Annotated in this window: 103 protein-coding genes and 3 tRNA genes (1 of these 106 running past the window's edge); 41 read left to right on the top strand and 65 right to left on the bottom strand. The window is 31.3% G+C overall.

Translation table 11 applies throughout. The features are described 5' to 3' along the window. Positions 1-3 precede the first annotated feature (3 nt). Together GFJ99_RS01805 and GFJ99_RS01800 are read right to left on the bottom strand one after the other, a co-directional pair. A complete protein-coding gene (locus tag GFJ99_RS01805) occupies positions 4-1,713 on the bottom strand; it encodes a DUF4270 domain-containing protein (RefSeq protein WP_153207286.1) in 1,710 nt (569 codons plus the stop codon). A gap of 15 nt (positions 1,714-1,728) precedes the next feature. Next, on the bottom strand, positions 1,729-2,535 hold the full coding sequence (locus tag GFJ99_RS01800) for a glycogen/starch synthase (RefSeq protein WP_008255782.1): 807 nt from the start codon (positions 2,533-2,535) through the stop codon (positions 1,729-1,731). Between the two features lie 107 nt (positions 2,536-2,642). Here GFJ99_RS01800 and panC point away from each other — a divergent pair, with 107 nt between their 5' ends. The 5 genes from panC to radA are packed head-to-tail and all read left to right on the top strand — an operon-like array spanning position 2,643 to position 7,430. After that, a complete protein-coding gene (gene panC / locus GFJ99_RS01795; RefSeq protein WP_153207285.1) occupies positions 2,643-3,491 on the top strand; it encodes a pantoate--beta-alanine ligase in 849 nt (282 codons plus the stop codon). Between the two features lie 13 nt (positions 3,492-3,504). Further along, a complete protein-coding gene (gene panD, locus GFJ99_RS01790; protein ID WP_008255780.1) occupies positions 3,505-3,855 on the top strand; it encodes an aspartate 1-decarboxylase in 351 nt (116 codons plus the stop codon). 1 nt (position 3,856) lies between these two features. Continuing rightward, positions 3,857-4,816, top strand: a complete 960-nt coding sequence (locus GFJ99_RS01785; protein ID WP_153207284.1) for a lysylphosphatidylglycerol synthase transmembrane domain-containing protein — start codon at positions 3,857-3,859, stop codon at positions 4,814-4,816. Between the two features lie 40 nt (positions 4,817-4,856). Continuing rightward, positions 4,857-6,062 (top strand): alpha/beta hydrolase, encoded by a 1,206-nt coding sequence (locus GFJ99_RS01780; protein WP_153207283.1) that lies wholly within the window; start codon positions 4,857-4,859, stop codon positions 6,060-6,062. A gap of 6 nt (positions 6,063-6,068) precedes the next feature. Continuing rightward, a complete protein-coding gene (radA, locus tag GFJ99_RS01775; RefSeq protein WP_153207282.1) occupies positions 6,069-7,430 on the top strand; it encodes a DNA repair protein RadA in 1,362 nt (453 codons plus the stop codon). 74 nt (positions 7,431-7,504) lie between these two features. Here radA and GFJ99_RS01770 read toward each other — a convergent pair whose 3' ends face one another. The 7 genes from GFJ99_RS01770 to GFJ99_RS01745 all read right to left on the bottom strand — a co-directional run bounded on the left by GFJ99_RS01770 (position 7,505) and on the right by GFJ99_RS01745 (position 16,997). Beyond that, positions 7,505-8,059: a transposase gene (locus GFJ99_RS01770; protein WP_153207281.1), complete on the bottom strand. Its 555-nt coding sequence runs from the start codon at positions 8,057-8,059 to the stop codon at positions 7,505-7,507. A 66-nt stretch (positions 8,060-8,125) separates the two neighbouring features. Further along, the gene (locus GFJ99_RS01765; protein WP_203228764.1) at positions 8,126-8,977 is read right to left on the bottom strand and encodes an IS3 family transposase; all 852 of its coding nucleotides are present in this window, start codon (positions 8,975-8,977) and stop codon (positions 8,126-8,128) included. Between the two features lie 14 nt (positions 8,978-8,991). Beyond that, positions 8,992-9,426 (bottom strand): helix-turn-helix domain-containing protein, encoded by a 435-nt coding sequence (locus GFJ99_RS13630; RefSeq protein WP_203228763.1) that lies wholly within the window; start codon positions 9,424-9,426, stop codon positions 8,992-8,994. A 321-nt stretch (positions 9,427-9,747) separates the two neighbouring features. Then, on the bottom strand, positions 9,748-10,551 hold the full coding sequence (locus tag GFJ99_RS01760) for a hypothetical protein (RefSeq protein WP_153207280.1): 804 nt from the start codon (positions 10,549-10,551) through the stop codon (positions 9,748-9,750). A gap of 56 nt (positions 10,552-10,607) precedes the next feature. Next, positions 10,608-13,871, bottom strand: coding sequence for a transcription-repair coupling factor (mfd, locus tag GFJ99_RS01755; protein ID WP_238990060.1), 3,264 nt, complete (start codon positions 13,869-13,871; stop codon positions 10,608-10,610). Positions 13,872-14,045: 174 nt separating this feature from the next. Next, a complete protein-coding gene (locus GFJ99_RS01750) occupies positions 14,046-16,358 on the bottom strand; it encodes a T9SS sorting signal type C domain-containing protein (RefSeq protein ID WP_153207278.1) in 2,313 nt (770 codons plus the stop codon). Positions 16,359-16,400: 42 nt separating this feature from the next. Then, the gene (locus tag GFJ99_RS01745; RefSeq protein WP_153207277.1) at positions 16,401-16,997 is read right to left on the bottom strand and encodes a hypothetical protein; all 597 of its coding nucleotides are present in this window, start codon (positions 16,995-16,997) and stop codon (positions 16,401-16,403) included. A 233-nt stretch (positions 16,998-17,230) separates the two neighbouring features. Here GFJ99_RS01745 and GFJ99_RS01740 point away from each other — a divergent pair, with 233 nt between their 5' ends. After that, positions 17,231-18,187, top strand: coding sequence for an NAD-dependent epimerase/dehydratase family protein (locus GFJ99_RS01740; RefSeq protein WP_153207276.1), 957 nt, complete (start codon positions 17,231-17,233; stop codon positions 18,185-18,187). A gap of 3 nt (positions 18,188-18,190) precedes the next feature. Here the strand turns inward: GFJ99_RS01740 and GFJ99_RS01735 are convergent, their stop codons facing one another. The 3 genes from GFJ99_RS01735 to GFJ99_RS01725 form a co-directional block, all read right to left on the bottom strand. Then, positions 18,191-18,685: a nuclear transport factor 2 family protein gene (locus GFJ99_RS01735; RefSeq protein ID WP_153207275.1), complete on the bottom strand. Its 495-nt coding sequence runs from the start codon at positions 18,683-18,685 to the stop codon at positions 18,191-18,193. A 47-nt stretch (positions 18,686-18,732) separates the two neighbouring features. Beyond that, complete coding sequence (locus GFJ99_RS01730) at positions 18,733-20,067, bottom strand: ammonium transporter (RefSeq protein ID WP_153207274.1); 1,335 nt, start codon at positions 20,065-20,067, stop codon at positions 18,733-18,735. Positions 20,068-20,249: 182 nt separating this feature from the next. Beyond that, positions 20,250-21,533, bottom strand: a complete 1,284-nt coding sequence (locus tag GFJ99_RS01725) for an NAD-dependent succinate-semialdehyde dehydrogenase (RefSeq protein ID WP_153207273.1) — start codon at positions 21,531-21,533, stop codon at positions 20,250-20,252. A 190-nt stretch (positions 21,534-21,723) separates the two neighbouring features. Here GFJ99_RS01725 and GFJ99_RS01720 point away from each other — a divergent pair, with 190 nt between their 5' ends. Then, the gene (locus GFJ99_RS01720; protein WP_153207272.1) at positions 21,724-22,317 is read left to right on the top strand and encodes a 2OG-Fe(II) oxygenase; all 594 of its coding nucleotides are present in this window, start codon (positions 21,724-21,726) and stop codon (positions 22,315-22,317) included. A gap of 13 nt (positions 22,318-22,330) precedes the next feature. Here the strand turns inward: GFJ99_RS01720 and GFJ99_RS01715 are convergent, their stop codons facing one another. After that, positions 22,331-22,576, bottom strand: coding sequence for a hypothetical protein (locus GFJ99_RS01715; protein ID WP_153207271.1), 246 nt, complete (start codon positions 22,574-22,576; stop codon positions 22,331-22,333). A 230-nt stretch (positions 22,577-22,806) separates the two neighbouring features. On the opposite strand from GFJ99_RS01715, the gene GFJ99_RS01710 reads away from it, so the two are divergent. Then, complete coding sequence (locus GFJ99_RS01710; protein ID WP_153207270.1) at positions 22,807-24,801, top strand: BspA family leucine-rich repeat surface protein; 1,995 nt, start codon at positions 22,807-22,809, stop codon at positions 24,799-24,801. Between the two features lie 58 nt (positions 24,802-24,859). On the opposite strand, the gene GFJ99_RS01705 is transcribed toward GFJ99_RS01710, so the two are convergent. From GFJ99_RS01705 to GFJ99_RS01685, 5 genes are all read right to left on the bottom strand, one after another. Continuing rightward, a tRNA-Asn gene (locus GFJ99_RS01705) sits at positions 24,860-24,933 on the bottom strand. Between the two features lie 37 nt (positions 24,934-24,970). Continuing rightward, positions 24,971-25,044, bottom strand: a tRNA-Asn gene (locus GFJ99_RS01700). Between the two features lie 37 nt (positions 25,045-25,081). Next, positions 25,082-25,155: transfer RNA gene (locus GFJ99_RS01695), tRNA-Asn, on the bottom strand. A 73-nt stretch (positions 25,156-25,228) separates the two neighbouring features. Further along, positions 25,229-26,812, bottom strand: coding sequence for a site-2 protease family protein (locus GFJ99_RS01690; protein WP_153207269.1), 1,584 nt, complete (start codon positions 26,810-26,812; stop codon positions 25,229-25,231). Between the two features lie 70 nt (positions 26,813-26,882). Continuing rightward, positions 26,883-28,811 (bottom strand): M1 family aminopeptidase, encoded by a 1,929-nt coding sequence (locus GFJ99_RS01685; RefSeq protein WP_153207268.1) that lies wholly within the window; start codon positions 28,809-28,811, stop codon positions 26,883-26,885. Between the two features lie 221 nt (positions 28,812-29,032). Between GFJ99_RS01685 and serS the strand changes: the two genes are divergently transcribed. The 5 genes from serS to mgtE all read left to right on the top strand — a co-directional run bounded on the left by serS (position 29,033) and on the right by mgtE (position 34,735). Beyond that, positions 29,033-30,304 carry a serine--tRNA ligase gene (serS, locus tag GFJ99_RS01680; protein ID WP_153207267.1) on the top strand — a complete coding sequence of 424 codons (1,272 nt, stop codon included), beginning with the start codon at positions 29,033-29,035 and terminating at the stop codon, positions 30,302-30,304. 74 nt (positions 30,305-30,378) lie between these two features. After that, positions 30,379-32,160 (top strand): tetratricopeptide repeat protein, encoded by a 1,782-nt coding sequence (locus GFJ99_RS01675; RefSeq protein WP_153207266.1) that lies wholly within the window; start codon positions 30,379-30,381, stop codon positions 32,158-32,160. A gap of 125 nt (positions 32,161-32,285) precedes the next feature. Further along, entirely contained in the window at positions 32,286-32,612 is a 327-nt protein-coding gene (locus GFJ99_RS01670; RefSeq protein WP_153207265.1) for a DUF4286 family protein, read from the top strand. A 1-nt stretch (position 32,613) separates the two neighbouring features. Next, positions 32,614-33,393 (top strand): 16S rRNA (adenine(1518)-N(6)/adenine(1519)-N(6))-dimethyltransferase RsmA, encoded by a 780-nt coding sequence (gene rsmA, locus GFJ99_RS01665; protein ID WP_153207264.1) that lies wholly within the window; start codon positions 32,614-32,616, stop codon positions 33,391-33,393. Beyond that, entirely contained in the window at positions 33,383-34,735 is a 1,353-nt protein-coding gene (mgtE, locus tag GFJ99_RS01660; RefSeq protein ID WP_153207263.1) for a magnesium transporter, read from the top strand. The genes rsmA and mgtE overlap by 11 nt, the downstream gene beginning before the upstream one ends. Here the strand turns inward: mgtE and GFJ99_RS01655 are convergent. After that, a complete protein-coding gene (locus tag GFJ99_RS01655) occupies positions 34,719-35,405 on the bottom strand; it encodes a hypothetical protein (protein WP_153207262.1) in 687 nt (228 codons plus the stop codon). The two genes, mgtE and GFJ99_RS01655, sit on opposite strands and share 17 nt — an antisense overlap. Positions 35,406-35,504: 99 nt before the next feature. On the opposite strand from GFJ99_RS01655, the gene GFJ99_RS01650 reads away from it, so the two are divergent. Next, positions 35,505-37,121 (top strand): DUF4139 domain-containing protein, encoded by a 1,617-nt coding sequence (locus GFJ99_RS01650; protein ID WP_153207261.1) that lies wholly within the window; start codon positions 35,505-35,507, stop codon positions 37,119-37,121. Positions 37,122-37,189: 68 nt separating this feature from the next. On the opposite strand, the gene GFJ99_RS01645 is transcribed toward GFJ99_RS01650, so the two are convergent. The 3 genes from GFJ99_RS01645 to GFJ99_RS01635 form a co-directional block, all read right to left on the bottom strand. Continuing rightward, positions 37,190-38,230, bottom strand: coding sequence for an aldo/keto reductase (locus tag GFJ99_RS01645; RefSeq protein ID WP_153207260.1), 1,041 nt, complete (start codon positions 38,228-38,230; stop codon positions 37,190-37,192). A gap of 140 nt (positions 38,231-38,370) precedes the next feature. Continuing rightward, positions 38,371-39,336: an OmpA family protein gene (locus GFJ99_RS01640; protein ID WP_153207259.1), complete on the bottom strand. Its 966-nt coding sequence runs from the start codon at positions 39,334-39,336 to the stop codon at positions 38,371-38,373. Between the two features lie 91 nt (positions 39,337-39,427). Continuing rightward, positions 39,428-40,189, bottom strand: coding sequence for an exodeoxyribonuclease III (locus GFJ99_RS01635; RefSeq protein WP_153207258.1), 762 nt, complete (start codon positions 40,187-40,189; stop codon positions 39,428-39,430). A gap of 194 nt (positions 40,190-40,383) precedes the next feature. Between GFJ99_RS01635 and GFJ99_RS01630 the strand changes: the two genes are divergently transcribed. Next, entirely contained in the window at positions 40,384-42,174 is a 1,791-nt protein-coding gene (locus GFJ99_RS01630; protein ID WP_153207257.1) for a lysophospholipid acyltransferase family protein, read from the top strand. 52 nt (positions 42,175-42,226) lie between these two features. On the opposite strand, the gene GFJ99_RS13460 is transcribed toward GFJ99_RS01630, so the two are convergent. The 14 genes from GFJ99_RS13460 to GFJ99_RS01565 form a co-directional block, all read right to left on the bottom strand. Further along, complete coding sequence (locus GFJ99_RS13460) at positions 42,227-42,442, bottom strand: hypothetical protein (RefSeq protein WP_153213610.1); 216 nt, start codon at positions 42,440-42,442, stop codon at positions 42,227-42,229. 53 nt (positions 42,443-42,495) lie between these two features. Further along, on the bottom strand, positions 42,496-42,930 hold the full coding sequence (locus GFJ99_RS01625) for an RDD family protein (RefSeq protein WP_153207256.1): 435 nt from the start codon (positions 42,928-42,930) through the stop codon (positions 42,496-42,498). A 10-nt stretch (positions 42,931-42,940) separates the two neighbouring features. Then, positions 42,941-43,735: a M48 family metallopeptidase gene (locus tag GFJ99_RS01620; protein ID WP_153207255.1), complete on the bottom strand. Its 795-nt coding sequence runs from the start codon at positions 43,733-43,735 to the stop codon at positions 42,941-42,943. Then, the gene (locus GFJ99_RS01615; RefSeq protein ID WP_153207254.1) at positions 43,719-44,165 is read right to left on the bottom strand and encodes a hypothetical protein; all 447 of its coding nucleotides are present in this window, start codon (positions 44,163-44,165) and stop codon (positions 43,719-43,721) included. The genes GFJ99_RS01620 and GFJ99_RS01615 overlap by 17 nt, the downstream gene beginning before the upstream one ends. Then, on the bottom strand, positions 44,162-44,575 hold the full coding sequence (locus tag GFJ99_RS01610; protein ID WP_153207253.1) for a DUF2752 domain-containing protein: 414 nt from the start codon (positions 44,573-44,575) through the stop codon (positions 44,162-44,164). Before GFJ99_RS01610 ends, GFJ99_RS01615 begins: the two co-directional genes overlap by 4 nt. A 93-nt stretch (positions 44,576-44,668) precedes the next feature. Continuing rightward, positions 44,669-45,010: a TM2 domain-containing protein gene (locus GFJ99_RS01605; protein ID WP_153207252.1), complete on the bottom strand. Its 342-nt coding sequence runs from the start codon at positions 45,008-45,010 to the stop codon at positions 44,669-44,671. A gap of 118 nt (positions 45,011-45,128) precedes the next feature. Continuing rightward, positions 45,129-46,076 carry a 2-hydroxyacid dehydrogenase gene (locus GFJ99_RS01600; RefSeq protein WP_153207251.1) on the bottom strand — a complete coding sequence of 316 codons (948 nt, stop codon included), beginning with the start codon at positions 46,074-46,076 and terminating at the stop codon, positions 45,129-45,131. 70 nt (positions 46,077-46,146) lie between these two features. Next, entirely contained in the window at positions 46,147-47,385 is a 1,239-nt protein-coding gene (locus tag GFJ99_RS01595; RefSeq protein ID WP_153207250.1) for a murein hydrolase activator EnvC, read from the bottom strand. A 45-nt stretch (positions 47,386-47,430) separates the two neighbouring features. Then, positions 47,431-48,195, bottom strand: coding sequence for a DUF4292 domain-containing protein (locus GFJ99_RS01590; protein ID WP_153207249.1), 765 nt, complete (start codon positions 48,193-48,195; stop codon positions 47,431-47,433). Continuing rightward, the gene (locus GFJ99_RS01585) at positions 48,195-49,532 is read right to left on the bottom strand and encodes a lipopolysaccharide assembly protein LapB (RefSeq protein ID WP_238990055.1); all 1,338 of its coding nucleotides are present in this window, start codon (positions 49,530-49,532) and stop codon (positions 48,195-48,197) included. Before GFJ99_RS01585 ends, GFJ99_RS01590 begins: the two co-directional genes overlap by 1 nt. 55 nt (positions 49,533-49,587) lie before the next feature. Continuing rightward, positions 49,588-50,040 carry a hypothetical protein gene (locus tag GFJ99_RS01580; protein WP_153207248.1) on the bottom strand — a complete coding sequence of 151 codons (453 nt, stop codon included), beginning with the start codon at positions 50,038-50,040 and terminating at the stop codon, positions 49,588-49,590. A 43-nt stretch (positions 50,041-50,083) separates the two neighbouring features. Next, complete coding sequence (locus GFJ99_RS01575) at positions 50,084-51,094, bottom strand: sugar phosphate nucleotidyltransferase (RefSeq protein ID WP_153207247.1); 1,011 nt, start codon at positions 51,092-51,094, stop codon at positions 50,084-50,086. Positions 51,095-51,221: 127 nt separating this feature from the next. After that, entirely contained in the window at positions 51,222-51,656 is a 435-nt protein-coding gene (gene dut / locus GFJ99_RS01570; RefSeq protein WP_153207246.1) for a dUTP diphosphatase, read from the bottom strand. Positions 51,657-51,791: 135 nt separating this feature from the next. After that, a complete protein-coding gene (locus GFJ99_RS01565) occupies positions 51,792-52,403 on the bottom strand; it encodes a helix-turn-helix domain-containing protein (RefSeq protein ID WP_153207245.1) in 612 nt (203 codons plus the stop codon). A 115-nt stretch (positions 52,404-52,518) separates the two neighbouring features. Here GFJ99_RS01565 and GFJ99_RS01560 point away from each other — a divergent pair, with 115 nt between their 5' ends. The 5 genes from GFJ99_RS01560 to GFJ99_RS01540 all read left to right on the top strand — a co-directional run bounded on the left by GFJ99_RS01560 (position 52,519) and on the right by GFJ99_RS01540 (position 61,406). Next, positions 52,519-52,917 carry a molecular chaperone Tir gene (locus GFJ99_RS01560; protein ID WP_153207244.1) on the top strand — a complete coding sequence of 133 codons (399 nt, stop codon included), beginning with the start codon at positions 52,519-52,521 and terminating at the stop codon, positions 52,915-52,917. 144 nt (positions 52,918-53,061) lie between these two features. Then, positions 53,062-53,763, top strand: a complete 702-nt coding sequence (locus GFJ99_RS01555; RefSeq protein WP_153207243.1) for a PspA/IM30 family protein — start codon at positions 53,062-53,064, stop codon at positions 53,761-53,763. Between the two features lie 2 nt (positions 53,764-53,765). Beyond that, the gene (locus GFJ99_RS01550; protein ID WP_153207242.1) at positions 53,766-54,416 is read left to right on the top strand and encodes a hypothetical protein; all 651 of its coding nucleotides are present in this window, start codon (positions 53,766-53,768) and stop codon (positions 54,414-54,416) included. Positions 54,417-54,448: 32 nt separating this feature from the next. Further along, entirely contained in the window at positions 54,449-56,461 is a 2,013-nt protein-coding gene (locus GFJ99_RS01545; protein ID WP_153207241.1) for an SPFH domain-containing protein, read from the top strand. A gap of 136 nt (positions 56,462-56,597) precedes the next feature. Then, on the top strand, positions 56,598-61,406 hold the full coding sequence (locus GFJ99_RS01540; protein WP_153207240.1) for a DNA repair ATPase: 4,809 nt from the start codon (positions 56,598-56,600) through the stop codon (positions 61,404-61,406). A gap of 61 nt (positions 61,407-61,467) precedes the next feature. Here the strand turns inward: GFJ99_RS01540 and GFJ99_RS01535 are convergent, their stop codons facing one another. Together GFJ99_RS01535 and GFJ99_RS01530 are read right to left on the bottom strand one after the other, a co-directional pair. Beyond that, on the bottom strand, positions 61,468-62,928 hold the full coding sequence (locus GFJ99_RS01535) for a lipopolysaccharide biosynthesis protein (protein WP_153207239.1): 1,461 nt from the start codon (positions 62,926-62,928) through the stop codon (positions 61,468-61,470). 30 nt (positions 62,929-62,958) lie between these two features. After that, the gene (locus tag GFJ99_RS01530; RefSeq protein WP_153207238.1) at positions 62,959-63,387 is read right to left on the bottom strand and encodes a hypothetical protein; all 429 of its coding nucleotides are present in this window, start codon (positions 63,385-63,387) and stop codon (positions 62,959-62,961) included. 134 nt (positions 63,388-63,521) lie between these two features. On the opposite strand from GFJ99_RS01530, the gene GFJ99_RS01525 reads away from it, so the two are divergent. Beyond that, positions 63,522-65,603, top strand: a complete 2,082-nt coding sequence (locus GFJ99_RS01525) for a prolyl oligopeptidase family serine peptidase (RefSeq protein ID WP_153207237.1) — start codon at positions 63,522-63,524, stop codon at positions 65,601-65,603. A gap of 208 nt (positions 65,604-65,811) precedes the next feature. On the opposite strand, the gene GFJ99_RS01520 is transcribed toward GFJ99_RS01525, so the two are convergent. From GFJ99_RS01520 to GFJ99_RS01445, 16 genes are all read right to left on the bottom strand, one after another. Then, on the bottom strand, positions 65,812-66,240 hold the full coding sequence (locus GFJ99_RS01520) for a GNAT family N-acetyltransferase (RefSeq protein WP_153207236.1): 429 nt from the start codon (positions 66,238-66,240) through the stop codon (positions 65,812-65,814). A 1-nt stretch (position 66,241) separates the two neighbouring features. Further along, a complete protein-coding gene (locus GFJ99_RS01515) occupies positions 66,242-68,584 on the bottom strand; it encodes a prolyl oligopeptidase family serine peptidase (RefSeq protein ID WP_153207235.1) in 2,343 nt (780 codons plus the stop codon). Positions 68,585-68,736: 152 nt separating this feature from the next. Then, positions 68,737-69,324 carry a hypothetical protein gene (locus tag GFJ99_RS01510; protein WP_153207234.1) on the bottom strand — a complete coding sequence of 196 codons (588 nt, stop codon included), beginning with the start codon at positions 69,322-69,324 and terminating at the stop codon, positions 68,737-68,739. 231 nt (positions 69,325-69,555) lie between these two features. After that, entirely contained in the window at positions 69,556-69,954 is a 399-nt protein-coding gene (locus GFJ99_RS01505; RefSeq protein ID WP_153207233.1) for a hypothetical protein, read from the bottom strand. A 185-nt stretch (positions 69,955-70,139) separates the two neighbouring features. Further along, positions 70,140-70,997, bottom strand: a complete 858-nt coding sequence (atpG, locus tag GFJ99_RS01500) for an ATP synthase F1 subunit gamma (protein WP_153207232.1) — start codon at positions 70,995-70,997, stop codon at positions 70,140-70,142. 76 nt (positions 70,998-71,073) lie between these two features. Continuing rightward, positions 71,074-72,651, bottom strand: a complete 1,578-nt coding sequence (atpA, locus tag GFJ99_RS01495; RefSeq protein WP_153207231.1) for a F0F1 ATP synthase subunit alpha — start codon at positions 72,649-72,651, stop codon at positions 71,074-71,076. A 23-nt stretch (positions 72,652-72,674) separates the two neighbouring features. After that, positions 72,675-73,208 (bottom strand): ATP synthase F1 subunit delta, encoded by a 534-nt coding sequence (atpH, locus tag GFJ99_RS01490; RefSeq protein ID WP_153201109.1) that lies wholly within the window; start codon positions 73,206-73,208, stop codon positions 72,675-72,677. 4 nt (positions 73,209-73,212) lie between these two features. Next, positions 73,213-73,704: a F0F1 ATP synthase subunit B gene (locus tag GFJ99_RS01485; protein ID WP_153207230.1), complete on the bottom strand. Its 492-nt coding sequence runs from the start codon at positions 73,702-73,704 to the stop codon at positions 73,213-73,215. 73 nt (positions 73,705-73,777) lie between these two features. Beyond that, on the bottom strand, positions 73,778-73,978 hold the full coding sequence (gene atpE / locus GFJ99_RS01480; RefSeq protein WP_026717725.1) for an ATP synthase F0 subunit C: 201 nt from the start codon (positions 73,976-73,978) through the stop codon (positions 73,778-73,780). 41 nt (positions 73,979-74,019) lie between these two features. Beyond that, positions 74,020-75,096: a F0F1 ATP synthase subunit A gene (gene atpB / locus GFJ99_RS01475; RefSeq protein ID WP_153207229.1), complete on the bottom strand. Its 1,077-nt coding sequence runs from the start codon at positions 75,094-75,096 to the stop codon at positions 74,020-74,022. 525 nt (positions 75,097-75,621) lie between these two features. Continuing rightward, entirely contained in the window at positions 75,622-75,843 is a 222-nt protein-coding gene (locus GFJ99_RS01470; protein ID WP_153207228.1) for an AtpZ/AtpI family protein, read from the bottom strand. Between the two features lie 57 nt (positions 75,844-75,900). Further along, positions 75,901-76,254: a polymer-forming cytoskeletal protein gene (locus tag GFJ99_RS01465; protein WP_153207227.1), complete on the bottom strand. Its 354-nt coding sequence runs from the start codon at positions 76,252-76,254 to the stop codon at positions 75,901-75,903. Positions 76,255-76,277: 23 nt separating this feature from the next. Further along, on the bottom strand, positions 76,278-78,905 hold the full coding sequence (locus GFJ99_RS01460) for a gliding motility protein (RefSeq protein ID WP_238990056.1): 2,628 nt from the start codon (positions 78,903-78,905) through the stop codon (positions 76,278-76,280). Positions 78,906-79,012: 107 nt separating this feature from the next. Then, the gene (locus tag GFJ99_RS01455; protein ID WP_008255634.1) at positions 79,013-79,678 is read right to left on the bottom strand and encodes a hypothetical protein; all 666 of its coding nucleotides are present in this window, start codon (positions 79,676-79,678) and stop codon (positions 79,013-79,015) included. Positions 79,679-79,746: 68 nt separating this feature from the next. Next, a complete protein-coding gene (locus tag GFJ99_RS01450) occupies positions 79,747-80,106 on the bottom strand; it encodes a YraN family protein (protein WP_008255633.1) in 360 nt (119 codons plus the stop codon). A gap of 41 nt (positions 80,107-80,147) precedes the next feature. Then, complete coding sequence (locus GFJ99_RS01445; RefSeq protein ID WP_153207226.1) at positions 80,148-81,104, bottom strand: LD-carboxypeptidase; 957 nt, start codon at positions 81,102-81,104, stop codon at positions 80,148-80,150. A gap of 196 nt (positions 81,105-81,300) precedes the next feature. Here GFJ99_RS01445 and GFJ99_RS01440 point away from each other — a divergent pair, with 196 nt between their 5' ends. From GFJ99_RS01440 to GFJ99_RS01425, 4 genes are all read left to right on the top strand, one after another. Then, positions 81,301-82,563: a hypothetical protein gene (locus GFJ99_RS01440; protein WP_153207225.1), complete on the top strand. Its 1,263-nt coding sequence runs from the start codon at positions 81,301-81,303 to the stop codon at positions 82,561-82,563. A gap of 49 nt (positions 82,564-82,612) precedes the next feature. Continuing rightward, on the top strand, positions 82,613-84,700 hold the full coding sequence (metG, locus tag GFJ99_RS01435) for a methionine--tRNA ligase (RefSeq protein WP_153207224.1): 2,088 nt from the start codon (positions 82,613-82,615) through the stop codon (positions 84,698-84,700). A 73-nt stretch (positions 84,701-84,773) separates the two neighbouring features. Then, on the top strand, positions 84,774-85,457 hold the full coding sequence (locus GFJ99_RS01430) for an HAD family hydrolase (RefSeq protein ID WP_153207223.1): 684 nt from the start codon (positions 84,774-84,776) through the stop codon (positions 85,455-85,457). Beyond that, positions 85,458-86,081, top strand: a complete 624-nt coding sequence (locus GFJ99_RS01425; RefSeq protein ID WP_162523895.1) for a chloramphenicol acetyltransferase — start codon at positions 85,458-85,460, stop codon at positions 86,079-86,081. It begins immediately after the preceding gene. Here GFJ99_RS01425 and GFJ99_RS01420 read toward each other — a convergent pair. From GFJ99_RS01420 to GFJ99_RS01410, 3 genes are all read right to left on the bottom strand, one after another. Further along, the gene (locus GFJ99_RS01420; protein WP_153207222.1) at positions 86,078-86,524 is read right to left on the bottom strand and encodes a hypothetical protein; all 447 of its coding nucleotides are present in this window, start codon (positions 86,522-86,524) and stop codon (positions 86,078-86,080) included. The genes GFJ99_RS01425 and GFJ99_RS01420 overlap by 4 nt on opposite strands. 137 nt (positions 86,525-86,661) lie before the next feature. Next, positions 86,662-86,985: a single-stranded DNA-binding protein gene (locus GFJ99_RS01415; RefSeq protein ID WP_153207221.1), complete on the bottom strand. Its 324-nt coding sequence runs from the start codon at positions 86,983-86,985 to the stop codon at positions 86,662-86,664. Positions 86,986-87,171: 186 nt separating this feature from the next. Next, entirely contained in the window at positions 87,172-87,492 is a 321-nt protein-coding gene (locus GFJ99_RS01410; protein WP_153207220.1) for a single-stranded DNA-binding protein, read from the bottom strand. Positions 87,493-87,777: 285 nt separating this feature from the next. Here GFJ99_RS01410 and GFJ99_RS01405 point away from each other — a divergent pair, with 285 nt between their 5' ends. Genes GFJ99_RS01405 through GFJ99_RS01380 form a run of 6 tightly spaced genes read left to right on the top strand, consistent with a single transcriptional unit; the run spans position 87,778 to position 92,319 of the window. Continuing rightward, positions 87,778-88,275 carry a DUF6265 family protein gene (locus tag GFJ99_RS01405; RefSeq protein WP_153207219.1) on the top strand — a complete coding sequence of 166 codons (498 nt, stop codon included), beginning with the start codon at positions 87,778-87,780 and terminating at the stop codon, positions 88,273-88,275. Positions 88,276-88,278: 3 nt separating this feature from the next. Beyond that, a complete protein-coding gene (locus GFJ99_RS01400) occupies positions 88,279-88,794 on the top strand; it encodes a hypothetical protein (RefSeq protein WP_153207218.1) in 516 nt (171 codons plus the stop codon). 4 nt (positions 88,795-88,798) lie between these two features. Further along, complete coding sequence (locus GFJ99_RS01395; protein WP_153207217.1) at positions 88,799-89,149, top strand: hypothetical protein; 351 nt, start codon at positions 88,799-88,801, stop codon at positions 89,147-89,149. An 8-nt stretch (positions 89,150-89,157) separates the two neighbouring features. After that, positions 89,158-90,558 (top strand): hypothetical protein, encoded by a 1,401-nt coding sequence (locus GFJ99_RS01390; protein WP_153207216.1) that lies wholly within the window; start codon positions 89,158-89,160, stop codon positions 90,556-90,558. After that, complete coding sequence (locus GFJ99_RS01385; protein ID WP_153207215.1) at positions 90,551-91,393, top strand: SDR family oxidoreductase; 843 nt, start codon at positions 90,551-90,553, stop codon at positions 91,391-91,393. The genes GFJ99_RS01390 and GFJ99_RS01385 overlap by 8 nt, the downstream gene beginning before the upstream one ends. A 2-nt stretch (positions 91,394-91,395) precedes the next feature. Beyond that, positions 91,396-92,319, top strand: a complete 924-nt coding sequence (locus tag GFJ99_RS01380) for a DMT family transporter (RefSeq protein ID WP_153207214.1) — start codon at positions 91,396-91,398, stop codon at positions 92,317-92,319. A 342-nt stretch (positions 92,320-92,661) separates the two neighbouring features. Here the strand turns inward: GFJ99_RS01380 and GFJ99_RS01375 are convergent, their stop codons facing one another. Both GFJ99_RS01375 and GFJ99_RS01370 read right to left on the bottom strand, forming a co-directional pair. Further along, positions 92,662-94,731 carry a M13 family metallopeptidase gene (locus tag GFJ99_RS01375; protein ID WP_153207213.1) on the bottom strand — a complete coding sequence of 690 codons (2,070 nt, stop codon included), beginning with the start codon at positions 94,729-94,731 and terminating at the stop codon, positions 92,662-92,664. Positions 94,732-94,733: 2 nt separating this feature from the next. Beyond that, the gene (locus GFJ99_RS01370; protein WP_153207212.1) at positions 94,734-98,138 is read right to left on the bottom strand and encodes a T9SS type A sorting domain-containing protein; all 3,405 of its coding nucleotides are present in this window, start codon (positions 98,136-98,138) and stop codon (positions 94,734-94,736) included. A gap of 131 nt (positions 98,139-98,269) precedes the next feature. On the opposite strand from GFJ99_RS01370, the gene GFJ99_RS01365 reads away from it, so the two are divergent. The 4 genes from GFJ99_RS01365 (at position 98,270) to GFJ99_RS01350 (ending at position 103,871) form a co-directional block, all read left to right on the top strand. Then, on the top strand, positions 98,270-98,968 hold the full coding sequence (locus GFJ99_RS01365; RefSeq protein WP_153207211.1) for an SCO family protein: 699 nt from the start codon (positions 98,270-98,272) through the stop codon (positions 98,966-98,968). Positions 98,969-99,064: 96 nt separating this feature from the next. Next, the gene (locus GFJ99_RS01360) at positions 99,065-99,295 is read left to right on the top strand and encodes a FeoA family protein (protein WP_153207210.1); all 231 of its coding nucleotides are present in this window, start codon (positions 99,065-99,067) and stop codon (positions 99,293-99,295) included. 2 nt (positions 99,296-99,297) lie between these two features. Next, positions 99,298-101,400: a ferrous iron transport protein B gene (gene feoB / locus GFJ99_RS01355; protein ID WP_153207209.1), complete on the top strand. Its 2,103-nt coding sequence runs from the start codon at positions 99,298-99,300 to the stop codon at positions 101,398-101,400. Between the two features lie 245 nt (positions 101,401-101,645). Continuing rightward, positions 101,646-103,871: a TonB-dependent receptor domain-containing protein gene (locus tag GFJ99_RS01350; protein ID WP_153207208.1), complete on the top strand. Its 2,226-nt coding sequence runs from the start codon at positions 101,646-101,648 to the stop codon at positions 103,869-103,871. 199 nt (positions 103,872-104,070) lie between these two features. Here GFJ99_RS01350 and GFJ99_RS01345 read toward each other — a convergent pair whose 3' ends face one another. Further along, positions 104,071-104,889 (bottom strand): ZIP family metal transporter, encoded by an 819-nt coding sequence (locus GFJ99_RS01345; protein WP_153207207.1) that lies wholly within the window; start codon positions 104,887-104,889, stop codon positions 104,071-104,073. A 2-nt stretch (positions 104,890-104,891) separates the two neighbouring features. Beyond that, on the bottom strand, positions 104,892-105,539 hold the full coding sequence (locus GFJ99_RS01340; protein ID WP_153207206.1) for a metal-dependent transcriptional regulator: 648 nt from the start codon (positions 105,537-105,539) through the stop codon (positions 104,892-104,894). A gap of 84 nt (positions 105,540-105,623) precedes the next feature. Here GFJ99_RS01340 and GFJ99_RS01335 point away from each other — a divergent pair, with 84 nt between their 5' ends. Then, positions 105,624-107,819, top strand: coding sequence for a TonB-dependent receptor (locus GFJ99_RS01335; RefSeq protein ID WP_153207205.1), 2,196 nt, complete (start codon positions 105,624-105,626; stop codon positions 107,817-107,819). Next, positions 107,819-108,997 carry a lycopene cyclase family protein gene (locus tag GFJ99_RS01330; protein ID WP_153207204.1) on the top strand — a complete coding sequence of 393 codons (1,179 nt, stop codon included), beginning with the start codon at positions 107,819-107,821 and terminating at the stop codon, positions 108,995-108,997. Before GFJ99_RS01335 ends, GFJ99_RS01330 begins: the two co-directional genes overlap by 1 nt. Here GFJ99_RS01330 and GFJ99_RS01325 read toward each other — a convergent pair. Then, positions 108,962-109,345 (bottom strand): hypothetical protein, encoded by a 384-nt coding sequence (locus GFJ99_RS01325; protein ID WP_153207203.1) that lies wholly within the window; start codon positions 109,343-109,345, stop codon positions 108,962-108,964. The two genes, GFJ99_RS01330 and GFJ99_RS01325, sit on opposite strands and share 36 nt — an antisense overlap. 109 nt (positions 109,346-109,454) lie before the next feature. Here GFJ99_RS01325 and GFJ99_RS01320 point away from each other — a divergent pair, with 109 nt between their 5' ends. From GFJ99_RS01320 to GFJ99_RS01305, 4 genes are all read left to right on the top strand, one after another. Further along, positions 109,455-109,865, top strand: a complete 411-nt coding sequence (locus GFJ99_RS01320; protein WP_153207202.1) for a BrxA/BrxB family bacilliredoxin — start codon at positions 109,455-109,457, stop codon at positions 109,863-109,865. An 86-nt stretch (positions 109,866-109,951) separates the two neighbouring features. Beyond that, the gene (locus GFJ99_RS01315; protein ID WP_040470504.1) at positions 109,952-110,686 is read left to right on the top strand and encodes a 1-acyl-sn-glycerol-3-phosphate acyltransferase; all 735 of its coding nucleotides are present in this window, start codon (positions 109,952-109,954) and stop codon (positions 110,684-110,686) included. Positions 110,687-110,690: 4 nt separating this feature from the next. Next, on the top strand, positions 110,691-111,689 hold the full coding sequence (locus tag GFJ99_RS01310) for an acyl-ACP desaturase (protein ID WP_153207201.1): 999 nt from the start codon (positions 110,691-110,693) through the stop codon (positions 111,687-111,689). Between the two features lie 11 nt (positions 111,690-111,700). Beyond that, positions 111,701-112,345, top strand: a complete 645-nt coding sequence (locus tag GFJ99_RS01305; protein WP_153207200.1) for an HD domain-containing protein — start codon at positions 111,701-111,703, stop codon at positions 112,343-112,345. Between the two features lie 49 nt (positions 112,346-112,394). Here the strand turns inward: GFJ99_RS01305 and gdhA are convergent, their stop codons facing one another. The 3 genes from gdhA to GFJ99_RS01290 form a co-directional block, all read right to left on the bottom strand. After that, positions 112,395-113,738: an NADP-specific glutamate dehydrogenase gene (gdhA, locus tag GFJ99_RS01300; RefSeq protein ID WP_008255576.1), complete on the bottom strand. Its 1,344-nt coding sequence runs from the start codon at positions 113,736-113,738 to the stop codon at positions 112,395-112,397. Between the two features lie 171 nt (positions 113,739-113,909). Next, positions 113,910-114,686 carry an enoyl-CoA hydratase/isomerase family protein gene (locus GFJ99_RS01295; protein WP_153207199.1) on the bottom strand — a complete coding sequence of 259 codons (777 nt, stop codon included), beginning with the start codon at positions 114,684-114,686 and terminating at the stop codon, positions 113,910-113,912. 7 nt (positions 114,687-114,693) lie between these two features. Further along, on the bottom strand, positions 114,694-115,343 hold the 3' end of the coding sequence (locus GFJ99_RS01290) for a PAS domain-containing sensor histidine kinase (protein WP_153207410.1). 769 nt of this gene lie beyond the right edge of the window; only the last 650 of its 1,419 coding nucleotides appear in the window; its start codon lies off the right edge, out of view; it ends in the stop codon at positions 114,694-114,696.

Raw genomic sequence — 115,343 nt, 5'->3', positions numbered from 1 at the left:
TTATTAATTAGGTTTAGTGAAATAAATATTTAACTTAAGTTTTTTGTCTGCATCATCAGGATTTGTGATTACATTTCCAAACAAAATGGTTCCTAATGGATTTAAAATTGACGCCAGTGGAATACTTTCAACTTCTACTCCATTAGCTAAAATTGGATTCTTAATAGTGGCTGTTGAAACAAGATTTATAGACTCTGTAACAGAGATTCCTATTTTAATATTATCTTGATAATCTCCATTGTCATCAGCTTTTAAAACACTCTTAATGTGTTCTGTTAACCTTACTGTATATTTAATCCCTTTTTTATCATCATCTGTTTCTCTTTGAATAATACCTCCAAAAACTACTTTATTATTTTTTGAATTAGAACTTGTTGAACTATCAAATGAATAATCTATAATAACTACATTGTTTGTTGCATCAAATATATAAATTCTTTCTGGCTCACTATCTTTATCAACACCAACCATTGAGGTTTTATCAATATAAAAAGTAAGTATAGCATCATTAACTAACCAATTCTGATTAGTTACATTATTTCTTAGAGTTTCTAGTTCGCCATTTCCAAAAAGATCAATAAAGGCAACTGAACCATTTCCTCCTTTAATAAATAATTTATTGCTACCCAAAATTTCATCCGAATCACCTAAACCCGCTTGATAATCAACAGAATTTGTATGTTCTAAAAAATTAATACTATTATTTCTTAATGTTGATGATGAATTATAACCCATTTTAAGCAAAAACTCTCTCCTAGTCCTAATTGGGTCTGGATTATCAACTGTTGGATCTGCAGACGCTTTATATAAAATTTTAAGTTCGGCTCTAGAAAAATCTAAAATTGCTAATGCTCCTTGACCTGCACTAATTTCTTCTACTTCAAATAAAAGACCTCTAAAATAATTTTTAAAAATGTTATTGTTAAACAGATTTCCTGATGCAGTTGCATCTAAAATTTTTTGTTGGAAATAACTGCTTTTTAAATCTAACCACATGCCTGGAGTTTTTCTTTCTTTTATAACTCTAAGAGTGGTGTCATTTTGATCAGACAATACATCTCCATTACTATCTACATATAAACCAGAACCATCAGTTTTATAAATATATAATTCTTTATTACTAAAATAAAACTCATTATTTTGCGCAATGGCTGCACTATTATTTAGTATTTCAGTTCCTTTAAATGGATCTATTAAAGCCTTATCGTCACTGTAATATTTTTGAGATGACTGTAAATTATCTGTTGGGTCATAGTCTCTTAAATAATAACCATTTTCAACTACCGATAACTTAAACTTGCCTGTATCTGTATTTCCGTAAATTGAATCTAATTCATAAATACGCTCTCCAGAAGTTTCTGTAGATTGAAGAGAACTAAAATAAGGAACATATAAATACACCGAATCAATTACAGGATCATATCCAAAAGAAGGGTTTTCGGTACCAAGTTCAACTTGCGTCACAAAATGAGCCTTAGTAAGACCAAACTTTGGATTATCATAAATACCTAAAGCATTTAATGGTAAATTATTAGCTTGTACAGGTCCTGTATCTTTAGTATATGCGATTAAATTTTCTACCTCATATTTTTCTAAATCAAAATGATTATCTCCAATTACATCTGAGTCTAAGGAATTAAAATCCTTATCACATGAAATTATAAGAACAAAAAGAAATAATAGTGATGATATTTTTAAAAAACTTTTTTTCATAATGGTAAAAACCTTTTATAGTAAGTGATTCTTGATAAATGAAGTATAAACTTCTTTAATAGTGTCTTTAGAGGCGAAAGGTAAAAAAGGTTTGTTTGAACTTTCTATAAATTTTGTTAAAGTTGGAGACAAGACCTCAGAACCAGCTACCACTGCATCTGAATGCATAATACAAACTTTCATTAAGTTTTCATAAGTAGGCGATGCTAAATCTAAAACCGAATCTTTATCAATATTATCAAATAAAACTTTATTGATGAATTCTTTATTTAATTCACCTTCAAAACCTTGTTCATAAACCGAAGAAATTATTTTTGTTTCAGCAAAAATTCCTTCATCTTTATAATAGTGTTTTAAGTAAACGGGCAACATGGCAGCCATCCATCCATGAACATGAATTACATCAGGAACCCAATTTAATTTTTTCACTGTTTCTACTACTCCTTTTGCGAAGAAAATAGCTCTTTCGTCATTATCTGGATATAAAACACCCTCTTCATCTGAAAAAGTAGCTTTTCTCTTGAAATATTCATCATTATCAATAAAATAAACTTGAATTCGCTCTTTAGGAATTGAAGCAACTTTAATAATTAGAGGCATATCCATATCATTTACCACCAAATTCATTCCTGATAAACGGATAACTTCATGCAATTGATGTCTTCTTTCATTGATATTACCATATCTAGGCATAAAAATTCGTATTTGTCCGCCTAAATCATTAATCATTTTTGGCATTTCATACGATTGTAACGACACTTCGTTTTCAGCTAAATAAGGCACCACTTCAGATGATACATACAATATCCTCTTGTCTTCCATAATGTATTCTAGTTAATTATTGTTTTAAAAAACCTTGCAAAATTACAAAATTTTATGGATTTATCCACTAAAATAGTAAGTTTGCACCTGAAATAACAAAGTAGAAAATGCTCATTTTTAATAAAAAGTCTGATTTAAGTGCTTTTTTAAGCCCATTAATTAAACAAAATAAATCCATTGGATTTGTTCCTACCATGGGAGCACTGCATCAAGGACACCTATCGTTGCTGAAAAAATCGCTTTCAGAAAACGATGTTACAGTGATGAGTATTTTTGTGAATCCCACTCAATTTAACAATGCTGAAGATTTAGATAAATATCCACGAACTCTAGAACGCGATGTGCAAATAATGCAAAATTTAAGCAATAACATCATCGTTTATGCTCCGGAAGTAGCCGATATTTATGAAGGTAATACCATTTCTGAAAGTTTTGATTACGATGGCTTAGAAAACCAAATGGAAGGCAAGCATCGTCCTGGCCATTTTGATGGTGTTGGTACAATTGTGAAACATTTATTTGAAATTATTTTACCAAACAAGGCTTATTTTGGCGAAAAAGATTTTCAACAACTTCAAATTGTGAGAAAACTAGTTTCAAAATATAACATTCCCGTTACTATTATAGGATGTCCAATTCATAGAGAAGATAGTGGATTAGCCATGAGTTCTCGAAATGAAAGACTTTCAAAAATTACTAGAGAAAATGCAGCAATAATTTTTCAAATACTAAAAGCTGCCAAAGATATATTTCAAACAAAATCATCACAGGAAACCATTTTATTTGTAGAAAACGAATTTAAAAAAATTCCAGAATTTCAATTAGAATATTTTGAAATTGCTGATGAAGAAACACTTTTACCAGTTTCTGAAAAAGAATCCAACAAAAAATATCGCGGATTTATCGCCATTTTCATTGAGAATATCAGATTAATTGATAATATTTCACTAAATTAATTACCTTTGCATCATGCAAATTCAAGTAGTAAAATCAAAAATTCATAGAGTAACCGTAACCGGTGCCGATTTGAATTATATAGGAAGTATCACCATAGACGAAGCACTTATGGAAGCTTCTAATATTATTGAGGGTGAAAAAGTACAAATCGTAAACATTAATAATGGAGAACGATTAGAAACTTATGCTATCAAAGGACCAAGAAATACAGGAGAAATAACCTTAAACGGACCTGCAGCTCGCAAAGTTCATAGAGGTGATATTGTTATTATTATTTCTTATGGAATTATGGATTTTGAAGAAGCAAAAAAATTCAAACCAACATTAGTTTTTCCAAACGAAAAAGATAACTCTTTAACTTAGTTTGAAAGTCAATATTAGAAAATTTTTAAGTCTTACTGTCCCGCTTTTTATCGGGCTAGGAATTATTTATTATCAATATACAACCCTTTCTTCTACAGAAATAGAAAAAATTAAAATTAGCTTTATTAAAGCCGATTATTTCTACATTTTCCTATCTCTTTTTATTGCGCTTTTTGGCTATTGGTCAAGAGCCTATAGATGGAAATTTTCGCTACAACATTTAGGATATAATACACAATTTCGCAATGACTTAATGACTGTTTGTGTATCGTATTTTATAAATTTAACCATCCCTCGTTCTGGAGAAATTTCAAGAGCCGCATTATTAAAAAAATACGAAAAAGTTCCTTTTGACAAAGGATTTGGCACTATAGTAGCCGAAAGAATTGTAGATTTAATAATTTTTCTATTATTCGTAATTATTGCTTTTGTTTTACAATTTGACAAGCTTTATAAATTTCTGATTGATAAACTTCCAATAGAAAAAATAATCTATTTATTAATTGGAGGATTTGTGGTTTTTGTCATTTTTATTTTCGTTTGGATTTATGCCGAATGGAAAATTATCAAAAAATTAAAACAAAAACTTTCAGGTTTAATTGAAGGAATGACGAGTATTTTAAAAATGAAAGACAAATGGAACTTCATCTTTCATTCCTTTTTTATATGGTTTACATATCTTTTAATGTTTTATGTAACTATTTTTGCTTTACCTGAAACATCTAATATTGGATTTGACGTTGTAATTATGGGCTTTATTTTTGGAAGTTTAGCCGTAGGGTTTACAAACGGAGGAATTGGAGCATATCCTTTAGCTATAGCCTTAATTTATTCGCTTTATGGAATTCCAAATGATGTAGGTGTTGCTTTTGGTTGGTTAGTTTGGACATCACAAACACTATTAACTATTTTCTTAGGTTTATTATCTTATTTGCTTTTACCTATTTTAAATAAAAAATAAATTAGTAAATTGCTAATCTATTTTAACCAAACTATTTAAAATGAAAATCCCTATTACATTTTTGACCGTACTTTTTAGTTTTTTCCTTTTTGCCCAAAAGACCACAGAAACTATAGAATCAAAAAAACTTGGCACAAGAACATTTACTGTCGTAACGCCTCCTTCTTATGAAACAAATCCCGAAAAGAGCTACCCAACATTATTAATTTTAGATGGTGAATATCTATTAGATCCATTTGAAGGAATCCTAAAATATGGAGCTTATTGGGATGATTTACCTGAAATTATTATTATTGCCGTGAATCAAAATTATGGTGAAACACGTTTTGCAGATAGCGAATTTGATGATGCTGGATTCCCATCAGGATCAGGAGCAAATTTCTTTGAATTCATTGGACAAGAATTATATCCTTATGTGGATAAAAAATACCGCACTATTGCCTTTCGAATGATTGCTGGTCATGATACAACAGCTGGTTTCTTGAACTTTTATCTTTACAAAGACAACCCAATTTTTAATGCTTACATTTCGTTAGCTCCAGAAATGGCTCCAGAAATGGAAAAAAGAGTTGCAGAAAGATTAACTAAAATTTCAAAACCACTTTTCTATTATCAAGGAACCGGAGAGGCTGATTTAAAAGAAATTAATGAAAAAGCTGCCGAATTAGATGCAAATATTAAAGCCATTCCAAATGCAACTTTTAAATATCAAAACGATGCTTTCAAAGGCGCTTCACATTATTCATTAGTCGCTAAAGCGATTCCGAATGCAATTTATTTTATATTTGATGGCTATCAACCCATTTCAATGGTGGAATTTCAGGATAAAATTTTAAAATTAGATGCAGGTTATACCGATTATTTAATTGCTAAATATGATGAATTAGAAAAAAGATTTGGTTTTAAAATGAAACCAAGGTTAAGCGACTTTAAAGCAATTGAAGCTGCTATTTTAAAAAATAAAGCATATAATGAGTTGCAACCTTTAGCTGATTTTGCCGACAAGCATTATCCTAAAACTATTTTAGGAACCTATCATCAAGCCTTGTATTTTGAAAAAACGGGTAACTATAAAAAAGCAGTAAAAACGTATCAAAGAGCCTTTACTTTAGAGCCAATTCGTGAATTAACAAAAGATTTTATGTTAAATAGAGCAGAAGCGTTAAAAGGTAAAGAAGACAAACCAACTGAAGAGCCTCCTGTTGAAGCTCCAGTTGAAGATACACCTGCTGAAAAAACTGAATAATACAAAATGAGTAAAGTAAAAACGGCTTTCTTTTGCCAAAACTGTGGTACACAATATTCAAAATGGCAAGGCCAATGTAACGCCTGCAAAGAATGGAATACTATTGTTGAAGAATTAGTTCAAAAAGAAGAAAAAGTAGCTTGGAAAACAACTACAGCAACTTCAAAAGCCGCCACCAAACCTTTACTTATTAAAGAAATTGATACCGCACAAGAAATCCGATTGAACACAACAGATAACGAGTTGAATCGGGTTTTAGGTGGTGGATTAGTTCCTGGATCTTTAACCTTATTAGGTGGCGAACCAGGCATTGGAAAAAGTACGTTGCTCTTGCAAATTGCTTTAAAATTACCTTATAAAACCCTTTATGTTTCGGGTGAAGAAAGCCAAAAACAGATTAAAATGCGTGCCGAACGTATTACTTCTAATGGCGATAATTGCTACATTTTAACCGAAACCAAAACCCAAAATATCTTCCGCCAAATTTTAGAAATTGAACCGGATATTGTCATTATCGATTCGATTCAAACGTTGCATACCGATTATATTGAATCGTCTGCGGGAAGTATTTCTCAAATTAGAGAATGTACCGCTGAGTTGATTAAATATGCGAAAGAATCCAATACACCGGTTTTGTTAATTGGGCACATTACCAAAGACGGCACCATTGCCGGACCAAAGATTTTGGAACACATGGTAGATACCGTTTTACAATTTGAAGGCGACAGAAATCACGTGTATAGAATTTTACGTTCGTTAAAAAACCGTTTTGGTTCTACTGCCGAATTAGGTATTTACGAAATGCAAGGTTCTGGCTTACGAGAAGTCGACAATCCATCTGAAATTTTGATTTCGCATAAAGACGAGCAACTTTCAGGAACAGCAATTGCTACTACCTTAGAAGGCATGCGTCCGTTGATGATTGAAATTCAAGCCTTAGTAAGTACTGCGGTTTATGGAACTCCGCAACGAAGCACCACAGGTTATAATGCCAAACGCTTAAACATGATTTTGGCTGTTTTAGAAAAACGTGCTGGATTTCGATTGGGAACAAAAGACGTTTTCCTTAATGTAACAGGCGGAATTTCTGTAGAAGATACAGCCATTGATTTAGCAGTTGTAGCTGCCATTTTATCTTCAAACGAAGACATTGCCATTGCAGAAGGTTTTTGTTTTGCAGGAGAAGTTGGACTTTCAGGAGAAATTAGACCCGTTAACCGCATTGAACAACGCATTCAAGAAGCCGAAAAATTAGGATTTACCACCATTTTTGTTTCCAAACACAATAAAATTTCGTTGAAAAATACGGGAATTAAAATTGTTTTAGTAGCGAAGATTGAAGATGTGGTGAGTGAGTTGTTTGGGTAGATATAATATTCAAAAGTTAAATTTACACACCATAGTCGATAGCGCGGAATTGCATTCCGTGCCCACAGTACACTTCAAAACAAATCTAACAAAACAATTTCCAATTCATTTTCTAAACCGGCATAATTTCTGGCTGAACTAAAATAATAATCTTCAGGTAGCGTAACTATTTTATCTTTTACAGGATTATTGTGAATATATTCTATCTTTTGTTTTATAAAAGAATTGCTATAAATATGTTCTGCATGATAACCATCTTGCCAAACTTTATATTGTTGTTCTCGTTTTAAATGTTCACAAGCTTTTTGAAAATAGGCTAACAACCATTCTCTTCGACTTTCTGGTTCATCGATTATGGTTTGGATGATTTTTTTGGAAGTAAATTTTTTGAAATCTCGTATCACATCTGATAAAATAAAACCATTAGTTGCTTTGCAAAATAAATGAACATGACTGCTCATGATGCAATACGCATAAATTTCTAATCCTTTATTTTGTTGACAATACTTTAAAGAATCAGTGATAATATATTTTTGATTTAATCGTGTAAAAACATCGACCCAACCTACAGTTGTTATGGTAATAAAGTAAGCATCTTCAGTTGTGGTAGCTTTATATTTTGTTGACATGGCGTGTAATTTATATTTGACTTGTCCTAAAAAATCGATACAGATTTATTAGACAAAAATAATTAATTAAACACTTGCAAGAACGTTCTTGCAAGTGTTTTTTGTTTTATAGGTTTTTATTTTCAATTTATTTTGTTGATGCATTTGATTTGGTGTAAGCATATGATTAGAATAATGAGGTCTTTTTCCATTATAAATATCAACAGTTTCTTTGATTATTTGTTTCATAATTGGTAAATCTTTATTGTATTTATCAATATTAAATTCTTGTTTTAAAATACCATTAATTCGTTCTGCCACAGCATTTTCATATGGATCAGAGTTTTGTGTCATACTGGGTTTTATCCTATTTTTACTTAATAGTTTCTGATATTCATTAGCACAATATTGTAACCCTCTATCTGAATGATGTATTAATACTAAATCTTTATTCATTCTTTGATTTATAGCCAATCTTAATGCTACTAAACTACTTTCAGTATTTAAATTATCCGACACATTATAACCAACAATCTTTTTAGAATACGCATCTGTTATTAAACTCAGATAACAAGGTTTTTCTCTTTTTCCTATATAAGTTATATCAGATACCCAGACTTGTTCTGGTCGATTTATTTCTAAATCAATTAGTTGATTATTGTATTTTCTAAAACGATGATGTGAGTTGGTTGTAATATGATAAGAACGTTTTGGAACAATTAGTAAATGATTGGCTCTTAGAATATCAATAAATTTATCTCTACCTATTTTTAAAGTTTTTAAATCATTACCTAATAAATAATAAAGCTTTCTAGCTCCAATTTTTGGCATTTGTTGTCTGATTTCTAAAACCATATCAACTACTAACCGAGCTTTATTTTGTTTGTTAAAACGCCGTTTGATTTTTCTATAATAAACCTGTCTATCTATCCCGAACAAAGTGCAGGCAAACGTTATTGTTTGTTGTTCTTGTTCTTTAAATTGGTCGATTGTTCGGGTGAAGAGTTTTTTCGGATATCAATTTTATACTCTTTCTCTGCTATATCAATCATCATATCAAAAATGATGGCTTTCTTGTCAGCAACAAAGGCTTGTTGCTCTAAAAAAGCTTTTTGCTTTTCTAATAATTTAACTTGTGCCTCAAGTTCCATTATTTTTTGTTCTGGAGATTTTCCCATATTCGATGGTGTTTGATTTTCCCAATCAAAGTTACCAAATTTTCGAAGCCATTGAACAATTGTCGAACGAGATTGTATGCCATATTTACGACATGCAGAGTGAGTTGATAACTCACCTCTTTCTATTTCTTGTACAACTTGTATTTTAAAAGACATTGTGTAGTCTTTCTGAGTGCGCTTTACATAGCGAATTTCTTGAAGGTTTTCCATAACGATGAAATTTGTGTATCGCTATTTCAGGACAAGACAATTCAAATATAAAAAAACTTTGTCAATTTTAATGTTGTGTTTTTTATTTACTTTGTGGGCACGGAATGCAATTCCGCGCTATCGTTACGTTGAGATATCCGAGCGGTCGGGATTAAAAAAATTAAAAATCCCTTTTCTCCTAAAAAACTTGATAAAAAAAATAATAATATTCCTGGAATAGAAATTATCAGTAAATAAAAAATAATTAACAAAAAGGAGTAAAAAACTTTTTTCATAAGGTTAATGCTAAAAAATCTCTATTAAGTTAAATTGAAGGAATTCTTATTCAATCACAATAGGAATATCAAAATAAACCTTTCTTTCTTGGAAAACAAAATCATCCTTAACTTCTTCAATAAAGCCAAACTCTCTAATATAACCTCTGATTTTTTTATTACCGCTTTTTGAAAAAATGAAATTAAACTTAAAAATATGCTCTTTTGATAAAATACTATCTAGTTTAACTTCTTTCATATTGCAAAAATTATCATTTATTTCAGTTCCAATAATTGCTGAAGATAAAGATTGTTTTTCCCAAATTGAATGATATTTAACATGATATACTATATTTTCATTTTTTTTGTATGATTTTTTCTTATCGATTATTTGAAAATAATTCGATCTGTCTCTTATAATTTTCGCTTGATTATCATAAAACCAACCCTGATTCAAATATTCTTTATTACATAAATTAAAATATTCTATTTCACTTGAAATTTTATTATTTGTATAAAATTTCCACTTTCCGACTTTAATTCTATTTAATTCTATTCCAGAAGAATGTAATTGTCCGTTTTCAAAATACTTCAAAAAAACTGAATCAGTATTACTTTTGTATTCAATACAAGAAATTTTATTTTTTTCAAAAAAAACTATTGAATCTACAAACCTATTGTTTTTTATATTTCCTTTTTTAAAGCAAGTCCCATCTTCATTAAATTGAATAAATTCGCCATCATATTCATTCTTTGAATTCACATAATATTTTCTATATACCTTACCATTTGGATAATATTCAATCTTTTGTTCAGTTTCATTTTGACAACCAAATAAAATTGTAAGAAGTAGAACGCCTATATATTTCATAAGTAATAACTAGTTAAAATTCATTTTTTAAAATTTCGAATTACATTCAAATCAATTTAAATCCCCTCCAACAACTCCAGCGCCTTGTTCACTGATTTCACATTATCAAAAGTCAGTAATAAACGTAAGCCGTTTTTGGTTTCTTTTTCTTTTATTTTACACACATTGCCGTTGCGTTGAGCAAATTGTAGCACTTTCATGAAACGGTTACTTTGGTAGAAATCACTTTGTTGGTCGCCAATAAAATAACCAATCATTTTACCTTGTTTCATCATTAAACGTTCAATTCCCATTGCGGTAGCTTTCCATTTAATGCGTACGCTGTTTAATAACGCAATAGCTTCTTTAGGCAACGAACCAAAACGGTCAATTAGTTTTTGTTCGTATTGTTGTAAGGTAGCTTCGTCTTTAATTTGGCTCAACTCATTGTATAAATTCAAACGTTCGGTAATGTTGTTGATGTATTCATCTGGGAACAGCAATTCGAAATCGGTATCAATTTGAATGTCTTTGACAAACTCTTTCGTTTCAATGTCGTTTTCTTCTTGGTACAAGTCTTTGAATTCGTTTTCTTTCAACTCGTCAATGGCTTCATTCATGATTTTTTGGTAGGTATCAAAACCAATTTCGTTGATAAAACCACTTTGTTCACCACCTAATAAATCACCCGCGCCACGAATTTCCAAATCCTTCATCGCAATGTTGAAACCGCTTCCTAATTCGCTAAATTGTTCCAAAGCCGTAATACGCTTTTGTGCTTCACCCGTCATCATCGAATAGGGTGGCGTAATGAAATAACAAAACGCTTTTTTATTACTTCTTCCCACACGACCACGCATTTGGTGCAAATCAGATAATCCGAAATTATTGGCGTTATTGATAAAAATCGTATTGGCATTCGGCACATCTAAACCACTTTCGATAATGGTAGTTGCGACCAAAACGTCAAATTCGCCTTCCATGAAAGCCAACATCAATTCTTCTAGTTTTTTTCCATCCATTTGACCGTGACCGATGCCTACTTTTGCTCCTGGCACCAATCGTTGAATCATTCCGGCTACTTCTTTGATGTTTTCAATTCGGTTATTGATGAAAAACACTTGACCACCACGCTGAATTTCATACGAAATGGCATCACGAATAGCTTCTTCGTTAAAACGAATTACATGTGTTTCAATTGGATAACGATTGGGCGGAGGTGTTGTAATTACCGATAAATCACGTGCTGCCATCAACGAAAACTGCAACGTTCTCGGAATCGGAGTTGCGGTTAAGGTCAACGTATCTACATTTGTAGCGATGGTTTTTAATTTATCTTTTACGTTTACTCCAAATTTTTGTTCTTCGTCGATAATCAACAAACCTAAATCTTTAAAAACGACATTTTTATTCACCAATTGATGTGTTCCAATCAAAATATCGACTTTTCCTTCTTGCAATTTTTGAAGCGTATCGGCTTTTTGTTTCGCCGTTCTAAATCGGTTCACATAACTTACGGTAACAGGCATATCTTTCAAACGTTCCGAAAACGTTCTAAAATGTTGATACGCTAAAATAGTTGTTGGCACTAAAACGGCAACTTGTTTTCCGTTATCCACCGCTTTAAAAGCCGCACGAATCGCAACTTCTGTTTTCCCAAAACCTACATCACCACACACTAATCGGTCCATCGGACGTTCATTTTCCATATCGGATTTTACATCAGCTGTAGCCGTAATTTGATCAGGCGTATCTTCGTAAATGAACGAACTTTCTAATTCTTTTTGCAAATAACTATCGGGTGCAAACTGAAAACCTTTGTCTAATCTTCGCTTTGCATACAACTGAATTAGGTTGAAAGCAATATGCTTTACGCGTGCTTTTGTTTTTTGTTTTAGGGTTTTCCAAGCGTTGCTTCCTAATTTATAAATCTTTGGTGGCGCGCCATCTTTCCCATTGTATTTTGAGATTTTGTGTAGCGAATGAATGCTCACATACACAATATCGTTATCGGCATAGACCAATTTTATAGCTTCTTGTGTTTTACCTTCGACCTGAATTTTTTGCAAGCCACCAAATTTTCCAATTCCGTGATCGATGTGCGTTACATAATCGCCAACCGACAACGAAGTCAGTTCTTTTAACGTAATAGTTTGCTTTTTAGAATAGCCGTTTTTAATGGAAAACTTATGGTAACGTTCAAAAATTTGATGATCGGTGTAACACGCCATTTGATTTTCTTCATCGATAAAACCTTCAAATAATGGCAACACCATGGTTTTGTATTGCTTGTGAATGCTTTCGGAATTGGCTTCGTCGATATCTTCAAAAATATCATGAAATCGAGTTGCCTGATTTTCATTGGAACAACACAAGTAATTTTTGAAACCATTAAAATGATTCTCGCTCAAGCTATTCAACAACAAATCAAATTGTTTGTTGAAAGAAGGTTGTGGCTGAATATGAAATTCGACTTTTTTATCGATTTTAAAAACAGCGTTGGCATGTAATTCAATTACTGAAAAATCGAGTGCACGTTTTAAAAATTGCTTTTGATTTAAAAATAATTCTTCTGGTGGCGCATGCTGAATATCCTTAGATAATTTCTCGAAAGCTTCATTGGCTTTGTCGAATAATTTATCCAATTGTTGTCCTAATAATTCGGTATTTTGAATAACTAAAACCGTTTTTTCGTTGATGTAATCAAGGAAACTTTCGCGATTTTCTTGTAGTAATTTATTTTCGACATTTGGTATAATCGATATCTTTTTTAGTTTTTCAATCGACAATTGTGTTTCAACATCAAAACTTCTTATACTATCGATTTCGTTTCCAAAAAATTCAATTCGGTACGGATTATCATTGGAAAATGAGAACACATCGATAATTCCACCACGAACGGAAAATTCACCTGGTTCGGTTACAAAATCTACTCGTTTGAAATTGTATTCAAATAAAGTTTCGTTTATAAAATCAATGGAAAGTTTGTCTTCCACCGATAATTTCAACGTATTTTTCTCTAGTTCTTTTCGGGTAACCACTTTCTCAAAAATAGCTTCGGCATACGAAATAATAATCGCAGGTTTTTTGCGCGAATTTATTCGGTTTAAAACCTCAGCACGTAAAAGAATATTGGCGTTATCGGTTTCTTCAATTTGGTATGGTCTTCGGTACGAACTTGGATAAAAAAGTACATCATCTGCGTTAAGCAATTGCTCCAAATCGTTTAAATTATACGCCGCTTCTTCTTTATTACTGAATAGAATCAGGAACGGAAGTTCCGATTTTTTAAACAGTGAATGTGCCACAAAAGACAACGAAGAGCCAACCAAACCAGTCATTTGAGACTTTTGGCGCGCTGCGAATGTACTTTCTAAAACGGCAATCTTTGATGACTTATCGTAAATAGATATAATGTCGGACTTGCTCAAAATGAATTTTTTAATTGACTACAAAAATAAAAAAACCACTACGTTTTCAATAGAAAAGTAGTGGTTATATTACCGAAACGATTGTTAAAAAATGAATTTCTTAGCAACTGTTACGTTATTCTCTAATGTTGTTTTAATAATTAGTGCTTGATTCGTTTGCATTAATTCAGTTAATAAAAATTCTTTTGAATTGATATTATCTTTTGAAAACAATTTTCTACCTAACATATCGTACACCTCTACACTTGTAATGTTTGATTTTGATGATACAATTTTTGGCTTATTATTGTTTTCGAAAACATATACTGAATTTTGATTTTCAAGGAAATCATTATTTGAAAGACTTACATCTTGATAGTGAAGCACAAAACGATCATCATAAACACCTGCAATACTTGAAAAAGTATAAGGAGCTACTTTTAAATTATGGAAAATATTCAATGTTTTATCTTCTAAAAACACCTCTTTATCTGAAAAATAAATACCTAATTCTGAAATATTTATATCAAAACTTGTATTTGCCGTTATTGTAGATTTAAATCCAAGTGGCACTTGATCTGTAACTACCCAAGGCATTGCTTTTACTTGAATGGCTAAATTATGATTTGGAATAATTGAGTAAAAACTAACAAATTGCCCGTCTAATTGATCTCCATCCATTCCAGAATCAAATCCATCTGTTGCACCTGTTACATATAAAATGACTTGTTGTTTAAATGCTCCTCCAGAATTTGATAAATCTAAACGAATTAAATTATCGTCTGCTTCTTCAAAAGTTTCATTTTGAGAACTTGTATTTCTATAAAAACTAGAATTTGTTCCGGCAACTCTCATGTCGTTAGTAAAAGTTACTGTGCCAGTTGCCGAACTAGAAGCAAAAAAACCTTGCCCAGCAGCCATAAATTTTGTTGGAACATCACCTCCAGAATTTGCAGCAGTTCCTGCAAGACTTGTTCTAACTGCATAATCATTTGATGAAAAAACATTAGCAGAAATAGCCGTATTATGAGTCCAATAATACAAAGTATTTAAAGTTGTATTTGCTATTAACGTTTGAACATTTATTGCTGATGGGTATGGATTTGCTAATAAATTGTAATTTAAAACTGTCTTTTCAAAAACGTTGAATGAATAATTACCGTTATTAGGAACGCCTATAAAAACTCCATTAAAAATTACAGGTGTTGAATTATAATTTTGTGGCGCCATAATTGCATAACCTTTAGCAGGAATCATGGAACTATTTGGATTTTCGGTAACCCAATTATTAACGGTAGGATTTGCATTAAAGGAATAAAATCGTGCAGTTGAAGTTAGTGGAGAAAATAAATTTAATTTTTGACCTAACACTGGTGATCCCCAATATGTGTATTGGTATTGAATCATAGGTGTTGCATTTCTTTTATATGTAATATTACCTAAATTGGTAGCTCCAGCATTGTTTTGAAGAAGAGAAGCATTGTTTTCAAAAACTAAATCTGAACCCGAACTAATTTCGATTTCATTTTCAACAGTTAAATTATGGTTGGAATTAATTACAACAATTGCATTATTAGCAACTTTTACAGAACACGCACTTATATTTGAAGTTGAACTGTAATTACCAGTAAAAACTACATTTTTATTAGCATTTGGTTCTCCTTTATCCCAAGTTGTTCCGTCCCAAGTTGTAGTCATAGCACATTTTTGAACAACTAAACTATTAAAATGCAAATTATTTAAATCGTTACCGGTATCTGTATTTCCAATAAATAATTTAAATCCGGAAAACTGACCTGTTCTTATTCCTGAAGAATAACTGTCAGAACCTCTTAAAATTACAACTTCATATGAATTTACATCGGTTTGATTTACCACTAATTGAAACACAGAAGCTTGATCATAAGTCCATCCAAAATTTGCATTAGTTGTAGTTGAATATACATCAGAAGCCACATTGAAAGTATATAATAAATTAAAATTTTGATCCATTAAATCAATCCCTTTATAACCATTTCTGTATGCTATTGCTAAATCAATTTTAAATGATTGCCCTGGTAATAAATACTGACGTCCACCAACGGCTGGAGAACCGGTACTCGATAAAAATCTTTGTGCATTTGCTTGAACAAAAGTTCCTCCAGGATTAGCATACATTGAAAATGAACTTCCTGAAGAATTAACATCTCCAAAGCCTTGACTTACTGAATTACCTAAAAAATGTCCTGCAAAATGAGTTCCATCTGTATTTTGTGTCCACAAATCCCAAGCAGAAAACCCAGTTCCTGAATTACTTCCATTAGTCCAAGAAACATAATTTGAAGCATTATCAGAAAACAACGTAGTTTGAGCAAAACCTAGTTGTAAAAACAACAATGTTATTGGTATTAAAATCTTTGAAATATAATTTTTGTTCATTCTTAACTAATTGGCTCTAAATATATTAAAAAAATGTTTTGATTAATCAGAAATCTCCATCTTCTCTCGCATTTTATCAGGATTAGCATTTCGAGCTGTGTCCAATGCCTGTAACATTAATTCTTCTCCTATTTCTTTTGGAATGGCCTTTTTTATGATGATTTCATCCCATTGTTTGTATAACCCTTTAATCTCTTCATTAATTTCAGGAATTAATTTCGCAATTTTTTGCTCAGGAATAATTCTTAAATTAAGGAATGTTTCTAACGACTTTAATTTTGTGTTTAATGTTGTTATTCTGCTTAAAATTTGTGGTTTATTATATTCAAAAGGAATGGTAATGGACAAAGTATCTGCTTTTGATGATAAATTTTTAGTTTTCATTTGAAAAGCAGATAAGGTAGATTTTGGTTTCTGAAGCATTTCAATTTCAAACTGTCTCCATTCGTTCCATCGATTTAAAGTGGTATTAACTTCTGGTCTTGGAGTTGGAAAATTAAATTGCCACATTTTGGAAATGTTTTTAAAAACGGCTTCATTTTTTTGTGCTACTTTTTGTGCTTCTAGTTGCTGGTTTTCATTTTTACATGAAAAAAGGGTTACAGCTAAAATCAAAAAACTATAAAGGAAAACTTTCATTTTATTGAATTAAAGAACAAATGTACAAATGTTTACATTACGTAGCTACATTTCTATCAATATCTTAACAGTTAGAGGTAAACGAAATTGATTAATTGATTGTAAAAAATCTGTTCAAGTATTTAAAATTATCAAATGTCTAAATTTAGCCTATGATTTATAAAAATATCTCAAAAAATCAACAAAAAAATTAGTACTAAATGTTATATTTGTTCCCTATTTTACACTAACAAATGGAAACAAAAATATTAATAATTGGTGCATGTGGACAAATTGGTACCGAACTTACAGCAAAGCTTAGAGCTACCTATGGTGTTGATAATGTAGTAGCTTCTGACATTAGAAAACTAAATAATGATGTTGTTAATAATGGAATTTTTGAAGTTATTAATGCTTTAGATTACAATCAAATTGAGCATTTAATTGAACAATATCATATAACCGATGTTTATTTAATGGCAGCTTTATTATCTGCTACAGCAGAAAAAAATCCAGCTTTTGCTTGGGATTTAAATATGAATTCGTTGTTTCATGTTTTAAATTTAGCTAAAGCAGGTAAAATAAAGAAAATATTTTGGCCTTCTAGTATTGCCGTTTTTGGACCCACAACTCCAAGGCACAACACTCCACAATATACCATTATGGAACCTTCAACCGTTTATGGGATTTCTAAACAAACAGGCGAAAGATGGTGTGAATATTATCACAATCAGTATGGTGTAGATGTAAGAAGTATACGTTATCCTGGTTTAATTAGTTGGAGTACCGAAGCAGGTGGAGGAACTACAGATTATGCTGTTGATATTTATCACAAAGCGATAACCGATGGTAAATTTACTAGTTTTTTATCCAAAGACACCGAATTACCTATGATGTACATGGATGACGCAATCAAAGCTACTATTGGCATTATGCAAGCGCCATCAGAACAAATTAAAATACGTTCTTCTTATAATTTGGCAGCGATGAGTTTTACGCCAAAACAAATAGGCGAAGAAATCAAAAAACACTATCCAAATTTTGAATTAAGTTACACCCCAGATTTCCGTCAGAAAATTGCTGATAGCTGGCCCGCTAGTATTGACGACACTTCAGCAAGAGAGGATTGGGGATGGAAAAATGATTTTACTATTGAAAATATGACTGTTGATATGTTTCAAAACCTAAACGATCACATTTATAAAATTTAGTTTTTATTTTTTTAAACTTTCCATTAAAGCGTCTTCAATAGGCGCTTTAATTTTTACCACTTCGTCAACATTATCATTTGGAACTGTCATAGAAAGCACGTAGTGTTTAATTTTCCATTGACCGTTTTCCAAAGCTAAAACTCCAGATCCTCTACAAATTTTCATTTGAGTATTTAGCAATTCATCGAACCATACCATTTTTCTGTCTTTACTAAAATAAATATTACGTTCGATTGCATTAAAGCTCCATGCTTTACCTTTATCAAAATAAGGTTTTGCAAATTTTTGAAATTGTAATTTATTCCAATTTTCAGTTGCATCTGTTCCAATAAAAATTGACTCTTCTGACAATAATCCAAAATAAGCATCATAGTTAGCAGTTGCAGCGGCTTTGTGCCAATTATCTAAAATAGTTGCTATTTCTGCTTTTTGATTTTCAATTTTTGGTTTTGGAGCACATCCAAAAGCTGCTAAAAAAAGAAGATAATATAATTTCATATTGCTTGTTTTTAAAATACTAAACTATCAAAAATACTATTTTATCTTCATAATTTTTCATTATGTTGCGTTAAATCTAATCCAACACGTTCTGAATTTTCGGAAACTCGTAAAGGAATAAACCAATTAGCTACTTTATACAACAAAATAGACCCAAAAAAAGTAAATAAGGCAACTAAAACTAACGCCATCATGTGATGCCCAAAAACCGACCAACCTCCATGAAGTAAGCTTGCATTTTCGCCTTCTGCAAAAATAGCGGTTAATATCATTCCCATTATACCGCCAACTCCATGGCAAGCAAACACATCTAAAGTATCATCTATAGATTTTAATTTATTCCAATATAACATTTTGTTAGAAACAATAGCTGCAATAAATCCGAAGAAAATACTTTTTGGAATTGATATAAACCCTGCAGCAGGTGTTATAGCAACCAAACCTACAACCGCTCCAATACAAGCTCCCAAAGCAGAGGCTTTTCTTCCGTTTATTCTATCGAAAAATATCCAGGTCATCATAGCAGATGCAGAAGCTATAGTAGTTGTAGCAAATGCCATTGCTGCTGTTCCATTAGCGGCTAAAGCAGAACCTGCATTAAATCCAAACCAACCAAACCAAAGCATTCCGGTTCCTAATAAGACAAAAGGAATATTGGTTGGAATATGTTCGCTATTTTTTCTTTTTCCTAAAACCAAAACACCAGCTAATGCAGCAAACCCTGCACTCATGTGTACAACAGTTCCTCCAGCAAAATCTTTAACTCCAAAATAACTTCCTAAAAGACCGTTTGGATGCCAAACCATATGACATAATGGAGTATAAATAAACAATGTGAATAAACAAATGAAAAATAAATAACCTATGAATCGAACACGTTCTGCAAAAGAACCTGTTATAATAGCAGGTGTTATTACAGCAAATTTCATTTGAAATAAAGCAAATAAGACAAAAGGAATTGTGCTAGCTAATTGTTTATGAGGAAGCGAACCCACATTATCAAAAAACATATAATCAAAAGGATTTCCAATGATTCCGTAGTGTTTTCCCGCTATTTCAAAACCTAAACTATCTCCAAAAGACAAACTAAAACCTACAACAACCCACAATAAACTTACTACTCCTAGCGAAATAAAACTTTGTAGCATTGTAGAAATCACATTCTTTTTTCCAACCATTCCTCCATAAAAAAAAGAAAGTCCGGGTGTCATTAATAACACAAAAGATGAAGATGTTAACAACCATGCCACATCGGCATAGTTTATATCTTTAGATGTTAAAAAATTATGCTTAAGATTATTACTATTTTCCCAAAACAAACTTGCAATTGCAACTACACAAATTATCACAAAAGAAACTATCCAGCGTTTTTTTATTTTCATACCCCTAAATTTTAAAGGGTAAATTTATAAAAATTACATTTATTATTGTTTTATATTTTAAAAACATAGGGGTTGTGTTTAAATTTTTATTAAAAATACATTTCAACCCCAGTTTATTTTAAATTTTATTTGTTTTATTCAACAAATTGAGATTGTTTCTGTAAATTTTAAAATAAATAAGCCTATTTAATAAATACCGTTTTTACATTTACAAATTCTTTAATCCCGTCTTCTGCTAATTCTCTTCCATATCCCGATTTTTTAATACCTCCAAAAGGCAATCTTGGGTCGGATTTTACCATTTCATTTATAAAAACAGCTCCTTCATTAAATGCTGAAATCTTAGTTTTAATACAATCCATATTTTGAGTAAAAACAGAAACACCTAAACCAAAATTTGACTTATTACTAAGTTCTATAGCGTCTTCAACAGTTTTAAAAGTTGTAATTGCAGCTACTGGACCAAAAGTTTCTTCCTTAAAAACAGGCATTTCGGAAGTAACATTAGTTAAAATTGTAGGCTCATAAAAAGCTTCTTTTCTATTTCCTCCACATATTAATGTAGCACCCATTTGAATTGATTTTAGTACTTGTAATTCTAATTCTTCTGCCAAATCAACTCGGGCTAACGAACCTATTTGCGTTTCTTTATCTAATGGATTTCCAGATTTTAAGTTTTCTATTGCGACTTTGAATTTTGATACAAACTCTTCTACAATATTTTCATGAACTAAAAATCGTTTGGCAGCAATACAACTTTGACCTGCATTTTGCATTCGTGCATTAACGGCCACTGAAACAGCTTTTTCTATATTGGCGTCTTCTAAAATGATGAAGGCGTTGCTTCCGCCTAATTCTAAAACGCACTTTTTTAAATGTTTTCCAGCTTCGGTGGCAACGGCTATTCCGGCTTGTTCGCTACCTGTTAGAGAAACGGCTTTAATGATTGGACTAGCAATAACACTTGCCACTTGGCTACTTAAAATTGATAAATTTTGATAGCAACCATTTGGAAAACCAACTTGTTCGAAAATTTTTTGAATTAATTCGGCCGATTTAGGCACATTACTCGCGTGTTTTACTACAACTGTATTTCCTGCACTAATTGATGGAATTGCAAAACGGAATACTTGCCAAAACGGAAAATTCCATGGCATAACACCTAAAATTACCCCTAAAGGCTCGAACGTAATGAAACTTTCTAACGCCTCTGTTTTTATAACTTTGGTAGACAAAAAATTTTCTGCATTTTCAAAATAGTAAGTACACAACAACGCACATTTTTCAACTTCAGCTATTGATTGAGCAATTGGTTTATGCATTTCATTTGTTATACATGTGGCATATTCTTGTTTGTTTTCTAAAAGCAACTTAGCCAATGCTGGTAAAAAAGAAATTCTATTTTGAATACTTAAATTACGCCATGAATGTTGGGTATTTTGTGAAACTTCTAAAAGATTTTGCATGCTAAAAGGTTTTTGTAAAAATACATTTTTTAATTGAAAACAAGGGCTGCGTTAGGGATAGAAGCGATATCCTTTTATGTAGCGAAGCGAAATAAAAGATTTAGCGAATAGCCCGAACTCGCTATAAGCGGAGTAACGCCCAAATTAAAAAAGGAAATGATATCTTTGCGCGTATTTACAATTAAAAAAAATGGAAGATTGTTTTGAAGCCTTAATTGAAAGTTATTTAGAAACTAAAGTAGGTGTGGTAGAACATTTTGTTTCGGAAGAATTAGCGCAGCATTTGACAAACAGATTGTTTGATTTGAAAGAACAAAATTTATTGAAAGCTGCCGGAATTGGAAATGCAGCAAAATTAACTCAAAATTCAGCCATAAGAAGTGATGCTATTTATTGGTTAGACAGAGCTAATAATAACGAATATGAAAATGCTTTTTTAGATCAAGTAGATGCTTTTATTGCCTATTTAAACCGAAGTTGTTATACCGGAATTACGGGTTGTGAATTTCATTTTGCGTTGTTTGATAAAGGTAGTTTTTATAGAAAACATTTGGATCAGTTTCAAGACAATTCGAGCAGACAGTTTTCAATGATTACCTATTTGAATGAAAATTGGCAACCTGAAGATTGTGGCGAATTGTGTATTTATGATGGTGACGCCACTCAAAAAATAGCTCCAACGAATAGAAAAACAGTTTTTTTTAAAAGCAACGAATTGGTTCATGAAGTTTTAGAAACTCATAAACCAAGGTTAAGTGTTACAGGATGGTTGAGAAGAGATTAAAAATCTCTATAAATTAAACCTTGTCGTTTAAACCTATTCCAAAACCAAACATAGCTGCTACAAAAGCAAGATGAACAAATAAAACCACTTTTTGCCAAGTAGGTCTTTCGTTCCATTTTTGTTCTTGGTTAAAAGGATCAAATGCTAATGCAATCCCTAGAGAAGCTGCTGCTTGCATATAATCTTTTGTAAAAAAAGCTTGAAAAATTCCTAACAATAAAAAACCTAAATAAAGAAATTTATTAAATTGAGTATTCATACTTTATAATTTTTTAAACAACTATTAGTTCTCTTTATTTAAAAATTGTTACAAAATAGAAATAAAAAAAAGCACTTACATAACGTAAGTGCTTTTTTGCTCCCCCTATTGGAGAAAGTTACAATTTTAACGCGATGATTGGTTACTCAATTATAAGAAAATCAAGGACATAGACAATTTTTATTTTATTTTTAATATATTTACAATTAAATAAATTAAACAAAATAATTATGAAAAAAATTACACTCCTAATTATTTCAGTATTTTTAGCCGTTCAAACAATCAAAGCACAAGTTGTATTAGATACTAACGGAATTACCGTAAAATGGACGGGCACAACAGTTCCGGCACCCTACTTTATTCAAGCAAACCCAAGAGGAACAGGAATGGAATGGTTTGCTATTGTAAATAATTCAACTACTAGTAATATTACTAATTATGCTAATAATATTCCTTCAGGCATAAGTTATTTTACACCTCCAGGCAGTACAACGCCAATTCCTTTTGATAATATTGTAACGACTCTTGTAACTAATACAACTAATTTATTTTATCAAGCAGTAACTTTCAACCAACCAATTGGGTCTTGGGACGTGAGTAATGTAACCGATATGAATTTTATGTTTTACACCGCTACTTCCTTTAACCAACCTATTAGTTCCTGGAATGTCAGCAATGTGACTATTATGGCTGGTATGTTTAGTCAAGCTACTTCCTTTAACCAAAATATTGGTTCTTGGAATGTTAGCAATGTGAACAGTATGAATGTTATGTTTTCAGGCGCTACTTCCTTTAACCAAAATATTGGTTCTTGGAATGTTAGCAATGTGAACAGTATGAATGGTATGTTTTCAGGCGCTACTTCCTATAACCAACCTATTGGGGCTTGGAATGTTAGCAATGTGCTTAATATGAGTGGTATGTTTAGTCAAGCTACTTCCTTTAACCAAAATATTGGGGCTTGGAATGTTAGCAATGTGTACAATATGAATGGTATGTTTTCGCAAGCTATTATCTTTAACCAAAATATTGGAGCTTGGAATGTTAGTAATGTAACTGATATGGGTAGTATGTTTAGTAACGCTCCCGCCTTTAACCAAAATATTGGTTCTTGGGATGTTAGCAATGTGACTGATATGAGTGGTATGTTTGCAGGCGCTATTTCCTTTAACCAAAATATTGGTTCTTGGAATGTTGGCAATGTAACTACTATGGCTGGTATGTTTTTTCAAGCTAATATCTTTAATCAAAATATTGGGGCTTGGAATGTTAGCAATGTGAATACTATGCTTTCTATGTTTGAAAACGCTACTACCTTTAACCAAAACATTGGGGCTTGGAATGTGAGCAGTGTGACTAATATGTCTTCTATGTTTTCACACGCTATTTCCTTTAACCAACCTATTGGGCCTTGGAATGTTAGCAATGTGACTAATATGGGCGGTATGTTTGATCAAGCTAATATCTTTAACCAACCTATTGGTTCTTGGAATGTTAGCAATGTGATTGCTATGGGTTATATGTTTAGGCAAGCTATTGTCTTTAACCAACCTATTGGTTCCTGGAATGTTGGTAATGTAACCAATATGTCTAATATGTTTAGTAACGCTTCCGCCTTTAACCAGCCTATTGACTCTTGGAATGTGAGTAGTGTTATCGATATGGATTCTATGTTTTTTAATGATCCTATGTTTTTTGGGCCTTCCTCATTTGACCAACCTATTGGATCATGGAATGTTGGTAATGTAACTAATATGTCATCTATGTTTGCAGGAGCACAACTTTCTATAAATAATTATGATGCGCTACTAATAGGTTGGGCAACAATAGCACCAAATGAGAATCCTTTAGAACCAAATGTTGTTTTTTCAGGAGGCAATTCTTATTATTGTAATGGCTATGCAGCAAGAACTTCTATACTTAATACTTACAATTGGACTATAACAGATTTAGGGCTAGCGGTTAACTGTAGTGATTTAGCCACGGAAGTCTTTGATAAAAGTAGTGTAAGCTTATATCCTAACCCTACTTCAAGTTTGTTAAATACAATGATTGAACCTAGTATCGTTAATCAACCTTATACAATAATTGATAATCTAGGAAGAGTTGTTTTAAATGGAAAACTAAATGAAATTGAAACAACCATAAATGTTGAACAATTATCGGAAGGTATTTATTATTTAAAAGTATCTGGTAAAAACGCTGCCAAGTTTATTAAAGAATAAATTTTGAAGTTATTTAAAACAACAAAGCCTGATACTTTCGTATCAGGCTTTTGTTTTGCTCCCCCTCTTGGGCTCGAACCAAGGACCCTCTGATTAACAGTCAGATGCTCTAACCAACTGAGCTAAGGAGGAATCACCTCAAAGGTTTATATTGTTGCTTAAAAGTTTGCTCCCCCTCTTGGGCTCGAACCAAGGACCCTCTGATTAACAGTCAGATGCTCTAACCAACTGAGCTAAGGAGGAATCACCTCAAAGGTTTATATTGTTGCTTAAAAGTTTGCTCCCCCTCTTGGGCTCGAACCAAGGACCCTCTGATTAACAGTCAGATGCTCTAACCAACTGAGCTAAGGAGGAAGTTGCTTTATCTTTTAAGCGAGTGCAAATATAAACTGATTTTTTATTAACGCAAATTATTTTATTGAAAAAATTATAAAAGTTTATCTACTACTATTTGATATATGTCTTTTCCGAAAGTTAAAGCCATTAATGTCAGTAAGATAATCATTCCAGCAGTCTGAACATGACCTGCAGCTTTATCAGATAATTTTTTTCCTGTTATCATTTCAACAATAATAAATAAAGAATGCCCACCATCTAATCCTGGTATTGGTAATAAGTTCATAAACGCTAATCCGATTGAGAATAAGGCGGTGAAATTCCAAATAAATTCCCAATTCCAAGTATCAGGTAAACGACGCGCAATTCCAATTGGACTTTGAACCTTAGTATACGCTTTTGTAGATGGTTTTAAGATTAATTTAAACTGTTTTACGTTATATACTAATAATGCCCAAGATTCTTTTACAGCAGCCGGTACTGCTTGACCAAATGTTAGGTGATTTGTTACTGTATATAATTTTTCATTTGATTTATCATCAAATCCAATTCCAATTTTACCAGCTTTAGGTATTTCTACTGAAATTTCTTTTTGTTCTCCGTTTCTTAGAAGAGAAACAATAATTTTATTCCCTTTATTTAAATCAATTAATTTTTTAAAATCTTTAATAGTTTTTGTTGGAATGTTATTTATTGATACCATTTCATCTTTAAACTCAATTCCTGCTTTTTCTGCAGCAGAATTTTTATCAAATTCAGAAACATAAGCATCTTGAAAACTATAATTAGAACTTACAAAAATATTATTGTTTAAACCTATTTTACCATTTGAATCAACTTTAACCGAAATTGAAATTGGATTGTTATCTCTAATTAGATCAAGTGTAACAGTTTGATTTTTATAATTTTTAAATTCGTCTGTAAATTCATCTAAATAAGTAAATTTCTTTCCGTTAATTCCAACAAATTCATCAAATCTTTTTATTTCAGATCCTTTTCCAACAGAATCTACAAAAACTTTATTGATTAAATTTCTTGCATAGAAAAATCCTTTACCTTCTTTACTGATGATTTCGCCTTTCATTTCATCAGTTAAAATAACATCAACTTTTGTTCCTTGACGTTCAACTTCAACATTATCTCCAAGTAAAACATCTAATGTCATACGATTAAAACTAGGTTGGAATTTTCCGTCAACTGAAATAATTTTATCACCATTTCTAAATCCAGCTTTCTGTCCTACTTCTCCAAATGCTAAACCATTTTCTTGAATTTTTTCTGTTGCAATGAATTTTTGACCAACAGTTGCATACATGATTGTAAAAATCAACCAAGCTAAAATTACATTTACAATAATTCCACCTAACATAATAATCAAACGTTGCCAAGCTGGTTTTGAACGAAATTCCCAAGGCTGAGCTTCTTCATTCATTTGCTCAGTATCCATACTTTCATCAATCATTCCCGAAAGTTTTACATAACCTCCTAATGGCAACCAACCAATTCCCCATTCTGTATCGCCAATTTTCTTTTTTACTAAAGAAAAACCAGCATCCATAAACAAGTAAAATTTCTCTACTCGAACCTTAAACATTTTGGCAGTAATGTAGTGACCAAATTCATGAAGAATAACTAAAACGGATAATATGAATAATATTTGTGCTACTTGAATCATTTTTATGCTTTTATTTAAACGACAAAAGTAAGGTTTTCACCTTACTTTTCATCATTATTTTATTTGTGAGCTATTTTTTTATAAAATTTTTATGAATTGTACCTTCTGAAGTAGTAATTTTCATCACATGCATTCCCGAACTTAAATTATCAATTCTAAAATCTACGGATTGATGAGTTGCTAATAATTGACCTAAAGTATTATAAATTTCTACTTTCTCTAGCTGAATTGTTGTTGGCATCATGATGTGTAACTCTTCATTTGCTGGGTTAGGATAAACCGAAATTGTTTGTTCTAATTCAAAAGATTCGTTACCTAAAGTAATCACATTATTTCTTGAAACAATATGTTTATTAGGATCAAATGTAACAGCATTTACCAAAAACGGAACCGCAACTATAAATTCTTGATTATTAAATGTATTATCTACAACAACATCATAATTTACTCCACCAGCACTTGTTAATCTAATTTCTAATGGCATTTCAAAATAAGAAACAGATGAGTGCGATTGTGTTTGGCTAACAGTAATTTTTACCTGGCCTGCACCCCAATTTTGAGCTGCCATAGTATAGGTTGGATAACCTTGCATGTACAACCAATCGTTAAAAAACTCTGAAAGACTGCTTCCGTGAACAGCTTCTAAATGACCTTTTAAATTATTAGTAACCGCATATCCATAAGCTAAATTAGTATCTGACAAATAATTACGTAAGGCCTGGAAAAAATTCGCATCGCCCATTACCCATCGTAACATATGCGTTACCATTGATCCTTTATCATATGAAAGTCTACTACTAAAAATTCTATTTACACTTAACGCTTCGGCATCTGTTAAATATACAGCTCCAGAAGTTTGAGAAGTAATGTTGTTTATTTTTCCGTTTTTCCATGTAACAAAACTTGAAGGACCATCTAATTCTTCAACCATAATTCCGGCGGTATATTCTGTTAATCCTTCATTTAACCAAATATCTTTCCATGTTCCACAAGTAACTTTATTTCCAAACCATTGGTGACCTAACTCATGGGCAATTAAACTTCTACCCCAACTTCCCATTGAAGACATTGTAGTATGTTCCATTCCGCCACCCCATCCAAATTGAACGTGACCATATTGCTCATTTCTGTAGGGATAAGGACCAAATTTCTCTTCAAAAACATTAATAATAGACGTTGTAACATCTATAGCATTTCTAACCGAAACAGTATTACTTTCAGGATATAAATAATTATTTACCGGAAAAAATGGACTATCGACTGTGCCTAACCCTGCCTGAATATTGTATGTAGCATAATTAGTTACATTTAAAGAAATTAAATAGGCTGGAATTGGATAATTGTGTTTAAAATGACGTGTTGTAATCCCACCTGATGTAACAGAACTTTGCAGTAATCCATTTGAAACGCCAATATAAGCATCTGGGCATGAAATATAGATATCAAAACTATCTATCTTATCATTTAAATCTTGTTTGCATGGCCACCAATCTCTTGCTCCAAAAGGCTCAGAAAGCGTAAAAATTACTGGTGTTCCACTATGCGTACTTCGTGTAAATCCTCCTTCAGCTTGAGGAGGCGAACCCGCATAGGTAATTTCAACTGTTGCACTATTTCCTGTAGAAAGCGTTGCTGGTAAATTAATATTTAATTCATAATTACTTTGGCTAAAAGTAAGACTTGTACTGTTCATTGTTACCGAACTAACTGCTAAAGCCGTTGCCATATCAAATGTAACAGCATTCATATCAGACAAAGCTATAAAAGTAGTTTTTACCACTCCATTAATATAGGGCGTAGTGTTATTCGGATCAACCGAAAATCGCAATTCATGATACGTTATATCATAATTTTGAGTATTCGGATTTACTCTAAGATTTTGCATTGAAGAAGCGGATTTCATCTCGGCTTCCACCATTCTTTCATACTCTGTATCATTGGTTTGGGCAAAACCAATAATTCCAGATAAAAGAAGTAGGTAATAAGTAATTTTTTTCATTTGTATGTAGGTTTAAAAAATTGGGGGCGTTGTTTTAGTTACTAAATCGTAACTTTATTTGCATTTAATTGCAAAATAAAAACGAATATACTAAAAATGTTTAATTTAAACCGATTTTAATACGAAATCCATAGTTATATATAAACTTTACAGCATTTTTGTTTTTTGTCGATTATCTAAATCCAATTTCATAAATTTGTGCTTTTAAAATCCAATATATTATGTTACAAATAGCGTACATTAGAGAAAACAAAGAAGAAGTAGTAAAAAAATTGGCTAAAAAAAACTTAGACGCCAAAGCTGCTATTGACGAAGTAATTGCTCTAGATGAAAAAAGAAGAGCTACACAAGCAGAATTAGACACTATTAAATCGGAATCTAATAAGCTATCCAAAGATATTGGTGATTTAATGAAAAGTGGTGAAAAAGCAAAAGCCGAAATTTTAAAAGAAAAATCGGTTCAACTTCGTGAAAAAGACAAAGAATTAACAGAAGTTTTAAACGCATTTGCTTCTAAATTACAAGAAGAGCTATACAAATTACCCAATTTACCAGCTGATATTGTTCCTGAAGGAAAAACGCCTGAAGAAAACTTAAATGTTTTTCAAGAAGGTGACATTCCTAAATTACACGAAGGCGCTTTGCCGCACTGGGAATTAGCAAAAAAATATGATTTAATCGATTTTGAATTAGGAGTTAAAATCACGGGAGCTGGTTTTCCAGTTTACAAAGGAAAATGTGCCAAATTACAACGTGCTTTAATCACTTATTTCTTAGACAAGAATACCGATGCAGGTTATTTAGAGTACCAAGTGCCACATATGGTAAACGAAGCTTCTGGTTTTGGAACGGGACAATTACCTGATAAAGAAGGTCAAATGTACCACGTAGGAGTTGATGATTTATACTTAATTCCAACAGCTGAAGTTCCGGTAACGAATATTTTTAGAGATGTTTTATTAAACGAAAATGATTTACCAGTTCTTTGCACAGGATATACACCATGTTTCCGTCGTGAAGCAGGTTCGTATGGCGCACACGTTCGTGGATTAAATCGTTTACACCAATTTGATAAAGTTGAAATCGTTCGCATTGAACATCCAGAAAATTCTTATAAAGCATTAGACGGAATGGTAGAACACGTAAAAGGAATTTTACAAGAATTAAAATTACCTTACCGTATTTTAAGATTATGTGGTGGCGATATGAGTTTTGCTTCAGCTTTAACGTATGATTTCGAAGTATATTCAACAGCGCAAGAGCGTTGGTTAGAAATTAGTTCGGTTTCTAATTTTGAAACATTCCAAGCGAATCGCTTAAAATTACGTTTCAAGGATAAAGAAGGTAAAAACCAATTAGCGCACACATTAAACGGAAGTTCATTAGCATTACCAAGAGTATTAGCCGGAATTTTAGAAAACTACCAAACTCCTGAAGGTATTGTAGTTCCTGAAGTTTTAAGAAAATATACTGGGTTTGATATTATTAACTAAACGTTAATCTTTATAAAATAATGTACTAATCTGACGCCAAAAAGTGTTACTTTAGTACATTATTTGTTTTATTTATGTTACAAAAAATTGCAATTTTCCTTTTCTTTCTATCGTCATTTTGGGTTTCTGCACAAAATGAGGAATTGGCTTTGCAATATTTTGATGAAGGTGAATTTGAAAAAGCATTAACTATTTTTGAAGAAAATGCGCAAAAACAACCTTCTAATTTTTTCTTTTTTCAGAAAATATTAGAATGTCGTCAGCAGCTGCAACAATACGATAAAGTTGAAGAAGCTATTTTAAAAAGAAAAGAAAAATACAACCAACCCATACTTTTAGTAGAACTTGGATATAATTATCAGCTTCAAAAAAAAGAAAACGAGGCTAAAAAACAATATAATTTAGCGCTTTTAGAAGTTGAAAAACAACCAAATCACGCCTATCAAGTAGCCAATTCTTTTGAAAAGAAAGTTCTTTTAGATTGGGCTATTAAAACCTATGAAATTGCTCAAAAAGTAAATCCAAATTTAAATTTCGATTATCAAACAGGCTTGTTACAGGGGCAATTAGGCAATTTAGATAGTATGCTGGAAAAATTACTTGATTACAGTTACAAGAATCAAGAAAACACAGCATTAGTACAAAATCAACTAAGTCGCTTTTTAATGGATGATACTGATGGTTCTTTTGCGGCTACTATTCGAAAAAACTTATTACTGAGAACGCAAAAATCGCAAGACGTCTATTGGAATCAGTCTTTAAGTTGGTTTTTTGTTCAACAAAAAGAATATGGTAAAGCTTTTATACAAGAAAAAGCAATTTATAAAAGAAATCCTGATAATTTTTACAACATTGTTACACTTGCTAAGTTGGCAATAGAAGAAAAACAAAATGATGATGCAATTACCATTTTAAATTTTGTTTTAGAAAACACTCAAGATGCAGATTTACAAATGCAAGCACATTATTTCTTACTATCAATGGAAATTGAATTGGCTTCAGAAAAAGAATATCCTACAATCGATTTAAAACTTCAAGAATTACTCAAAAAATATGGAATAAGTCCTTATTCATTAGAATTGCAGTTGCTAACAGCACATTTTGAGACTTTCTATTTAAACCAGTCCAAACAAGGAATTTCAATTTTACAAAATGCTTTAAAGTTGCCATTAAACAATAGAGACCAATCTAAAATTAAAATGGAATTGGCCGATATTATGGTGTATGATGAAAAATTCAACCAAGCCATTTTATATTATGCACAAGTAGAAGAAAATTTAAAAAATGATGTTTTAGCACACGAAGCTAGCCTTAAATTAGCCAAAGCCAATTTCTATAAAAAAGATTTCGATTGGACACTACAACAAGTAAAAATCTTAAAACAATCGCCAAGTTTATTAATTGCAAATGATGCGATAGAATTGTTTTTACTAATTCAGGATAATTCGGCCGAAGACAGTTTACGAGTGGCACTTCAAGCATATGCAAAAGCCGATTTACAATTATATCAAAAGAAAAATGAAGATGCGCTTCAATCTTTTTTAACTATTTTAGAAAAACATAAAGGTGAAAGTATTGAGGATGAAACCTTATTAAAAATAGCCGACATCTATTTCCGAAAAAAAGAATATCAAAAAGCACTGAATTACTATCAAAATATTTTAGACAATCACAAAGACGGAATTTACATAGACGAAGCCTTATTCTTTTCAGCAGAAATTTATCGCAAATATCTATTAGACAACGAAAAAGCAAAACCTTTGTATGAAAAAATGGTTTTAGAACATCCGGATAGTTTGTATTATACCGAAAGCAGAAAACAATACCGAACGTTGCGAGGTGATTCGACAATTTAGGATTTAACCAGAAAGCACAAAAAGAAAGCACAAGGCACAAAGATTTTTTTTAATTTTTAAAACTTATTAAATCTGTGCTCCAAATTGATTTTCGAAATTGTACTTAAATTTGAAATTTATTAAAAATGATTATATACAACGTAACAGTAAACGTAGACGAAAGCATTCATAACGACTGGTTAAATTGGATGCAAAACAAACACATTAACGATGTTTTAGCAACAGGTTTGTTTACCAATGCTAAAATGGTTAAAGTGGTTGTAGAAGAAGAAATGGGTGGCACAACTTATGCTGTACAATATTTTACAGATTCTAGAGCAAAATTAGAAGACTATTACCAAAACTATGCACCAAGATTACGCCAAGAAGGATTACAACTTTTTGCAGATAAAATGTTAGCATTTAGAACTGAACTTGAGGTAATAAGTGAATTCTACGGAAAAACAAATTAAAATGGAAAAAGTAACCGCAAAAAAACACTTAGGACAACATTTCCTAAAAGACGAAAGTATTGCAAAAGATATTGCCGATACACTTTCGTTAGAAGGCTATGATAAAATTTTGGAAATTGGTCCTGGAATGGGTGTTTTAACCAAATATTTATTAGACAAACCTACTGAAACCTTTGTAATTGAAATCGACAAAGAATCAGTTGAATATTTGGGTGTTCATTATCCAAAATTAGAAAATCATATTATTTCTAAAGATTTTTTAAAATACGATTTAAACGAAGTGTTTAACAAAGCACCATTTGCAATTATAGGAAATTTTCCGTACAATATTTCTACACAAATTGTTTTTAAAACATTAGAAATGCGCGACCAAATTCCTGAATTTGCTGGCATGTTTCAGAAAGAAGTTGCCCAACGCATTTGCGAAAAAAAAGGAAGTAAAGTTTACGGAATTTTATCGGTATTAACACAAGCTTTTTACGAAGCGGAATACTTATTTACCGTTCCACCTGAAGTTTTTAATCCGCCACCAAAAGTAGATTCAGGAGTGTTGCGTTTAAGAAGAAAAGAAAATTATTCGTTGCCATGCGATGAAAAAATGTTCTTTAGAGTGGTAAAAACTGCCTTTCAACAAAGAAGAAAAACATTACGAAATAGTTTAAAATCGTTCAATTTTTCTGATAATTTAAAATTAGACACTATCTTTGACCTTCGTCCGGAACAACTAACGGTGGAACAATTTATAGACATTACCCAAAAAATAACAGCCGATGGAGTTTAAAATCAGCAGAGAGTTTCTATCTGAAATAGAACAACTTATAAGTGAAAACAAATCTCAAGAATTACTTTTACTTCTTGAGGATATTCACTTTGCTGATATTGCCGAAATCATGGAAGAACTCGATGATTATGGCGCTGGTTATATTTTTAACACCTTAGATTCTGAAAAAACAGCGGAGATTCTGTTAGAATTAGACGAAGAAGTTCGTGAAAAAATCTTAAAAAACCTTTCTCCAAAAGAAATTGCAGAAGAGCTTGACGAATTAAGTACAGATGATGCTGCCGATATTATTGCCGAATTACCTCAGTACAAAAAAGAGCAAGTAATTTCGGAATTAGAAGATGTAGAACACGCGAAAGACATTGTAGATTTATTACGCTACGATGAAGATTCTGCTGGTGGTTTAATGGGAAAAGAGTTGGTGAAAGTAAACGAAAACTGGAATGTTTTAACTTGTGTAAAAGAGATGAGAGCACAAGCTGAAAATGTTTCTAAAGTACACTCTATATATGTAGTAGATGATGAAGACCGATTAAAAGGCCGTTTATCATTAAAAGATTTGCTAACTACCTCAACAAAAACACATATTAGCGAAGTTTATATCAAAAAAGTAGATTATGTAAAAGTAGATACGAAAGATGTAGAAGTAGCGCGAATTATGCAAAAATATGACTTGGAAGCCATTCCGGTTGTTGATGAGTTAGGCAGATTAGTAGGCCGCATTACCATTGATGATATTATTGATGTTATAAAAGAAGAAGCTGATAAGGATTACCAGTTAGCAGCGGGTATTTCACAAGACGTAGAAGCCGATGATAGCATTTTAGAACTAACAAAAGCACGTTTGCCTTGGTTGGTTTTAGCTTTATTTGGTGGCTTTATTTCGGTACACGTTTTAGGTGTTTTTGAACCCGTAATGAAATTACATCCTGAACTGTTTTTCTTTACCCCACTTATTGCGGCAATGGCAGGAAATGTTGGAGTACAATCTTCAGCTATTATTGTACAAGGTTTAGCAAACAATACGATTATTGGTCCTGTAGTTGAACGTTTATTAAAAGAACTTTCGTTGAGTTTACTAAACGGTGTTATTCTATCTGTAATATTATTAGCAGGAAGTTACTTTTTACTTGGATACGAAATTCATGTAGGTTATACCGTTTCAATAGCCTTACTCTCGGTAATTATTATGGCTTCGTTAATTGGAACATTTATTCCTATTATCTTAAATAAATACGGAGTTGACCCAGCATTAGCAACCGGTCCTTTTATAACTACAAGCAACGATATCTTAGGGATTTTGACCTATTTTACAATTGCTAAGATTATTTTGGGGATTTAGTATAATCACACTCATCTGGAATTGTGAAAAATTTATTTATTTGAATTACCTTAATTAATTCTTGTTTAAAAATTATTTTACCTTCAACACTAACATCGTACTTTATTTTAATAATTCCGTTTGGTAATTCTAAAGTCTCAATCCATTTATTGTATACCGTAGCATGATATAAAAAAGGCTTAAATTGCTCACTATTTTTATCAATAATATAATGTGAAGTTACAATTTTCTTTCTTTTCTGATAAGATAAACTTTTATTACACTTAATAGAATAATGATAATAAACGGTATCATTAATTGTTGTGTCTTGATGCTTTATAAAATTGTATTCTTTTATCTTATACTTATATTTATTTGAAAATCTATATACAGAATTACATACATTCGACAAGGTTTCAGCTTCATAAAATTTTTCCTTCTTTACATTCGAATTAACAAACAAACCATCGTAATCAATTAACCGTATGGATGCATTAATAGAATCCAAATCAAAAGAAACCAGTGTTCTAAAACTGTTGTCTTTTGAATTAATTAAATATAAATTCGATTTAGTTTCATTTTCCACAGAAATTGGATTGTCATAAATCAATGCATAATCGAAATGATATTGTTTTTGTGAAAAACCTAAACTCCAAACAAAACAAACAAACAATTGAAAAAAACACTTCATAAATCTATATTTTCTAACAATTTTACAAAATTTTCATAAAGCTTCCCAACCTTTTTACTTTTATTTCACTCTATATAAGAAACACTAAAGTTTATAGAGATGAAAAAAATACTTGTATTTACATTATGCTGTTTTTCAGCAATTACATTTGCTCAAAAACCCATTTTTACTTCCGCTAAAATTAAAAGCGCAACAATTTATAGTAATTCAGCTGAATTAAACCACACGGCTCCGGTTACACTTCCTACTGGTACAAGCGAAATTGTGATTAAAAACGTGGCCGATTACATCAACGAAAACACCATTCAAATTGGCGCTCCAGCTAATGTTACCGTTTTATCGGTTCAACTTGTTCGAGATTATAAAGAAAAATCAGAAACAACCGAACCCTTAAAACTAACCCCAATTCAACAAAAATTTTCAGACAGTATTAATTATTTTGAAAACGAAATTAATAAAATTACAATCGAAAAAAATGCTATTTCAAAAACAATTGAACTGCTCGATAAAAAAGAATTAGCTGGTACAACAAAACCCGAAATTACAATTAGTGAGTTTACAAAACTAATTGATTATTATAGAATTAAACGAAATGAGTTTGGACAATCTATTCATAAATTGAGTATTAAAGAAAAAAACTTTGAGAAAAAAATTCAGTTACTTCAAGAAAAATTAGCGTTAAAAAAAAATACACCTACTGCAAAACCAGAATATAATTTGATACTTCAGGTGATGAATACAGTTGCTGGAACTATGACTTTAGATATAAATTATCTAACTAATGGTGCATCATGGATTCCGTTTTATGACATGAGAGCCGACAATGTAAATGCACCAATCAATTTAATGTATAAAGCAAAAGTAACACAAAACACAGGAATCGATTGGAAAAAAGTCAAATTAACACTTTCTAGCGGTAATCCAAATCAAAACAACACAGCTCCTATTTTACAAGCTTGGTTTTTACGATATGGTTATCCAAGAGCATATGGTTATGATAATAGCAATGCAAAATTAAATACGGTTGTGGTGTCTGGTTATATGAAAAAAGATAAAGCAGAATTGGAGGAATCCTCTATTTCAAATTATACAACCATCAATGAAAACCAGTTAAATGTTTCTTTTGACATTGATATTCCGTATGACATTTTATCGAATGGAAAAGCACATAGTGTGGCTTTGAAAGATTTAAAATTACCTGCAACGTATAAATATTACGCTGTGCCGAAAGTGGAAAAAGAAGCTTTCTTATTAGCTGAAATTAGCGAATATTCAAAATTCAATTTGTTACCTGGAGAAGCGAATATTATCTTTGAAGGTATGTATGTAGGGAAAACCATGATTAACCCAAATCAAACTTCAGACACGTTGAATTTAAGTATGGGAAGAGATAAAAAAATTGCCATCAAACGTGAGAAAATCGCAGATCAATCGGGAACTAAATTCTTATCAGGTTATAAAGAGCAAACATTTACGTATGATATTACGGTAAAAAACAACAAAAAAGAAGCGATTGACTTATTGCTGAAAGATCAGTATCCTATTAGTACCGATAAAGAAATTACTATTGAATTATTAGAAAACGGAAAAGCAAAAGTAAACACAGAAACCGGAATTTTAACTTGGGATATTAAATTAGGAGCTGGAGAAACGAAGAAATATCGCATCAGTTATAAAATCAAATATCCGAAAGATAAGTATATAGATAATTTATAAAATAGTCGCAGTTGACGGTCTCAGTTTTCAGTGCTATACTGCTAACTGAGACTGAAAACTGTATACTATTAAGGCGCTGGATTCGGAATTAATTCCTGAATTTTCTCTATTTCGGCTATAATTTCATCTGACAAAACAATGTCAAAAGCCGCAATATTTTCCTGTAATTGTTCCATACTTGTAGCGCCAATAATCGTTGAAGTTACAAATTGTTGACGATGAACAAAAGCAATTGCCATTTGAGTTAACGTTAAACCATTGGCTTCAGCTAATTCTTTATATAATTGAGTGGCTTTAAAACAGTTTTCATTGGTATATCTAGTAAAATTTCGAAACAAATCTAATCTTGAATTTTTTTCGATGCCGTTCAAATGTTTTCCGGTTAAATAACCAAAACCTAATGGAGAATACGCTAATAAACCTACATTTTCACGCATTCCAATTTCTGACAATCCCACTTCATACAATCGGTTCAATAACGAAAACGGATTTTGAATGGTTACTATTCTAGGCAAACCGTGTTTTTCGCTTTCCATTAAAAAACGCATTACACCCCACGGATTTTCATTTGAAAGGCCAATATGTTTTATTTTACCTTCTTTAATTAAACCATCGTAAACCGTTAATACATCAAAAATATTGTCTTGCCATTTTGGATCTAACTCCTGAACTCCACGTTTTTGAAACATATTCATAACACGTTCTGGCCAGTGCATTTGATATAAGTCAATATAGTCTGTTTGAAGATTTTTTAAACTCAACTCCACCGCTTCATGAATACTTTTCTTAGAGAAATCTAAAGGTTGACGAATGTATTCCATTCCGCGATTTGGACCCGCAATTTTAGTAGCAATAACTAATTTTTCTCTTTCAGAAGCTCCAATTTTATTAATCCAAGTACCAATGTGGCGTTCAGTACTTCCAAAAATTTGTGCATTTCCACCAATGGGATACATTTCGGCAGTATCGATAAAATTAACACCTTTTTCTAGAGCAAAATCTAATTGACTGTGTGCTTCACTTTCGGTATTTTGATTCCCAAAAGTCATGGTTCCTAAACAGATTTTGCTGACTTTTAGTTCGGTATTTGGTAATGTTATGTAGTTCATATATTTAATATAAAGCGATTTATGACACAAAGTTGTTTTATGCTGAAGCACAAAGATACAAACAACCAAAGTTTTAAAAAAGTAAAAGGTTCAAAGTAAAACTCTGAACCTTTTAAAATGTAACGCATTGAAACTAATTTTTATAATTCATTCATTAGTTTTGAAATTTCATCTAACTTAGGTGTTAAGATAATTTCGATTCTTCTATTTTTTGCTTTTCCTTCAGCTGAATCATTTGTCATTAATGGAGCAAATTCTCCACGACCCGCTGCTGTTAAGTTTTTCTTGTCAATTGCTTTGTTTTCGCCAAGAATGTTAACGATAGCTGTTGCGCGTTTTGTTGATAAATCCCAGTTATTTTCTACTCCACCGCCAATTGTTCCTGTAATTTTATCATTATCAGTATGTCCTTCAATTAATACAGAAATTTCTGGGTTTTGACCTAATACTTCGCCTAGTGCTTTTACTGCTTTTTTTCCTTCAGCACCAACAGTCCAACTTCCCGATTCGAAAAGCAATTTGTTTTCCATAGAAACATATACTTTACCATTTCTTTGTTCCACCGTAAGTCCTTTTCCTTCAAATGCATTTAACGCTTTAGATAAAGTTTCTTTTAACTTTTTCATAGCGGCATCTTTATCAGACATCATTTTTTCTAATTCTGCTAAACGGGTTGACGAAGCTTCTAAATCTTTTTTCAGTTTATTTAATCGGTCTTGCTCTGCCGTTAATGCTTTTTGTTTGGCTTCTAACTCAGCCAATAATTGTCTGTTTTTATTAATATTTGCCTCTAAAGCATTATTACTATCTTTTTCAAGTGCCGCGTAAGACGCTTTTAAATTGTCAAGATTTTTCTTAGTTGCAGCGTAATCTGTCGCTAATTTATCGCGCTCTGCTTTCGTTTTATCTAATTCAGATTGTAATTTGTTTTTATCTAATTCTAACTGGTTTTTATCTGTTTGCAACACTCCATTTTCGTCAGAAAGTGCGTTGTTTTCTTTCTTTAAATCAGCATATTTGTTTTCTAAATCTTGATAGATTTTTTTAGAAACACATGAAGTAGTTAAACTTAAAACTACACAAGCAAGGGCAATTTTTCTTATCATTTTGTTTTTTGTTTTTATAATTGATTTTCAGGTTTCAAGTTTCAGGTTTTGACGTTGATTTTTGAATTTGAAATTGATATTGAACTTGTTTTTATTTTATTTCCACTAAAACCGGACAATGGTCTGAATGTTTGGCTTCGGGCAAAATTAAAGCTCTTTGAATTTTCTCTTTAAGAGATTCCGTTGCTAAGCAATAATCTATTCTCCAACCTTTGTTATTATTACGAGCATTGGCTCTATAACTCCACCAACTATAATTATTTGGCCCTTTATTTAAATGACGAAACGTATCTACAAATCCGTTTTTAAGAAAACCATCTAACCAAGCACGCTCTTCTGGTAAAAACCCAGAAACTTTTGCATTTCTAATTGGATCATGAATATCTATCGCTTCATGACAAATATTATAATCGCCACAAATAACTAAATTTGGGATTTCTTTTTTTAATTCATCAACATACAACTGAAATTCTGCCATATATTGAAATTTATAATCTAATCTATCAATATTCGTACCAGAAGGCAAATATAAACTCATTACCGAAAGTTTATCAAAATCGACACGTAAATTTCTTCCTTCAAAATCCATGTGTTTAATTCCGGTTCCAAATACAATGTTTTTAGGTTCAATTTTTGACAAAACGGCAACACCGCTATATCCTTTTTTTTCTGCTGAAAAGTAATATTGATAAGGATAACCCGCTGCTTCGATTTCTAATTTAGGTATTTGATCTTCGGTTGCTTTAATTTCTTGCAAGCAAATTACATCGGGATTGGCTTGTTGTAACCATTCTAAAAAACCTTTTGAAATAGCCGCACGAATTCCGTTAACGTTGTAAGATATGATTTTCATTTATAGTTTTAGCTTTTGACCAAATATAAGGAAAAGCTTTTTAATATTAAAGTTCAAAAACATCTCAATTTATAATTTATTAATTATCAGATTAATAAAAAAAATAACAAAATTGTATTTTTAATTATATTTTCTAATAGCAATCAATTCAACATAATTGTTATCTTTGTTTCTTGCTCAAAAACAAAAAATAAATGGGTTTAGTTACTGCTAAAGAAGTTGCAAAAGCGATTAACGTTGATAAATACGGAGTTTTCGGTACTTTTTCTGGCTGGCTATTAATGAAAGTGCTTAAAATTTCAGCATTAAACAAGCTTTATGACAGACATAAGCATTTAAATGATGTGGAATTTTTAAAAGCTATATTAGATGATCTGCAGATTAAGTTTGAAATTCCGGAAGAAGACTTAAAACGATTGCCAAAAGATGGCGCTTATATAACCATTTCAAATCATCCGCTTGGAGGAATTGATGGCATCTTATTATTGAAATTAATGCTTGAGAAAGAGCCAAATTTCAAAATTATTGCTAACTTTTTATTGCATCGTATAGCGCCTTTAAAGCCTTTTATTATGCCTGTTAATCCTTTTGAAAACCATAAAGACGTTAAGTCGAGTGTAATTGGGATTAAAGAAACTTTTCGTCATTTAAGTGATGGTAAACCACTTGGGATTTTTCCTGCAGGAGAAGTTTCAACTTATAAAGACGGAAAATTAGTTGTAGATAAACCATGGGAAGAAGGAGCTATTAAGGTAATTAGAAAAGCGCAAGTTCCTGTTGTTCCTATTTATTTTCATGCTAAAAACAGTAAATTGTTTTACTTTTTATCAAAAATAAACGACACATTAAGAACTGCTAAATTACCAAGTGAATTACACACTCAAAAAGATCGTGTAATTAAAGTACGTATTGGTAAGCCAATTTCTGTAGCAGAACAAAATGAATATCAAGACATTGAAGCCTATGGTGAGTTCTTAAGAAAGAAAACCTATATGCTTTCCAATGCTTTTGAGGACGAAAGTAAAATTAATTTACCCAAATTAAGTATTCCTAAACCTCCTAAACAAATTGCAAAACCTGCTAATCATGACCAAATTTTAGAAGAGATGGCTTTTCTAAAAAAAGGTGATTATCGTTTATTACAAAGTAAAAATTATGAAGTTTTCTTTGTAACGGCTGATAAAATTCCGAATATATTGCATGAAATTGGTCGTTTAAGAGAAATTACTTTTAGAGAAGTAGGAGAAGGAACAAATGAATCTTTAGATTTAGATTCTTATGACAAATATTATCATCATATGTTCTTGTGGGATGATAATGCTCAGTGTATTGCTGGAGCTTACCGAATGGGATTAGGTGCTCATATTTATCCAAAGCACGGAATTAACGGATTTTATTTACATGAATTATTCCGTTTTGAACCTGAATTGTATGATATGATGAGTAAATCTATCGAAATGGGTAGAGCATTTATCATTAAGGAATACCAAATGAAACCAATGCCATTATTCTTATTATGGAAAGGAATTGTTCATACAACTCTTCATTTTCCAGAGCATAAATATTTAATTGGTGGCGTAAGTATCAGTAATCAGTTTTCTGATTTTTCTAAATCGTTAATGATTGAATTTATGAAGTCGCATTATTATGACCCATATATTGCGCAATACGTTCATCCTAAAAAAGAATACAAAGTAAAACTAAAAGACGCAGATAAGGATTTTGTATTTAATGAAACAGAAGCCGATTTAAATAAGTTTGACAAAATAATTGATGAAGTAGAACCAGGAAATTTACGTTTGCCTGTTTTAATTAAAAAATACATCAAACAAAACGCAAGAGTGGTGGCATTTAATGTAGATCCATTATTTAACAACTCGGTAGATGGTTTAATGTACATTAAAATTGCCGACTTACCAGAAAGTACCGTTAAACCCGTTATGGAAGAATTTCAAGCGGAATTGGAAAGAAAAGAGAAAGGCTAATCAATTGATTAGCCTTTATTTTTTGATTAAAATATAAATAATTAAACCTGTTTTATCTGCTCAAACCTTGATTTAAAACAAACTCATTAAAATACTTTTGCTCTATCTTATCAGTATTACTTAATTCCTCAAATTGTAAATCGGATTGACCAATTGGAGAATGAAATTTCCATTTCCATATAGGACGATGCTTAATAAAAAAGTGGTTCTCTGCGAATTCATCATGATCATAAACACCACAAAAAAATCTAACTGAGATAAAAATCACTATTAAAATTAAAAACCGTTTCTTCACTATAAGAATATATTAATAATAAAAATTTATACTGCCTTTTTCACTTCAACAACAGTTGTATTTGCAATAATATCTCCCAATCGTTGATTTTTACTCGAATTTTTTATAGTCAAAATTCCAATGATTCCAAAAGGAAACATATCAATTGGGTCGAATAAATGTCTTGAAATAGATTGACCAAAAGTTAATTCACCATTATTTAATGTTAATGATTTAGGCTTCAAATTCATTATCGAATTTCCTAATGTAGCGCTAAAGAACACTTCTGTTAATACAATAATTGTAAACCACATAATAAATGGAACAATTGCTGCTATTCCAGTAACTGAGAAACCGCCTTTATTATTTTGTTCACCAAACGAATAAAGATAAGCAAAGATTAAAGTGTACAAAAGCACATAATCTATTAATCCTGCAACGAATCTTTTTCTGATATTCTTTTTATTTTCTGATTGATTCATAATCAAATAATTATTCAAAATCCTCAATACTATTCTTAAAATCTTCCCAAGCTTCCTTAGTTAAAATTGGTTTCGATTTTATTTTTTTAGTTTTTAAATAATTCAGAATGGTTTTGGCTCTCGCTTCAGATTCGGGATGAGTAGAAACCCAATACGTGTATTTATGCAATTCGTTATCTAAAGATAATTCATAAAGAAAATCAGCAAATGGTCTTGGATCAATATTAGCATTAAGCATGTATTTTACACTTTCCATATCTGCTTCGGTTTCTAAGCTTCTATCATACGCAGAAGATGAAAGCGTTTTTACAATTTGGCTAATTACAGTGCTATTAGCTCCTGTTGTAATAGATAATAAAACAGAAAGTCCAATTTCTTTAGACAATTTCTTCATCACATGATTGCCTTCAATATGGGCTATTTCGTGACCTAAAACTCCTAATAACGCTTGTTCGTTTTTACACGCTTTTATCAAACCGGTATACACTACCAAATGATTGTCGGGCATGGCAAAAGCATTTACCTCGTCTTTATCAATAATATGAACTTTTAAACTGTCTCTTACTATCTTGTTCTCTTTGCAAATTGGTAATAACAAGGAATCCAAAGTATTCACAATGGAATCATCAAAAATAACCGTTTCAGTCTCTTCGATTTCATTCCAAATAACTTCACCAAGTGTTTTTTCGGTTCCTGTTTTGGCTTCTTTTACTTTAAAATGTTTTACAAAATTTATTTGCGATAACAACATCCAAACACCAAAAAATAGTGCAATAACTACTAATCCTTTACTTATTGTCTTCATTTGTTTTGCAAATTAAATTAGTAATATCTCCAAAAAAGAAGAATTCTGTATGAAAGCCTTTTCTAACTTTAGTTGCTATAAATAAAGTGGAAAAAAATTCAATTAAATTAAAAAGTACTAGGGTAATAATGTAAGCAAAATAGTAATTTGTAGCCTCTCCATCATCAAATAAAATTCCCATAGTCCACCAAAAACCAGCACTATTAAAGAAAAACAAACCCAATTGAGAAACCAAAGCTTGCGTACAATGCCATTTTACAAATGAAGTGCTTTTTCGGTTTCCTAAATAAAATAAAATACTTGCCAATAAATTTAAAATAGGTAATGGCAAACCTCCAATAACTGCCACTAGCGACATCAAATAGCTATTTGATGCTCTTTCTAGCTCAGAATCATGAGGTTGATAATTAAATTTTGCTGTTGTAATCATAGATTTTTTTTAATGTTCCAAATCCAATTAGCAATTACTAAAACGATAAGTACAAATGCAACTTTTCGTTTTCTAAGTATGGATTCTGTTTTTAAATAAATGGTATAAAAAGTTTCTTTTTTTTGAACTAAATCGTAACTAATCCAAAACGGAGCAACTAACATAATTAGCGATACTAATATCCCAAAAGGATTTAGTAAAATTGCGGAAAGTAAATTTCCATGTGAAAGTTGTAAAACAGAACGTGTAGTTCCGCACGATGGGCAAGGAAAAGTGGTTACTTTTTTAAACAAACAAACAGTAAATTCTTGATTTTGAATTTGGTGTTCGTGTTGAAAAGAAAAAAGCAACCAACCATACCCTATAAAACAAGCGAATAATATAAACGAATATAGCTTGTTTTTATTCATATATGTAAAATTAGATTTATAGCGGACATATATGCAATCGCCCTTTTTTTATTGGTTTTTGCAAACGCAAAGTTTTTATTGGCGATTCATTTTTTAGAACATAAATGCTCTATTAAACATTTCCATGTTTTTCTCTTTTGTTGCCCCTTGAATTAAGAACCAATCTACAATTGTCCACACGTAAATACCTCCACATGTTAACAATTTACCAACTCCCATTCCAGTATCACCAATATAAAAACGATCTACCCCTAAGTTTCCTGCAAAAATAGACAAAATTAATGCTGTAGTTGGATCTTTAAATTGAACTGTTTGTAACATAGGCCATTTGTCATCATCCATTTGAACTAAACGTTCTCTAATTGCATTTAACTGGTGACCTTCGAAAAATTTGGCGTTCGCCATCATGAACATGTCTACTTTTTGTGATTCCATTGTAAAATTATTGTTTTAGTTGTCTCCTACTCGTAAGGCTTTTCGGATGCGCCGTAAAATGCTAATATAAAAATATTTTCTGTATTAGTCGAATACTTGTTAAAAAGTTACAAATTTGTTAAAATAATCTTTTGATTTTATCCACTATAGTTTGTGCTAGCTTTTGGTGACTTTCAAAAGTCCAACCTGCAATGTGTGGCGTTAACAATACGTTTTCAGCTTGTAAAAGATATTCAAAAGCGGCAGGCTTTTCACCTTCAAATAAGGTTTCAAAAGATAATTTTTCGTATTCTAAAACATCTAATCCAGCGCCTAAAATTTTACCTGATTTTAAGGCTTCAACCAAATCGTCTGTTACAACTGAGTTGCCTCTGGCTGTATTAATTAACCAAAATGTTTTTTGAAATGAATGGATAAAATCAGTATTAATCATTTTATCGGTTTCGGGTGTCCAAGGCGTATGCAAACTTAAAACATCAGCTCTTTCTTGAAGTTCAGCTAATGAAACTTGAGTTGCATTGGCATCTCCTATATTTGGTAAAATATCATGACACAAAACGGTTACATCAAATCCACGCAATTTTTTCGCGAATGATTTTCCCATGTTGCCATAGCCAATAATTCCGACTGTTTTTCCTTCTAATTCATGTCCACGATTCGCTTCGCGTTTCCAATGCCCAGATTTTACTTCGTTATTGGCTTTGTTCAAGTTGTTAAAAAGCGAAAGCAACATGCCTAATGCCTGTTCCCCAACCGCATTGGCGTTTCCTTCTGGAGCAGCAATTAAATGAATTCCTTTCGCAGTAGCGTAATCACAATCGATACTTTCTAAACCAGCACCAACTCGGGCAATGAATTGCAAATTTGTGGCTTTATCTAAAAAGGTTTTATTTATTTTAAAACGACTTCTAATTACAATTCCGTGGTAATTTTCAATTTTAGCTTCTATTTCTTGTTTGGAAGACGTAAAATCAGCTTCGTTATAAAAACCAGCTTGTTCTAATTGTTCCCAAAGCAAAGGATGATTACTATCGATATGAAGAATTTTGATGTCTGATAAATTCATTTTATAAAATTAAAATATAATAGTACATGAAACTATAATTCAAAAAAATGAGGTCAAATGACCTCATCTATTAATTTAACCAAAGTTCTGGATTTAAATACGTCGTATTTTGTAAAACTGCAAATTTCATGGTTGTACTTCCAGAAGTATCGGTGTGAATAGTTCCTAACTTTTGCTTAATACTTACTTTTTGTCCTTTTACCACATTTACAGAAGATAAATTCATATAAATAGTAATAAAATCTCCATGTCTCACATAAACAGCTTTCCAATTTCGGTTATTTTCATTTACCTGAATTTGGAAAACTTCACCTGCAAACACGGCTCTTGCAGACGAGCCCTTCTCTGTTGAAATCTCAATACTACTATTGTGAACCGTTAGATTTTTATAAATTGGGTGAGGTTGATCGCCATATTTTTGAAAAATATTTCCTTTTTCTACTGGCCAAGGTAATTTTCCTTTATTTGCTTTAAAGTTATTTGATTCTATTTTACCTTCAGGTGTTAAATTAAATTTTGCATCGCTTGCTGTTCCTCCTTTAGGTGCAGTTTTACCAGATTTTGCAGCATTTCGTTTATTTGCAGCAGCAATTTCAGCGGCAATAATTTTCTTAATTTTTGCATCAATTGCTTTAGATTCTTTTTGCTGTTTTTTGATTTCGGCAGCAATTAATTTTTTATCTTTTTGTATTGATTTAACTAAACGTTCTTGCTCTTGCTTTTCTTTTTCAAGTCCTTGTTTTTCTTTTTCGGTTTGAGCTAAAACAATTTCTTTTTCCTTTTTACTTTCAGACAGTCGCATTTCGGCAACAATTAACTTTTCTTGCTTATCTTTTATTTCTTCTCCTTGCATTTTTCTAAATCCAGCGTATTGTTTCATGTACTGAATTCTTTTATAGGCTTGAAGAAAGTTTTGAGAAGAAAGCACAAACATAATTCTGCTTTGTTCATTTCGGCTTTTGTATGATTTTATAATCATTTTTTCATAGTCTTCCTTCAATACTTTTAGCTCTCTATTTAACTTATTCATTTCTAACTGAGTTAAATAAATTTCATCACTAAGTAATCGGGTTTGTTTTGCCGTAGTATTTAATAATTTTATTCTTAATTGAATTAATTCTTTTTGCTGATCAATTTGTTTTAAAACCGATTTTTCTTTCTTTTTTTCTGTCTCTAATTTGTTTTTATTTTCTGAAATTTCTTTTAGAATTTGTGCTTTACGTGCTTCTAACTTTTGCTGTTCAGACGGCTGTGCAAAACACAATGTTGTGATGAAAAAGAAAAACAGGATTTTAATGAATTGATTCATGCAATACGGATTTTTACAAAGGTAGTTTTTTTCTTAAATAAAAAATTAATTGATTTCAATAGCAGTATAACCACTTGGTATAGAAAAAGGATAACTCAGTTTTTCATTAAACGTTGTGTTTTTATACTCAATATCTATTGTTACTTTGTCTTTTTGTTCTGCTTTTATATTAATTTCATTTGGTAAATACATTTTGGTTTCTTCTTTATAAGAAGGATAAATAATTTCGAGATTTCGAGATTTACTTTCTTGAATAATTGTTTCTTTTTTTAATAAATAATTTGCTCCTTCAAAATAAAACTCCTTTTTTACGTCTGATTTAGATGGTAAAGACAATTTAAACATTTTATCAACAACTTCAGAAATCCATTGGTCTTTTGTTAAATCATCAATCGTTTTTCCAAGAAATAAATTCTGAACTTTTTGAAAATCTAAATCAGTTCCTAACCAATTACTTAACAAACTAAAATCACCTTCAAAAAATGTATTATTTATTTTTTCGTAATAACTTACTTTTGTTGGCGTAATCATAGCTTTAGCCATTGGAATTCCAAAAAACTTAATATTAATCCAAATAATTTCATCTTTTTTAATACGAATATCTGCATTCATAGAATGCGATTGTTTTTCATCTTGGTATTTAGCGTTTGCTCTGATATTTAAAGTTGAAAAATCGTGTTTGTTTTGATAATGGCCGCTTATAATTTTTTTAACCGCTGTATTTTCATTAGCAGCAGCAATTGCAACCGTTTGCTTAGATTTACATCCTATCAAAAAGAACAATATAAAAGCCGATACAATTTGTTTCATTATTTGGTTTGATTTAATTTATTTGAATACAATTGCATTTTATCTTTGTCATTCAAATTTTCGCAGCTAATAATTAATTCTTTATAAAAAATAGCTTCTAATGCCTTATTTTCTATTACAAAATCTAAGCCATTCTCTAATATATTTTTAGCCTTTTTAAATTCTTTTATTTGGTTATATCCTAAACCTGCATAAAAATAAAATCCGGCTTGAGTAGGAAACACTTCTAAATAATCTTCTGCTTTTTTAGTAACTAATTGAAAATCTTTTTTTTGAACTAATACCTCTAAATACAATTCCATAGCATCTACATCTTCCGTATCTTTTTTAATTGCTTTGTCAAAATATTTAGCTGCATTTTCTAGATCATTTTTTTTCCAGAAGAATTTAGCCACTTCTTTACTTACATTAATTTCTCTATCGATATCAAAATACGGAATTGCATTATCGATATCTTTTAAATAAGTTGGATTTTTAACCGCAAAAATTAAAAATTCATTAAAAACCCGATGTTTAATCTTTAGATCCATATTATTGGTTTCTAAAATTTTAAACATCGATTTTGAAGCATTAGTGCCATCATTATTATTTAAATGAAATTTAACTAAACTTACATGTGCCCAATCTGAATTTGGAATCTCAATTTCCAATCTTTTTGCCACTTCAAATGCTTTATCTTCCTGATTAAAACTTGTGTACAAAACAATTAAATCGATGTAATTTTGTTCTGCTTTTGGGTTTTTTCGAATAGCTTCTTCTAACTGTTCTTTTTGCGGTTTAGCATATGTATTAGACTGTTGAAGTTTCAATTTATAAAATTCCATTGTTCTGGTAAGCTTCGATGTTGTTTCCATTTCTTTTAACAACTCCAATGCTTTTCCGTGCTGGTTTGTATTCATGTAAAGTGAAACCAAATCTTCTTTCATATTTGAGTCGAACTCCATTAGTTTTTCAACAATTGGAATCGATTTTTGATAATCTTTAGTTTGATAATACACATCGTACAATCCGTTCCAATACCAACGTTCTTTATTGTCTAACTCGACTGCTTTTTTGAAAGCACTTTCAGCATCAACATAATTTCTGAGACTTAAGTAATTCTTACCCAATTCATATTGAAAAGCCGCATTTTTGGGTTCTTTTTCAATACATTTTTGAATCGACAAAATAGCTTTATCGTAATTTTCGATGCCGCGTTGTTTTACAGCTTCGTAAAAATTATTTTCCAATTGGTCGTCCACTAAAGCAATCGCATCGGGATTTTCTTGTGCCAACAAGTGATTCCCAAAACTGAAAAGCAGGAACGTAAACAAAACTATGATTTGAATTTTATTCATTAGGATATTTTAGCATTATTTTCTCAAATAATTTACAATATATAAATACAATACTTTAATTAATTATTATGTTCACTTCGTTTACAATATCTGCTTTATTTATTATTAAATTATTATAGCAAACCTTAATTTTAGTTTTTTTCCAAAAAGGGTAAAATAAAAAACCTGTCTCACCAATATTTTCAAGCTTTGAATCTGGAAATTCTATTTCTGTTATTTCTTTGTATACAGTATTCCCTTTAATGAATTTTGTTGTTTTAACTTTATTTGTTAATAAATTAAACGCTTGAATTATTCCTTTATATAAATTTTCATAATCTTCACTAAAATGTGAATGATTTATGCCAAATCCAACAATAAACTCTTTTTCATCAACAGACAACCAAAACTCTGTATTTCTGATTCTTAAAAATTCTGTACCAAATTCCTCCTCAACAATAACATTATCCCCAAGTTTATCTGTAAGTAAATTTTTAATTTCTTCAAATTTTTGTCTATTTAATTTCATCCTAAAATCAAGTTTTCTGTAAACTTTAATAAAACCAAAAAGTCTATTCTAAAACCGAATAATCACCAATACTAATGCTTGTAAAATTACCATCAAAAGAAGCATGATTTCCTATCATAGCATTATCTAAATTAGCATTTTTGATATGCGAATGCGTTTGAATTAAACTATTTTTTATGATAGAATCAATCACGTGACATCCTTTTCCTAATGAAACATTTGGTCCCACAGTTGCATTTATTAAAATAACGTCTTCATCTATAAAACATGGAGGAATAATAGTAGCATTTTCTAATTTAACATTCTTAGCAACTAAATTTTCTCCATCGTTATGTAAAAACCCTAACATTCTTGTGTTCGTTTCAATAGTAACGTCTTTGTTTCCACAATCCATCCATTCATCTACTTTTCCAGGTACAAATTTCATGCCTTTTGCCATCATTTGTTTAATACCATCGTTAATTTGGTATTCGCCACCATGAATAATGTTGTTGTCTAAAACCGATTGTAGTTCATTTTTAAGAACGGCAACATCTTTAAAAAAGTATATACCAATAACCGCTAAATCCGAAACGAATTCTTTTGGTTTCTCCACTAATTCGATGATTTCTCCATTCGCATTTAAGTTTACCACACCAAAAGCTTCTGGCTGGTCGACTTGTTTTACCCAAATAACACTATCAGCTGAAGTATCCAAATCAAAATCCGCACGAATTAACGTATCCGCATACGCAATAACCGCGGGGCCAGATAAAGAATCTTTGGCGCACATAATGGCATGACCTGTTCCTAAAGCCTCGTTTTGATAATAAATGGTTCCTTTTGCACCTAACTTTTGAGCAATGGCAATTAAATCATCTTCTACTTTTTTTCCAAAACTTTCATGAATAATAAAAGCCACTTCATCTATTGGCTGATTTAAAACGCCTGCAATATCTTCCACTAATCGGTGAACGATTGGTTTTCCAGCAACTGGAATTAATGGTTTTGGAATGGTTAAGGTATGTGGGCGAAGGCGTGAACCACGACCTGCCATAGGTACAATTATTTTCATGTTAGCCCCCTAATCCGCCACGGCGGGAAATTCCTATTAGGGGTCAATAGGATTTTATTAATTAATTCAATTTATATTTAACTATTTACACAATTTTGTCAATTCCCCCTTTGGGGGTTAGGGGGCTTTACTTCACTCCTGTACTTCCAAAACCGCCTTCTCCTCTTGAGGTTTCTGATAATTCGGTTACTTCAAGCCATTCTGCGCGTTCGTGTTTAGCAATGATTAATTGGGCAATACGTTCTCCATTTTCTATAATGAAGGGTTCATTGGATAAATTTACTAAAATCACGCCGATTTCTCCACGATAATCCGCATCTACTGTTCCTGGTGAATTTAAAACGGTGATTCCTTTTTTGGCTGCTAAACCGCTTCTTGGTCTAACTTGCGCTTCATAACCAATTGGTAATTCAATAAAAAGTCCCGTTTTTACGATGGTTCTTTCTAATGATTTTAATGTAATTGATTCCGTTAAATTAGCTCGTAAATCCATTCCAGCCGAAGCAATAGTTTCGTAATTGGGTAATGAATGTTGGGATTTGTTTATTATTTTAATGTTCATTTTTTATTTATTATTGAAAATAAATTATTTTCAAATCGTTTAATAATCAAAAATTAAGCATCAAAGTTAAAAAAAATAAAGATAAATAAACTGTTTTAAAGGTTTGTTTGTGTCAATAAAAAACAGCGGAATAAATTACTTTCCAAAAACCTCTTTTTCAAGTAAATTTAATCGTTTTAAAATGGCATTTTGTTCTACATAAAAGTCACTTCCTAAAACACCTACAACGGCATAATTTTTAGCAGTAGGAACAATAGCATTAGAAATTGAAGCTTTACCATTTTCTAGGAATAAATAATTATTTGCCGATTGATCTTCCTGTTGAATTTCTTTTAAAAACAAAACAGCATCTTTTTCATAACTAGTTGTTTTAGCTATGTTTTCATCAACAAAGTAGACAAAATCAAAATGTGCAAATATTTTTTGCATTTCAACACTTTTCTGTTCTCCATTGCTAGTAAGTTCTTGAAAAGTAGGGCTAATTTCATTAGTTAAAGCAGAAATACTATCTTCTATTAAGGTAAAATTTGCTAATTGATTAACCGTAAGTGGTTTTGAAATGATATCATCTGTAGGAATGCCAAAATAAGTAGCAATTCGAAGTAGGGTTTCTATTTTAGGTTCAGCACGTCCTTCTTCATAGGAGCTTATCACACCTCTATTCAAATCAATAAGCTCAGCAAAGGCTTGTTGACTTAGTCCTTTAATCTGTCTTATTTTTTTTAAATTAGTTCCAAAATACGTCATTTCGCTATTGTTTGTTGCAAATATACAAACTAAAGTTTATTTTTTTGCTAAAAATATTTGCAATATTAAAATTTTTATTTATTTTTGTTAAATAAACTAGCTAATCTATCAATTTATGGAACATTTAAAATTGTTTTCTAACGTTAAAAATTGGTTACTCGATTTAGAGTACAATATTCAACTTGAAAATGAAGAGCATCAATCGTTTATCATAGAAAAAGAAAGTGAAGGAATCAAAAACATGATGATTGTTATTGCGCCACAAATTTTAATCATTGAACAATTCTTGTTTCGCTGCAAAAACAATCAGCAAGACGTTCACAAACAATTATTGATTAAAAACCGAGATATTGTTCATGGCGCTTTTGTTTTAGATGAATCTGGAGAAAAAGTAATCTTTAGAGACACCTTACAAACAGAAAACTTAGATCGAAATGAATTAATTGCAACCTTAAATTCTTTGAGTTTATTGATAAGTGAATATTCAACTGAAATGATCTCCTTTAGTAAATAAATAATTTATTAGAAATAAAAAACTGATTTACAAGATGGTATATCTAATTTTAAATGTAGTGTGTTTTTTAACCAAAATATTACTTCTAATATTAAAATAATTCGAAAAAAAACGTAGTATTAACATTATAATTCTTTATGTATTATGAACATTATTAAAAGACTATTTAGAATTGGAAAAGCAGAGGCACATTCAGCAATTGACAGCCTTGAAAATCCAATAAAAATGACGGAACAAGGAATACGAGAAATGAAAGAGCAACTTGATAAAAGTATTCATGCATTGGCACAAGTGAAAGCTTTGTCTATTAGAAGAAAAAACGAACAAGAAACATTGATTAATCAATCTGAAGATTATCAAACAAAAGCTATGCTTTTAGTTCAAAAAGGAATTAAAGAAGAAATGCCTTTGGATGAAGCAGACAGACTTGCTAAAGAAGCTTTAAAAAAGAAAGAACAATCTTTATTAGACGCGCAAATTGCAGATAGCGAGCATAAAAAACTTGAGAGTGATGTTGAAAAAATGCAAACCAACATCAATACCTTAAAATCGAGCATTTCAAAATGGGAGGGTGAATTAAAAACACTTAGAGCTCGTGTTCAGGTTAGTCAAGCGACACAAGATATTAATAAAAAAATGACGCAAATAGATTCTGATAGCACTATTTCTATGTTAGAAAAAATGAAAGACAAAGTATTACAACAAGAAGCTTTAGCAGATGCTTATGGTCATATTGCAGATGCTTCAAAAAGTATCGATCAAGAAATTAACGCTGCAGTAGACACATCAGATGCACATGCAGAAAACGAATTAAAAAAATTAAAAGAACAATTCAACGCTAACTAAGAATGAATTTAGACGAGTTAATAGATGTTTCCTTTAATCCAGCCAACACCATACTTTCAATTTTATTAATTTTAAGTGTAGTGTATTGGATTTTAACAATGGTAACAGGTGTAGGTGATTATGATATCGATTTTGACACGGATATTGATGCTGATTTTGATGCACCAGACGGAATGGTTGAAGTACCTCAAGACCCTTCATCGTTTATTCAGTTTCTAAAGTTTTTAAACTTAGACATCATCCCTATAACATTTTTTTTAACTCTAGTATTGTTATTCACCTGGCTAATAAACGTAAATATTAGTTATTATATTCCTCTGCCTTATTGGATGTATTTTATTACAATTGTTCCGGCATTTACAGTGAGTCTATTTTTTACAAAATACATTAGCATGCCTTTAAAGCCTATTTTTAAGGAAATTAATCATAAAGGTGAAATTGCTTATGATTATTTAGGAAGAGTTGGAATACTCAAATCAAGCATTGAAAATGACAAATTAGGAATGCTAGAAATAATAATTAATAAAGATCCCATAAAGCTTTTAGTCAAAAGCAAAGATGGATCGCTTTTAAAAGAAGGAGAAAAAGTTCAAATAGTGAATGAAAATCCAGATAAAAAATTTTACTTTGTAGAAAAATCATACGAAATTTAATAACCCATAATAAACTATTTTAAAACAACTTTATGACTACATTTTACATCACAATTGCTGTTATTTTAATTGCATTTTTAGGCTTAATTTTTTGGATTTTATCCATGTACAAAAAAACCGTACAAGGAATAGTTCTTTTAAGAACTGGTTATGGCGGAGTAAAAGTCTTTTTTAATGCTGGAATAGTTATACCTGTTATCCATAGATTAGAACACATGGATATTTCTGTAAAAAAACTAGAAATTTCTAGAGAAGGAAAAGACGGATTAATTTGTAAAGACAATATGCGTGCCGATATCCAGGTTGCGTTTTTCGTACGTGTAAATAAATCGGTTGATGATATTGTTAATGTAGGACAAACTATTGGTTGCCAAAGAGCATCTGATATTGCTACGTTAAGAGAATTATTTGAAGCTAAGTTTTCTGAAGCTTTAAAAACAGTTGGTAAAAAATTTGATTTTATTGAATTGTACGAAGCAAGAAGCGAATTCCGTCAAGAAATTCTAAACATTATTGGAACAGATTTAAATGGTTATGTTTTAGATGACTGTGCTATTGATTATTTAGAACAAACTTCTTTATCTCATTTGAATAAAGATAATATTTTAGATTCTGAAGGTATCAAGAAAATTACTGAACTAACAGCTACACAAAATATTAAAGCGAATTTAGTTCGTAGAGATGAAGAAAAAACAATCAAAAAGCAAGATGTTGAAGCTAGAGAAACTATTCTTGAATTAGAAAAACAATTAGCTGAAAAAGAAGAGCAACAACGTAGAGAAATCTCAAATATTCAAGCAAGAGAAAATGCCGAAATTTTAAAAGTTGCTGAAGAGGAACGATTAAAATCAGAAACGGTTCGAATTGCTACAGAAGAAACACTTCAAATAGCTGAGGAGAACAAACAAAGACAAGTAGTTATTGCTGCAAAAAATAAAGAAAGAGCAGAATTAGTTGAAACAGAAAGAGTTCAAAAAGATCGTTTATTAGAAGCTACAGAAAGAGAAAGAGTGGTTGCATTAGCAGACATTGAAAAAGATAAAGCAGTCGAAGTAGAAAAGAAAAACATTCAAGATGTTATTCGTGAGCGTTTAGTAAAAGAGAAAACAGTTGTAGAAGAACAACAAAATATTTACGATGTAGAAGCATTAAAAGGAGCAGAAAGAGAGAAACAAGTACAATTAATTGTTGCATCTCGTGAAGCAGAAGAAAACTTAATTGCATTAACTCGTGCAGCAGAAGCTCGTAAATTATCAGCTGAAAAAGATGCTCAAAAATATGTTATTGAAGCACAAGCAAAACGTGATGCTGCTGAAAAAGAAGCTGATGCTCGTAAAATAATTGCAGATGCACAAGCAAAAGAAGAAGCAACAGTTGGTTTATCTGAAGCACAAGTAATGCATGCAAAAGCAGAAGCTATGGAGAAACAAGGATATGTTGAAGCTAATATTATTGAGAAAAAAGCAGCTGCAAATAAACAAGAAGGTTTAGCACAAGCAGAAGTAATCAAAGAAAAAGCATTTGCAGAAGCTGCCGGAATTACAGAAAAAGCAGAAGCAATGAAAAAACTAAACGATGCCGGTAAAGAGCACGAAGAGTTTAGATTAACATTGGCGAAAGAAAAAGAAGTAGAATTAGCGCAAATCGCTATCCAAAAAGATATTGCACAAGCACAAGCTAGTGTATTAGCAGAAGCATTTAAAACTGCCAATATTGATATCGTAGGTGGCGATAATTCATTCTTTGATAATGTGGTTAGACAAGTTTCAGCTGGTAAAGGAATTGACAAATTCATTCAACATAGTGAAAATGCTCAAATAGTTAAAGAAGCTTTGTTAAGCAATGATGGTGATGAAAACCTAATTGGGAAAATCATGAATATGGTAGAAAAATATAAAATTTCATCAGAAGATATTAAAAACTTAAGTGTTGCTTCATTAATTTTCCAGTTAAAAGGTGTGGCAAACGATAAAGAACAAGGTATTTTATCTAGAGCTATGGATATGGCTAAACATTTAGGCATTGACAATAAACCATTAAAATAATTTTAATAAACATTATTGAAAACTAAAAATAATTCTCTGCTATCGGCAGGGAATTGTTTTGGTTTATATGCTATTTTCTCTCTCTCTCTCTTTTAAGCAAATTAAAAAAATTGCGTTAAAACTTTTACCAAAATTAATGAGCAACGAAAAATTAAATACGGGTACATACGAAATCATTCAAAACCGACTGAATGAACAAAAAGAGGATTTAATTCAACGCATACAATCTTTAAACGAAGATCGAAAAAAGGTTTTTGGCGGTGTAGATTTTTCGCTAATCGCCAATGAACGTATTTCTACAGATCAAAATTGCAATATAAAAGATATTTTTTCTTTAGGAAGACTTTGCTTAGTAGGCTACAACACGCATTTAGGATTACGAACCGAAATCAATTTAAACGATGTTTTTTCTGCTTATTTGTTAAAAGAAAATCGTTTTGAACCACAACCTATTCAATTTATTGAGGATGAAACTTTTATAGAAGAATTCAAAAATCTTTATAAATATTACAGAAATACCATTTTTGTTCGCTTTCACATTACACAAAATTATTTGTATTTTGTGTTTCAATTATCTAATAGTCCTTCTGATATTAAAGCCTTTAAATGGCTAATTAAAGATGATACATTAACTTTTGTTGATGCAAGAAGTGCTGCGGAAGTAAAATATCCAAACCAACAAGAATTCACTTGGACAAAAGTTACACGCGACATGCAACGTAAAGGAAGTCATCCGCACGTTTCATTAGCCGATAAAGTTTTTGTAGAAGCTATTGGTGGCGATATTACCATTAAAATTGAAGACAATACAAGCACCGGAAAAGGTATTTATAGTGAAGATGTAATTCACAAAGATCAAACGTTAGATGATGCCGAAATTCATTATTTTGACTACAATAATTTAGTCATTTTTAAAATTAAGCCTTATCAAGAAAGCGAACGATTTTTTATTTACAATCACAAAGAAAAGAAAGTAGCCCGTGTTGATTCTTTGCAATATTCAATTATTCTTTTACCTGAAAACCAAGGAGTTATTTATCCAAATGGATATGCCTTGCAAACGGGTGAAATAAAAGTAATTGCTACAGAAGATAAACCGGTTTATTTCAATCGAAGAATTTTAGGAATTAATGGCGAAAATTATATGTTTGTTTTCTATGACGAACAATCGCACGATTATTTACTAATTCCGTACAACATCATTAAACAAACAATAGAAACGCCTATTAATTGTAATGGTTTTACGTTGTTTGATAATGGAAAGTTAGCTTATTTCAAGTCGAATGAAGAAACGAAACATCATTTGGTTCAAATTTGGCAAACTCCTTTTACTAAAGAAGTTACCATTGATGATGCTTTAAAAACAAATTTATTATACAAAATTGGAAATAAAGATTTAGTTCGTGTAATGGCAGAATGCCAAGAACTGAATATTTTGTTATCTAAAAAGGATTCGTATTCTGGTTTGTATAACGATATTGTTAAGCAAGCCACTATAATATTAGACAGTTATTATTTCTTAGGCGAAAAGGAAATTCATCTACTTAACGAACCTTTACTCGAAATTAGAAAAATTGCACATGCTGCTATAAATGAATTTGAGAAAGCGCAAGAAATTAAAAATAAAACCGGACAAACAATAGCTGATTTAGAAGAAAAATGCGAAAAACTTTTATCGGACACCAGTATTATTTCGTATCAATCTTTAGATCAATTTATTGCTGTTTTAGCACAAATTCGTGCTTTACGTGGCGAATTAATTAGTGCCAAAGAATTAAAATATGCAGACATTGCCCTAATAGAATCGTTAGAAGCCCAACTACAAGAAAGAGCTAACGAACTTTCTAACGCTTGCGTTTCGTTTCTTTTACAAGATAATGCATTGGTTCCTTATCAAGAAAAAGTTGCATTAATTAACCAACAAATAGCAGATCTTAAAAAAACTATTGATGCTAAAACGCTCGAAAAAGATATAGATGAATTAGCATTACAATTAGAATTATTAGTAGATATTGTTAATAATTTAAAAATTGAAGACGCTTCACATTCGACTCAAATTATTGAAAATATTTCCTTGATTTTTGCGCAAATCAATCAACAACGAATTGAGCTAAACAACAAGAAAAGACAAATTTCAGGAAAAGAACTTTCTGCCGATTTTAAAGCCCAAATTACCCTTTTCGACCAAGCAGTTATCAATTTTTTAGAACTAGCGAATACATCTGAAAAATGTGATGACTATCTAAATAAATTATCCATTCAACTGGAAGAAATGGAGGCTAAATTTGTTGATTTTGATGAGTTCATTCAGCAAATAAGTGAAAAACGAGAAGAAGTTTACGGACACTTTCAAACCAAAAGTGTGCAATTAACCGAAGCTAAAAACAAGCGAACAACCATGTTGTTTCAATCGGCAGAACGTATTTTAAAAGGAGTAAAAAACAAAGCAGCTTCATTTGCAACAGAAACCGAAATCAATGGTTACTTTGCTTCTGATCTAATGATTGAAAAAGTTCGTGAAATAGCCAATCAATTAAAAGATTTAAACGACAGCAATAAGGCCGAGGAAGTAAATACGCTACTAAAAACTGCCCAACAAGAATCGGTTAGAAAACTAAAAGATAAAAACGAAATTTATGAAGATGGTGATGCTGTAATTGCTTTTGGCGATTATAAATTTGCGGTAAACAAACAAAAATTAGATTTAACGCTGGTTTTAAAAGACCAACAATATTTCTATCATTTAACAGGAACTAATTTTTATCAACCTGTTGAATTTGAGGAAATTGAACAATATAAAGAAGTTTGGAATCAGGAATATATTTCTGAAAATCAAAAGGTAAAGCGTTTTGAATACATGGCTTGGGAAATTTTCTTACAGCAAGAAAACATTGTTCCTGAATCGGTTAATGTACAACGCGTGCAAGAATTCATGGCAACACATTTTGGTGAAGGCTTAGTAAAAGGTGTTCACGATGTCGATGCGTTGTTAATTTTGCAAAACTTACAACAAATAAATAACGAATTAGGCGTTTTAAAATACACCCCTTCAGAAAGAGCTTTAGCCCAATTGTTTTGGTTTTTCCTAAATGAAGAAGACAAAGAGTTTTACGAAAAGCAATTTAGCGCTGTTAGCTTACTGAAAGAAACGTTTGCTAATTCGGAGCAATTCAAATATCTAAACAAAAGACTATCGCAAAAAATTGAAGAATTCAATATAACTTTTGATGGTTTTGATTATGTTTCGGCTTACCGAGCTGCGGTTTATTTGAAAAAAGAAAACCGCAAAGCATTCTCTATTTCAAAAATGGCAGCCGATGCTTACGAACGCTTTTTCAAAAGCTTAAAAGGAAAAGGAAAAGATGTTGTTTTCGTTAATCAAGTAAAAGATTTATACAATTATCCTTCCGCTTGTTATGACATCGTTGAAAACGCTTTAAAAACATTTTTTATTGAAGAAAACGTAACAATTTCTCAAGGTTTTATCGAAGAAATCGCTGCTTTTGTATTAACGCAAAACTACCATAAAAACCAAGTGGTAAACGTTACTTCTACCGTAGAAATTTCAGGATTAAAATCCATAGAAAGTAACATTACCTATACATTAGATTATTACGAATTTTCTTCGCGATTGGATTATTTCCATTCAAAAATAAAACCGTCTTTCTTAGCTTTACAACAACTTAAAAAACATTGGGTTGAACAAAAAAAGAAAGAAGTAAAATTACACACATTTACCAGTCAAGTGTTAACTTCATTTGTGCGAAATAAATTAATTAACGATGTGTATTTTCCGTTAATAGGAGCCAATTTAGCCAAACAGTTAGGAGCAATTGGCGATAATAAGCGAACTGATAGAATGGGAATGCTTTTATTGGTTTCGCCTCCTGGTTACGGAAAAACTACGTTAATGGAATACTTAGCGGATAGAATGGGATTGGTTTTTATGAAAATTAACGGACCTTCTATTGGTCATGAAATTACGTCAACTGATCCAAGTGAAGCTAAAAATGCCGGTGCAAGACAAGAATTGGAAAAACTAAATCTTGCTTTTGAAATGGGCGATAATGTAATGTTGTATTTAGATGATATTCAGCATTGTAATCCTGAGTTTTTACAGAAATTTATTTCGTTAGCAGACGGACAACGAAAAATAGAAGGAATTTATAACGGAGAAGCAAAAACCTACGATTTACGTTCGAAACGTTTTTGTTTGGTTATGGCTGGCAATCCGTACACAGAAAGTGGTGATAAATTCCAAATTCCGGATATGTTAGCCAATAGAGCTGACACCTACAATTTAGGAGATATTTCCGGTTCTAGAGGTGATTTATTTGACCTAAGTTTAATTGAAAATGCGTTAATGTCGAATGAATATATGGTTCGTTTAACACAACCATCGTATCAAAATTTGTATAAATTGTATGATGCTATTCAGCAAAATGATAGCAATTTTGATTTGGAAGGCAATTTCTCATCACAAGAAATCGAAGATTTTAAACAAGTATTATTAAAGATTATACAAGTGAGAGATACGGTTTTACAAGCCAATGCACTTTATATAAAATCAGCAGCTATGTCAGATGATTATCGAAATGAACCTAACTTTAAATTACAAGGTTCGTATCGTGATATGAATAAGTTAGTAGCAAAAATACAACCTATTTTAACAGAAAAAGAAGTAGAAGCTATTGTGTTGAATCATTATCAAAACGAATCGCAAACCTTAACAACTGGTGCCGAATCTAATTTGTTAAAATTAAAAGAATTGATGAAAATTCAAACCGAAGACGAACAAAAACGTTGGGAAGAAATCAAAACTACTTTTATGAAAAATAAATTATTAAAAGGAGTTGGTGGCGATGATAGAATGGCACAGGTTATTGCTTTACTTTCTGAATTTTCAGACGGACTAATTGGCATAAAAGATGTCTTGAAAAAGTAAAAACAAAAAAACTATTAAACCTTGTTTGTATACTTTGCAAAAATGTACAAATGAGGTTTTTTTATTTTCTTTTCATAAGGGTTAAAATAGTTTCTTTTTCGTTTCGGTATACAAAGTAAGCAAAAAACAAGATAGAAGCAATTCCGAATATATAGGTTTCTCTAAATATTTCAATATAAAAAGACAATCCTGACAACACGATTGCCAACCCTAAATACGTGAAAATGGATTTCTTATCATACGGAATTGGATATTTTTTTTGTCCCATATAATACGAAATAAACATCATGGTTCCATAAGCAAAAATAGTAGCTATTGCCGAACCCAAATAACTTAAAATCGGAATTAGAAGTAAATTCAAAACTAAAGTTACTATTGCTCCTACTATTGAAATATAAGCACCAATTTTTGTTTTATCTATAAGTTTATACCAAACCGATAAATTAGTATAAATACCTAAAAAGAAATTAGCCAAAACAATTAAAGGCACTACATCCATTGCATCCCAATAAATTTCTCTTGGAACCAAAATTAATTTTAAAATATCGGCAAAAACGATAACGCCTAAGCAAATAAACGAACCAAAAATGACGAAGTATTTTGTGATTGTTGCATAGGTTTGTGGAGCATTTTCATTTTTAGCATGACTAAAGAAAAAAGGTTCTATTCCGAGCGTGTAAGCTGTTCTGTATAAAACCATAAACATTCCTATTTTGTAACAAGCCGAATAGGCTCCAATGTCTGCCATATCCACATGCATCCAATCTAATAAGATTTTATCAAAATGTTCGTTGATGGCAAAGGCAATTCCGGCTACTAAAATAGGCAAACCATAATGCATCATTTTTTTCCATAACTCTGCATCAAATTGCCATTTAATTTTAAAATAATCGGGTAAAACAAATAACAACGTAAACAAACTTGCAATTAAATTGGCAACAAAAATATATCCAATTTGAAAGTCATTATGATAAATGGTTTGTATCAATGGATTGGAAGATTCATTTGCTATATCTGGCAAAAGAATTAAAAAGAAAACATTTAATAATAAGTAAATTAAAACATTTGAAATTTTAATTACGGCATATTTTATAGGTCGGTTTTCAGCTCTTATTTTTGAAAAAGGAATAATTGCTAACGCATCAAAAGTTAATATCCAAATGGTAAAAACAACATACTCAACATTAATATTTGACCAATCAGCTAAATTTTTCCTGAATAGCAGAAATAAAACTAAAAAACAAATGGTAGACCAAAACAAAGAAATAGTAGCTGTTGAAATAACTTTTCCTTTGTTCTCTTCCGAATTATAAAATCGAAAAAAAGAAGTCTCCATTCCGTAAGACAAAATAACGTTGAAGAAAACCAAATAAGAAAAAATAACAGAAACCTCTCCCATTTTTGTTTTATCGGTAAGATAATAGACAAATATTGGGTTAAGTATAAAACTAATAATTCTTGGCAAAACTGTTGCTAAGCCATAAATTGCAGTTTGTTTAAAAAGACTTTTGTATAAACTCAACTCCTATCGTTTTTAGAATAACAAATGTAATTAAAACTTTGGTCTTGCCGAAGGATATTCTAATCCTGGTTTTTCTTTTACATTAGAAATTTTTTGTTGGTATTCTTTTCCGTTTTTTAAGAAAACTAAAACCGCTTCATCTTCAGCCAATGTTAAGGCATTTTTGGGACTAGTAATTATTTGGGAATCATCACCTTCAAATTTTTGTTGATTGCCAGACGTTTTAATCATTGCCTGAAAATGCAAATTATCATGTTTTTCAAAAGGCACTTCGTATCCTCTAAAAATTACTTTTTTCAATTCAACGTTTGATGGTAATTCTGATTTTAATTCAAGGTAAAAATTAATTCCACTTCCTCCACCTCTCACTCCAGCAACCCAAGTTTCATATGAAGCGGATTGGATGTTGTCTTGTGCAATTATTTCTGTTGAATGGCAAGAAATTAGTGTTACGCTCATAAATAATAATAAAACATACTGAACCATGATGATTTTCGTTTTGATAAAGTTACTGAAATTATTATTGCAAAAAACACTCCAAAGCTATTGTTTAGCATAATATTTTAATACTTTCGCATCACTATTTTTTGATTATGAAACGAATTTTAATTATTTTACTTTTTATTGGTAATACTATTTTATCTCAAGAAAAAATTGAGACAAAAAAAATTCCAACAACGATTTCAAAACACGACATAACACTACATGATAATTATCTATGGTTAGAAAACACTTCTGATGAAGCAGTGATTAATTGGGTCGAATTACAAAATAGTGTGAGTGAACAAAAACTCAATGAACTTGTAAAAAATTATAATTTTTCATTCAAAATAAAAGATTACGATTATTTATCTACATATGGTCTACCAAGTAAAAAAGGAAAATATTTTTATAACACCTATAGGCTTGACAAGAATAAACCAGGCGTTTTATACTACAGAGAAAGTTTAAATGATATAGGAAAGCCATTAGTTGATCCGTTTGATGTTTATAAAGATGCAAATGTGGTTTTATCGGGTTATTATCCTTCAAAAAATGCTAAATATTTGGCTTTTAAAATTAGTCCGAATGGAAGTGATAGACAAGAAATTAAATTTAAAGATTTTGCTAATAAAAAATATCTTGACGATGTTTTAACTGATATTAAATTCTCTAATGTTTCTTGGAACTCAGATAAAGGAATTTTCTACAAGAAAAACTCAAACAAAGAATTCTTTGAAAAAGATTCTACCTATCAATTGTACTATCATAAAATTGGAGATATTCAAAGTAAAGACCAATTGGTTTTTGATACTTCAAATACGAAATCGAATTTTAGTTTTTTTACCAAACAAAACAAACTATTTGTTGTTGAAACAAGCGAAGATGAAACTACTAAAAACTATTATTACACCACCATTGAAAACGAACAATTTCAATTTAAAAATTTTATAAAAGACGACAAAACGAATCTTGAACTTTTAAATATCATTAACGATAAATTCTACTTTTCAGATGAAAAATTTCCGTGGGGGAATGTTAGTTATTTTGACATAAATAGTCGTACAGAAAATACCGTTTTAATTCCTCAAGTATATTCTCACTTACTAATTGGTGCCACGTTTTTAGAGAATTATATCATCTGTAAGTATAGTAATATGGGCAAATATTATATGTCTATTTACGATTATACCGGAAAATTTATTCGGAAATTTGAAGCACCACACAATATGGATTTTCAAATTAGATTTTATGACGAAAAAACAAATGATCTTTTTGTTACTTTTTATTCTTATACTATTTCTTCGTTAAATTATAAATTAAACATTACCACTGGTGCTAATGATATTTATTTTAATGACTTTATTCAACCAAAACCTACCTTATTCCCTTTTAATTATTTTGAAACCAAAACAATCACTTATAAAAGTAGAGACAATAAGGATATTCCAATCGTTATTATTCATAAAAAAGGAATAGAACTTAATGGAAATAATCCTACTTTATTAAGAGCTTATGGCGGTTTTGGAAGTGTTAGCAGTCCAAATTATGACACTGGATTACTGCATTTTATGGAAAAAGGCGGTGTTTATGCCTTTGCACAAGTTAGAGGTGGTGGCGAAAAAGGAAAAAACTGGCACAAAGAAGGAAAAGGATTGAAAAAAATCAATTCGATTAATGATTTTGTGGATGCTGCTGAGTTTTTAATTCGAGAAAAATATACAAATCCAAACAAATTAGCCATTAATGGTGGTTCGCATGGCGGATTAGTTGTAGGTGCTGCAATGACACAACGTCCTGATTTATTCAAAGTCGTTATTTCTGAAATGGGAAGATTAGATATGGCTACTCTTGATAAATACACTTCTGGAATACATCATTTTGATGAATATGGAAATCCAAATAATAAAGAAGAGTTTCAATCTTTGATTTCTTATTCGCCTTATCACACGATTAAAGAAGATGTAAATTACCCAACTTGTTTAATTATTACTTCTGAAAATGATGATAGAGTACCACCTTTTCAATCGTATAAATTTGTTGCGAAATTGCAAAACAGATTAGCACAAAAAAATCCTATCTTTTTAAAAGTAAATAAAACGGCTGGTCACTCTGGAAATGTTTCTAGCTACGAGAAAAGAGTAAAACAACAAAGCGAATTTTATAGTTTTATTTGGGAACACTTGAATAATTAGGGTCAGCTGAAAAAAGTTTGCAAGCAAACAACAATATTTTTTTTTAAAAAGCCACGGATTACACAAATTTCCACGGATTTTTCTATCATAATCGAATAAATCTGTGAAAATCCATTAATCCGTGGCAAAATTAAATTTTGTTTGAGCAAAAAATCAAACTTTCTAACGATTTCATCAAAAAACCTTGCACTAGCTTATTTGTAATAAATTAATCCTTCAAATATTTCACAAAATGAAATCCTTTGGGCACAAAACCGTGATTCATGTAGAATTTTTGGGCGCCAAAATTGGTGGTATACGCATCTAAAGCAATCATATTACAATCTTCATCGATGGCTTTTTGATTGAGATATTCAGTCATAATACTTCCAATTCCTTTGGAACGAAAATCTTCGTGCACCACCACATTATCTAATTCTAGATATTTGCCAGACCACAACTTAGTTCCAATCCAAAAACCTGCCAAACCCACGGTGATTCCGTTTTCCACCACAATTAGCTGCTTGTAATTGTGCGGAATCATTTTGTCTAACAAATTACCATAAATTTCAAGTGTATAATCGGGATATAATTGTTGGATGATGGATAATTGTTCCAACATTTCGGCTTTTGTTCCTAATTCGAGTAACTGTGGCATTTTATTTTTGTAATAGATTTTCGTTGAATAAGTCTAAAATTCTTCGGTATTCGTCAACCCAAGAATACGTTCTTTTAAATCCATGCGCTTCCACTGGAAATACAGCTAAATCCCAGTCTTTTTTACCTAATTCGATAAATCGTTGCGTTAATCGAACAATGTCTTGGAATTGAACGTTGTCGTCTACCATTCCGTGTAACATTAACAATTTGTCTTGCAAATTATTCGCAAAATAAATCGGAGAACTTTTCTTGTACGCTTCTGGATCGGTTTCTGGAAAATTCAAAATGTTTGACGTGTATCCGTGATTATAATGCGCCCAATCGGTTACCGAACGTAAAGCGGCTCCTGCTTTGAATTCGCCTGGTTCTGTTAACAAAGCCATCAATGTAATGAATCCGCCATACGAACCACCGTAAATTCCAACACGATTCGCGTCAATTCCTGCTTTTTCTACTAAATATTTTTTTCCATCCAATTGATCTGATAAATCTTTTCCACCCATGTGACGGTAAATTCCCGTTCTAAAATCACGTCCATAACCATCACTCGCTCTGTAATCGATGTCTAAAACGGTATAGCCTAAATCGGTAAGTAAATTGTGAAACATGAATTCTCTGTGATACGTGCTCCAATAATTATGTGCGTTTTGCAAATAACCGGCACCGTGTACAAAAATGACTGCGGCTTTGTTCTTGTTCTCCACTTTTGGTTGGTACAAACGTGCGTAGACTGTCGTTCCGTCTTCCGCTTTAAAGGTGATAACTTCTGGTGTTTTCCAATTGTATTTTTTGAATTCTGGCGTAGTTGAAAAGGTAATTTGTTTCAAATCTGCATTCGGTTTGTTAGCACCAACGTACAATTCCCAAGGTTTGTTTTTATACGAATAACGCACCAAAAGTGTTTGCTCGTCTGGAGATAATTCTACTTCGTAGTTGCCATCATTCGTTAAAATTCCGGTCATTTTTTTAGAAGCGATGTCTAATTTATAAAAACTTCTGTTGCCTGGATGTGTTGTGGTGGTTGTGATGTAAAACGATTTGGTATCATTCGATAATTGAACATTTCGAACTTCCCAATTTCCTTTTGTTAATGCTTCTTTTTTCTTGGTTTTCAGATTGAACGTGTACAAATGTGAAAAACCAGTAACTTCCGATTGAAAATAAATGGTTGAATTGTCAATAAAATCAAGTGTTCCACTACTGAAACTATAGCCTGGAATTCCCGGTCCGCCAATCCATGCTTCGTCGTGTTGGTGATCTAATTCGGTGATTTTTCCTGAAACTAAATCCAATTGCACCATCCAACGGTGTTTGTTGTCTTGACTTCTGATTTCTAAAACCGCATTTTTTCCGTCTTTGCTATACACTGGACTTTGCATTACTATTGCCGTTTCGTAATCCGATTTATCTTTTAGATTTTCGTAGTCTTGGTAGTATTTTGGCGCTTCTTTGATGCCCGATAAATTAGAAAATGAAACGTAATACGTAGTATCTTTTTCTACATTGAAAATTCCGAATTTATGCTTACTGAAACCCTCTACCGAAACTTTTGCGCGTGCTTTTTTACTTTGAGTAAACCCATCATCGGTGATGAAATGCTCTACATTGGTTGAAGTTTGCGTTGGATAATCTGAAGTTCGAAACGTCACAAATTTTCCATCAGGCGATGCTTTTATTTGTTCTAACGATGATTTATCATAGAAAATTTCTTTTGGAAACTTCTCTTTGTTGGTTTTAGATTGCGCTTCATACCATTCGTCTGCTTTTGCTTCATCGCGAACAAATTGAAACAATGCTGTTTGTTGATCTTTTAGAAATGAATCTTCCTCTTTTGACCCTTTATTTTCCTTTCCCGATTTAAAATTAGTTAATTGAACAATCGAAAAATCTTTGGTATTGAATTGATACACATTGCGATTTTGCTGAAAAAAGATGATATTAGGTTCACTACTTCTTTGAACAGAAGCAATTCGGTCTGCTAATTGAATGACTTTTTTAGTCTTTTTAGTGGATTTGGTATACGCATATAAAACGCCTTGATTGGTATAATACACAACATCATAATCTTTCTGTGTTGCCATAAAATCCAAATCATACATAGGATTTGAAGTCGTTACTTTTTGAGGCGACTTGCTCGATTTGTTCCAAAAATAGGTGCTATTATCTACTTCATTATTCGGATTGCAATCAAATAAAACGGTTTGCCCATCAATTGACCAACGGTGATTATCAGGTTGGTGCCCGATGAATTCATTTCCTTTCATGATGTCTTCTAAACGAAGATTTTGAGCATTACCAAAAAAGGTGAAAAGTAGTAAGAAGAAACAGCAATATTTTTTCATTGGAAAATAGTTTGTTACTTACAAATATACCAATAAAAGTAAATGAGGGAAAAAAGGTTTTGTTAAATGAATTATTGCAATGAAAATAGCTTTTTGTTGTGGGCAGCTTAGTAAATCCATATAATCTGGAAATTATATAAATTCTAATTCACTTAATTTAAACAGTTAGGATAATATGATTCTTCATAAAAAGGCTTATCTAATGCTCTTAATCTATTTTCCTCCACACCTAAAAAAATTAAATCATACGCAAAATAATTATCATAATTATTCTTACAAAAAACAAATTTAATAAAATCAGGTCGCATTAAGGTATTTCTATTATCCTTTGTTATGTAACCTTTACGCAGCAATTCTTGAGCTTTAGAATTTAATTTAATATCTTCTATTCGTACTGTATCATTATGATCTTTGAATAGAATATCTATACCCTGAATATTTTCAATCCAATATTTTTTATCAACTTTTAATGCAGGAAACTGTTTGGATTTAGCTTGTAAAAGTACAAATGATAATAATTCATGTTTTTCTGTCGAAGATATATAACAACAAATGAATTTCACTTCTAAACTATCTCTAAATTTAATCAAAGAATCATTAATAGCTTTAGTTTGACTTATTAATGAAACAGCCGCTTTAAAACGATCATAATTTTCTTTTTCACGATTACATGAAATAGTACTAAATGATAGAATTATAGTAAAAATTATAATTCCAAATATATAAACGTTTTTAACCATTTTAAATCATTGATATTATAGGGCTTACTTAATTTTCTTTTTAAACTAAATAACTATTAAAGAACGAATCGTCTCAAATAGTTCAAATTTTATAAAATTATCATTCACACAAAGATAAAACAAAAAAGTCTCGAATAAATCGTGAAATATTTCTTCGTGGACACGGAATGCAATTACGCGCTATCGGGAAAAATTTTCTGTGAATAGAAGTATAATTGTATTTTATTGAGATTAATAAACTTTAAGTGTAAACACAACTTTTTGTATATCGAATAAATAAACACTTGAAATAATTTTCTCTATATAATTCACTAATTCTATTTCATCTGTTATTTTTAATCCATAAAAATATGTTTCTTGCTTATAAAAATTAACATGTACAAAATCTTCGAATATCAAGGAATTTTTAAACTTTAAAAGATTTAATTTATTGTTTTCTTTACCACCATTAAATAGTAACTGAAAAACAGTTTGATCGTTGTCAATACTATTAGGCTTATCTCTCCAATTAACTACATCATAACCTTTAAATATTTGCAGTATAATTTGATTATTATGATAAAAATCAAACTGAATATTTTTTGCTGTACTCTTTATAAATATTTTTGATAATTGATAAATATCTTTCATAAAAAAATAAAGATTTTTCTGTTAAATAAGAGCAAAAATATCAAAACTAATAGAGTTTTTATAAATACTTAATTATGTATTTTCGCTTTCAAATATAAAAAGTCCCGAATAAATCGGGACTTTTAATAAATATGTGTATTAAAACTAGCTTTTCAAAGCTTCGCTTTTTGAAAATTTGACTTCGTCTAATTGTTCAAAGCTTCTGCTCCACCAACAATTTCTAAGATTTCGTTTGTAATAGCCGCTTGACGCGCTTTGTTGTAGGTTAATTTTAATTGGTCTCTTAATTCTGTAGCGTTATCGGTTGCTTTATGCATTGCTGTCATACGCGCTCCGTGTTCTGCTGCAAATGAATCTCTAATCGATTTGTATAATTGTGTTTTTAATGATTTTGGAATCAAAGTCAATACAATTTCTTCTTTAGAAGGTTCAAAAATATAATCAGAAGCTACTACTTCGCCACCAACAATTGGAGCCAATGGTAAAAACTGTTGTGTTCTTACAATTTGAGTTGCAGCATTTTTAAATTCGTTGTAAACAATTTCGATTTTATCATAATCACCTGCAACAAATTTATCCATTAACAATTGAGCAATGTCAGAAACATTTTCAAAAGTTAATTTATCAAAAATAACATTGTTAACTTCGATTACGTTATTTGTTTTACGCAAAACATCGTTTCCTTTTTTACCAATAGCAAAAATATCTACTTGTTTTCCTGCATACGTATCAGCAACTGCTTTTGCTTGTTTAATTACATTCGTATTAAACGCACCACACAAACCTCTATTTGAAGTAATTGCAACAATAAGTACTTTATTTACTTCTCTTTGAGCTGTAAAAGTACCTCCAACTTCTCCTTCAAGAGTTGCACTTAAGTTTTGTAATAGCTCAGTAAGTTTTTCTGCATACGGACGCATTGCTGTAATAGCATCTTGCGCTTTTTTTAATTTTGCAGCAGAAACCATTTTCATCGCCGATGTAATTTGCATCGTAGATGAAACAGAAGTAATCCTATTACGTATTTCCTTTAAGTTTGCCATTTTGTTAATTTGTCAATGTGCCAATTTATCAATGTGCCAATTAATTGTCTAATTGACACATTGTCTAATTGACTAATTAATTATATTTTGCTGAAATTTCTTTCGCTACTTTTTCTAAAACGTCAGTGATAGCGTCATCAAACTTACCTGCTTTAAGTGCGTCTAATGTATCTCTATGTTTAGCATTTAAGTATTCTAAGAAATCTTTTTCAAATTCTTTTACTTTTACAACTGGTACATTTCTTAACAAGTTTTTAGAACCTGCATAAATGATAGCCACCTGATCTTCTACTGTAAAAGGAGAGTTTAAACCTTGTTTTAAGATTTCAACGTTTCTTTTTCCTTTTTCAATAACGTTTAAAGTAACCGCATCTAAGTCAGAACCAAATTTCGCGAAAGCTTCTAATTCACGGAATTGTGCTTGGTCTAATTTTAAAGTACCTGATACTTTTTTCATTGATTTAATTTGTGCATTACCTCCAACACGAGATACCGAAATACCTACGTTAATTGCAGGACGAACTCCAGAGTTGAATAAATCACCATCTAAGAAAATCTGTCCGTCTGTAATCGAAATTACGTTTGTTGGGATATAAGCAGAAACGTCACCCGCTTGTGTTTCAATAATTGGTAAAGCCGTTAACGAACCACCACCTTTAACGATTCCTTTAATAGAATCTGGTAGGTCATTCATGTTTTTAGCGATTTCGTCGTTGTTAATTACTTTACAAGCTCTTTCTAATAAACGAGAGTGTAAGTAGAAAACGTCTCCAGGGTAAGCCTCACGTCCTGGTGGTCTTCTTAATAATAAAGATACCTCACGGTAAGCAACAGCTTGTTTAGATAAATCATCATAAACAATTAAAGCTGGACGACCAGAATCTCTGAAATACTCACCAATTGCAGCACCTGCCATAGGAGCATATACTTGCATTGGAGCTGGATCAGAAGCATTTGCAGCAACAATAACGGTATAAGCCATTGCACCTTTTTCTTCTAACATTTTTGCGATTCCTGCTACAGTTGAAGCTTTTTGCCCAATTGCAACATATATACAGAATACAGGTTTTCCTGCATCGTAAAATTCTTTTTGATTTAAGATGGTATCAATACAAACTGTTGATTTACCAGTTTGACGGTCACCAATAACCAACTCACGTTGACCTCTACCAACTGGAATCATCGCATCAACTGCTTTTACTCCTGTTTGTAATGGTTCAGTTACGGGTTGACGGAAGATAACTCCAGGAGCTTTTCTTTCTAATGGCATCTCATATAAAGTTCCACCAATTGGACCTTTACCATCAATTGGGTTACCTAAAGTATCCACAACACGACCTACCATTTCTTCTCCTACTTTAAGAGAAGCAATACGTTGTGTTCTTTTTACTGTAGAACCTTCTTTGATTCCTGTTGATGGTCCTAAAAGTACCACACCCACATTGTCTTCTTCTAAGTTCAGAACGATAGCTTCTAATCCGTTATCGAATTGTACTAACTCACCATATTGAGCGTTTGATAATCCGTAAACACGAGCGATACCGTCTCCTACTTGAAGTACTGTTCCAACTTCTTCTAACGATGCACCAGATTCAAAACCTGATAATTGTTGTTTTAATATTGCTGAAATTTCAGCAGGTTTAATTTCCGCCATTTTGATATATCTTTAATGGTATATTAATTACTAAACTCTCTTTTTAAATTTTGCAATCTGCTTGACACAGATGCATTGTATTGTTTGTCGCCCATTCTTAAAATAAATCCACCAATGATAGCTGGATCTACAATATTTTGAATGGTAATATTTTTATTTGAAAACGATGCAATTTTTGCCAATACTTTAGCTTCTAACTCAGGAGTAATTGGGAAAGCGGTAGTTACCTTTGCAATCTCAATTCCGTTAAGTTCATCGTATAAAGCATTGAACTGTAAAGCAACATCATTTAATAATTCAAATCTTTTGTTTACTAAAAGCAATTGAAATAATCCTTTTGTCTCTTTTTGAGCAGAGGCAAAAATTTCGTTTAAAGAAGAAAATTTAATTTCACCTTTAACAATTGGACTTTGCAAGAAATCTTTTAACTCAGCGCTGTCTTTAATTGCGTTAACAATTGAAGTCATATCAGAATTTACAGCTTGTGTGCTGTTGTTCACTTGGGCAATGTCCAAAATGGCTTTAGCGTATCGAATTGCTGCTCTAGTTCCTGCCATGATATTAGTTTAATTTAGCGTCACCTAACATTTTCTCAACCAATTTAGTTTGAGCCTCTTTGTTAGATAATTCTCCTTTTAATAATGTCTCAGCAATTTCTAATGACAAAGAAGAAACTTGATTTTTCAATTCTGCCATAGCTGCATTTTTCTCACTTTCGATTGAAGCTTTTGCCGATTCAATCATTTTTTCGCCTTGAGCTTGCGCTTCAGATTTAGCATCAGCAATCATTTTTTCTTTGATTTCTCTTGCTTCTTTCATCATCAAGTCTCTTTCAGCTCTTGCTTCAGCTAATAATTTTTCATTATCAGACTTCAAGTTTAACATATCTTTTTTAGCGTTTTCAGCTGCTAATAAAGCGTTGTTAATAGAGTCTTCTCTTCCTTTAACTGCTCCTAAAATAGGTTTCCAAGCAAATTTTCTCATTAAAAGAAAAAATACAACGAAAATTAAGGTTGTCCAAAATACTAAGCTTTCTGGTGAAGTAAAGTTCATATATCTATATTGTTAATTTAGTTTCTTAATAAAAACTTCTTACAGCCAACCGCTGTAAGAAGTTTATCTTTAATTACTTTGCAATTAATGCAACTACAACAGCGAATAAAGCAACACCCTCGATAAGAGCAGCAGCAATAATCATTGCAGTTTGAATTTTACCAGCAACTTCTGGTTGTCTTGCCATAGCGTCCATAGCAGATCCACCAATTTTTCCAATACCGATTCCAGCTCCAATAACAGCTAATCCAGCACCGATTCCAGCTAATACCATAATAAAATATTTATATAGTTAATAATTAATAAAACTCAATTCTAGTGATGGTCGTGCTCTTCAACAGCCTGACCAATAAATAATGCTGATAACAAAGTAAATACATATGCTTGTAAAGCAGCAACTAACATTTCTAAAACACTCATGAACAATACGAAAGCACCTGAAACTGGAGCAATTGCAACTGTTTTGAATATATATATCAATGAAATTAAACTCAAAATAATAATGTGACCTGCAGTAATGTTAGCGAATAAACGAATCATTAATGCGAATGGTTTTGTAAACATACCAATAATTTCAACTGGCCACATAATTGGATATAATGCTTTTGGCACTGGTGGTGCAAAAATGTGTCCCCAATATGCTTTGTTTGCACTTAAAGTTGTAATCAAAAATGTAATAAATGCCATTACAAAAGTAAAGTAAATATTTCCAGTTAAGTTAGAACTAAATGGGAAGAAAGGAATTAAACCAATTAAGTTATTAATCCAAATGAAGAAAAAGATAGTTAATAAATACGGCATGTATTTTCCATATTTCTTTTCTCCAATATTAGGAATTGCAATATCATCTCTAACAAAAATTACTAATGGTTCTAAGAAACCAGCTAATCCTTTTGGAGCCATGCTGTTCTTTTTATAAGAACGCGCAACTGTTATAAATAAAATCAAAAGAATGATAACAGACATTAACATTGAAAAAACATTCTTCGTGATTGAAAAATCTAAAGGACGTGCCCCAAAATTAAAAGCACTTTTATCTTCTTCTTTTAATGTTTCAAATTTGTCAGCATAAAAAATTACTTCATTATATCTTACAAATTTTTCTTTAGCTACATGATGACCTGTGTTATCATGATGAAATTCTGAAGCAGAAAAAATCTCTAATCCATTATCTGTCCATAAAATAATAGGTAATGGCAACGAAATTGCGTGACCATTCCAATCAGCTATGTGAAACTCGTGAGCGTCTCCGATGTGCGAATTAATAAGCTCTGTAGCGCTAAACTCTTTATCAGCTGATTCTGAATGTCCTCCGCTTGCAGAAGCCATTAATGGTAAAATCAAAAATGATAATGAAAACAAAAATTGAATTGTGCGATTTGCTATTCTCATATACTTATACTAATAATAGTAAAATTTATTTCCTCTAAATTTTGTGCAAAGGTACATTATTAATTAAAAAATGAAAACATATTATTATAATTTTTAAAAAAAAGTAATCAAATAATATAGTTTACTGATTATCATTCAAATTTGAACTATTAAGTAATGTAACTGAAAAAATTGTTTCTAAAAACAGATAAATAAAAAAAGGTATAAAAAACGATAAAACATCTGGTACCTTATCTGCTAAATTCGACTGTATAACTGGCATAAGAAAATAAACCGAAAGTCCCATTTTAATAATACCAAATGCCAAAAAAGCATATCCTGTTTGAGGAAAAAAATATTTATTTACAATAACTAATAGAACATACGAAACTATAACCGTAAAAAAATGAAAAAAATAAATAGAAATTGTTGTTAATTTAAACTCCAAATGATTGAAAAAATTACTTAAAATAAATTCCTGACAAAAGTATAAAACAAAGGTCAAAGGAAGTAAAACCATCAAAAGTTTTGAGATTTTTTTTATCATTATTTATCTTTATTCAATTTATTAACTTGCTGAATTACATTATATAATGCTAAAAAAACAGCCAACAATGAAACTATTATCGTTAATGTAGAACCTTCAATTTTATATTTTTCATCTAACCATTGTCCCAACATAACTCCAAAAAAAATAATCAATCCCATTTGAAATGGGATATTGATTAGTGCCAACCACTTATTGGATTGTTTGTTATTAGAATTCATTATTTAGTTTGAGTCCTCATTTAACTCATTTTTTTATTTGATTCTTTGAATTCGAAATTAGGAATTTCTCATCTCGCAACTTGCTTCAAATTTTGCGCCTGGTTCTACGGCTAATTTTCCAACAATTACCTCACCTGTTATATGCGCTTTTGATTTTATATTTAGCATGCCTTCTGTAAGTAATTTTCCTGAAAATTTACCTTCAACATCAATACTCTTACACACAATATCTCCAACTACTTCGCCTGAAGGACCAATTACAATTTTTCCTTCCGATGAGAAATTTCCGGTTAGTTTTCCATCTAATCTAAAATCGGCTAAAGTTGTAATATTTCCTATAATGGAAGTTCCTTCTACAATTCTATTAGTTTTTCCTAATAAATGATCTTGGTTTTTCACTTTGTCAAACATATTAATAGGCTTTTTTGGGGTTTTTATTTATTTAACAAAATCCATTGTTCCAACTTTTTCTTCATCTGCACAATCTTATAATCTTCTGTTGAAATAATATAAACTTTATCTGTTATTTTATAATTTTTATGCAATTGCAAAACAGACAAAACGGATATTGCAGCATCTTTATCATCAAAACCATGAATTACAATAAAATTATTAGTTAAATCGTAAATATCTTCAGACGATTTTAAGGCAACTGCATTAGTATCTTTAATATATTTTGCTATTTTTTCTGTTACATTTTTTACTTCTTTTTCGTATGGATATTTTTTAGGAAAAATGATTTTATAGCCTGTAGTTGTTTCTAGCCCAAAATCTAAAGCTTCAATTAATGGAACTTCCATTTGAACCATTTTTTCAGCTTGTTTTCCTTCGTCTACATTTGGATATGTTAATGCAACAAAATTTAAAGCCTTTTTGTATTCTTCAACTCCTTTTAAACGAGCCACTATTTTTGCTTTTAACATTTCAAATTTTGGAAGTGATTCTTCTCCGGCAAATTTAAAAATTGCTTCATCAACTTCTACTAAAACCTCTCTGACTTGATTGCTTTCAAATTTTTTATACAAGGCGTTAAACACCAATTCCGGATTTTCATTATCGGTTATTTCAACTTCTGGATTATTTAAAATTTGAGCATAACGGCTATTTGGATATTGTGCCAAAATTCTTTGTTTCATTTCTTCAGCTTTTGAAGCCGAAATTTGCTGATAAATTTTATACAAATTATACATCGCTGGAAGCACTAAACGCTCTTCTGGATTGTTCTTTAAAAGTTGCTCTAAACGAGAAGCTGCCAATGAATATTCCTTAAATTTTTCCTTATAAATTAATCCTAATTGGTAGTAAGCAAAATTTCTGTCTTTAGCCAAACTATCTAAAAGTTTTTGGTCTGTTGGGATTTGAGATAAGTAAAATTCAGTATTGTATTTTGGATTCAGTTCATTTTTAATTTCCTCCTCTTTCTGATCTGAACCAATACTATCATTTTTTATGTTATTAGAATCGATTGTAACAACCGATGACATTCTCCAATTGTCTTTTAAAGCTCGTTTTCCCCATCTCGATTGAAATTCTTTTCTTCCAAATTCTACCGCAACTGGGTTGTAAAAGTAAAAATTACTTGAACCATTGTCTATACCCATTCCCGGAGGCAACATTGAAGCTCCACCCATATCAATAGCTTGCCCATCTTTTTTACCTGCCGGATTTAATTTTCCTGATGGACTATTATTCGAAACACTTGCCTGAATATTTGCTTCTTTTTTAGCCTTTTCTTCAGCTAATTTGGCTTTTTTCTCATCTTCAATCTTTAATTTAGAAATATAATTTTCATAATAGGTTACTCTTTCTAAATCATTCATAGCAACAACATTTAGAATACTATCATTTTGTTGTGCTATAGCTTCATATTTAATAACATCTTCTAGATTATCTCTTTTCTTTTTTATTTTTCGGTATTCTCTAGTTCTATCATCTAATTGCACCAAAGTACTATCGTAATATTGTCCTGCAGTTTTATAATCTGCTTCTTTAAAAAAGATTTCTCCTAAATTTCTATAATTTGAAGAAACCAAATATTTATCTCTAGAAAGTGCTTTAATCGATTTGTTATAATAGGTTTTTGCTTTGGTATTTAGATCTTGTTTATCATAAAAAATTCCCATTTGATGATTTAAAATATCTAAAAACGGTCGGTTTTCTCTGTCTTCTAAAAGTTTATTAAATTTTTCAACAAATACTAAAGTATCTCCATTTTTGTAATCAAATTGAAGCGCTTGTTTGGCATGAGATTGAATAACATATCTTCGAGGAGATTTTCTATTCATATCGATTACTTCTTCAAAAGCCGAATAGGCACTATCATTGTATTGAAGGGTTTCATACAATTGTCCTAAGATAAAAGTGTAACGTGCTTTTTCTTCGTTGTTATTAGTGGCTTCTTTTGCAACTTTTAGCGCTGCAATTGCAGTATCTTTAACCTGAATATTCATGTAAGCCTGAGCCAACATAGCATTTGCATCAGCTAAATCTTGTCCTTTTATTTTTTGGTCTTTAAGAAGTCTCTTTAGATTTTTAATAGCTACATCTTCATTATCAAGACGAATATTTACTTTTTCTCGCCATACTTTAGCATGATAAATTCGATCACTAAGTGGATATTTATAAAGAATGTAATTTAGAGCTTCAAGAGCAGGAATAAAACGATTTTCATAGTATCTCGCTTTTGCTAATAACAAATAAGCCTCGTCCATTTGAGGATTTTTTTCTGTTCCAGCGATATTCATTGAATGCTTTTGAATCGCTTTTACCGCTTTTTCTTCGGCACGTTCAAAATTTTGGTTTTTTGTTTGCCCAGGCAAAATGGCTTCCTCTTTATCAGAAGTTCTTTCAATAGGTAAAACTTCCCAAAAATTATCTTGATAAGTAATTTTTAAATCTTCTAAACCTTTGTCTAGTGCTAAATTACCATTATATAAAACATTATATTCTGTAGTAACTGCATGAAAATTACGGTTAATGAATTTATCTTTTTTGACAGAACATGCTATCAAAAAAAAGATAAAACCAATCGCAAAAGAGTATTTTATTATAGTGCTTTTCAATGTAAAAACGTATTTGTACTTAAACTACTAAAAACAATTTTTAGTATGTATAGAGTGGTAAAAATACGTTTCTTTTTTTGATGTGAAAAAAAATAGTTGCTTTTTTGTTAATCAAATACATTTTTTAGGTCTTTTATAACCTTAAATGCCACATCTATTTGATCATCACTTACTATAATTGTAAACTCATTTGTGGTTGAAATTACTTCATGAATAATAATTCCTTCCCAAGCTAACCTTTGAAAAATATAATAATAAACACCAGGAGTAGAAATATTTTCTTGTGGTAATTTTACAGTAATAGAAGAAAGATTTTCTATTTTATGCGTTAGTTTTTCGTTTTTAAAAACTGTTTCAATTAATTGCTCTACAGAAGCACTTATTACAATATTAGTTTCATTAACACCTCTTGAAGAAGTATAAAAAATATCTTGTTGTTTGTTAATTTCAGAAATTAATTTAGCCTGATTATCTAAAAGTGTATCAGAAATTATGTAAGTAAAATCGGTAAGTGAAGATCGAACTGTTATTTCTCCAATATTTTTTAAAACCTTTGAAATTTTATAATTGATTTTGAAGTCTAATTCTTCAGAAAGTCTTTTTAAAGACATCACTACAGCTCCTTGTTTCACATCTTTCCCTAAATGTGATTCTAATTCGGGCATCATTATTCTTGCTAAAGAAGTTAAATTGATAATACCTTGCGAAAGGGAACTTAATAAAAAAGGCTTAGATTTAATGTATTGTTCTACTACTGAAGAAATAGTTTTCATTTTTAATAGTTGTTTGTGTTGTTGTTGCAAAGGTAAAAAACAAAAAACAATTTGTTACAAATTTAATATTAAAAATAATAAAATGCTTCTTCAATATGTTCTATAACAAAATTTGAATTTTCTTTGTGAATGGCTACAATATCAAATCGAACTTCCAAGTCCAAATCATTTTGATTAACATATTCATTTATAGCTTTTACCAATAGTTGTATTTTTTTTGGCTTCACGAATTCCTGAGGCAAACCAAAATCTAAGCTTGAACGTGTTTTGACTTCTACTACAGCTAAAATAGTTTCTTTTTTGGCAATAATATCAATTTCTGCTTTGTCATAAGTCCAGTTGGTGTCTAAAATTTCGTAGCCGTTTTTTTCTAAGAAATCAACTGCTAATTCTTCTCCTAGTTTTCCTAAATCGTTGTGTTCAGCCATTTGCTCAATGTGTCAATTTTCAATGTGTCGATGTGCTAATTTTAATGGAATTGAAGTTTTACTTCTGTATCATTCACTTCAAAATCTACTTGTTTTCCTAGAATTAATGTTCGGTTGTCTTTTTGATGTCCCGCTGGGAATTCGAAAGCAATTGGAATGTTGTATTCTTTAGCGATTGCTGTAATTATTTGCACTTCATTTTGTCCGAACGGAATTTCGTTATCGTGCATATCGGCCATGCTCCCTACAATAATTCCTTTTACATTTTCAAAATATCCGTTGCGTTTTAAATTGTACATCATTCTGTCGATATGATACAAATATTCGTCCAAATCTTCAATAAACAGAATCTTTCCTTTCGTATCAATGGATGATTTTGAACCTAATAAACTATATAAAATCGAAATATTTCCACCTACTATTTCGCCCGAAGCTTTTCCTTTTACATCATACGATTTTGATGGAATGATATACGAAATTGCTTCTCCAAAAAGTGCTTTTCGCAATGTTTCTTTCACTTCTTCAGGTGCTTTTGGAACTGTAAATGGCATAATGGAATGCAATGTTGCCACACGTTCTACATTTAGTTGACTGTGTAAAACCGTAACATCAGAAAAACCCATAATCCATTTGGGATGCTTTTTGAATTTGGTAAAATCTAAAGCATCTATAATTCGAACTGTTCCATATCCGCCACGCGCGCACCAAATGGCTTTGACATTGTCGTCATCCATCATTTCTTGAAAATCGGCAATTCGTTCAGCATCAGTTCCTCCTAATTGGCAACTGTCTAAACCTATAGTTCGGCCTAATTTAGTTTTTAAACCCCAAGATTCTAGTAATTCAATAGCTGGTTTTGCATCTTCTGGAAAAAATTTACGAGCCGTACAAACAATAGCAACTGTGTCGCCTTTTTTAAGATAAGGTGGAATTTTCATTTTCTTTTGCGAATGAGAAATGTTTGAAATTAAAATAAGTACTAAAATAAATCTATACATAGTCAGATTTTATTAACTCAAAAGTAAACAAAATCCAATTAAAATTAGGGAATCAATATTGAAATGAATTATTTTTGTTTAAAATCCTATCAAATAAAAATATAAAAATATTTTGTTTTCTTAAGCACTTAACTCTATCACTACATTAGTAAGGAGTCTATTATAAAAATAGAAATATATAAAATTTCAACTATAAATGATTTTTTTTAAAACCAATTGGCTGTGTTTTTTTTCAACGATTATTTTATTTTGCTTTTTTAAAAGTAATGTAAAAGATGGAATTCCTTACGACTATGTTTCTGAATCTCTTATAGTTGGTAGATTAATGGAAAGTGAAAGGTCTGGCATATTATCTTATTCTGGATTGTCTGGATTGCTTAAATCTAGCTCAACTGATGAGGAATTTAAACAAAATTCAATAAATCAATTTAAGTTATTGAAAAACAAATCTGACAGAGATAACTACAAAGCATTTTACGCTTATAATTCACAAACTGGCGGTCAGGGAATGCTCTATTCTGTCTTTAACAAAATTTCACCTTTTGATTTAGTTACCAATATTGAAATTCTTAAAAATTTTACTTTATTGCTAAATGCTTTCATTTTTAGCATCTTTATAGGTTGGTGTAAAAGAAATTTTGGTTTTATTCCTGCATTAGTTGTACTTTTTTTTATTGCGTTTTCCAGCTGGATTTGGCTTTTTTCTTCCAGTTTATATTGGTGTCTTTGGGCTTTCTACATCCCTTTTTTAACTATATTGTTAGGGTTAGAGTTTTTAAAATCAAATCCAAATAAAATATTGGCATTAACATTTATAAGTGTTTTTTTAAAATGTTTTTTTAACGGATTTGAATATATCACAACAACCTTAATTGCTGTATATGTACCTGTTATTTACTACTACATAAAAGACAATAAAAAAATAAAAGATTTTATCATTTTTAGCTTTAAAATTGGAATTGTCGTTGTAATGGGAATACTCGTTAAAGTTTTTATTCTATTATGGCAATTAAAACAATTAAAAGGAAGCTTTTCAGAAGGGATTAATCATATCATATATTCTTATAACTTAAGAACTTCAAGTGTGATAATTGAAGGAAAAACGGCCGAAATTTCAAATAACATGTATGTTCAAATCTTGATTAAATACCTATCAGGAGATATTTTTTCATGGATAAAACCAAACGTTCCTTTTGTACTTCTTTTAATTTTAATTTTTTGTTCTTGTTTACTTTTATTAAAAATAGATTTTAAAAAATATAAAGCCATTGTTTTTTCAACTTGGTTTTCTATAATTGCTCCTATATCTTGGTTCATATTGTTTATTCAACACTCAAGCATCCACTATCATCTTAATTTTATTGTTTGGTATATACCATTTCTTCCTCTAGGTGTTTTATGTTTGGGTATTTTGGCAAACATTTTTATCGAAAGATTTACTAAAAGTATTCGCATTTAAGAATTAAGATAAAATTGTTCACTATTTTTGCATCAAATTTTATGATGATATGTTAGAAAATCCAACTCGAGGCAATGCCGAACTGAGCGAAGCTAAAAGATATACGATTACAGCGGCTTTACCTTATACAAATGGACCTATTCACATTGGGCATTTAGCAGGTGTTTATGTTCCTTCAGATATTTATGCGAGATATTTGCGTTTGCAAGGAAAAGATGTAGCATTTGTTTGTGGAAGTGATGAACATGGTGTTGCCATTTCAATGAAAGCAAAAAAAGAAGGCATCACACCGCAAGAAGTAATTGATAAATATGATGGAATTATCCGTCAATCGTTTTTAGATTTCGGAATTTCTTTTGATAACTATTCCAGAACTTCCTCGGAAATTCATCATAAAACAGCTTCGGAATTTTTCAAAAAACTATACGATAACGGTGATTTCATTGAAGAAACTACCGAACAATTATACGATGCAAAAGCGGATCAATTTTTAGCAGACCGTTTCGTAACAGGAACTTGTCCAAAGTGTGACAATCCTGAAGCATACGGCGATCAATGTGAAAAATGTGGTTCGACTTTAAATGCAACTGATTTAATTAATCCGAAATCAACCATTACTGGTGAAACTCCGATTCTAAAATCAACAAAACACTGGTTTTTACCTTTAAATCGTTACGAATCGTTCTTAAGGGAATGGATTTTAGAAGGTCATAAAAACGACTGGAAACCTAATGTTTACGGACAAGTAAAATCATGGGTAGATGGCGGTTTAGAGCCAAGAGCAGTAACACGTGATTTGGATTGGGGAATAGATGTTCCTGTGGAAGGTGCTGAAGGAAAAAAATTATACGTTTGGTTTGATGCGCCAATTGGCTACATTTCATCAACAAAAGAATGGGCAGCTCGCGAAGGAAAAGATTGGGAACCGTATTGGAAAGATGCCGACACAAAATTAGTTCACTTCATTGGGAAAGATAATATTGTTTTCCATTGCATCATTTTCCCAGCGATGCTAAAAGCAGAAGGAAGTTACATTTTACCTGATAATGTTCCAGCCAATGAATTCTTAAATTTAGAAGGAAACAAATTATCGACTTCTAAAAACTGGGCCGTTTGGTTGCATGAATATTTATTAGATTTTCCAGAAAAACAAGATTCGTTGCGTTATGCGTTAACGGCAAATGCTCCAGAAACTAAAGATAACGACTTTACTTGGAAAGATTTTCAAGCAAGAAATAATAATGAATTAGCGGCAATTTTTGGAAATTTCATCAATCGTGTCGTGGTGTTGACTAATAAATATTATAACGGAATTGTTCCTGCTCCAAACGAATTTTCTGAAGTTGACGAACAAACTTTAGCCGAATTAAAAGCATATCCAGCCGTAATTTCAAGTTCAATTGAACGTTACAGATTTAGAGAAGCGTTAGGTGAATTAATGAACGTGGCACGTTTAGGAAACAAATATTTAGCGGATGAAGAACCATGGAAAATGGTAAAAGAAAATCCGGCAAGAGTACAAACGCAAATGTATGTGGCATTGCAAATTGCTTCAGCATTAGCAGTTTTATCGGAGCCATTTTTACCGTTTACAGCTAAAAAATTATCGAATATTTTAAAAATCGATGCTTTAGGTTGGAACGATGTAACGACTAAAACTGATTTGTTAACAGCTGGACATCAAATTGGTCAAGCCGAAATCTTGTTTGCCCAAATTGAAGATGCCGAAATTCAAAAACAAATAGACAAATTGGAAGCAACTAAAACTGCTAATAAAGCTGAAAACGCAAAAGCTGAACCGCAAAAAGAAACGGCTTCGTTTGAAGATTTTGCCAAAATAGATTTACGAATTGGAACCATCATGGAAGCAGAAAAAATGCCAAAAGCCAACAAACTTTTAGTTTTAAAAGTGGACACCGGAATTGACGTGAGAACGATCGTTTCTGGAATTGCAGAGCATTTTACACCTGAAGAAGTTATTGGAAAACGCGTTACCGTTTTAGTAAATTTGGCTCCAAGAGCATTACGTGGAGTAGAAAGTGAAGGCATGTTATTATTAACCAACAACGCTGAAGGAAAATTGGTTTTTGTAAACCCAGATGCGGAAGGTGTGATTAATGGTGCGATGATATCGTAATAAAATAACCACAGATTCGCAGATTAAAAAAATTTGAAAAAATCTGTGAATCTGTGGTAAAAAAACAACAACTATGACCCCAAAAACAATTGCTTTCGACGCAGACGACACACTTTGGCACAACGAACCTTATTTTGATGAAGCACAAGAGCGTTTTTGTGCCTTGTTTCAAGATTATGCTTCGAGTCAGGAAATTTTGGGTTTAATATTAAATCATCAGGTTAAAAATTTGCCATTGTATGGTTTCGGAATAAAAGCCTTTACGTTGTCGATGATTGAAACTGCTTTGCAATTAACAAACCATACGATTTCTGGTAAAGGAATTGAACAAATTATTTCTATTGGGAAAGATTTACTTCAAAAACCTGTTGAGTTATTACCAAATGTTGAGGAGGTTTTAAAAGCACTTCAAGGAAAATATAAATTGGTTGTTGCTACAAAAGGTGATTTAAAAGACCAACATCGTAAATTACACGATTCAGGAATTGGTCATTATTTTCATCACATAGAAGTATTAAGCGACAAAACCGAATTGGATTACACCAAAATGTTAAGTCGATTAGAAATAAAAGCAGCCGATTTTTTAATGATTGGAAATTCATTAAAATCAGATGTTTTACCAATATTAAACATTGGTGGTTATGGCATACATGTTCCGTATCATACCACTTGGGAATATGAAAAAATAGATTTTGAAATTGAGCATAAAAATTTCTTAGCTCTTACAGATATTAAGGAAGTTTTAAACGTTTTATAAGTGAAGCAACAAATTGATATATTAAACTGGAATCGTAAAGAACACTTTGAATTTTTCTCAAATTTCGAAGAACCATTTTTTGGGATTACCACACCAATCGATATGACTATTGCTTATGAAAAGGCAAAAGCAATGCAAATTCCGTTTTTTGTTTACTATTTACACAAAACGATTGCTGCCGTAAATCAAGTGGAAAATTTCAGGTATCGAATTGAAGGAAATGATGTGATGCTTTATGACGAAATTGACGCTTCATCTACCATTATGAGAGAAGATAAAACATTTGGTTTTTCGTTTATGAAATTTCATTCCGATATTCACGAATTTGCTAAAATTGTGCAAACGGAAATCGAAAGAATTCAAATTACACCTGGACTATTTACAAGAGAATTTCCTGAAAATATTATTCATTTTTCTGCTATTCCTTGGGTTAATTTTACAGGTTTAACCCATTCAAGAAGTTATACTTTACCCGATAGTTGCCCAAAAATTTCGTTTGGAAAATTAATTACAGAAAACGGAAAAAAATCAATTTCTTTAGCTGTTTTGGCACATCATGGTTTGGTTGATGGGTATCATATGGGATTGTTTGTAGAAACGTTACAAAATTTAATGAATTCCTAATTCATATAGGTCCAGTTTACCCCATCACTAATTACTATAACTGTTCTTAAATTTCCTTCATACATATACAAATTTGAGCTTCCAACTGTAGAATTTTTTGGAAACAACAAACCTATAGGAGTTGTCAACTGTGCAGTAACCGAATTTTGGATGTTTCTAATGATATAAACTCTTCCAGGAAATAAAGTTGGGTTTGGTAATTGAAATTTGTCATCTGTGGCCAAAGGTCTAACAGATATATAAACGCCATCATCTATTAGTACTGCAGATCCGCCTCCGCCTGTGTTTGTGCCATCAAGAGTAACTGTTTTTACTGATAAATTTCCATTAATATCTAAAGTACTTAGTGGAGCTGTTGTATTAATTCCAACTTGAGCATTTACTATAGTAGATTGAATTATAAATATGAAAAAAATAATAATTTGATAATTTTTTATTCCCATGATTATTAATTTAATAATTTAAAATTAATTCATTATCAATAAATTAAAAAATACACTTTGTTACGAAAACGTTTTAGTGTTGATAAAAAACAAAAAAAGTGGCCATTTGACCACTTTTAATACTTTTGAATAGAATTTTATTTACCTAAAAGCAAAACTTCGTTTGCAATTACTTCCGTAACATAGCGCTTGTTTCCATCTTTGTCGTCGTAACTTCTGTGTGTTAATTTGCCTTCGATAGCAATTTCTTTGCCTTTGGTTACAAAACGCTCGATAATATCAGCCGTTTTGCCCCAAGCGGTTACTCGGTGCCATTGCGTTTGTTCTACTTTGTCACCGTTATCTCTGTAATACACTTCGTTTGTAGCGATGCTGATGTTTGCTAATTTTTTTCCTCCTTCAAGATTTTTGATTTCTGGTTCTTGACCAACGTGTCCGATTAATTGTACTGAATTTTTCATAAGGCTTATATATTTGTTTTTAACTGTTTTATGTAATTCGCATTTCTCTAAGTTTTAGCCTAAGGAAAATGCTCATTTCATGGCGTGTAAAAATTTAATGTTTGTGTTAATTGTAATGTCTCGCAAAGTCGCAGAGACGCAAAATTTGAAATTGACTTTTGAAATTGTAATTGAGTTTGAAATTGATTACTTGTTTAATAAAACCAATTCATTGGCAACTACTTCTGTGATGTAAAGTTTATTTCCGTCTTTGTCGTCGTAGCTTCTGTGGGTTAGTTTTCCTTCTATGGCAACATGACTTCCTTTGGTTAACAATTTTTCGATAATGTCTACTGTTTTTCCCCAAGCGGAAACTCTATGCCATTCGGTTTGTTCTACTTTTTCACCTTTGGCGTTTGTGTAATTTTCATTTGTAGCGATGGTAAAGTTTGCTACTCTTCCAGATTCTAAGTTTTTGATTTCTGGTTCTTGACCTACATGTCCGATTAATTGTACTCTGTTTTTCATGGCGTGTAAAATTTAAATGTTTATAATTATTAAATATTGATTCTTTTTGGAACACAGATTTAAGAAATTGAATTAATTAAAAAAATCTAATGTTTAAAAATTTGAAAATTGAACTTGCTCTTGTTTTTGAACTTGAACTCATTCATTCATTTCGACACTGCAAAGATGTGGCGAGAAAAAAACGTTATTCGGTATTTAGCTATTTAATATCGGTTGTAAATATTTGTAAGCGTTTGTAAATGGAAATTATTTTTGTATATTCGCTTTAACTATAAGACTTTACAGATGAAAAAATCAATCTTCCAAAAAAGTATTTATTTTTTACTTTTTATTTGTTCGTTTAGCGCATTTGCACAAAACACCATGAATTATAACGATGAAAAAGGTTCTCCAAAAGCTAATTTGCAAGATGTAAAATGGATTGTTGGGAATTGGACAGGCGAAGCTTTAGGTGGCATTTGTCAAGAAACTTGGAGTGAACCGATTGGAAATTCGATGATGTTTAGTTTTAAATTAGTTTTAGACGGAAAAGTCGCTTTTTATGAATTGGGACACATTATTGAAAAAGACAAAACTCTTTTATTACAACTCAAACACTTTGATGGCGAATTAAAAGGCTGGGAAAAAGCCGAAGTAAGCGAAAATTTTAGATTGGTAAAAGTCACCCCAACACATGTGTATTTTGACAAATTTACGTTTGAGAAAATTTCGGATAATGAAATTAATCTTTACGTTGTTTTTGAAGATAGCGGTAAAGAAATGAAGTTTAATTTTAAGAAGTAAACCATGAAAAAAGTCATCACAATAATAATTTTAATCCATTCAATATTTTCATATTGTCAAAACATTGTATCAAAAGATTCTATTTCAGAAAAATCACCTAAAATTAAAATTTTGGTACTTCAATGTTCAAATGGTTATGGATTGAATGATTTCAGAAATATAATTGAGAAAGAAATAGGTGAAAATAATCAATTTGAAATTATTCCATTTCCAAACAAAAACCTTTTGGGAATAACCTTTCAAGGTGTTTACGATAAAAAATATTGTAAACCAATAAGTGAAAAAATTGATGTAGATTATATTATCATGACCAGATATCTAGGAAATATTATTCAAGGAATTGAATTGACAGATGAAAAAACTACAATTTGGGGTTATGAAATAAAAATTTTAAACACTAAAAGTTGGAATCAAAAAGTATCAATTCGGAAAGATGATTTGAAAAAATATGAAGACATCTTGGTTCATATCGAACAAAATTCAGATGAATTAATAAATGATATTAAAGAATTAAAATAAAATCATGAGTAAAACCTGTTTAGAATGTGGCGATAAAATCATCGGTCGCGAAGACAAAAAGTTTTGTTCGGATGGCTGCCGCAATGCATACAACAACAAAATGAACAAAGATCAGAACAATCTGATGCGCAACATTAACAATAAATTGCGTAAAAATTACCGCATTTTATGTGAACTCAACCCAGAAGACAAAAGAAAAACTACAAAAACCAAATTATTAAGCAAAGATTTCGATTTTGAGTTTTTTACAAGCATGTTACAAACCAAAACCGGCAACACCTATTTCTTTTTGTATGACCAAGGCTATCGCGCTTTGGAAGACGATTTTTATATGTTGGTGAAGAAAGATAGTTAAGAGAATAGATGAAAGAAGAAAGAAAAAAGATTTCATTTAGAGAAGAAATAATTATTTCTAAATTTAGGTTTTGGGGTGGATTTATAGTAAGCATTTTACTTAGTTTCTCTTTGTACCAATTTTTTATCATTGGTAGAGATTTTCTTAGACTCTTGACTTTTAGTGATAATTTTAATTATTTAGATTTTTCTGAAAAAGAACTGTTTTTTTACAATATGTTCTTTGCTTTTTTAAGTTTAATTATTGGACAAAGTTACTTTTTAAAAATAATAATAGATACCAATAAAAAGTTTAGAGAAAAAAAGATTCAATTTAAGCGAAAAAAAATAACACATAACCAAAATATTTGGAGTTGGTTTTTTTTATCATGGTTTTTGAGATTCGCAACAATGTATGGTTTTTTAAACATGGTTGGTTTTGGACAAAAATTAAATTATGCTCCTGCCTTCTATGAAAATATTAATTTTTATGAAGAATATCCATATTTGTTTATATTGATTATTCTTGTTTTATTTCTTCAGTCATGGCAAATATTAAGTTTAACCATTCGCAATTATTTCAAATACTTAATAAGCTCATTTATATTAATTTCGGTTTTATCATTTGGTTTTACCAAAATCAAATTAATAGATTTTGAACGTTATTTTAATAAGCAAAATGCCGAAAATCCATATTTTAAAGAAAATATTGAGTTACCAAAAATTCATTTTACTGAAACACTTTCTTTTAGAAATAAAGAATTAGAAATTTTTGTTTCCAAAAAAGGGGAAATTTATTTTTCTGGAGAAAAAAGAAATTTAAGTGAAATTAAAAAAATATTGATTGAGGTTAATAGCGATGCTTATTATTATCATAATTTTAATTCATTTGTACAGCTAAATATTGATGAAAAAACTCCATTAAAACATATATATAAATTAAAAGAAATTATTACTAATTATACTGATTTTAAAATTGCATACTCTGCATATCCAGAAAATTTAATTCTTTCAAAAACTCGCTACCAAGATAAATCTGAAGGTATTTTTGAAGGTCGCAAAGTCGGATTATTTGAAAATGAAATTATTTTAGAACTAACGAATGAAAATGAATTGTTGGTAAACAATAGAGTTTATAATTGTCAAGAAATTGCTTCTACAATTAGCTTCCTTATTTTAAAAAACAAAAAATATAGGATTACTATTAAACTCAAAAAAAATGCATTGTTTTCAGACTATCTAAAATTACTTTCTTATGCAAGAGAAGGATATTTTAAATCTGTTACTTTATTAGCTAAAGAACAAGATATTGATCCTTATTTTATTTATTATGAATCTGAAAATATTTTAAATTTTAATACTGTAGATATAGACGATGCTGAAATTATAGATAAATTAAAAATCCAACTTTTAAATTTAGAAGATGAATAAAATCTCCATACTCGGCTGCGGTTGGCTCGGTTTACCTTTAGCCAAATCATTGCTTTCAAAAGGTTACGAAGTAAAAGGTTCTACGACTTCGGAAAGTAAATTAGACGTGTTGAAAAATGCTGGAATTTCGCCTTTTCAAATTCAATTGGAAGAACATCAAATCATTGGAAATATAGAAGAATTTCTGAAGGAAACGCATGTTTTAGTGATTGATATTCCACCTGGATTAAGAAGAGAAACTTCTACATCTAACGAAATGACATTCGTAAATAAAGTAAAAACGTTGATTCCGATTATTGAAAAATCAGGTGTTCAGAAAGTTGTTTTTGTGAGTTCGACTTCTGTTTATGGTGATTCAAAAAACTTCTCGACTGCGCTCGAAGTGACAGAGGAAACTACACCAAATCCAGATACCGAAAGTGGGAAACAATTAGTTATTTCCGAAACTCTTTTGCAATCAAACGCACATTTTAAAACTACTGTAATTCGTTTTGGTGGTTTGCTTGGTGATGATCGTCATCCTGTAAAATTTTTAGCAGGAAGAACCAATATAGAAAATCCAGAGGCGCCAGTGAATATGATTCAGAGAGAAGATTGTATTGGGATTATAGAAAAGGCTCTCGACTTCGCTCGAGATGACAATTGGGAATGGAATCAAACCTTCAACGCTGTTTCACCTCAGCATCCAACACGAAAAGCATATTATCACAAAAAAGCTGAAATTTTGAATTTGCCATTGCCTACCTTTGCGGAAAATTCAGAATCGAAAGGTAAAATTATTTCCAGTAAAAAAGTGGAAACGATTTTGGGTTATTCGTTTCAAAAAGAAATTTAGTAATGGCGTATTTTAGCGTATTTCACAATTACATCAAGCAAAAGAAAAATGCGATTGGGTTGCCCATTTTAGCATTAATTTGGATAAGTTTTTTCTGGGGAACTACTTGGATTGCTTCGAAAGAAGGTGTTAAACACATGCCACCGATGCAATTGGTAGCGCTGCGTCAACTCTTTGGCGGAATGTTATATTTGCTGTATTTCTTAATCAAAAAACATCCATGGCCAAATAAACGTCAATGGAGAAATATTCTCGTTTTGAGTGTGTTGAATTTCATGCTGAGTAACGGCTTGAGTACTTGGGGCGTGAAATATATTTCGAGTGGTTTGGGTGCAATAATTGGTTCTATTTTCCCACTTTGGATTGTAATTATTAGTTTGTTTCGAGGACAAAAAACATCTTGGAAAGCAGTTGTGGGTTTAATTGTTGCATTTGGTGGTATTTGTGTGATTTTCTTCGATTACCTGAACGATTTCTTACGACCAGAATTTAGATTTGGCATTTTACTTTCGGTAATTGCTACGTTTACTTGGGCATTATCTTCAATTTATATTAGAGAAAATAAGACGAATTTCAATCCGTATTTTAGCTTGGGATTACAAATGTTGATTTCGTGTGTTGTAATTTCGAGTGTGATTGGATTTAATGGGACTTCGGTTCCGTTGAGTGAAATTCCAGCGATTTCTTGGTGGTCAATTGGTTATTTGGTCGTTTTTGGCTCCGTTTTTACGTTTATTGCCTTTATTTATGCTTTGGAAAATTTACCTACCGAAATTAGCAGTTTGTATGCCTACATCAATCCAATGGTAGCACTATTCTTTGGTTATTTATTATTTAATGAACCTTTAACTACTGCTATTATTATTGGAGGAACGATAACGATTATTGGACTTTATATTGTGAACAGAGCGATTAAGAAGAAATAAATTTAGCCACAGATTAAAGGATTTTCGCGGATTGAAATCATTTTAATAATCCGTTGCGAGAACATTTATTAGTATTTCAGTAAACAAAAAAACTACTTAAAAGAAACTCTATTGTCATTTTGAACTCGTTTCAAAATCTCTATATCGAGAAGCTGAAATAAATTCAGCTTGACAGAACTTGCTTTTAAGTAGTCTAAAAAAAACAAATAGCCACAAATTAAAGGATTTTCACAGATTGTAATCCTTCTAATCTTTTAATCCGTGGCGATTATCTTTACTATTTTATCAAACAAAAAAATCCCACCTAAAAGATGAGATTTAATTCTATGTGGTTAAATAATATTACCAAATTTTTACACGTTTTTCAAAAGGTAAATACATACTGTTATGTGGTAAAATATTGAACGCTTTATAGAAAGCTTCTACATTTTGCAATGGCACATAAGCACGATACATTCCTGGTGAATGCGGATCTGTTTTTACTTGGTTTTTGATAGCTTCGTCACGCATTTTACTTCTCCAAATGGTTGCCCAAGAAATAAAGAAACGTTGCTCTGGCGTAAATCCGTCGATTAATCCTGGATTTCCGTTTGCTTTCAAATAGATTTGTAAACCATCAAACGCAGCGTTAACTCCACCTAAATCTCCGATATTTTCTCCTAAAGTAAATTTACCATCTACAAAAATTCCAGGTAATGGTTCTAGAGCTGAATATTGGTCAGCCAAAGCACTTCCTAATGTAGTAAATTGACTTAAATCTTCATCACTCCACCAGTTTATTAAATTTCCTTCTGCATTATATCTTGAACCTGAATCGTCAAATCCGTGAGAAATTTCATGCCCAATTACGGCTCCAATTCCTCCATAATTTACTGCTTCGTCTGCTTTGTAATCATAAAATGGTGGTTGAAGAATTGCAGCTGGAAAAACAATTTCGTTGTTAGTTGGACTAAAATACGCATTTACTGTTTGAGGCGACATACCCCATTCTTCTTTGTCTACTGGTTTTCCTAATTTTTCAATGTTTTTAATATGACTCCATTTTGCATACAATCTTGAATTTTCAAAATACGTTCCGCCTTGTTCTGGAGATTTCACAATTAAAGCAGAATAATCTTTCCATTTATCAGGATATCCAATTTTAACTCTAAATTTATTCAATTTGATTTTCGCATTTTCCTTAGTTGCTTTTGTCATCCAAGGTAAATTGCCGATTCTGTTATCAAAAGCTTGCATAACATTTGCAATCATAGCTTGTGCTTTTGCTTTTGCTTCTGGTGGAAACTTTTTAGCTACGTATAATTTTCCTAATGCTTCTCCTAATCTTCCGTTAACTGTTGCCAAAGCTCTTTCTTCTGCAGGACGTTGTTTTACGGCACCTGTTAAGGTTTTTCCATAAAATTCCCAGTTCGCATTTTCAATTTCAGTAGATAATAAGCCCGAAGTTCCTCTTAAAGCAGTCCAACGCATATACGCTTTCCAATCTTCTACTTGATTTTCATTTAAAATAGTTTCAACCGCTTGTATATATTTTGGTTGCGAAACCACTAAAGAATCTACTTTTCCTATTCCAACGTTTTGGAAATACATTTCCCATTTTACACTTGGCGCTAATTTTTGTAAATCGGAAAAACTCATAGGATTATAGGTTTTTCTTCTGTCTCTACGCTCTACTCTATCAAAAGTAGCGGTTGACATTTTAGTTTCTAAAGCCAAAATATTTTTTGCATTTGCATTTGCTGTTGCTTCAGATTCTCCAATGTATTGCAACATTCTTGTAATATGAGCCACGTATTTTTCGCGCTTTTCTTTGTTGTCTGGCGCATCTGAAACATAGTAATCTCTGTCAGGTAACCCTAAACTTCCTGTTCCTACATAAATTACGTTTCTATTACTATTTTTAGCATCTGCTCCTATATAACTACCAAAAAAACCTAGACCCATTTCTGGCTCCATTTCAGATAATAAAGCAATTAACTGATCGGCATTTTGAACATTATTAATTTTAGCTAAGTAAGGTTTTAAAGGATCAATTCCTGCTTTATTTCTACTAACGGTATCTAAAACCGTTTTGTATAAACTAATTGCTTTTGCTTGATCAGAATTTGGATCGATGGTTTTGTCGTTAATGGCTTCTTTAAGAATAGCCATTACATCGTCATCTGTGTTTTTTCGAAGTTCATCAAAACTTCCCCAACGCGTTCTATCGGATGGAATTTCTGTTTTATCTAACCAACTTCCATTAACATATCGATTAAAATCATCGGCAGGATTTACCGATTTATCCATGTAACTAACGTTAATACCTACTGTTTCCTTTTGCTTAGTTACCTCTTGAGTTGATTTACAAGAATATAACGCTACTGATAAGAGAAGGAAACCAAAGCTTCCTTTAATGATTGATTTATTCATAGTTATTCTTTAATGATTCTTTTTACTATTGATTGAGTATCTGCTGTAATTTTTACAAAATAAACTCCATTTGATACAGCAGATAAATTTAATTGTATTTCTGAATTTGAAACTTCAAAACCTTTCTTAGTCCATACTAACTTTCCAGATAAATCGTAAACTTCAATTTCAGAAATAGTATTTTCTCCTGTTACTAAATTAAAAATTCCGTTAGATGGGTTTGGATATAATACTATTTTTTGTAGTTCGAAATTTTGCCCAGATAACGTTCCGTCTATTAAAAAGTCATCTATATTAACTCCTAAACTATTTACCGATTGATCAGAATGAAAAACAATTCTAAAAATTACATTAACTTCTGAATTTAAAGCAGTTAATGGGTAAGTATAGGTTGTTAATGTTGTATTAACCCCAGTCCATTGAGCGCCAGGACAATTATTACAGTCTGTTCCTGAAGTTGCAGGTGTTCTGTCGCTATTGTACCAATTTGGCCCCATTTCTCCTAATATAGACCAAGAAGTACCAAAATTTGTTGAATATTCTACATAAACAATATCCCAGTTATTTTCTACATCATATTTCATTGCAAAACTAATCTGAGGATTAATTACATTAGATAGATTATAACATTGAGACACTAAGTATGTCTTTATATTGTCTGGATAATTTCCTGTTAAATTAGTTGCATAAACTGTATTTCCTGATGATGTTAGGCCTCCTGTTCTAGTTCCTCTTTGCCATTGTGCCCCATTGGTTCCTTCATTATAAACAATAAGTTCATCTGAAGCATTTGTAAAAGGATTTACAACACCAACAGTTCCTGCATCGTTAATGTAAAAAGAGGTTGTGCCTTGATTATTATCCGAATAAGTGTCATTTAAAATTAAAGTAGTTACATTTAAAATGTGTGCCCCTCTAGATAAAACAGCTGAAGGTAAATTAATTTCTGTAACGGCAGAAGAAGCCAAAGATCCATTCCAAACAAAAGTTGCAGGCGTACTATCAATAGTATAATTAATCGTGATTTCTGAAATAGTATTTAAACCATTATTTTTAACCTCAACTTTAGGAGTTACAGTGCTTCCACAATTGATATCTGCTGTTGGATTCTTAATGCTTAAAAATTTAATATCGTCCGTTGCTAATTGAACCGGAATATCTGTTTGCCAAATTCCTCTTCCATAAGTGGCAGCAATTAATTTTGCATCCTCTAAATTAATCTCTAAATCTGTTACCGACACGTTTGGCAAATTCATATCAAATGGAGCCCATGAAGTCATAGAATCATCTCTATAATAAACCCCTAAGCTTGTTCCAAGATATAAAGGATTATCGGTATTTCTTCCTTGATGAATAATGATATTTTTACCAATATTTGGAACTCCGTTTGAAATATCTATAAATGAAGTTCCTCCATCATTAGATTGTAACACTTCTCCTGTTGATCCATCAGTAGTTAAATAAATAATATTACTATCTGATGAATGTACTGCTATTGATTCGATATTGTTGGTTGTAAAATTAATCACAGAAAAATTCACACCACCATTTACACTTTTATATAAAACTGTTCCGTTTGCAACATATATAATATTGTTGTTAGATGGGTCAATGGTAATTAAGTCTATATTTCCACCTCCTAAAGCATCTGTGTTTTGTTGTACCCAAGCACCACCAGTTAATTTATATAAATTATCAAATCCAGAAAATATTTCTCCTATTGAATTAGAAGTTAATGGAGTAACCCAATTTCCGTTGATTCCGCCTGGTGAAGATACAGATGAACTTAATCCATTTCCTGCAGAATCGCTAATATACATACTGTTTCCAAATTGAATAAATCCATAATATAAATTTGGATTTGTAGGGTCTACTGCTGTATCCATACCATCGGCACCGTAATAATTTTTCCAAAGTCCGCCACTATATGCATGACCTCCATTATCTTGTAACCCACCCACCATATTAGCAGCTGATTGTTTAGAAACCGCTATTTTGTAAAACTGACTAATTTGAGCACCTGCTGTTAAGTCTGTAAAATTAATTCCGTTATTTTCAGAAACATATATACCACCATCTGTTCCCGCAAACAATTTAGTCCCATGAAAACCTAAATAATGGATATCTGCATGTGTATATGAAATTCCTGAAGGATTGCTCCAGCTATTTATTCTAGTTACGTTTGTTCCGCCATTAGTAGATTTCCACACATTTAAACATCCCGTATAAATTTCTTCTGCATTTGTGGAAGATACCGATAATGCTAAATCATACCAAGCTTGAGAAGGAGAACCTGAGTTTTCAAAAATATTCGTTGTTGTATTTCTTGCTGTAAAAATTGTACCTCCATCAGTTGACCTATAAATTCCTTGAAAATTGTAACTTTCTGAGCCTATTTTAGAACTCAATATATATATATAATCAGAATTAGCAGGTGTAACATCCATTACTAATCTACCTGAAGAGGCTGGTAATCCTGTTGAAACTTGAGTAAATGTTGTTCCCGAATTTGTTGACCTAAAAAAACTTGTATCTGAAACAGCATAAACGGTTGTGGGATCTCCTGGTTTTAACCTAATATTTCCCTGAGAAAAATCTCCAGTTCTAACTCTTGACCAAGATGTTCCTCCATTTGTAGTTCTGAAAATTCCAGAGCTTGTAGCACACCACAACATTAAACTGTTTGTAGGGTGAATCAAAATATCTCCAGCTCTAGAAGGATTTGAAACTCCAATTGATCCGGTAGGATTCCAAGTCAATCCACCATCTGTAGATTTATAAACCCCAACAGAATACGAATCTCCTGCATCTTTATCTCCTGTAGTAATATAAATTACATTAGAATCTGCATAATCAACCGCAATACCAGAAACACCAATTTGAGGCAATTCATCAGTTAATGGAGCCCAAGTTGAACCGTTATTTGTTGATTTCCAAATTCCACCAGCAGGTGCACCTAAATAAATTGTATTAGCATTTGAAGGATCAACATGTACAATATTTACACGCCCTTGCCCTGATGACCAAGAACCAGTATTTGTGTGAGTAAAAGGCCCTACCGGCTCCCAATTACTAACTGGCAATGACATTGTTGTGTTTCTATTTGTTTTTGATTGATTTTTTTGACGCCAAGCGTCCCAGAATGCTTCTGATGACATTATATATCCTTGTTCTGTAGTATAGTTTTTCCAATGATATTCCCAACGCATAAATGGTTTGTAACCAGATCCTTTTACATTTTTGTCTCTAGTAGACCAATAGGCATTAAAAGCCGCTACCATTTCGTTTATCGTAACTTCACCTTTATTTGTAGTGTTTAATTCACTCATCCAAGGAGCAGATGGGTTAAATTGTGAAAATCCTAAAAAGGAGCACAATAAACTAATAATCAAGTAATTTTTAACCATTTATTCAGTAGTTTTGGGTATATAATCACAAATATAATGAACAAAATCAACAAATTAGAATTTTAACAATTGTAAGCCAACTATTTTAACAAATCTCTTTTAAATTATGATTATTTTTGTAAAAAATTTATATGCTTAATTTTCTAGCCCCTTATAAAAAGTTTTTAATCATTTTTTCAATACTTTCCCTTATTATATATATTGGGATTTATACTTTACTTTCACCAGAAAAAATGCTTCCAATCTACTCTCCTAGAGATATTAATCCAGAATTAGTAGATTCTACGGTGCAACATATTGGTAACGATCATAAAATTTCCGATTTTTCTTTTACCAATCAAAATGGGAAAGTAATCACCCAAAAAGACTATGAAAATACAATTTACGTAGCCGATTTCTTTTTTACCACTTGTCCAACTATATGTCCAAAAATGACCGATAATATGGTTTGGTTGCAAAATCAATTAAAAAATTATTCAGAAGTTAAATTACTTTCTTTCTCCGTTACGCCTGATATTGATACACCTGAAGTATTAAAAGAATATGCCCTTGAAAAAGGAGTAGATGACGCGCGATGGAACTTAGTAACAGGAGATAAATCAGCCATTTATTATTTGGCCCGAAAATCATATTTAGCAGTAAAAACCGGTAAACCAGAAGAATTATATGATATGGTGCATACCGAAAATTTCATTTTGGTAGATAAAAACAAACGTATTAGAGGTTTTTATGATGGCACCAATTTAGACCAACCAACAAACGATCCGAAAACCAAAAACATGAAACAACTTTTAGAAGACATTATTTGGTTAAATGAAAACCAAAAATAAATTCTATTTCATTTTATTTTATTAATTCTGAGAATTATCAGGTTTTCTACAATTATAATTTTTACTTTTGTATTTTAATTCAATCTAAATAAGGAAATGGATTTTTTTGCATCATCATTAGAAATAGGCGAAGAAGCCACCATTATAGATGTAAATCTAGACGAAATCCCTCTAAAACTTTTAGAAATGGGATGTTTGCCTGGAAATAAAATTACGCTTTTACAAATTGCGCCATTTGGCGACCCTTTATATTTCAATGTTAACGATTCTCATGTAGCTATTCGATTAGAAACAGCAAGAGAAATTAGCATTACAAAAGATATTTAATAATGAGTTTAAATCCTATAAAAGTTGCTTTAATTGGAAATCCAAATGTGGGTAAAACTTCAGTTTTTAATGAGCTTACAGGGTTAAACCAACAAGTAGGGAATTACCCCGGAATTACTGTTGAAAAAAAACAAGGTATTGCAAAATTATCAGATGCTGTTAAAGCAAAAATTATAGATTTACCAGGAACGTATAGCTTAAATGCAAGTTCTATTGATGAAAATGTTGTAATTGAATTATTATTAAATAAAAACGATGAAGATTTTCCGGATGTAGCCGTTGTGGTTACTGAAGTTGAAAATTTAAAACGAAATTTACTCCTTTTTACACAAATTAAAGATTTAGAAATTCCAACCATTCTTGTTATTAATATGGCAGATAGAATGCAATTAAAAGGAATTGAACTTGATATTTCGATATTAGAAAAAGAACTAAAAACAAAAATTGCTTTAATAAGTTCTAGAAAAAAAACTGGGATAACGGAACTTAAGAATTTAATTCTTAACTATACTGAATTATCAACTGAACCTTGTTTAAATGCTTCAAGTATAGACCCAGACTACTTTGATAAATTAAGAAAAGCATTCCCAAACCAACTTTTATATAAACTTTGGTTAGTAATTACGCAAGATGTAAATTTTTTAAATCTAGAACGAAACGAAATTAAAAGTACGTTTACAAAATCGCATGCCGATTTAAAACGCTTACAACAAAAAGAAACTATTAAACGCTATCAATTTATAAATGACACTTTAAAAATGGGTCAAAAAATAGATAGTTCAAAAGCTTCTGATATTAGAGCAAAAATAGACCGCGTACTTACACACAAAATTTTTGGTTACTTAATTTTCTTCGGTATTTTAATGCTAATTTTTCAGTTTTTATTTGATTGGAGTAGTATACCGATGGAATTTATTGACGAAACATTTGCTAATTTTAGCTCCGTTGCCAAACAAAATCTTCCTGCAGGTGAATTTACAAACTTAATTAGCGAAGGTATAATCCCTGGTATTGGAGGGATTGTAATTTTTATTCCACAAATTGCATTTTTATTCTTATTTATTTCTGTTTTAGAGGAAAGCGGCTATATGAGTCGTGTGGTTTTTTTGATGGATAAAATCATGCGAAAATTTGGACTTTCGGGTAAAAGTATTGTGCCTTTAATTTCAGGAACTGCTTGTGCTATTCCGGCAATTATGGGAGCTAGAAATATTGAGAACTGGAAAGAACGTTTAATTACTATTTTAGTAACTCCTTTTACAACTTGTTCTGCAAGGCTACCTGTTTATGCAATTTTAATCTCGTTAATTATTCCAGAAAAAAGATTGTTTGGGTTTTTAAGCTTACAAGGATTAACACTAATGGGTTTGTATTTATTAGGATTTGGAGCTGCTATTTTTTCTGCTTATTTACTAAATAAAATTTTAAAACTTAACTGCAAATCTTACTTTGTTGTAGAAATGCCAAGTTATAAAATTCCAATGATTAAAAATGTTGGAATAAATGTATTAGAAAAAACAAGAGCCTTTGTTTCTGGTGCCGGAAAAATTATTTTAGCCTTATCGGTTATTTTATGGTATTTAGGTTCGCACGGATTAAGTGATGATTTTAATAACGCTGAAGCTATTATTACACAACAAAATCAAAACAAAACCATTACTTCAGAATCATTTGAAGATCAAGTTAATTCCTTCAAGTTAGAAAATTCATATATTGGTTACATGGGAAAAGCCATAGAACCTGCTATTCGTCCTTTAGGTTATGATTGGAAAATAGGAATTGCTGTGGTAAGTTCGTTTGCTGCTCGTGAAGTTTTTGTAGGAACTTTGGCAACCATATACAGTGTTGGTAGTCATAGTGATGAAGAAACCACCATTAAAAATAAAATGGCAGCCGAAGTGCATCCGGAAACAGGTGAAAAAATATTCAATTTTGCTACTGGAATTTCATTATTGCTGTTTTATGCTTTCGCGATGCAATGTATATCTACTCTTGCAATTGTAAAAAAAGAATCCAATTCTTGGAAATGGCCAATAATTCAATTGGTGTTCATGAGTGGATTTGCTTATTTAACAGCATTAATTGCGTATCAAGTTTTGAAATAAAACTCTTCAAAATAATATCTTCTTCTATTTAAAGCATTGTTTTTTTTTAAATTATCATTAAATTAAAAACTATTTAAGTAAATTATTTTGACTTTTTTTTATTTAATAATTAAAAAAAATCAAATTAATTATTAAAAAATATTGTTTTATACAATTCGTAAAGTAATTCAAAAATAACTTATTTATAATTTGTCTAAATAAAAACTAGTGGTTATTTTTGCTCCGTAGAATTAATCTAAATAAAGATGAAATATATAATTACCCCAATCGTCCTATTATTTTCAGGTTTGGTATTTTCTCAAGAAAAAGAAAACAACACACAAAAAGATTCTGTTAAAAACTTAAAAGAAGTTGTTATTTCAGCTAATCAAATCATTGGAAGTAAATTTGAAGCAGCTAATAAAACTGGTTCGGCTTCTTACATTTCAGCGGCAGATTTACAAAAATTCAACTATACTGATATTAATCGTGTACTTAGAACCGTTACTGGTGTTAATGTTTACGAAGAAGATGGATTTGGGTTAAGACCAAATATTAGTTTAAGAGGAACTTCACCAGATAGAAGTGCAAAAATCACTTTAATGGAAGACAATGTTTTAATTGCGCCAGCTCCATATTCAGCTCCAGCGGCTTATTATTTCCCATCTGTTGCTCGTATGAGTGCTGTTGAAATCTTAAAAGGAAGTAGCCAAATTCAGTACGGCCCTTTTACTACTGGAGGAACCATTAACTTTGTTTCGGCTCCAATTCCAACAAAATTTAGCGCAGGATTTTTAACAGATTACGGAAGTTTTAATACGAGTCGTACTTTAGCAAATGTTGGAATTGCAAATGAAACTGTAGGGGCAGTTGTTCAATTTTTAAATTACAATTCGGATGGTTTTAAAAATTTGCCAAGTGGTGCCAACACCGGTTTTGACAAAAAAGATGTAATGGCAAAATTTAGAGTACAATCAAAACCAACCAGTAAAATTTATAATGCATTCGATTTTAAAATGGTATATGCAGAAGAAGATGCAAATGAAACCTATTTAGGATTAACAGAAGAAGATTTTAATAATTCTCCTTTCATGCGTTATGCCGGTTCTGAAAAAGACAACATTACTACAAAAAACAATCAGTTTTCAGTAACACATACTTTAAAAACAAGCAACTATTTTAGTATAACTACAACTGCATATCGTAATAAATTTGCAAGAAACTGGTACAAATTAAACGATGTTAGATTTGGAGGAACTACTTATGCTATCGATGCAATTTTAGAAGACCCAACAACAAATGCATTAGCTTTTGATTATGTAACTGGTGCACAAAACTCACCAAATAATGCTTTACGAGTTCGTGCAAACAATAGAGGCTATTTAGCACAAGGTGTACAAACTAAGTTAGATTTTCATTTCTTAACAGGAGATGTTTATCATGATTTAGAAGTTGGTGTACGTTATCACAAAGACAGCGAAGATAGATTCCAATGGAATGATAGCTATGCAATGATTGATGGTTCGATGGTATTAACTACTGCAGGAAATCCAGGAACACAAGATAACCGAGTTGCTTATGCTTCAGCTTTGGCCGCTCACGCTTTATACAAAATAAAATACAACGACTTAACCGTTACACCAGGTATTCGTTTTGAAACTATCGACTTATTAAACAAAAACTATGGTACAAATGATGTAACAAGAACGGGAGTTAACCTAGTTGAAAACGACAATCATGTAAAAGTTTGGTTACCAGGAGTTGGAGCTAATTATAGATTCAATAATTATGTGGCATTATTTGGAGGTGTTCATAAAGGATTTGCACCACCGACAAACACACCAGGAACTGATGCAGAAAACAGTACGAATTATGAAATTGGAACACGTTATAATTATAAAAAATTCAGTGGCGAGTTTGTAGTGTACTTTAATGATTACAAAAATCTTTTAGGAAGTGATTTGGCTGCTAGTGGTGGTTCTGGAACATTAGACCAATTCAATGCTGGTGAAGCGCATGTAAAAGGAATTGAATTCTTAATCAATTATCAAGTACTAAAAGAAGAGAGTAAATTCAAATTGCCAATTACTTTTGGATATACCTTAACCGATACAGAGTTTGTAAACGAATTTGCAAGTTCAGACGGAGCTTGGGGAACCATTGAAAAAGGCGATGAAATTCCATACATTTCAAAACACCAATTTAATGCTTCTATTGCCTTAGAACATGCTAAATTTGAATTAATTTTAGGAGCAAGATATAGTGGCGAATTTAGAACAGTTGCTGGTCAAGGTTCAATACCAAATAAAAACTCAGTCCCAAGTAACACTGTTGTTGATTTTGGTTCAAAATACAAATTCAACAAACATTTTAGTGTAACTGGAAACATCAATAACCTTTTCGATACTACGTATTTGGTTTCAAGAGTTCCAGCAGGATTAAGACCAGGAATGCCGTTTAGTGCTTCTATCGGAATTGCTGCTCAATTTTAATAATTTTCAGTTAGTTTTAGTTAATAAAAAAGCAATCTCATTATTATTGAGATTGCTTTTCTTATTTTTGCATTATGGATATACAACAAATCTTAGTTTACCTTTCTTTAGCCATAGCCGTAGGATTTTTGGTGAAGAAATTTTTTTGGAAAAAACGCCCAAAGAAATCAAAGCCTTGTGGCGACGATTGTGCTTGTCATTAACCTAAAGCCACATCCAAAACCATCATTACAATAAACCCACCTATTAAACCTAATGTTGCAATATCGGTGTTTTTATCTTGTTGTGTTTCAGGAATTACCTCTTCTACAACAACAAATATCATCGCTCCAGCCGCAAAAGCTAGTGCATAAGGTAATATTGGAGTAAAAAAAGTAACCGCAACCGCTCCAATAACTCCAAAGAGAGGTTCTACCAATGCAGAAGATTGCCCATACATAAAGCTTCTCATTCTACTCATTCCCATTCGTCGTAATGGCATAGAAACGGCAATGCCTTCTGGAAAATTTTGAATTCCAATTCCAATAGCCAAAGTAACAGCTCCAGCAATCGAAGCTTCTGGAATTCCAGCTGCAACACCACCAAACAAAACCCCAACCGCTAATCCTTCTGGAATATTGTGCAACGTGATAGCTAAAACCAAAAGTGTCGTGCGTTGCCAAGGCGATTTAATTCCCTCTGTTTCTTTGAAATTAATGTGCATGTGTGGTAACACTTTATCCAATCCGAAAATAAATAAAGCACCTAAAGCAAAACCTACAGCTGCCGGAATTACTTTTATAAAACCATCGCCACCACTCATTTCAATAGCTGGCGCTAGTAAACTCCAAAAACTTGCAGCTATCATAACACCGCCTGTAAACCCAAGCATTCCATCTAAAACTACCCGATTCATATTCTTAAAAAAGAACACGAAAGAAGCCCCAAAAGCTGTTAAACCCCAAGTAAATGTAGTAGCTAAAAAAGCCGCCAAAATAGGGTCGATACTCTCAAAAAAATGAATAATTGAATCAAACATAATTATTGTACGTATAAATTATTAGCAATTTTATTTGAAATAGTTAAGCGTTTTCCATCGATTTCCACGGTTAACGTATCATCAAAATCTTCTTTGTCTATTACTTTTACAACCGAACCCAATGCTATTTTTTGCTTGTCTAAATATTTTAAAAAATCGGTAGATGAATCTTTTACACCAACACAATGAAATGATGCATTAATTTCCACTTCTGATAAGAGCTGTTTCTCAATTTTTTTAATCACACCTTTTGCATCTGGAATGGGATCTCCGTGTGGATCAGCTGCTGGAAAACCTAAAAAAGCATCCAATTTATTAATCAATTGTTCGGATTTGATGTGTTCTAATTCTTCTGCAATTTCATGCACTTCATCCCAAGAAAAACCTAATTTATCTACTAAAAAAACTTCCCACAAGCGGTGCTTCCTCACAATCATTTTTGCCGAATGAAAACCTTTATCCGTTAAAGTAACACCTTGATATTTCTGGTAACTTACCAAATCTTTATCCGAAAGTTTTTTCATCATATCAGTTACAGATGACGCTTTGGTGTCTAACATTCCAGCAATAGCATTGGTATTAACGCCTTTTGGAGACACTAAAGACAAATGATAAATAACTTTAATATAATTTTCTTCAGAAATGGTCATAAACAATTTATTTTGACAAATATATAAAGTTTTTTTAGTTTTGTAAATGTTTTATTTTTAGTTTTGTCTAAATTTAATTTTATAATGTTTAAAATATTTATTTATACAACTCTATTTTTTTCGCTTTTTACTTTTTCACAAAATACTATAAAGGGGAAAGTGACCACTAATAATGAAGTTTTAGCTTATGCTAATATTTATATTAAAGAACTAAATAAAGGAGCTGAAACAAATGAAAATGGCATCTATGAATTTACAAATATTCCTAACGGTTCCTATACAATTATTGCTTCCTATGTTGGGTTTAAACTTGAAAGAAAAAAAGTAAATATTTCAAACGAACCAAATTATATCTTAAATTTGAACCTAATTGAAGATTCAAACACACTAGATGATGTAGTGATTTCTGGAACTTTAAAACCCGTTTCAAGAATGGAAACTCCTGTTCCTGTTGAAGTGTATACGACAGCTTTTTTAAAGAAAAACCCAACATCTAATATTTTTGAAGCTTTACAAAACGTAAATGGCGTTCGACCACAACTCAATTGCAACATTTGCAATACTGGAGACATTCATATCAACGGGTTAGAAGGTCCATACACCATGGTTACGATTGACGGAATGCCAATTGTAAGCGCACTTTCAACCGTTTATGGTTTGTCTGGAATTCCAAATTCGTTGATTGATAGAGTTGAAGTAGTAAAAGGACCAGCTTCAAGTTTATATGGTAGTGAAGCTGTTGGTGGTTTAATCAACATCATTACCAAAAAACCAACAACTGCTCCATTGTTTTCAGTCGATATTTTTTCGACTTCTTGGTTAGAAAACAATGTGGATTTAGGATTTAAAAGTAAGATTGGTAAAAAAGCAACAACCTTAGTCGGCATCAATTATTATAACTACAATGAACCGATTGACAATAACAACGATCATTTTACTGATGTAACGTTACAAGAACGTATTTCCATCTTCAACAAATGGAACTTTGAGCGAAAAAACAATAAAGAATTCACCATCGCAGGAAGACTATTTTACGAAGACCGTTGGGGAGGCGAAATGCAATGGAACAAATCGTATCGTGGTGGTTCAGAAGTTTATGGAGAAAGTATTTATACGAAACGTGTGGAGCTTTTGAGTAAATATCAATTACCCACAACCGAAAACATGTATTTGTCGTTTTCAGTTACTGCTCACGACCAAAATTCGGTTTATGGAAATACGATTTACTTGGCGAATCAAAAAATTGCATTTGGCCAATATACTTGGGATAAAAAGTTAGAAATCCATAATTTGCTTTTGGGAGCTGCTTTTCGTTATCAATATTATAATGACAATACGACTGCGACTATTTCGGCGGAAAAAACAAAAATCTACAGCATTTTTCTTCAAGATGAAATAAAATTGGCTTCAAAACATCATATTTTATTAGGTGCTCGATACGATTACAACAATAATCACGGCAATATTTTTACACCCAGAATTGCCTACAAATGGAATCCAACCGAAAATGATGTATTCCGAATTAATGCAGGAACTGGATTTCGAATCGTAAATTTATTTACCGAAGACCACGCTGCTTTAACCGGCTCAAGAGATGTTATAATTACCGAAGATTTAAAACCCGAAACATCCTACAACGTCAATTTGAATTATTTGAAGAAAATCAGATTTGAAAACGGCACTTTTTTAGGGTTTGAAACTTCAGCTTGGTATACGTATTTTAACAACCAAATTATTCCAGATTATGACACAAATCCCGACCAAATTATTTATTCGAACTTAAACGGCTATGCACAAACCTTAGGAATTAGTGGCAATATCGATTTAGTTACGCCTTTTGGAGTAAAAGCAATTCTTGGTTTCACGATTATGGAACCGAAAAATGTGCAAAACGGAGTGAGTTCAACACCTGTTTTAACGGAAAAATACAGCGCCAATTGGGCAATAACATATGACATTCCAAAATGGTTTTTATCTATCGATTACACTGGGAACTTATATGGACCTATGCGATTACCAATTTTAGGTGATTTAGATCCAAGACCCGAGTACTCTCCTATTTGGAGTTTGCAAAACATTCAATTTACTTATAAAAAATTTCGTAGTTTTGAACTTTATGGTGGTGTGAAAAATATGCTGAATTGGACGCCAAATAAAGGAACTCCATATTTAATAGCTGGAGCAGAAGATCCTTTTGGCGAAAATTTTGACGCAACTTATGTGTATGCACCCAACCAAGGAATTAGAGGCTTTTTAGGAATTCGATATACCATTTATTAATGCAACATTATCATTACATTTTCACGGGTTCAGGATTATCGGCTTTAATGACCGTTTATGAAATGCTTTTATCTGGAAAGTTTGAGGATAAATCGATTTTGTTAATTGATGAAAATGCTAAAAAAGTAAACGATAGAACTTGGTGTTTTTGGGATGAAGATAATTTGTTTGAAGACATCGTTTCAAAAAAATGGAATCAAGCTGTTTTTGCGAATGAGAAATTTAATAGGGTTTTAGAATTAACACCTTATCAATACAAAAAAATCAATGGTTTAGATTTTTATGAATTGGTTTTCAAGAAAATTTCCGAACATAAAAACATTCATTTTCTAAATCAAAAAGTAGTTGATTTTAAAGAATTAGACAATCATTGTGTTGTAAAAACAGAAAGTGAAACCATCACTTGTAACAAAATTTTTAATTCGATTTACACCCAAGACCAAAGGTCGAACTGTATGGAGCATAGCGGAATAAATCCAGAAGTTGTTACTACTCAAAATAAATTCCCTTTAATTCAACAACACTTTGTAGGTTGGTTTATCAAAAGTAAAGAAGCAGTTTTTACTCCAAATTGTGCCACTTTCATGGATTTTTCGGTGGAACAAAAAGGCAATACGCGTTTTATGTACGTTTTACCAACATCTTCAACTGAAGCGTTGTTAGAATATACCTTGTTTTCAAAAGACTTACTTTTAAAAGAGGAATACGAAACTGAAATTCAGAAATACATTAAAAATTTAGGAATAACCGAATACGAAATCCTAGAAAAAGAACAAGGCAATATTCCAATGACGTGTTATCCTTTTTGGAAACACAATACTAAGAACATCATCAATATTGGTTCGGCTGGCGGTTGGACAAAAGCTAGCACAGGTTATACTTTTAAAAACGCTACCAAAAAATCGAAAGCTTTAGTTCAATTTCTAAAATCAGAATCCGACTTCACTAAATTTTATAAAAAAGATAAATTTTGGTTCTATGATTTGTTGTTGTTGGATATTTTAAGTTCAAAAAATGATTTAGGTTCCAAGATATTTTCTTCGATGTTTAAAAGTGGAAATTCAACTGTGATTTTTAAATTTTTAGATGAAGAAACTTCAATCTGGGAAGATTTACAAGTTATTTGGAAATGTCCGAAAATGTTATTTGTGAAGGCTTTGTTTGGGAGAATTTTCTAATTTAAAATACTTGATGATTTTAGAAATAATCGCAACCAAAAATAAAAATGTTATTAAAACTAAATCACGAAAAGCTTCAGTAATTTCAACAAGAGTATCATTATTTCTTTGCAAATGATAAAGTAATTTTTTCTTGTTTTCTAGTTCTGAAACATCATTTGGAAATCCTGGAAAAATATGAGAAATGTTTAACGACAGAAGTAAAATTGCAATTCCATATGAATACAATACATACTGCAAAGTCAATTTCAAGTTGTTTTTTTTCTGAATAATTAAATAACCAATAACAAAGATAATTAAAAATCCAATTTTAATATAAAACTCATCAGGTTCCGCTAAAAAATTCATATAATATATTTTAAAAATGTAAACATAACAAATCTTTATGAATTGGTTTTCTGTAACAAGCAAAAAACTTTGTAACTTTGCCACTCGTTAACTTATAATAAGACAAATTATGTATCCAGAAGAAATGGTAAAACCTATGCGCGCTGAATTAACAGAGGCTGGTTTTCAAGAATTATATAACGCAGAAGCAGTAGAAAATGCTTTAAAAAACGAAGGAACAACTTTAGTAGTTATTAACTCAGTTTGTGGTTGTGCTGCCAGAAATGCACGTCCGGGAGCAAAAATGAGTTTAGATGGCGCAAAAAAACCTTCTCAATTAGTAACTGTTTTTGCTGGTGTTGATAAAGATGCTGTTGATGCAGCACGCCAACACATGTTTCCTTTTCCTCCATCATCGCCATGTATGGCTTTGTTTAAAAATGGTGAATTGGTTCACATGTTAGAACGTCATCACATTGAAGGTCGTCCGGCTGAATTAATTGCTGAAAATTTAAAAGACGCATATAACGAATTTTGCTAATTACTATGCTAGCATATAATAAAAACCACCAAAGTATTGGTGGTTTTTTATTTTATAGCTTACTTTTGTCAAAATTGGTTTTTTATATGGAAAAAATTCTTTCATATCCGCTTACTATTATTTATTACACATTTTTTTTACTTTGGTTGGTGCTATTTCATCCTATCCAATGGATATGCTTTAATCTTTTTGGATACAATGCACATCGTTTAAGTGTTGCTTATTTGAACTGGTTTTTAGTTAGAACTGCTCATCTTGTTGGCACTACATATCACATTGAAGGAATGGAAAATATTCCTGAAAACAAGCCATTAATTATTGTTGCCAATCACCAAAGTTTACACGACATCACCACTATTATATGGTTTTTACGAAAAGTACATCCAAAATTCATCAGTAAAATAGAATTAGGAAAAGGAATTCCAAGTGTTTCTTATAATTTACGTCACGGAGGTTCTGCATTAATCAATAGAAAAGATCCAAAACAAGCCTTGCCCGAAATTAAAAAAGTAGCCGAATTGGTAAACAATAACAATTATTCGGTAGTGATTTTCCCAGAAGGCACTAGAAGTAAAACCGGAGAACCAAAGCCTTTTGCTGTAAATGGTTTAAAAATGTTATACAAGTTTGCTCCAGACGCTTACTTCTTACCAATTACGATTAACAATTCATGGAAAATGACTAAATTTGGGCAATTCCCACTTGGTTTAGGCACGAGTTTACATTTTACAATTCATGAAGCTATGAAAATTTCAGATTATAAATTTGAAGAGATTTTCGAAAAAACCGAAAAAATTATTACACAAAATATTAAAATATAAACACATGTCTATACAAAATGTCCGTTTAGAAGTGATGCAATTTTTAGAAAAAAAAGTAGATCATTTCATGGAAGAATTCTTAATTCCAGTTGAAAAAATTTGGCAACCAACTGATTTACTTCCAGATTCAACTAAAGACAACTTCATAGAAGAAGTTAAAGAACTTCGCGAAATTGCAAAAGATTTACCTTATGATTTCTGGGTTACTTTGGTTGGTGATACCATTACGGAAGAAGCATTACCAACTTACGAAACTTGGTTAATGGATGTTGAAGGTGTTGCCCAAAAAGGGGAAAACGGTGATAATGGTTGGGCAAAATGGTTACGCCAATGGACGGGAGAAGAAAACCGCCATGGTGATGCATTAAACAAATACTTATACCTTTCAGGAAGAGTGAATATGCGCGAAGTTGAAATCACAACACATCATTTAATTAACGATGGTTTTGATCCAGGAACTGGAAGAGATCCATACAAAAACTTTGTATTTACTAGTTTTCAAGAATTAGCAACTTATGTTTCGCACAATCGTGTGGCATTACTTGCGAAAAAATATGGCGATAAAAAACTACACAAAATGTGTAATTTAATTGCAGGAGACGAAATGCGTCATCACTTAGCGTATAGCGAATTTGTGAAACGAATTTTTGAAGTAGATCCAAGCGAAATGATGTTGTCATTTCAATACATGATGAAGAAAAAAATTACGATGCCAGCTCATTTAATTAGAGAGTCAGGTGAAAGTATTGGAACTGCATTTGAAAAATTCTCAGAATCGGCACAACGATTAGGCGTTTATACTGCCATGGATTATGTGGATATTCTTCAAAAACTAAATGAGAAGTGGGAAATAGATAAAATTTGTAATCTTACAGATGAGGCAGAAAAAGCACGCGATTATCTAATGAAATTACCAGCTCGTATGGCTAGAATTTCGGAAAGAATGATTGTTCCTGCTGAAGGCCAACTTTTTAAATGGGTAGAACCTGCGCTTGTTAGATAATTATTAATCTTATGCAACTAATAAACAACACGATTCTTTTTGTAAAAAAACAATTAGAAGATGCTGAAGGTGGTCATGACTGGTTTCACATTGAACGTGTTTATAAAAATGCTTTATTAATTGCAGAAGAAGAAGATTGCGATTTAATTGTTGTCAAATTAGCGGCATTGCTTCACGATATTGCCGATTCTAAATTTCATGATGGCGATGAATTAATTGGACCTAAAACAGCCAGAACTTTTTTGGAATCTCAAAATGTTTCTGAAAGTAGTATTGACCATGTAGTTGCTATTATTGAAAATATTTCGTTTAAAGGAGGTAATTTTGAAAAGAAATTTCATTCTAAAGAATTAGAAATCGTTCAAGATGCTGACCGACTAGATGCAATAGGTGCAATAGGAATTGCAAGAACCTTCAATTATGGTGGTTTTAAAAACAGAGCTATTTATGATCCGAATATTCAGCCAAATTTAGGCATGAGTAAAGAAGAATATAAAAATAGTACAGCACCAACCTTAAATCATTTTTACGAAAAATTATTGCTTTTAAAAGACAAAATGAATACCAAATCAGGTAAAAAAATAGCTCAAAAACGCCATGATTTCATGGTTACTTTTCTAGCTCATTTTTATGCGGAATGGGATGGAGAAGAATAAAAAAAGCGGTTCTCTTAAAGAAAACCGCTTTAATTTTTAATCTTAATTTTTATACTACTCCTTGAGCTAACATAGCATCTGCTACTTTAACAAAACCAGCAATATTAGCTCCTTTTACATAATCAACATATCCATCAGCATTTGTTCCATATTTTATACAAGATTCATGAATATCACTCATAATTTTGAATAATTTTTGATCTACTTCTTCTGTAGTCCAACTCAAACGTAATGAATTTTGAGACATTTCTAAACCAGATGTTGCAACTCCACCAGCATTAGATGCTTTTCCTGGAGCAAATAAAATTTTTGCATTGTGAAATTCAGTAATTGCCTCTGGTGTAGATGGCATATTAGCTCCTTCAGCAACACAAATACATCCGTTATTTACTAAGATTTTTGCTTCTTCACCATTTAATTCGTTCTGAGTTGCACAAGGTAAAGCAATATCACCTTTTACTTCCCAAGGACGTTTACCTGCAATAAATTTAGCACTTGGATATTTTACCACATAATCAGAAATTCTTCCGTAATTTACATTCTTAATTTCCATGATATAAGCTAATTTTTCGGAATCAATTCCATCAGCATCATAAATATATCCTGAAGAATCTGAAGCAGTAACTACTTTTCCTCCTAATTGAGTTGCTTTTTCTATTGCATATTGTGCCACGTTTCCTGAACCAGAAACTAAAACTGTTTTACCTTGAAATGAAGATCCTTTTGTAGCTAACATGCTTTGTGCAAAATAAACGGTTCCGTAACCTGTAGCTTCAGGACGAATTAACGAGCCTCCAAAAGAAATTCCTTTTCCTGTTAGCACACCAGTAAATTCATTACGTAACTTTTTGTATTTTCCAAACATATAACCTACTTCTCTACCTCCAACACCAATATCTCCAGCAGGAACATCGGTATCAGGACCAATATGTCTAAATAATTCATCCATAAAAGCTTGGCAAAAACGCATGATTTCTGTATCTGATTTTCCTTTTGGATCAAAATCAGAACCTCCTTTTCCTCCACCCATTGGCAAAGTAGTTAAACTGTTTTTAAATACTTGTTCAAAAGCTAAAAACTTTAAAATACTTAAATTCACTGAAGGGTGAAAACGCAATCCTCCTTTATAAGGACCAATTGCAGAATTCATTTGGATACGATATCCTTTGTTTATTTTTGTTTTCCCAGCATCATCAATCCATGCAATTCGAAACATAACCACGCGTTCTGGCTCAACCATTCTTTCCAAAAGCATTTTATCGTGATACTTTTTGTTGTTTTCAATAAAAGGAATAACCGTTTCGGCTACTTCATGAACCGCTTGAAGAAATTCTGGCTCGTTTGGGTTTTTTTTCGCTACTTCTGCTACGAAGTCATTAATTTTTAGGGTCATAATTGTGTGTTGTTTTTGATGAATTATCAATAAAGTTAAAATTCTGTTCAAAATTAAACAATTTAACAATTAAAAATTACGAAATCAATAAAAAAATTTATAAATAGAAATAAAAAAAATACCCCAAATAGTATCTGACTATTTGAGGCATGTTTAATATTGGGTTTCTATTTATTTACCAGGAAATATTGCTTTTCTTTTTTCTAAAAATGCTGTTGTTCCTTCTTTAAAATCTTCAGTTCCAAAACTAGCACCAAAATTCTCAATTTCAACTTCGTAACCATTTACACCATCAATATAATTTGCATTTATAGCTTGAATTGCTTTTGCAATAGCAACACTAGAATTTTTAGTGATTTTAGCAGCAATTCCTTTTGTAAAATCTAGTAATTCTGCTTGTGATACAACATGATTTACTAACCCGTAATTTTTAGCGGTTTCTGCATCTATCATGCCAGCTGTCATAATCATTTCCATGGCACGACCTTTTCCTACTAATTGCGCTAAACGCTGAGTTCCTCCATAACCTGGAATAACTCCTAACGTTACTTCTGGCAATCCCATTTTTGCATTATCAGAAGCTACTCTAAAATGACAAGACATAGCCAATTCTAATCCGCCACCTAAAGCAAAACCATTAACTGCTGCAATAACTGGTGTTTGTAAATTTTGAACAAAATCAAACAATAACGCCTGACCTTCAGCGGCTAATTTTCCTCCTTCTTCTACTGAAAAATCAGCAAATTCAGAAATATCAGCACCTGCAACAAATGCTTTTTCTCCACTTCCTGTAATAATTATTGCTTTTACAGCAGCATCTTCATTTAAAGTTTTAAATCCATCATGTAACTCCTGAATTGTAGCTTTGTTTAAAGCGTTCAATTTTGTAGGTCTATTAATGGTTATAACCGCAATTGCGTCTTGTTTTTCAATAAGAATATTTTCCATTTTTTAATTATTTATTATCATTTATTGGAAAAGAAACCAAAAACTCAGTTCCTTCATTAGATTGTGTATCAAAGGTAATTGTTCCGTTATAATTTTCTATTATATTTTTAATAATTGCCAAACCAAGTCCCATTCCGCTTGATTTTGTGGTGAATTTTGGTTCAAAAACACGCTCAATATTTTCTTCAGAAATTCCTTTACCATTATCTTTTACGGCTATTTTAACTTCGTTATCTTGTCTAAAAACAGTAACAAAAACCATTTTGTTTTCTTGCTCTTCCGGAATGGCTTGAACTGCATTTTTTACTAAATTAGTAATAACACGAATCAATTGAGTGCGATCTAATTTGGCAATAATTTCGTCTTCTAAAGCTGAAAATTGTATAAAATCTTCGTTAAAAATTTCCAATGCCATCTTAACAATATACACTACATTTAAAGTTTCGTTTTGTTGGGCTGGCATAGTAGCAAAATTAGAAAAAGCATTTGCTACTGAACTCATGGTGTCAATTTGTTGTAAAATTGTTTTAGTGTAATCGTCTAATTTTTTTGAAATATTAACGTCGGTTGAATCAAATTTACGTTGAAAACTTTGCACTGTTAATCGCATTGGAGTAAGCGGATTTTTAATTTCGTGTGCTACTTGTTTTGCCATTT

This window comes from Flavobacterium sp. LMO6 (assembly GCF_009495795.1).
GTDB lineage: Bacteria > Bacteroidota > Bacteroidia > Flavobacteriales > Flavobacteriaceae > Flavobacterium.
This window is presented reverse-complemented; position numbering and strand designations above follow the sequence as displayed.

What these genes read in the sequence shown, in the direction of transcription:
- atpG (WP_153207232.1), bottom strand. Translation starts at nt 70,997, where the DNA reads ATGGCAAACTTAAAGGAAATACGTAATAGGATTACTTCTGTTTCATCT.
- GFJ99_RS01675 (WP_153207266.1), top strand. Translation starts at nt 30,379, where the DNA reads ATGTTACAAAAAATTGCAATTTTCCTTTTCTTTCTATCGTCATTTTGG.
- GFJ99_RS01605 (WP_153207252.1), bottom strand. Translation starts at nt 45,010, where the DNA reads ATGGAATCACAAAAAGTAGACATGTTCATGATGGCGAACGCCAAATTT.
- GFJ99_RS01640 (WP_153207259.1), bottom strand. Translation starts at nt 39,336, where the DNA reads ATGATAAGAAAAATTGCCCTTGCTTGTGTAGTTTTAAGTTTAACTACT.
- GFJ99_RS01380 (WP_153207214.1), top strand. Translation starts at nt 91,396, where the DNA reads ATGGCGTATTTTAGCGTATTTCACAATTACATCAAGCAAAAGAAAAAT.
- GFJ99_RS01550 (WP_153207242.1), top strand. Translation starts at nt 53,766, where the DNA reads ATGAATTTAGACGAGTTAATAGATGTTTCCTTTAATCCAGCCAACACC.
- GFJ99_RS01370 (WP_153207212.1), bottom strand. Translation starts at nt 98,138, where the DNA reads ATGGTTAAAAATTACTTGATTATTAGTTTATTGTGCTCCTTTTTAGGA.
- GFJ99_RS01585 (WP_238990055.1), bottom strand. Translation starts at nt 49,532, where the DNA reads ATGAATAAAATTCAAATCATAGTTTTGTTTACGTTCCTGCTTTTCAGT.
- GFJ99_RS01710 (WP_153207270.1), top strand. Translation starts at nt 22,807, where the DNA reads ATGAAAAAAATTACACTCCTAATTATTTCAGTATTTTTAGCCGTTCAA.
- GFJ99_RS01600 (WP_153207251.1), bottom strand. Translation starts at nt 46,076, where the DNA reads ATGAATTTATCAGACATCAAAATTCTTCATATCGATAGTAATCATCCT.
- GFJ99_RS01320 (WP_153207202.1), top strand. Translation starts at nt 109,455, where the DNA reads ATGTATCCAGAAGAAATGGTAAAACCTATGCGCGCTGAATTAACAGAG.
- GFJ99_RS01740 (WP_153207276.1), top strand. Translation starts at nt 17,231, where the DNA reads ATGGAAACAAAAATATTAATAATTGGTGCATGTGGACAAATTGGTACC.
- serS (WP_153207267.1), top strand. Translation starts at nt 29,033, where the DNA reads ATGTTACAAATAGCGTACATTAGAGAAAACAAAGAAGAAGTAGTAAAA.
- panD (WP_008255780.1), top strand. Translation starts at nt 3,505, where the DNA reads ATGCAAATTCAAGTAGTAAAATCAAAAATTCATAGAGTAACCGTAACC.
- GFJ99_RS01540 (WP_153207240.1), top strand. Translation starts at nt 56,598, where the DNA reads ATGAGCAACGAAAAATTAAATACGGGTACATACGAAATCATTCAAAAC.
- GFJ99_RS01335 (WP_153207205.1), top strand. Translation starts at nt 105,624, where the DNA reads ATGTTTAAAATATTTATTTATACAACTCTATTTTTTTCGCTTTTTACT.
- GFJ99_RS01455 (WP_008255634.1), bottom strand. Translation starts at nt 79,678, where the DNA reads ATGAAAACTATTTCTTCAGTAGTAGAACAATACATTAAATCTAAGCCT.
- GFJ99_RS01390 (WP_153207216.1), top strand. Translation starts at nt 89,158, where the DNA reads ATGAAAGAAGAAAGAAAAAAGATTTCATTTAGAGAAGAAATAATTATT.
- radA (WP_153207282.1), top strand. Translation starts at nt 6,069, where the DNA reads ATGAGTAAAGTAAAAACGGCTTTCTTTTGCCAAAACTGTGGTACACAA.
- GFJ99_RS01400 (WP_153207218.1), top strand. Translation starts at nt 88,279, where the DNA reads ATGAAAAAAGTCATCACAATAATAATTTTAATCCATTCAATATTTTCA.
- atpH (WP_153201109.1), bottom strand. Translation starts at nt 73,208, where the DNA reads ATGGCAGGAACTAGAGCAGCAATTCGATACGCTAAAGCCATTTTGGAC.
- GFJ99_RS01690 (WP_153207269.1), bottom strand. Translation starts at nt 26,812, where the DNA reads ATGATTCAAGTAGCACAAATATTATTCATATTATCCGTTTTAGTTATT.
- GFJ99_RS01595 (WP_153207250.1), bottom strand. Translation starts at nt 47,385, where the DNA reads ATGAATCAATTCATTAAAATCCTGTTTTTCTTTTTCATCACAACATTG.
- GFJ99_RS01645 (WP_153207260.1), bottom strand. Translation starts at nt 38,230, where the DNA reads ATGAACTACATAACATTACCAAATACCGAACTAAAAGTCAGCAAAATC.
- GFJ99_RS01505 (WP_153207233.1), bottom strand. Translation starts at nt 69,954, where the DNA reads ATGAAAGATATTTATCAATTATCAAAAATATTTATAAAGAGTACAGCA.
- GFJ99_RS01525 (WP_153207237.1), top strand. Translation starts at nt 63,522, where the DNA reads ATGAAACGAATTTTAATTATTTTACTTTTTATTGGTAATACTATTTTA.
- GFJ99_RS01530 (WP_153207238.1), bottom strand. Translation starts at nt 63,387, where the DNA reads ATGAGCGTAACACTAATTTCTTGCCATTCAACAGAAATAATTGCACAA.
- GFJ99_RS01805 (WP_153207286.1), bottom strand. Translation starts at nt 1,713, where the DNA reads ATGAAAAAAAGTTTTTTAAAAATATCATCACTATTATTTCTTTTTGTT.
- GFJ99_RS01450 (WP_008255633.1), bottom strand. Translation starts at nt 80,106, where the DNA reads ATGGCTGAACACAACGATTTAGGAAAACTAGGAGAAGAATTAGCAGTT.
- GFJ99_RS01440 (WP_153207225.1), top strand. Translation starts at nt 81,301, where the DNA reads ATGATTTTTTTTAAAACCAATTGGCTGTGTTTTTTTTCAACGATTATT.
- GFJ99_RS01360 (WP_153207210.1), top strand. Translation starts at nt 99,065, where the DNA reads ATGGATTTTTTTGCATCATCATTAGAAATAGGCGAAGAAGCCACCATT.
- feoB (WP_153207209.1), top strand. Translation starts at nt 99,298, where the DNA reads ATGAGTTTAAATCCTATAAAAGTTGCTTTAATTGGAAATCCAAATGTG.
- GFJ99_RS01620 (WP_153207255.1), bottom strand. Translation starts at nt 43,735, where the DNA reads ATGAAGACAATAAGTAAAGGATTAGTAGTTATTGCACTATTTTTTGGT.
- atpB (WP_153207229.1), bottom strand. Translation starts at nt 75,096, where the DNA reads ATGAGAATAGCAAATCGCACAATTCAATTTTTGTTTTCATTATCATTT.
- GFJ99_RS01420 (WP_153207222.1), bottom strand. Translation starts at nt 86,524, where the DNA reads ATGGGAATAAAAAATTATCAAATTATTATTTTTTTCATATTTATAATT.
- atpE (WP_026717725.1), bottom strand. Translation starts at nt 73,978, where the DNA reads ATGGTATTAGCTGGAATCGGTGCTGGATTAGCTGTTATTGGAGCTGGA.
- GFJ99_RS01345 (WP_153207207.1), bottom strand. Translation starts at nt 104,889, where the DNA reads ATGTTTGATTCAATTATTCATTTTTTTGAGAGTATCGACCCTATTTTG.
- GFJ99_RS01650 (WP_153207261.1), top strand. Translation starts at nt 35,505, where the DNA reads ATGAAAAAAATACTTGTATTTACATTATGCTGTTTTTCAGCAATTACA.
- GFJ99_RS01735 (WP_153207275.1), bottom strand. Translation starts at nt 18,685, where the DNA reads ATGAAATTATATTATCTTCTTTTTTTAGCAGCTTTTGGATGTGCTCCA.
- GFJ99_RS01365 (WP_153207211.1), top strand. Translation starts at nt 98,270, where the DNA reads ATGCTTAATTTTCTAGCCCCTTATAAAAAGTTTTTAATCATTTTTTCA.
- GFJ99_RS01780 (WP_153207283.1), top strand. Translation starts at nt 4,857, where the DNA reads ATGAAAATCCCTATTACATTTTTGACCGTACTTTTTAGTTTTTTCCTT.
- GFJ99_RS01630 (WP_153207257.1), top strand. Translation starts at nt 40,384, where the DNA reads ATGGGTTTAGTTACTGCTAAAGAAGTTGCAAAAGCGATTAACGTTGAT.
- GFJ99_RS01340 (WP_153207206.1), bottom strand. Translation starts at nt 105,539, where the DNA reads ATGACCATTTCTGAAGAAAATTATATTAAAGTTATTTATCATTTGTCT.
- GFJ99_RS01655 (WP_153207262.1), bottom strand. Translation starts at nt 35,405, where the DNA reads ATGAAGTGTTTTTTTCAATTGTTTGTTTGTTTTGTTTGGAGTTTAGGT.
- GFJ99_RS01615 (WP_153207254.1), bottom strand. Translation starts at nt 44,165, where the DNA reads ATGATTACAACAGCAAAATTTAATTATCAACCTCATGATTCTGAGCTA.
- GFJ99_RS01670 (WP_153207265.1), top strand. Translation starts at nt 32,286, where the DNA reads ATGATTATATACAACGTAACAGTAAACGTAGACGAAAGCATTCATAAC.
- GFJ99_RS01445 (WP_153207226.1), bottom strand. Translation starts at nt 81,104, where the DNA reads ATGTATAGATTTATTTTAGTACTTATTTTAATTTCAAACATTTCTCAT.
- GFJ99_RS01725 (WP_153207273.1), bottom strand. Translation starts at nt 21,533, where the DNA reads ATGCAAAATCTTTTAGAAGTTTCACAAAATACCCAACATTCATGGCGT.
- GFJ99_RS01610 (WP_153207253.1), bottom strand. Translation starts at nt 44,575, where the DNA reads ATGAATAAAAACAAGCTATATTCGTTTATATTATTCGCTTGTTTTATA.
- GFJ99_RS01635 (WP_153207258.1), bottom strand. Translation starts at nt 40,189, where the DNA reads ATGAAAATCATATCTTACAACGTTAACGGAATTCGTGCGGCTATTTCA.
- GFJ99_RS01800 (WP_008255782.1), bottom strand. Translation starts at nt 2,535, where the DNA reads ATGGAAGACAAGAGGATATTGTATGTATCATCTGAAGTGGTGCCTTAT.
- GFJ99_RS01545 (WP_153207241.1), top strand. Translation starts at nt 54,449, where the DNA reads ATGACTACATTTTACATCACAATTGCTGTTATTTTAATTGCATTTTTA.
- GFJ99_RS01715 (WP_153207271.1), bottom strand. Translation starts at nt 22,576, where the DNA reads ATGAATACTCAATTTAATAAATTTCTTTATTTAGGTTTTTTATTGTTA.
- GFJ99_RS01465 (WP_153207227.1), bottom strand. Translation starts at nt 76,254, where the DNA reads ATGTTTGACAAAGTGAAAAACCAAGATCATTTATTAGGAAAAACTAAT.
- GFJ99_RS01410 (WP_153207220.1), bottom strand. Translation starts at nt 87,492, where the DNA reads ATGAAAAACAGAGTACAATTAATCGGACATGTAGGTCAAGAACCAGAA.
- GFJ99_RS01750 (WP_153207278.1), bottom strand. Translation starts at nt 16,358, where the DNA reads ATGAACAAAAATTATATTTCAAAGATTTTAATACCAATAACATTGTTG.
- GFJ99_RS01685 (WP_153207268.1), bottom strand. Translation starts at nt 28,811, where the DNA reads ATGAAAAAAATTACTTATTACCTACTTCTTTTATCTGGAATTATTGGT.
- metG (WP_153207224.1), top strand. Translation starts at nt 82,613, where the DNA reads ATGTTAGAAAATCCAACTCGAGGCAATGCCGAACTGAGCGAAGCTAAA.
- GFJ99_RS01565 (WP_153207245.1), bottom strand. Translation starts at nt 52,403, where the DNA reads ATGACGTATTTTGGAACTAATTTAAAAAAAATAAGACAGATTAAAGGA.
- GFJ99_RS01325 (WP_153207203.1), bottom strand. Translation starts at nt 109,345, where the DNA reads ATGAATTTTTTAGCGGAACCTGATGAGTTTTATATTAAAATTGGATTT.
- GFJ99_RS01295 (WP_153207199.1), bottom strand. Translation starts at nt 114,686, where the DNA reads ATGGAAAATATTCTTATTGAAAAACAAGACGCAATTGCGGTTATAACC.
- GFJ99_RS01485 (WP_153207230.1), bottom strand. Translation starts at nt 73,704, where the DNA reads ATGAACTTTACTTCACCAGAAAGCTTAGTATTTTGGACAACCTTAATT.
- GFJ99_RS01315 (WP_040470504.1), top strand. Translation starts at nt 109,952, where the DNA reads ATGGAAAAAATTCTTTCATATCCGCTTACTATTATTTATTACACATTT.
- GFJ99_RS01310 (WP_153207201.1), top strand. Translation starts at nt 110,691, where the DNA reads ATGTCTATACAAAATGTCCGTTTAGAAGTGATGCAATTTTTAGAAAAA.
- mfd (WP_238990060.1), bottom strand. Translation starts at nt 13,871, where the DNA reads ATGACTGGTTTGGTTGGCTCTTCGTTGTCTTTTGTGGCACATTCACTG.
- GFJ99_RS01430 (WP_153207223.1), top strand. Translation starts at nt 84,774, where the DNA reads ATGACCCCAAAAACAATTGCTTTCGACGCAGACGACACACTTTGGCAC.
- GFJ99_RS01745 (WP_153207277.1), bottom strand. Translation starts at nt 16,997, where the DNA reads ATGAAAGTTTTCCTTTATAGTTTTTTGATTTTAGCTGTAACCCTTTTT.
- dut (WP_153207246.1), bottom strand. Translation starts at nt 51,656, where the DNA reads ATGAACATTAAAATAATAAACAAATCCCAACATTCATTACCCAATTAC.
- GFJ99_RS01760 (WP_153207280.1), bottom strand. Translation starts at nt 10,551, where the DNA reads ATGAAATATATAGGCGTTCTACTTCTTACAATTTTATTTGGTTGTCAA.
- GFJ99_RS01625 (WP_153207256.1), bottom strand. Translation starts at nt 42,930, where the DNA reads ATGAATCAATCAGAAAATAAAAAGAATATCAGAAAAAGATTCGTTGCA.
- GFJ99_RS01330 (WP_153207204.1), top strand. Translation starts at nt 107,819, where the DNA reads ATGCAACATTATCATTACATTTTCACGGGTTCAGGATTATCGGCTTTA.
- GFJ99_RS01385 (WP_153207215.1), top strand. Translation starts at nt 90,551, where the DNA reads ATGAATAAAATCTCCATACTCGGCTGCGGTTGGCTCGGTTTACCTTTA.
- atpA (WP_153207231.1), bottom strand. Translation starts at nt 72,651, where the DNA reads ATGGCGGAAATTAAACCTGCTGAAATTTCAGCAATATTAAAACAACAA.
- GFJ99_RS01520 (WP_153207236.1), bottom strand. Translation starts at nt 66,240, where the DNA reads ATGCCACAGTTACTCGAATTAGGAACAAAAGCCGAAATGTTGGAACAA.
- GFJ99_RS01415 (WP_153207221.1), bottom strand. Translation starts at nt 86,985, where the DNA reads ATGAAAAATTCAGTACAATTAATCGGACACGTTGGTCAAGAACCAGAA.
- GFJ99_RS01590 (WP_153207249.1), bottom strand. Translation starts at nt 48,195, where the DNA reads ATGAAACAAATTGTATCGGCTTTTATATTGTTCTTTTTGATAGGATGT.
- GFJ99_RS01770 (WP_153207281.1), bottom strand. Translation starts at nt 8,059, where the DNA reads ATGTCAACAAAATATAAAGCTACCACAACTGAAGATGCTTACTTTATT.
- GFJ99_RS01470 (WP_153207228.1), bottom strand. Translation starts at nt 75,843, where the DNA reads ATGAATTCTAATAACAAACAATCCAATAAGTGGTTGGCACTAATCAAT.
- GFJ99_RS01560 (WP_153207244.1), top strand. Translation starts at nt 52,519, where the DNA reads ATGGAACATTTAAAATTGTTTTCTAACGTTAAAAATTGGTTACTCGAT.
- panC (WP_153207285.1), top strand. Translation starts at nt 2,643, where the DNA reads ATGCTCATTTTTAATAAAAAGTCTGATTTAAGTGCTTTTTTAAGCCCA.
- GFJ99_RS01575 (WP_153207247.1), bottom strand. Translation starts at nt 51,094, where the DNA reads ATGAAAATAATTGTACCTATGGCAGGTCGTGGTTCACGCCTTCGCCCA.
- GFJ99_RS01350 (WP_153207208.1), top strand. Translation starts at nt 101,646, where the DNA reads ATGAAATATATAATTACCCCAATCGTCCTATTATTTTCAGGTTTGGTA.
- rsmA (WP_153207264.1), top strand. Translation starts at nt 32,614, where the DNA reads ATGGAAAAAGTAACCGCAAAAAAACACTTAGGACAACATTTCCTAAAA.
- GFJ99_RS01405 (WP_153207219.1), top strand. Translation starts at nt 87,778, where the DNA reads ATGAAAAAATCAATCTTCCAAAAAAGTATTTATTTTTTACTTTTTATT.
- GFJ99_RS01580 (WP_153207248.1), bottom strand. Translation starts at nt 50,040, where the DNA reads ATGAAATTAAATAGACAAAAATTTGAAGAAATTAAAAATTTACTTACA.
- GFJ99_RS01375 (WP_153207213.1), bottom strand. Translation starts at nt 94,731, where the DNA reads ATGAATAAATCAATCATTAAAGGAAGCTTTGGTTTCCTTCTCTTATCA.
- gdhA (WP_008255576.1), bottom strand. Translation starts at nt 113,738, where the DNA reads ATGACCCTAAAAATTAATGACTTCGTAGCAGAAGTAGCGAAAAAAAAC.
- GFJ99_RS01305 (WP_153207200.1), top strand. Translation starts at nt 111,701, where the DNA reads ATGCAACTAATAAACAACACGATTCTTTTTGTAAAAAAACAATTAGAA.
- GFJ99_RS01555 (WP_153207243.1), top strand. Translation starts at nt 53,062, where the DNA reads ATGAACATTATTAAAAGACTATTTAGAATTGGAAAAGCAGAGGCACAT.
- GFJ99_RS01395 (WP_153207217.1), top strand. Translation starts at nt 88,799, where the DNA reads ATGAGTAAAACCTGTTTAGAATGTGGCGATAAAATCATCGGTCGCGAA.
- GFJ99_RS01720 (WP_153207272.1), top strand. Translation starts at nt 21,724, where the DNA reads ATGGAAGATTGTTTTGAAGCCTTAATTGAAAGTTATTTAGAAACTAAA.
- GFJ99_RS01730 (WP_153207274.1), bottom strand. Translation starts at nt 20,067, where the DNA reads ATGAAAATAAAAAAACGCTGGATAGTTTCTTTTGTGATAATTTGTGTA.
- GFJ99_RS13630 (WP_203228763.1), bottom strand. Translation starts at nt 9,426, where the DNA reads ATGGAAAACCTTCAAGAAATTCGCTATGTAAAGCGCACTCAGAAAGAC.
- GFJ99_RS01515 (WP_153207235.1), bottom strand. Translation starts at nt 68,584, where the DNA reads ATGAAAAAATATTGCTGTTTCTTCTTACTACTTTTCACCTTTTTTGGT.
- mgtE (WP_153207263.1), top strand. Translation starts at nt 33,383, where the DNA reads ATGGAGTTTAAAATCAGCAGAGAGTTTCTATCTGAAATAGAACAACTT.
- GFJ99_RS01510 (WP_153207234.1), bottom strand. Translation starts at nt 69,324, where the DNA reads ATGGTTAAAAACGTTTATATATTTGGAATTATAATTTTTACTATAATT.